Source organism: Ensifer sp. SL37, assembly GCF_026672675.1.
In the GTDB taxonomy this organism is placed as follows: Bacteria; Pseudomonadota; Alphaproteobacteria; order Rhizobiales; family Rhizobiaceae; genus Ensifer; species Ensifer adhaerens.
In genome coordinates, this window is record NZ_JAPPRN010000006.1 from 2343975 (window position 1) to 2454093 (window position 110119).

A 110119-nucleotide genomic window follows, 5' to 3' on the forward strand; every position below is an offset into this window, starting at 1 on the left:
TTTGCCGTCGACGAGCCGATGGAAACGCTCGGTGAGAGCCTGTCTCTGCCGCCGTTCCTGGAGCCGAAGCGCGCGCAGATCGAGGCCCGGCTGAAGCCGCTCGTCTAACGGTCTGATCCCAACGAAAAGCCGGGGCTCGTCCCCGGCTTTTTTGTCTCTATCCCTCTGATCCCGTTGGACATCGGTTCCGCGCGGACCCATCATGACAGCTGTTGCGTTGCCTATGTCGATGGCATCCCGCCTCGCGCTTCGAGGCGCGCCCGCAAGGATTTGGAAAAGGACCAGACCTCATGACAAAAATCCTCGGCATTTCCGGGAGCCTGCGCAAGGCGTCGTTCAACACCGGCCTGATGCGGGCGGCCGCGGAAAACCCGCCCGGTGGCGTCGAATTCGACACCGCGACGCTGCACGGAATTCCGCTCTATGACGGCGATGTCGAAAAGGAGAGCGGCATTCCGGACGCCGTGACGGCGCTGAAGCAAAAGGTGATGGCTGCCGACGGCGTCATCCTGTTCACGCCGGAATACAACAACTCCATCCCCGGCGTGTTCAAGAACGCGATCGACTGGATGAGCCGGCCTTCTGCCGATATCGCCAAGGTGTTTCGCGGTCGGCCCTTTGCGCTTGCCGGCAGCTCGCCCGGCAATTTCGGCACCATCCTCAGCCAGAACGCCTGGCTGCCCGTTATGCGCACGCTCGGCGCCGAGCTCTGGTCCGGCAAGCGCCTGATGCTGCCCAAGGCGGATACGCTTTTCGATGAGGCGGGGACGCTGACGGATACGGACGCCCGCGACCGGCTCGCCGCCTTCGTCAAGGCATTTGCGGATTTTGCCGGCGCTGAGGGAGCGCGGTAGGCTGCCGACACAGTGAGGCGCTAAGGCTGCCCCGGACATCGCGGACAGGACTGGGTATGGATGCTCGGGCAAAGCCCGAGCATGAGGGTGAGGGAGCGAGCGCTGTTGGATTTCTCGAAAGCGTTCGCCGAAACGACCTAGGGAACGCTTAGAGGCCCTTATCCTGCAGCCATTGCTGGATAGCCGCGATATCTGGCGCGCCGATCTCGTGGCCCATGTCGAGGTCGACCGCAGTCAGATCCGCGCGCGTGCGGGCGAGCTCTTCCCTGAGGCGTGGAGCGAAGTCGCCGTAGCTGTCGTGCTTGCCGGTCAGGAGCAGCACCTTCGTACCCGAGAGATCCGGCGGCGGCACGTCGTCGAGGACGAGCATCGAGCGCATCAGTACGACATTGCGCACGAGCCCCGGATACAACAGCATCAGGGCCACCAGAAGATTGGCGCCGTTGGAGTAGCCGATGAAAACCGTCTTCTCCAGATCGATGCGGTAGCCGTCGCGGGCACCCTCGACGAAGGCAGCAAAGGCCTCGGCTTCCGACCGCACGTCCTTCTGGTCGAAGGTCGTCGGCGAATAGCGCCGGAACCAGCGCGGCGTTCCCTCCTCGTTCGACCGGCCGCGAATGCCGACAAGCGTCGCCTGCCTGTCGACCTGATGGGCGAGGTGGAGAAGCTGCGTTTCGTTGGCGCCGCTGCCGTGCAAGAGCATGAAGGTGCGGTCATCCAGCACGTCAGGGTGATAGAAGCGGTGCACGAAGGGCAGGTCGCGCTCGGTCAGCCGCGGTTCTCCCGGCAGAGCGAACTGCGGCATCGCGAGCAGCATTTCTTCGCGCGCGGCGCTGAAATGCGCCGGCACGAAGAGTTCGGTGCCGAGTGTTTCCTTCGGTTCGTCGACGGTGAAGCCGGGCACGTCGCTGGCCAGTTCGTAGAGCGACCCACCGGGTTCGCGGACGTAGAGCGAATAGAAGTATTTGCGGTCATGCGCATTGATCGCGCCCGCGCCATCCCGTTGCAGGTCCTCGTGCACCCGTTCCACGGCGGCTCGGTCGGGCGCGCGGAAGGCGATGTGATCGATCGTTCCGGTTCCCGGCGCAGACGTCCAGAAGCCGCTTGCATTGCGCACGTCGATGGTGTCGCCGGAGGCGGAGGTGAGCCGCCGGATCGCGTCGGTTGCGCCAGTTTCCGTATAGCCGAAATGGGACGTCAGGAAGCGAACGGATTCCTCCGGCTTTTCCGTGAGGATCGTGGCGCCACGCAGGCGGCGGATGGCGTCTTCCGCCGGGATATCGCGCGTGCTCCAGGGGGCCCCACCCGAAACCGCCTCGGTGCCGACGAGCTTGACGATGACACCGTCCGGATCCTTGAGCCGCAGCACCGGCTCACCGAACTCCTGCGCTGGTCCTGACGTGGCGATGTTGAACTGCAGCGCGCGGGTCAGCCAGAAGCCGATACTCTCCGGCCGGATGGCAAACGCGATTTCGCTCGGCTGGCCATGGCCCACGCGGCCGCGGCCGCCGTCTTCCCACATCAGGAAGGTCACGAGCGAACCCGGCGAACCCTCGGCGTCGCCGTAAAAAAGGTGCAGCTGGTTGGCGTCCTCATAGCCGCCCGTCCGCTTGACCAGGCGCAAGCCAAGAAAGCCGACATAGAAGTCGACGTTTGCCTGGACCTTCCGGGCAATCAGGGTGATGTGATGGATGCCGCTCGTCATTCTTAGTCCCTCATTATCGTCGTCCCACAAAACACGATGTGTCCCGCCAGCACCAGAAGGGTCGCCGAGAACGCAGTGTCAACGTAGGAGGATCAATCGCCATCCCTGTCGAGGAACGCCTTGAAGGCATCCGCATATTTCGGATGCCAGCGCGACAACGGCGGCCGGTTCGCGACGATGTCGCCGGCGGCCCAGAGGATACGCCGTTCGTCGGTCGCGCGTGGCACGTCGTTATCAGGGCAGAGGATGTAGAAATCCCCGCGCGCCAGGCTCTCCATCATGAAGCCGACCGTCTGTTCCGACGTCCAGGCGCCGGCGGGCTTTTCCGTGCGGCCGCCAGCCGTCAGCCCGGTGTAGACGAAACCGGGGATCAGCAGGTGCGCGTGGACCTGGCTTCCGGCGGTGTTGCGCAGCTCGTGCTCCAGCGCCTCGGTAAAGACCTTCACGGCCGCCTTGGAGACGTTGTAGGCCGGGTCGCCGGGTGGCGTGGTGATGCCCTGTTTCGAGCCAGTGTTAATGATGACGGCCGGTTTGCCGTGGGCGATCATCCGGGATGCAAAGACGCGCGAACCGTTGATGACGCCCCAGAGATTGACCCCGAGCGTCGCCTCCCAGGCGGCCAAGGGGCCGAGGATCGCGCTGCCGGGCTGAATGCCGGCATTGTTCATGAGCACATGCACGTCGCCGAGCCGCTGATGCACCTCCCGCTCAAGCGCTTCCAGCGTGTCGAGCCGCGAGACGTCTGTCGCGATGGCCGTGACGTGCCGCGCCCCGCCGGGCGAGGCGGCTGCGACTTCGGCGGCCGCCTTCTCCAGCTTGTCGCCCGCGAGGTCGGTGAGCACGACGTACATGCCGAGCGTCGCGAAGTGTCTGGCAGCCGCAAGGCCGATGCCGGAAGCAGCACCGGTAACGACGGCGACATTGCCGGGGGCGAAGGCAGGGTGGGACATGGTGAAGCTCCTGTGGCGGGGTCGAGTGCAAGAGATAGGGCGCCAAGGGCTGGCTGTCCATGATCATGGCAACGATGGCGCTTCGGAAAACCAAGTGTTTTCAGGGTTGTATCTTGTCACCTGCGATGCCGGCGCTACTTGCAGTTTTGGACGCAAAAGCCTGAACGAACGCATGCGGTGGATGGAACGATGAACGAAATGACAGCCCGCAACGAAAAGCGCACCCCTTGCGAAAGCTGTCCCTTGCGCAAGCTCGATCATTTTCGTGCCTTTACCGGCGAAGAACTTGCCTTCGTTTCGCAGTTCAAGACTGGCGAACTGGCGGTCGATGGTGGCGCGACCATACTCGTCGAAGGCGCGCACAGTGCGCACCTTTTCACCGTGCTTTCCGGCTGGGGCTTCCGCTACAAAATGCTCGATGACGGCCGCCGCCAGATCCTCAACTATGTGATGCCCGGCGATCTGATCGGACTGCAGGGCAGCCTGATGGGGGAGATGCAGCATTCGATCGAAGCGCTGTCGCCCGTCACTCTCTGCGTCTTCGAGCGCGGCAAGCTCAACCGTCTGTTCGAGAACTACCCTGAGCTTGCCTATGATCTCACCTGGATCGCTGCACGCGAGGAGCGCATTCTGGATGAAAACCTCTTGAGCATCGGCCGCCGATCCGCGCTGGAGCGGGCGGCCTATCTCATCGCCTTCCTCTACCAGCGGGCGGAGGTGCTCGACCTCTTCAGCAACAGCCGCGTCGCCATTCCGATCAGCCAGCAGCATGTAGCCGACACGCTCGGCCTTTCGATCGTTCACACGAACAAGACGTTGAAGAAACTTGCCGAGCGGGGCCTGATCCGCTGGGCGGAGAAGGGCTGCAATGTCCGCGACATCGACGGCCTGCTCGCGGTTTCAGGCTGGGAAGGGCTCCGCGAACCCAAGCGGCCGTTCATCTGACGTGCCCAGTCGAAGCCGATCGATGCGGCGCCGGGGGCCGCATCGATGTCAAGGTGGGGGAGTTCAGGCGGCAATGATCGCCCGCAGCATCCACAGAGCCTTTTCATGGAAGTTGAGGCGATCGGTCAGCATGTCCGTCGTGACCAGGTCGCCGTTTTCATCGGCCTTGGTGCCGGCCTCGCGTATGCGCCGCGCCGCCGCTTCGTGATCGGTGATCAGGTCTGCCACCATCTCGGCCGCCGTCGTGTGGTTGACCGAGGCGGCGCTGGGGGCGAAGGTTTTTGCTTCGGCGAGCTTCGCCGGCGCCAGGTGGCCAAGGGCGCGAATGCGCTCGGCAATGATGTCGGTTGCCTTGAACAGCGCGTTGTAGTGCTCTTCGGTCAGTTCGTGCAGCGGCTTGAACAGGGGGCCGACCACGTTCCAGTGGTAGATGTGGCTCTTGATCACCAGCTTGTAGGTATCGGCAAGGATATCGGAAAGCGCGGTTGCCATCTGCTGGCGATAGGCCTTCGTCAGGCCGATGTCGAATTCTTCGTCCCTGACCTTGGGCTTCAGCACGGCGGCAGTCTGTTTCATTCTTCTGCTCCAGTTCTGTCTTGGAATGTCGAGCGGAGGCGGCCGAGGGCCACGCCGCATGAACTGAACGCCGCGACGAAAGGCTTGTTCCCGATCCCGTCATGACGCTCACATGTCTTTTTTAAATGCCAGGTCAGGCCATTGGAGCCTAAGCTCAGTCGTTGCCGTTGCCTCAGTGGAGGTTCCGGGACTCTGGACGGCATTCCGCCTGGAAATGCGCCTGCAGCGACGATGACTGCCGTCGCTGTGCGTGAAAAATGGAGTGCATTGACATGGCCGAGCTTTCACCGTCCGTCCGGACGGTCCTCGTTCTCGAGGACAACTTCATCATCGCCATGGACGTCGAGGAAATCCTCGCTTCTCTCGGAATATTGCAGGTTACGATCGCCGGAAATGCGAACCAGGCATTGGAACTGCTGGCGCTGCAGGCCTTCGATTTTGCGATCCTCGACGTCAATCTCGGCGATCACACGAGTTTCGTGGTTGCCGATGCCATGCTTGCCCGCGGCATGCCGTTCGGCTTCACCAGCGGCTACGGCGATGCCGAGCACTTCCCGACCTATCTCAGGCACGTTCCGCGGATCGACAAACCCTTTAACGAGAAATCGATCGGCCAGCTGATCGCCGCTGGGATCCAGACGAGAGAGGCTTAGGAACCGCCTCAGCCCTTGCGCGACCTGCTCAGGGCTTGCCGCGCGATACGAACCAGGGATTGGCGAAGTCGCTGTCGTCCTTCTGGTTGCGCTTGCCGTAGGTGAGCGGCGTGCCATCCATCGTCAGCGTTTCGCCACCGGCGGCCCTCAGGATCGCGTCGCCAGCGGCGGTGTCCCATTCCATCGTCCGGCTGAAGCGGGGATAGACGTCGGCCACGCCTTCGGCGAGCAGGCAGAATTTCAAGGACGAGCCGACCGTCCGGTAATCGGCGATGCCGTGTTTTTCGAGGTAGTCGATCGTCTCGGCGCTGTTGTGCCAGCGGCTGGCGAGCCCCACCATGCGATCCCCGCAGCTGCGGCAGCCGATGATCGTTTCTTCGGTCAGGCGAAAGCTGCCATCAATAACCGACTTTACCGCCTTGCCATGGTGTGCCGCATAGAGGATGCCAAGCGCCGGGGCGTAGACGACGCCCGCGACGGGCGCGCCGTTTTCGATCAGCGCGATGTTGACGGTGAAGTCATCGTTGCGGCTGATGAATTCCTTGGTGCCGTCGAGCGGATCGACAAGGAAAAACGACTTGCCGGAAGTCTCCGGCACGAAGCCGGCAGACACCGCTTCCTCGGCGACCACGGGGATGTCCGGAAAGGCCGAGGCGAGGTCTGCCAGGATGATGCGTTCGGCCGTCGTGTCGGCATCGGTGACCGGCGAGCAGTCAGGCTTGTGGGTGACCTCCGGCCCGGCATTGTAGATGTCGAGAATGGCCCGACCCGCCGTTATTGCCGATTGTTGCAGTATCTCCAGCATTCGCCCTGTCTTTCGGTCCGTCATCAGGCCCATAGCATATTGAGAGGAAGATTATAGCCATGCTTTTGACATGGCAGGCGGCTCTTTACGCGTGGTCGCAGCTGATCTGCGGGGCGGAGCATCTCAAGCTTTTTTGCAATTGCGAGCGGCTTTGCGTCTTTGCTTCCGCGTTCCGGCTGTGCAAATGTGCCGGCGCAACTGAACTGGATGCCTTCATGCGTTATTCCGCCTTCTCGCTTGTCAGGAACGCCCTTTCCGGAAACCTGAACTGGAAACCGCATTGGCGCCAGCCACAGCCGAAATCCCACTATGACGTGATCATCGTCGGCGGCGGCGGCCATGGGCTCTCGACCGCCTATTATCTCGCCAAGGAATTCGGCGTGAAGAACGTCGCGGTCCTGGAAAAGGGCTATCTCGGCTCGGGTAATGTCGGCCGCAACACGACGATCGTGCGTTCCAACTACATGCTGCCGGGCAACGAGCCCTTCTACGAGTTCTCGATGAAGCTCTGGGAGGGGCTGGAGCAGGATCTCAACTACAATGTGATGCTGTCGCAGCGCGGCGTCATCATGCTCTACCACAGCGACGGCCAGCGCGATGCCTATGTGCGCCGCGGCAATGCCATGTGGATGGAAGGCGTGGCAGCGGAGCTCATCGAGCGTGAGCAGTTGAAGAAGATGATCCCCTTCCTCAACTACGATCATGCCCGCTATCCGATCCTCGGTGGCCTGCTGCAGCGCCGCGCCGGTACCGCGCGGCATGATGCGGTCGCTTGGGGCTATGCCCGCGGCGCCGACCAGCATGGTGTCGACATCATCGAGCATTGCGAAGTGACCGGCATCCGACGCGAAAACGGTGTCGTCACCGGCGTCGAAACGACCAAGGGCTTCATCGGCTGCGGCAAGCTGGCGCTGGCGGCGGCCGGCAACACCTCGCGCGTCGGCGAAATGGCCGATCTGAAGCTGCCGCTGGAAAGCCATGTGCTGCAGGCCTTCGTGACCGAGGGGCTGAAGCCCTGCATCGATCACGTGATCGTCTATGGTGGCGGCCACTTCTACATCTCGCAATCGGACAAGGGCGGCCTCGTCTTCGGCGCCGAGATCGACGGCTATTCGTCCTATGCCCAGCGCGGCAATCTGGCGACCGCCGAGCACGTGATGGAGGAGGGGGTAACGATGATCCCCGGCCTGTCGCGCGTTCGGGTGCTGCGCGCCTGGGGGGGCGTCATGGACATGAGCATGGACGGCTCGCCGATCATCGACCGCACCTCGATCGACAATCTCTACTTGAACTGCGGCTGGTGCTACGGCGGTTTCAAGGCGACGCCGGCTTCCGGCTACTGCTTCGCCCACCTGATCGCCAAGAACGACACCCATCCGGTGGCGCGCGCCTTGAGGCTCGATCGCTTCGCCCGCGGCTATGCCGTCGACGAGGCCGGCGCCGGCCCGCAGCCCAACCTTCACTGACAGGACACGGCCGGCCCGCCGGCTCGTATGGAATGAACAGGAAGCCGGAGTGCGGCTTCAGGACACGGAAGACGATGGCAAGCCTGATTACCTGCCCGCATTGCGGGGTCCGACCGAAGGAAGAATTCGCGATCCGCGGCGACGCCTCGCGCGGCCGTCCCGAGCCGATGGATTCGGACGAGGCCTGGCATGATTACGTCTATGTGCGCGCTAACCCGCGTGGGCGCACGTTGGAGCATTGGCATCACATCGCCGGCTGTCGCCGCTTCCTGGTGGTCGAGCGCGATACGGCCACCCACGAGGTCTATTCCGTCGTCGATGCGGCCGAGTTTGCGCGGAGGGCTGCGCGATGACCGGCTATCGTCTTTCCTCCGGCGGCCTCGTCGATCGCAGCAAAACGTTGAGCTTCACCTTCGACGGCCGGCCGCTGCGCGGATTTTCCGGCGATACGCTCGCCTCCGCACTTCTTGCCAATGACCAGCTGCTCGTCGGCCGCAGCTTCAAATACCACCGGCCGCGCGGCATCGTCAGCGCCGGGCCCTCCGAGCCCAACGCGCTCGTCACCCTCGGCTCTGGTGCCCGCACCGATGCCAACACCAAGGCGACCGTCGCCGAACTCTATGGCGGGCTGACTGCCAAAAGCCAGAACCGCTGGCCGTCTCTCGGCTTCGATGTCGGGGCGGTCAACGGCGTCCTTTCGCCGTTCCTCGGCGCCGGCTTCTACTACAAGACCTTCATGTGGCCGAAGCAGTTCTGGGAGCGCGTCTACGAACCCTTCATCCGCCGCGCCGCCGGCCTCGGCCGGGCGGTGCTGGAGCGCGACCCCGAGAGCTACGAGAAGTCCTGGGCGTTCTGCGACCTGCTCGTCGTCGGTGCCGGTCCCGCCGGCCTGATGGCAGCACTGACGGCCGGCCGCGCCGGCCTTCGGGTCATCGTCGCCGACGAGGATTTCCGGCTCGGCGGCTCCCTGCTTGCGACCGGCGAGACCATCGGCGGCGCGCCGGCATCGGTCTTTGCCGACCGCACCGTCGCCGAACTGCAAGCGCTGCCCAACGTCACGCTGCTTTCGCGCACCACGGTCTTCGGCTGGTATGACGACAACGTCTTCGGCGCGGTTGAACGCGTGCAGAAACACATCGCTGAACCGTCTTCGAAGCTCGTGAGCGAGCGTGTCTGGCGCATCGTTGCCAAGCGCGCGCTGATGGCAACCGGTGCCGAGGAACGCCCGCTGGTGTTCGGCGGCAATGATAGGCCCGGCGTGATGATGGCGGGCGCCATGACCACCTATGCCGAGCGCTATGGTGTGGCCGCCGGCAAGCAGATCACGATCTTTACCAGCGGCAGCGCCGGGTACCGCACGGCGCGGGCCCTTGCGTCCAAGGGCGTCGCCATCGCGGCGATCGTCGACGCCCGAGCGGAATCCGCCGATCAGGCGCCTGATGGCATCCGGGTCATCCGCTCGGCTTCCGTCGTCGACACCAAGGGCAGGCAGCGCCTCAAGGGCATCGTCGTCGAACGCTCCGGCTTCGAGGAACTGATCGTCTGCGATGCGCTGGGGATGTCCGGTGGCTGGAGCCCGGTCGTGCATCTTGCCTGCCAGCGCGGCGCAAGACCGGTCTGGTCGGAGGAATTGAAGGCCTTCGTCGCACCTGATGTCGGTGGCGGGCTGCGTCCCGTGGGCGCTGCCAACGGTGTCTACACGCTCTCGGGCTGCCTGTCCGATGGTGCGGAGAAGGCCGCAGCGATTGCGGCCGACCTCGGTTTCAGCGCCAGCTCGGCCGCAGCACCGGCCGTCGATGGCGAAGAGGCCGCTTCCTTCTCGGCGCTCTGGTATGTGCCGGGCGCCAAGTCGAAGGCCTTTGTCGATTTCCAGAACGACGTGCATGCGAAGGATCTCGGCCTGGCGCTGCGCGAAGGTTTCGGCCATGTCGAGCACGCCAAGCGCTACACGACCAGCGGCATGGCGACCGATCAGGGCAAGCTTTCCAACATCAATGCCGTCGGCATTCTCGCCGGCATGCGCGGCGTCAGCCCGGCAGAGGTCGGCACCACCACCTTCAGGCCTTTTTATACGCCGGTCTCCTTCGGTGCACTTGCCGGCACGGCGCGCGATGAGCATGCAGCACCGGCGCGCAAGTCGCCGCTGCATGGCTGGGCGATGAAAAATGGCGCGACCTTCGTCGAGGCCGGGGTCTGGTATCGTTCCGCATGGTTCCCGCGCGCCGGCGAAAAGACCTGGCGCGACAGCGTCGATCGAGAAGTCTTGAACGTGCGGGCCAATGTCGGCCTCTGTGACGTCTCGACCCTCGGCAAGATCGAGGTCTTCGGCCCCGACGCTGCGGAGTTCCTCAACCGTCTCTATTGCAACCCGGTCCTGAAGCTGCCGATCGGCAAGGCGCGTTACGGCCTGATGCTGCGCGAAGACGGTTTCGTCTTCGACGACGGTACGGTCAGCCGCTTCGACGAGGAACATTTCTTCGTCACCACGACGACGGCGATGGCCGGTCCCGTCATGGCGCACCTGGAATATTGCGCCCAGACGCTCTGGCCTGAACTCGAAGTCCGCTTCACCTCGTCGACCGACCAATGGGCGCAGATGGCGATCGCTGGTCCGAAAGCGCGCGCGGTGCTGCAGCAGACCGTCGATGGCGATATTTCCGATGGCGCGTTTCCGTTCCTGTCCGCCCGCAAGATCGTCCTGAAAAGCGGCGTGTCGGCGCGGCTCTTCCGCATTTCCTTCTCCGGGGAGCTGGCTTTCGAACTGGCGGTGCCGGCAGGTTATGGCGAGGCGGTGGCCGACCAGATCATGGAGGCCGGCCGGCCGCATGAAATCTGTGCCTATGGCGTCGAAGCCTTGAACGTGCTGCGGCTGGAGAAGGGTCTGCTGACGCATGCCGAATTCGACGGTCGCGTGACGCCAGACGATGCCGGACTCGGCCGAATGCTCTCGATGCAGAAGACCGACTTCATCGGCAAACGCCTGTCGACGCGCTACGGCCTGACGGCGGCGGATCGCATGCAGCTCGTTGGTCTGAAGCCCGTCGATGCCGACAAGGACATGCGGGCCGGAGCGCATCTTCTGAAGGAGGGGACCAAGCCCTCGACGCTGAACGATCAGGGTTGGGTCAGCTCGGCCGGTTTCTCGCCGGTCCTGGGGCACGCCATCGCGCTCGCCTTCCTGAAATCCGGGCGCGAACGCTATGGCGAGAAGGTCGTGGTGTTCGACAAGCTGCGCGATCAGGAGATCGTCGCCGAGGTCTGCGACCCGGTCTTCGTCGATCCGCAAAATGCAAAGCTGAAGGCCTGAGGAGGCGGTGATGGTTCGCGACTACAACAACCGCCACGCACTGGAGCAGAAACTGCGATCGGCACCCACGTCGCCGGCGGCCGACCACCTGATGGTCGGGCATTGGCGCACGATGGCGACGGTTCTTGCGCGCGCCGGCCGGGAGGAGACCGTGCGTGAGGCGATCGCCGCACAGTCCGACTTGTCCATGCGGTTTTCGGCGCCGGGGGAATGGCTTGTCGTCTCCGAGGTGGAAGCGCCGAGCGGGCTCGTGCGTTGGCTCGAAGAGCTTTGCGACGGCGGTGCCTATGTTGTCGACCAAAGCGATGGGCGCGTCGTCTTCCGGATCGCCGGCCCGAACGTGCGCAGCATCCTCGTCAAGGGCATCGGCCTTGATCTTCATCCCTCAGCCTTCACGGTTGGCGGCAGCACCAATGCGTTGTGCGGTCACATCCCGGTCAATCTCGCCCGGACGGACGAGGACACGTTCGAGCTGATCGTGCCGCGGAGCTATGCGGAATCGCTCTTCGATGACCTGATGAAGATGGGGCGGGCCTTCGATCTCACCGCCGCCTTCTCGGATTGAGACGGCCCCTTCAAGAGGTCGAAATCAAATGCGGCATGAAATGCCGCAAACAGGTCGCCCATCCGCCAGCAAACGGCGGAAATGGACAAGCGTCCTTCGCAGCCGTGTCTTTATCGGCGCCGTCTTTCTGACTAGGCTTTCATCATTCGCCGCTTGCACTTCTGTCCCTGAAGCAAGCGGTGGCCGTGCCTGAGTTTCTTCCTGACAATTTGGCCATGCCTCGGCAGGAGCATGGGGAGACGGAGTGTACGCATGAAAAGCCATGCCAAGGTCGTCGTTATCGGAGGCGGTGTCGTCGGTTGTTCGGTGCTCTATCACCTGACGAAATTCGGCTGGACCGACGCCGTGCTGCTCGAACGATCGGAACTCACCTCCGGCTCCACCTGGCACGCGGCCGGCGGCATGCACACGATCAACGGCGACCCGAACGTCGCCAAGCTGCAGAAATATACGGTCGAGCTCTACAAGGAGATCGAGGAGTATTCCGGCCAGGATGTCGGCCTGCACATGACCTCTGGCATGATGCTCGCCGCCACCAAGGAACGTTTCGACTGGATGAAGTCGATCCTTGCCAAGGGCCGCTACATGGGGCTCGAAGCTGAACTTTTGACACCCAGGGAAGCGCACGACCTGATGCCGCTGCTCGATCCCGACCAGTTCGTCGGCGCGGTGTTCGATCCGGTCGAGGGGCATCTCGATCCCTACGGAACGACGCATGCCTATGCCAAATCGGCGAAGAAGAACGGTGCGGAGATCTATCTGCACACCAAGGTCGAGGATCTGGTGCAGCGGGACGACGGTTGCTGGCGGGTGATCACCAACCAGGGCGAAATTGTCGCCGAACACGTCGTCAACGCCGCCGGCCTCTGGGCCCGCGAGGTGGGGCGCATGGTGGGGCTGGAGCTGCCTGTGCTCGCTATGGAGCACATGTATCTCATCACCGAGGACATGCCCGAGGTCATCGAGTTCAACCAGACGCGCGGCAAGGAGCTGATGCACTGTGTCGATTTCGACGGCGAGATTTATCTCCGCCAGGAGCGGAACGGCATGCTGATGGGCACCTATGAGAAGGCGTGTCGTCCGTGGTCGCCCGTCACGACGCCCTGGGACTTCGGCCATGAACTTCTCGCCGAGGACATCGACCGTATCTCGCCCGAACTCGAGGTCGGCTTCCGGCACTTCCCGGCCTTCAACAAGGCCGGCATCAAGAAGATCATCAACGGTCCTTTCACCTTCTCGCCGGACGGTAACCCGCTGGTCGGCCCGGTGCGGGGCTTGAGGAATTTCTGGTCGGCCTGCGCCGTCATGGCCGGCTTCAGCCAGGGTGGCGGCGTCGGCCTGGCGCTTGCCAACTGGATGATCCATGGCGACCCCGGCTTCGACGTCTTTGCCATGGACGTTTCGCGCTACGGCGATTTCGCCACGCTTGCCTATACCAATGCCAAGGTGCGCGAGAACTACTCGCGTCGCTTCTCGATCCGTTATCCGAACGAGGAGCTGCCGGCGGCAAGGCCTCTGCTGACGACGCCGATCTACGACCGGCTGAAGGCTGCGGGCGCCGTCTTCGGCGCGTCCTACGGGCTTGAAACGCCGCTGTGGTTTGCACCCGAAGGCGTCAAGGACGCCTTCTCCTGGCGGCGCTCGACCGACTTCGAGACGGTGGGCGCGGAGGCCCGGGCCGTGCGCGAAGGCGTCGGCCTGATGGAGACGTCGGGCTTTGCCAAATATGCGATCACCGGCAAGGGCGCTGACGCCTGGCTCGACCGCATGCTTGCCTGCCGCATCCCTGAGGTGGGACGCATGACATTGGCACCGATGCTGAAGGAGGACGGCAAGCTGATCGGAGACTTCACCCTTGCCAAGCTCGGCGAGGGGGATTTCCTGCTTGTTGGATCCGGCATAGCCGAGGACTACCACATGCGCTGGTTCGAGGCGCATCTGCCTGCGGACGGCTCGGTGACGCTGAAGGCGTTGAAGCTGGAGCTGGTGGGCCTGTCGATCGCCGGGCCGAAGGCGCGCGATGTGCTTGAAAGCCTGACCCATCTCGATGTCTCCGACGCCGATTTCCCGTTCATGGACATCCGCCGGATGGATCTCGGCATGGCGCCCGCGCTCGTCGGCCGCGTCAGCTACACCGGCGATCTCGGCTACGAGATCTGGATGAAACCGGAGTACCAGCGTTATCTCTTCGAACTGCTGATGGAGAAGGGGGCGGCTTCCGGGATCCGTTTGTTCGGCCTGAGGGCGCTGAATGCATTGCGCGTCGAAAAATCCTTCGGCAGCTGGGCGCGCGAATATCGTCCGCTCTATGGCCCGGTCGAGGCTGGGCTCGGCCGTTTCGTCGCGACCGGCAAGGATGCCGATTTCATTGGCAAGGCGGCGGCCGTGAAGGAGAAGGCGGATGGCGGCGCGATGCGGCTGCGGACCTTCGTGCTCGATGCGAGGGATGCGGACGTCATCGGCGACGAGCCCATCTATCTCGACGGTGTCGTGCGCGGCTGGGTGACATCGGGCGGCTATGCGCATGCAAGTGGGGTTTCGGTCGCTATGGGCTACGTGCCCAAGGAGATCGCCGACCGAGGCGATGGCTGGTCGATCGAACTCTTGGGTGAGATCCTGCCGGCCCGTCTTCAGCCGCATCCGCTGTTCGATTCGAACGGTCAGCGCATGCGCGCCTGAGCATTCGAGGTGTAATGCAGACCGAAGTGGCTGTCGAAGCTTCGTAGAATACCCGACGCTTTTACGACTAAAGTTGATGATTTCGCGGGCGAAAGCTGCGAAAGATTTGATTTTTCTGGCTGTAAAAGCGCCAAATCGATTTTATCGAGGAAGTTTTTGGCGAAGTCGCGTTTTTTAGCTTTCCTTTTCGTTTGAAAGAGGTATGGAATCGAGCAAACACAGCGCTCAACAATGAGCTCAAAAAACAAGAGACCGGACCGTTATGGATCTGGTCCAGGGGAAGATTGATGGAGTATTTCGTCCAGCAGCTCGTCAACGGGCTGACTCTTGGGTCTATTTATGGTATGATCGCAATCGGTTATACCATGGTCTACGGCATCATTGGCATGATCAACTTCGCCCACGGCGATATCTTCATGCTCGGCGGCTTTGCTGCTTTGATTGTCTTTCTTATTCTCACAACATTCATCGGGGGCGTCCCGGTTGTACTTGCTCTCCTGCTGATGATGATCGTCGGCATGCTGACCGCAGGTCTCTGGAACTGGACGATCGAGAAAGTGGCCTATCGGCCGCTGCGCGGTTCGTTCCGGCTTGCGCCGCTGATCACCGCGATCGGCATGTCGATTGCGTTGTCGAACTTCATCCAGGTGACGCAGGGCCCGCGCAACAAGCCGATCCCGCCGCTCGTCTCTTCGGTCTACGAAGTCTTCGGCATCACCATCTCGCTGAAGCAGATCATCATCATAGTCATCACGGCGGCTCTGCTTTCGATCTTCTGGTACATCGTCAACAAGACGCCGCTCGGCCGCGCCCAGCGCGCGACCGAACAGGACCGCAAGATGGCGGCGCTGCTGGGTGTTGACGTCGACCGCACCATCTCGGTGACCTTCATCATGGGTGCAGCACTCGCTGCCGTCGCCGGCACGATGTATCTGATGTATTATGGCGTCGTCGTCTTCACCGACGGTTTCGTGCCTGGCGTCAAAGCGTTCACCGCGGCCGTTCTCGGTGGCATCGGATCGCTGCCGGGCGCCGTTCTCGGCGGACTGTTGATCGGGCTCATCGAGTCCCTCTGGTCGGCCTATTTCACCATCGACTACAAGGACGTCGCGACCTTCTCCATTCTCGCCATCGTCCTGATCTTCAAGCCGTCTGGCATTCTCGGACGACCGGAAGTCGAGAAGGTATAATTCCATGGCAAACATTGCTTCTACGACTGCAAGCGCCGGCACTGACGTGACGGCGCGGGCCCTGCGCGAGGCTGTCTTCGCGGGCCTGATTTCGCTCGGCCTTTTCGTGCTGTTCGTCGGTCTCAAGTCCGACCAGAACATCCGCAACGAGCTGATCCTCAACCAGCGCTGGGGACTGCTGGCGATCTTCGTGATCGTCGCTGCCGTCGGCCGCTTCCTGATGGTTGCCTATGTCCAGCCGGCCATGGCTCGGCGCAAGGCCGCCAAGGCCGAGGCCGAGGATGCGGTGAAGGAGGAGACCTTCTTCAGCCGCAACTTCTCCAAGCTCGCGATTGCGTTCCTGCTCATCTATCCGCCGCTCGTCGTCGCGATCTTCGGCGTCCAGGGCTCGCTGAAGTGGGTCGACAATTTCGGCATCCAGATCCTGATCTACGTGATGCTGGCCTGGGGGCTCAACATCGTCGTCGGCCTCGCTGGCCTGCTGGACCTGGGTTACGTCGCCTTCTACGCCGTCGGTGCCTATTCCTACGCCCTGCTGTCGACCTATTTCGGCCTGTCCTTCTGGGTTCTTCTTCCGGTCGCCGGCATTCTCGCCGCCTTCTGGGGCATGATTCTCGGCTTCCCGGTCTTGCGTCTTCGCGGTGACTATCTGGCGATCGTGACGCTCGCCTTCGGTGAAATCATCCGACTGGTGTTGATCAACTGGACCGAAGTGACGAAGGGTACCTTCGGCGTCTCCGGTATCGCCAAGGCGACGCTGTTCGGCATCAAGTTCGATGCCTCGAAGGACGGTTTTGCAGCAATGATGGGCCTGCCGATGTCGTCGGCCTATTACAAGATCTTCCTGTTCTATCTGATCCTGGCACTTGCGCTGCTCACGGCTTACGTGACGATCCGGCTGCGCCGCATGCCGATCGGCCGCGCCTGGGAAGCGTTGCGCGAGGACGAGATCGCCTGCCGCTCGCTCGGTATCAACACGGTGACGACCAAGCTCACCGCCTTTGCGACGGGCGCCATGTTCGGCGGTATCGCCGGCTCGTTCTTCGCGGTGCGCCAGGGCTTCGTGTCGCCCGAATCCTTCGTCTTCCTGGAATCCGCGGTCATTCTCGCGATCGTGGTTCTCGGCGGCATGGGCTCGCTCACCGGCATCGCGGTCGCTGCGGCCGTCATGATCGGCGGCACCGAAATCCTGCGCGAGCTTTCCTTCCTGAAGATGGTCTTCGGACCGGACTTCACACCTGAACTCTACCGTATGCTGATCTTTGGCCTGGCCATGGTCGTCGTCATGGTCTGGAAGCCGCGCGGCTTCGTCGGATCACGCGAACCGACAGCCTTCCTGCACGAACGCAAGGCAGTCTCCGGCAGCTTCACCAAGGAAGGGCACGGTTGATGGCCCGCGAGACAACGACAATGACAAAAGACCCCATTCTCAAGGTTGAGCACCTGTCGATGCGCTTCGGCGGTCTCATGGCCATCAACGACTTCTCCTTCGAAGCCTATCGCGGTGACATCACCGCGCTGATCGGCCCGAACGGAGCGGGCAAGACCACGGTGTTCAACTGCATCACCGGCTTCTACAAGCCGACGATGGGCATGATCACGATGAAGCAGAAGGCCGGCAAGGAATACCTGCTGGAGCGTCTGCCCGACTTCGAGATCACCAAGCTCGCCAAGGTAGCGCGTACCTTCCAGAACATCCGGATGTTCTCCGGTCTGACGGTGCTCGAAAACCTGCTCGTCGCGCAGCACAACAAGCTGATGCAGGCATCCGGCTACACCTTCCTTGGCCTGCTCGGCTTCCCGGCCTACCGCCAGGCGTCGCACGAGGCGATCGAACTTGCCAAGCACTGGCTGGAAAAGGCGTCGCTGATCGACCGTGCCGACGATCCGGCCGGCGATCTCTCCTATGGCGCCCAGCGCCGTCTCGAGATCGCGCGTGCCATGTGCACCGGGCCCGAGCTTCTCTGCCTGGACGAGCCTGCCGCCGGTCTCAATCCGCGCGAGTCTCTGGCGCTCAACGAATTGCTGAAAAGCATTCGCGCCGATACCGGCACGTCGATTCTTTTGATCGAACACGACATGTCCGTGGTCATGGAGATCTCCGACCACGTGGTGGTCCTGGAATATGGACAGAAGATTTCCGACGGCACACCGGATTTCGTGAAGAACGATCCGAGGGTCATTGCGGCCTATCTGGGTGTCGAGGATGAAGAGGTTGAAGAGGTGATCGAACAAATCGAGGAAATCGAAGGCGGGCAGGGGGGCACCCACTGATGACGGCGCCACTTCTCCAAGTCAAAGCCGTCGAGACCTACTACGGCAACATCCGGGCGCTCAGCGGGGTCGATGTCGAAGTTCACCGTGGTGAAATCGTCTGCCTGATCGGTGCCAACGGTGCCGGCAAGTCGACGCTGATGATGACCATCTGCGGCAGCCCGCAGGCGCGCACCGGTTCGGTCTTCTTCGAAGGCCAGGACATCACCCGCATGCCGACGCACGAGATCGCCCGGCTGCGCATTGCGCAATCGCCTGAGGGTCGGCGCATCTTCCCGCGCATGACCGTGTTCGAAAACCTGCAGATGGGCGCCAGCCTTGACAACCTGAAGCACTTCGACCAGGACGTGGAAAAGGTGTTTACGCTTTTCCCGCGCCTGAAGGAGCGCCAGGCGCAGCGCGGCGGCACGCTTTCGGGCGGTGAGCAGCAGATGCTGTCGATCGGCCGCGCGCTGATGGCCCGGCCGAAGCTTTTGCTTCTCGACGAGCCGTCGCTCGGTCTCGCACCGCTGATCGTCAAGGGCATCTTCGAAGCGATCAAGAAACTCAACAAAGAGGAGGGGCTGACGGTCTTCCTCGTCGAGCAGAACGCCTTCGGCGCGCTCAAGCTTTCGGACCGCGGCTACGTGATGGTGAACGGTCGGGTGACGATGAGCGGTTCCGGCAAGGAACTGCTCGCCAATCCGGAAGTGCGCGCGGCCTATCTCGAAGGCGGCCGTCATTGACCGGCCGCATCTGGAGCAAGTGACATGCAGGGAATTCTCTACGAAGAAGTGTCGATCTGGCAGTTTCTTTTCATAAGCTGCGTGCTCGGCGGCTGGACCGCCTGGCGCACGGGCAAGAGCGTGGCTGAAAGCTGGGAAGGCATGCCGCGGCTCATCCTCTACGTGGCGTTGCTGGGACTGGGCATCCGTTTCGTCCACCATGCGCTGTTCGAAGGCACCATGTTCAGCCTGCAATACTATATCGTGGACACGATCGTACTTTTGTTGTTTGCTACCGCAGGTTTCCGGTACTACCGGACCAAGCAAATGACCAATAACTACTATTGGCTCTATGAGAAGGCTTCGCCTTTCTCCTGGAAAGCCAAATAAAGGGAACAGCGCGCGCCGGCCGCCGCGGCCGGTGCGAAAGAAACACCGGCGCAACTATGGTGGGCATTGCGCAGGTTGGTAACGAGACCCGCTCGAATAATTGGGAGTAACAAGATGAAAAAGTCTCTTCTGTCGGCGGTCGCGCTGACGGCTATGGTTGCCTTCAGCGGCAGCGCCTGGGCTGATATTCTCGTTGGTGTCGCCGGCCCGCTGACTGGCCCGAACGCCGCTTTCGGTGCACAGCTCCAGAAAGGTGCAGAGCAGGCCGCCGCCGACATCAATGCCGCTGGCGGTATCAATGGGGAACAGATCAAGGTTGTGCTCGGCGACGACGTTTCGGATGCCAAGCAGGGCGTTTCGGTTGCCAACAAGTTCGTTGCTGACGGTGTGAAGTTCGTTGTCGGTCACTTCAACTCGGGCGTGTCCATCCCGGCTTCTGAAGTTTACGCCGAAAACGGTATCCTGCAGGTAACCCCGGCCTCCACCAACCCGCAGTTCACCGAGCGCGGTCTCTGGAACACGTTCCGTACCTGCGGCCGTGACGACCAGCAGGGTGCGGTTGCCGGTGCCTACCTCGCTGCCAACTTCAAGGACGCGAAGATCGCCGTCATTCACGACAAGACCCCCTATGGTCAGGGCCTTGCCGACGAAACCAAGAAGTCGATGAACGAAGCCGGTCTCACCGAAGCCCTCTATGAAGGCATCAACACCGGCGACAAGGACTTCTCGGCTCTGATCGCCAAGATGAAGGAAGCCGGCGTTTCGATCGTCTACTACGGCGGTCTGCACACCGAAGCCGGCCTGATCATGCGCCAGATGAAGGACCAGGGCCTCAAGGCTACCCTGATGTCGGGCGACGGTATCGTTTCGAACGAACTGGCCTCGATCGCCGGCGACGCCGTTGACGGCACGCTGATGACGTTCGCTCCGGATCCGCGCAAGAACCCGGCTGCCAAGGACCTCGTCGAGAAGTTCCGCTCTGCCGGCTTCGAACCGGAAGCCTACACGCTCTACGCCTACGCCGCTCTCCAGGTCATCGCCGAAGCTGCCAAGGCTTCCGGCGGCAACGACCCGCAGGCAGTTGCCGAAGCCATCAAGGCAAAGGGTCCGTTCAAGACCGCAATCGGCGAACTCGGCTATGACGAAAAGGGCGACATCACGCGTCCGGACTACGTCATGTACACCTGGAAGAAGGGTGACGACGGCAAGTACAACTACTTCCAGAACGAGTAGTTCTGATTTCGGACCTTGTGTCCGACTGGTTGGGGCCCGGCGAGCAATCGCCGGGCTTTTCTTTTGGTGACGCTTGGCGCAGTCTATTATTTCAATAGCGTGTCTCTGAGCGACGAGACTTCGGCGCGCAGTCGCTCGAGATCGCCGGGGTCGAGCTTTGTCGCTTCGCCAAGGTTGCGGGGCACGTCGATTGCCTTCTGCCGCAGCGCCTTGCCCATCTCGGTCAATTGCACCCGGACCTGCCGCTCGTCCGCCTTATCGCGCACGCGGGCGATGTAGCCGGCGGCCTCCAGGCGCTTCAGCATCGGGGTCAAAGTGCTCGATTCCAGGAAGAGCCGCTCGCCGAGGCTGCCGACCGTCTGGTCGTCCTTTTCCCACAACAGCACCATCACCAGATATTGCGGATAGGTGAGATCGAGCTCTTCCAGCAGCGGCTTGTAGATGCGCGTTAAGGCGTGGTTTGCGGAATAGACCGCAAAGCACAGGAAACTATCGAGCGCCAGCATTGCCTCATCGCCCTTGGGATCGGTGTCAGTCATCGCTTTCTCCTGTCATGCCTTTAAAATAAATCGTTCACGATATAATCGCAAGACATTGACTATAGCGCAGTTGCGATATAAATATTGTGCACGATCTAATCGGTAGCGATATAAATCATATAAGTCGTGCACGATTTAATCGCTAAGTATTTAACAGCGGTGTGACCGCACGGAAGAAGGAGCGTTTCCATGAGCAAGGCAATCAGCAAGACCGAAGCCAACGGCATCTCCCGCCGCACGGTTCTCTCGGCCGCCTTTGGCGCTGCCGCCACGGCAGCCGCGGTCAATGCCATGAACACGCCGGCCAAGGCCGCATCCACCACCGCAACAACCGCCGGCGCCTCCGGCACTAAGGGAGAAAACACCATGGGCAGCCGCATCATCACCCGCGATGGCGTCGAGATCTATTTCAAGGACTGGGGTCCGAAGGATGGCCCGGTCGTCGTGCTCAGCCACGGCTGGCCGCTGTCGTCCGACAGCTGGGAAGCGCAGGCCTTCCACCTTGCCGCCAACGGCTTCCGCGTCGTCACCCATGACCGCCGCGGCCACGGCCGCTCGTCGCAGCCCTGGGACGGCAACGACATGGACCACTATGCCGACGACCTCGCGGATCTGATCAACGCACTCGATCTGAAGGGTGTCTTCCTTGCCGGGTTTTCGACCGGCGGCGGCGAAATCAGCCGCTATATCGGCCGCCACGGCACCAGCCGGATCGCCAGGGCCGGTTTGATCTCAGCCGTGCCGCCGCTGATGGTCAAGACCGACAGGAACCCCGGCGGCCTACCGAAGGAAATCTTCGACGGCCTGCAGGCGGCAAGCCTGAAGGATCGCTCGAAGCTCTACCGCGACATCGCGTCTGGCCCGTTCTTCGGCTTCAACCGCCCGGGCGCGGTCGCCTCTCAGGGCATGATCGACAGCTTCTGGCTGCAGGGCATGATGGGGGGACACAAGAACACCTATGACTCGATCGTCGCCTTCTCGCAGACCGACTTTACCGAGGACCTGAAGAAGTTCGACGTGCCGACCTTGATCATCCATGGCGACGACGACCAGATCGTGCCGATCGATGCGGCGGCACGGGCCTCGAAGACGCTGGTGCCGCATGCGGAGCTCAAGGTCTATGCCGGCGCACCGCACGGCATCACCGACACCCACAAGGACCAGCTCAACGCCGACCTGCTCGCCTTCGCCAAGGCCTGAGATGTCCGAAGCCCGAGAAGAGGCGCCCGCAACGGCGCCTCTTTTTTGCTTTTGGTGATAGGTGTTTCGCTTGTCGAGATAGCTGTCGCGTCGCGCCGTTTCGTGCACTATCTCGCAGCGATTCTGATCCGGAGGCAGGCATGAGCTCGAAACCCCGCATTCTCCTCACCCGTCGTTGGCCGGCGGCGGTGGAGCAGGTGCTTGCCGAACGCTTCGACGTCACCTTGAACGAAGGGGACGTGCCTCTGACGGCTGCAGAACTGGCTGAAGCACTCCGGACCTATGACGCCGTTCTTCCGACAGTTTCTGATCGACTTCGGGCCGACCTCTTCGCCGGTGGCGGCCTCCGCGCGAAGATCCTTGGCAACTATGGCGTCGGCTACAATCACATCGACGTCGCGGCCGCCAAGGCTGCCGGCATCGTCGTCACCAACACGCCCGGCGTTCTCACAGATTGCACCGCCGACATCGCCATGACGTTGCTGCTTGCGGTCGCGCGGCGGGCAGGCGAAGGCGAGCGGCAGGTACGGGCCGGCGAATGGATTGGATGGCGGCCGACCCATATGATCGGCGGCAAGGTCACCGGCAAGACGCTCGGCATCGTCGGCTTCGGCCGCATCGGCAAGGCCATGGCCAAGCGCTGTCATTTCGGCTTCGACATGGATGTCGTCTTCTACAATCGCTCGCGCATCGACCCGGCCGAGGCAAGCCGCTACGGTGCGCGTCAACTCGACACGGTCGAGGACGTGTTGAAGGTTGCAGACTTCGTGTCGCTCCATTGCCCCGGCGGCGGCGAAAACCGTCACCTGATCAACGCCGAACGGCTGGCGCTGATGAAAAAGGGCGCCTACCTCGTCAACACGGCGCGGGGTGATGTTATCGACGAGCCGGCGCTGATTGCGGCGCTCGAAAACGGCGTCATCCGCGGCGCCGGGCTCGATGTCTTCGAGGCGGAGCCGAACGTGCCGGAACGTCTGCGCGGGCTCGAAAATGTCGTGCTGCTTCCGCATCTCGGCAGTGCCACGGAGGAGACGCGCGTCGCCATGGGCATGAAGGTGGCCGACAATATCACGGCGTTTTTCGACGGTCGCGAGCCGCCGGATCGCGTGGCGTAGGCGGTTGCCCGTTTTCTGCGCAGGGCCTGCACGGAAATGCGGCATGCTGGCGATTTTCTTTGCAAAACAATAACTTGACTCGTCGTGCCGCGATGCGGACGATAGCGCCAAGATAAGGCGATCGCGCCCATGGGCGCCGCGTCGAGAATGAAGGACGCCGCTTAGCGGTCTGACATGGACAAGGCAGCACGCATCGCCCCGCAGCGGGCCTGGGGCAAGGGACGGCTGGTCGCCAAGGCGGCGCTCGGCCACAGCCGCATTGCCGAACTCTACCAGGAAGGCTGCGCCAAGATCCGCCTGCCAAAGACCTTCGACACCTCGATGGAGGCAGTGCTCATCAATTCCTCCGGCGGCCTCACCGGCGGCGACCGCATGGTCTGGGAGGTCGCGGCGGGGGCTGGAACCGAAGTGACGGTGACGACGCAGGCCTGCGAGAAGATCTATAAGGCGAGCGCCGATACCGTCGAAGTGAAAACGCGCATCGAGGTTGCCGCCGGCGCCCGCGTCGACTGGTTGCCGCAGGAGACGATCCTCTTCGACCGTGCCTCGCTATCGCGCTCGCTGGAGGTGGAGCTTGCTGCCGACGCGACGTTTCTCGCGGTGGAAGCGGTTCTTCTCGGTCGCAAGGCGATGGGCGAGGCGGTTGAAACCGGGCTCTTCCGCGATCGCTGGCGTATCCGCGTCGAGGGCAAGCTGCTGCATGCGGACAATCTGGCGCTATCAGGAGAGGTCGCGCGCCTCAGTCAGCGCAAGGCGGTGCTCGATGGTGGGGCCGCCTTCGCCACGCTGCTCTATGTCGGTCCCGACTGCGAGCCCCTGTTGCCGCGTCTTCGGTCGCTCGTCGATGGCGCAGCGGGCGTCGGCATCAGCCATTTTCAGGTCCATGGCCGCGACAAGTTGGTTGCCCGCTTCGTAGCGCCGGATGGCTTCGCGCTCAGAAAAATCCTCATCCCGGTTATTTCGCACTTGCGCAAGCAGAAGACTGTGCCGAAAGTCTGGGTTCTCTAGCTCGTTTCACATTTTTATTTGAAACAGTGAAATGATCTAACGCATTGAAACTTTGTAATTCCTGGCGGAAGACCGCTTCGCAGATTTCCAGGGAATTGCTTCACGAACAACCGGTGGCGACGCATGAATCTTACCCCGCGCGAGAAAGACAAACTGCTGATTTCGATGGCGGCCATGGTCGCCCGCAGGCGCCTGGAGCGCGGCGTGAAACTCAACCATCCCGAAGCGATCGCGCTGATCACCGATTTCGTCGTCGAGGGCGCGCGCGACGGGCGCTCGGTTGCCGAACTGATGGAGGCGGGCGCCCAGGTGCTGACGCGCGATCAGGTGATGGAGGGAATCCCCGAGATGATCCACGACATCCAGATCGAGGCGACGTTTCCTGACGGGACCAAGCTCGTCACCGTGCACGAGCCGATCCGCTAAGCGTGAGGTGAGTACGTGGCTTGTTGGCGCAGGGTGCCTGAGGCCTGAACGCGGGATAAAAGCATGCGGCCGGCCGAGGGCGGCTTGAGGAGAAGACCATGATCCCAGGAGAAATCATTGCTGCGGCCGGAGAGATCGAGCTCAATGTCGGTCTCGACACGACGACGATCGAGGTTGCCAACACCGGCGACCGCCCGATCCAGGTCGGCAGCCACTATCACTTCGCTGAAACCAATGCGGGGCTGCAGTTTGACAGGAAGGCAGCCTACGGCTGCCGGCTCGACATTCCCGCCGGCACGGCCGTGCGGTTCGAGCCGGGCCAGACGCGCCAGGTGACGCTGATACCGCTTTCCGGCAAGCGCGAGGTCTATGGCTTCCGCCAGCAGGTAATGGGAAAGCTATGAGGGCACCGCCGGTTCTCGGTCTGCTTCTGGTCCTTGCCACCTCGGCGCTCGCCGAGGATGAGCCGGACGTGGATTGCGCGAATGCGATGGCTCAGCCGGATCTGAATGACTGCGCCTACCGGGAATACCAAGCGGCGGACGCGGAACTGAATGCGGTCTACAGGCAGGCGATGACGGCGGCGCAGAAGGTCGACAAGGAGCTGGAAGGCGCCGATATCGGCGCCGTCGAGGCGCTGAAGACGGCGCAGCGCGCCTGGATCGGCTATCGCGACAGACAATGTGAGCTGGCCGGTTTCCAGGCCCGTGGCGGCCAGGCGGAGCCGATGCTGGTTTCAGGCTGCCTTGCCCAGCTCACGCAGAAGCGTACCGCCGAACTCAACGAATTTCTCGAAGCTCAAGGGAACTGACCGTTGCAGGCTCGCCGCGTCATCATGATCGTGGGCAATGGCGAGGTGCCTGACGGCGCCGGCGCAACGATCGATGCCGCCGATCTGGTCGTGCGCTTCAACGATTGCCGCTCTGTCGGCTCCGGTGGCCACAGGACCGATATCATCGCGGTCTGCAATACCGGACGCCCGGGGATTTCCATGCTCGGCGGTGGTCGCTGGAAGACGAATGCCGCCGTGCGCCAGGCGCGGGAGATATGGTGCGTTCGCTCCGGCGCGAAGTTTGCCGCCATGCGCGCCGGGCTTGCGGAAACGCATCCGGACCTCGACGATTTCTGCGACGATTACACTGTCGGTTTCGAGAGCTTCGCCCGTTCGACCAACCGCGGCTTTCGCGTCGTCCCGGTCGATGTGCACGACCAGGTGGAGCAGGATCTCGCCGGCTTTTCGCCAGCCCCTTATGTCGTTCCATCGAGCGGGATGATCGTCATTGCCGATGTGCTCGCGCATCTAGCGACACCCGACGACGAGGTCGTTCTTGCCGGCTTCGGCCATGTCGGTTGGGAATGGCATCCCTTCGCCGCCGAGCGCCGCCATGTCGATGCGCTTGCAGCCAGCGGCCGTCTTCGCCGCCTCCATCCCATTTCTACTTCGTCCCAAGGAGCCTGAACCATGCCCTACAAGATGTCGCGCGCGGCCTATGCCAACATGTTCGGCCCGACGGTCGGCGACAAGGTGCGGCTCGCTGATACCGAACTTTTCGTCGAGGTGGAGAAGGACTTCACGACCTATGGCGAGGAGGTGAAGTTCGGTGGCGGCAAGGTCATTCGCGACGGCATGGGGCAGAGTCAGGCGACACGCGCCGAGGGCGCCGTCGACACCGTCATCACCAATGCGCTGATCGTCGATCACTGGGGCATCGTCAAAGCGGATATCGGCCTCAAGGACGGACGCATCGCCGGCATCGGCAAGGCCGGCAACCCGGACACGCAGCCGGGCGTCACCGTCATCGTCGGTCCCGGCACGGAGGTCATCGCGGGCGAAGGCAAGATCATCACCGCGGGCGGCATGGACAGCCACATTCATTACATCTGCCCGCAACAGATCGAGGAAGCGCTGGTGAGCGGGCTTACGACCATGCTTGGAGGCGGCGCCGGGCCGGGCCATGGCACGCTCGCCACCACCTGCACCTCCGGTCCCTGGCATCTCGCCCGCATGATCGAGGCGGCCGATGGCTTCCCGATGAACATCGCCTTTGCCGGCAAGGGCAATGCGTCGCGGCCGGGCGCGCTGGTGGAAATGGTGCTCGCTGGCGCCACCTCGCTGAAATTGCATGAGGACTGGGGCTCGACGCCGGCGGCGATCGATTGCTGCCTCGGTGTCGCCGACGAATACGATGTGCAGGTGATGATCCATACGGACACCTTGAACGAGAGCGGCTTCGTCGAGGATACGATCGCGGCGATCAAGGGCCGCACCATCCATGCCTTCCACACGGAAGGGGCCGGCGGCGGCCATGCGCCCGACATCATCAAGATCTGCGGCCAGCCGAACGTCATTCCGTCCTCGACCAACCCGACGCGGCCCTACACCAAGAATACGCTTGCCGAGCATCTGGACATGCTGATGGTCTGCCATCACCTGTCGCCGTCGATCCCCGAGGACATCGCCTTTGCCGAGAGCCGCATCCGCAAGGAGACGATCGCCGCCGAGGACATCCTGCATGATATCGGCGCCTTCTCGATCATCTCGTCGGACAGCCAGGCCATGGGCCGCGTCGGCGAAGTGGCGATCCGCACCTGGCAGACCGCCGACAAGATGAAGCGTCAGCGCGGGCCGCTGTCGCAGGAAACCGGCGACAACGACAATTTCCGGGTGAAGCGCTATATCGCCAAATACACGATCAATCCGGCGATCGCCCACGGCCTCAGCCATGAGATCGGCTCCATCGAGGTCGGCAAGCGCGCCGATCTCGTCCTCTGGAACCCAGCCTTCTTCGGTGTGAAGCCCGACTTCGTGCTTCTCGGCGGCTCGATCGCGATGGCACCCATGGGCGATCCGAATGCCTCCATCCCGACGCCGCAGCCGGTGCACTACCGGCCGATGTTTGCCGCCTACGGCAAGAACCGCACGAGTTCGTCTGTAACCTTCGTGTCGCAGGCCTCGCTCGACGCCGGCCTTGCCGCCAAGCTCGGCGTTGCCAAGCAGCTTGTGGCGGTCCGCAACACCCGTGGCGGCATCGGCAAGGCATCGATGATCCACAACAACCTGCTGCCGCATATCGAAGTCGATCCGGAGACCTATGAGGTGCGCGCCGACGGTGAGCTTCTGACCTGCGAGCCGGCGACGGTCGTGCCGATGGCACAGCGCTATTTCCTGTTCTGAACAAGCAGGGACAGGGAATGAAGCGTGGCCTGAAATGGGCTTTCTTCGGCCTACTGGCGGCGATACTTGCCATCGTTGCCGGAACCTTGCTGCCGCGGCCGCTCCTGCCGGTTTCCGCCTCTGCGGCGGGAGCAGGGGGCACGCGCATCCTTCTGCTTTCCGGCCCGATCCACACGGACATCGCCATACCTCTGACGGACGAGATTCGAGCGCGGTTCGGCTTTGTCGAGGCGGCCGGCGTGCCGCTTGCGCATCCGCAGGCTGAATGGCTGATCTTTGGCTGGGGCGGGCGGTCCTTCTATCTGGAAACGCCGACCTGGTCTGAGCTGAAGCCCGGGCCCGTGTTCAAGGCGCTGACCGTCGATCGCTCGGTGATGCATGTGGATATCGCCGGTCGGATCGTCGAGCCGCAGGCTGCCGTCACCGGCTTCGAGCTGGACGAAGCGGGATACGATCGGCTGCTCGGCTTTATTGCCGAAAGCTTCACCCGCGAGGCCGGAGCTGTCGTTTCGATCGAGGGTTTTTCCTACAACGGCAACGACCGCTTCTTCGAGGCCGGAGGCAGCTTCAACGCGCTTTTCGGCTGCAACACATGGACGGCGCGGGCGTTGCGTGAGGCGGGCTTGCGAACGGGCCTGTGGAACCCGGTCCCGCCAAGCCTCGGGTTGTCGCTGCGGCTCCATAATTGAGCAAGGATTGGCAGGCAGTGATTGGCAGGCAGCAGCCATGCGGCCACCGCATGGCTGCCATGCTCGCATGTGAATTGGGGCCTTTCGTGCTGCGTCGCAGCGCAATATCCGATAGGAAGACGGCCGACCTTCCTCGGTTGCCAGCAATCCTCCCAAGACCTGCCGACCGAGAGCTGCGCCAGAGCGGTTTGCGGTTCTCCGCATGTATCCCGCTCTAACTTACAAGAGACGATCACGTTCATGATTTTGGTCGAACCGATCCCAAATCATCGTGGTCCAAAGGAGATGACGATGCTTGGCAGAAAAGTACCCGCTGTAACGTTCCGCACCCGCGTTCGCGACGAGGCCGTTGGCGGCTCGAACCCGTTCCGCTGGGAGGACGTGTCCTCCGACGATTACTTCGCAGGCAAGCGCGTCGTGCTGTTCTCGCTGCCGGGCGCGTTTACGCCGACCTGCTCGACCTTCCAGCTGCCCGATTTCGAAAAGCTGACGGCCGATTTCCGCGCTGAGGGCGTTGACGAAATCTACTGCATCTCGGTCAACGACGCTTTCGTCATGAACGCCTGGGGCAAGTCCCAGAGCCTCGAAAACGTCAAGCTGATCCCGGACGGTTCGGGTGAGTTCACCCGCAAGATGGGCATGCTCGTCGCCAAGGACAATCTCGGCTTCGGCATGCGCTCCTGGCGCTACGCTGCCGTCGTCAACAACGGCGTTGTCGAGCAGTGGTTCGAGGAAGAAGGCTATTCCGACAACTGCGACAGCGACCCCTATGGCGTTTCCTCGCCGCAGAACATTCTGGAGACGCTGAAGTCCCAGAAGCTTGCCGCCTGATGGCAGCCTATCGTTCCTGATTGGAAAGAGCCCGAAGATCGGATCCGGTCTTCGGGCTTTTTCTTGCGCGGTACAGCCGCCGCAAGCGCCTGAAAAGCCGCACCCGCCGCTGGCGCCAGGGCTTTTTCTTGCTAAAGTAGCCGGCAGAAAAGATATCGAGGGTTCAATGGTTTACATTATCGCCTACCTGACCGCACACCCCGGCAAGGGGGATGAGGTAGTGTCGCTCGCAGCACCGCTGATCGAGGCCACCCGGCGCGAGGCCGGCTGCATCACCTATGATCTCTACCGCAAGCCGGCCGAGCCCGACGCGCTGGTTTTTGTCGAAACCTGGAAGGACAAGGCAGCCGTCGACGCGCATTTCGAGGAACCACATCTGAAGGCCTTTCAGGCGGCGATGGCCGACCTGCTCGTCGAGGCGCGCCTCGAGCTCGTGACGCCGGAAAAGGTCGAGGTTCTCTGACGATGCCCTATCGTTCGACAGAGGTTCTCTCGCCGGGGCCGGCCGATATTGCGCCGCTTCATAGCGTGACATTGACGCACGACGCGCGGCATCTGCGCCGCAAGTTGCTGCATCTCGAAAACGACGATGTGGTGATGCTGGATCTCAAGGAAGCGGTTATGCTTGCCGATGGCGACCTCCTGGTGCTCGAAGGCGGCGGCCATATCCGCATCGCTGCCGCGCCCGAGGCGCTCTACGAGATCCGCCCGCGCGACGCGATGCATCTGATCGAGCTTGCCTGGCATCTCGGCAATCGCCACCTGCCGGCACAGTTCGAAGAGAGCCGCATCCTGATTGCCCGCGATCCGGTGATCCGCCAGATGCTCGAAGGCCTGGGCGCGGCGGTGAACGAGGTTTCGCTGCCTTTCCATCCGCTGCGCGGCGCCTACCATGCCGGCGGCCACAATCATGGCCATAATCATCACCACCATGGCTGAGCGGGTCGACACGCAAGCGCTGCTTCGCCTCGTGACATGGATGTCGCCGGCCTTTCCGGTCGGCGCGTTTTCCTATTCCAGCGGGCTTGAGCAGGCGGTTCACGACCGTCTGGTGAGCGACGCCGGCGAGCTTCGCAACTGGCTGGAGGCGGTCATCTCTCTGGGCTACGGCTGGAACGATGCGCTGCTTCTGACCGAGAGCTATCGCGCCGTGAACGACCATGCCCGGCTGGCTGCGGCGGCAGAGCTTGCCGAAGCCCTGGCGGGAGGCCGCGAGCGCCATATGGAAACGATGCTGCAGGGCCAGGCGTTTCTGGCAGCGGCGCGCTCGTGGCCGCATCCGGTTCTCGATGCGCTGCCTGAGAGTGTCGCCTATCCGGTCGCAGTCGGTGCCGTCGCCGGCGCTCATGAAACGGGCCTCGAGCCGGCGCTTGCCGCCTATCTCAACGCCTCGGTCTCGAACGCCGTCTCGGTGGCGATCCGTTGCGGCGTGACCGGCCAGCGCGATGGCGTCGGCATCATTGCAGCACTCGAACCGGTCATCGCGGCGACAGCCGTCAAGGCCGCCGGCGCCTCGCTCGACGATCTCGGCTCGGCCACGATGACAGCGGATATTTCGTCGCTCAGACACGAGAGCCTGCATTCGCGGCTCTTCCGTTCGTAACTCATAGAACTGCGCAATTTCGGACGGAAACTGTCTCACGCTTCCCTGGAATTGCTTCCACCTTGAAAGGACATCCAGATGGCATCGAAGAACGGTCCCCTTCGCGTCGGCATCGGCGGGCCGGTGGGCTCGGGCAAGACGGCGCTGACCGACAAGCTCTGCAAGGCGATGCGGGAGAAGTACTCCGTCGCCGTCGTCACCAACGATATCTACACCAAGGAAGATGCCGAGGCGTTGGTGCGCATGCAGGCGCTGCCCTCCGATCGCATCGTCGGGGTGGAGACCGGTGGATGCCCGCATACGGCGATCCGCGAGGACGCCACGATCAATCTGCAGGCGATCGCCGATCTCAACCGCCGCATCCCCGATCTCGATGTCGTCTTCATCGAATCCGGCGGTGACAATCTTGCGGCGACCTTTTCGCCTGATCTCGCTGACCTGACGATCTATGTCATCTCGGTCTGCCAGGGCGAGGAAATCCCGCGCAAGGGCGGGCCGGGCATCACCAAATCGGACCTTCTGGTCATCAACAAGAAGGATCTGGCGCCCTATGTCGGGGCCGATCTCGACGTGATGCAGCGGGATGCGACGCGCATGCGGGCGGAAAAGCCCTTCGTCTTTACCGACATGAAGCGCGGCGACGGCATCAACCGGATCGTCGATTTCCTGACGCTGCACGGCGGCCTCTGACGCCGTCCGCTTTTGTTGCTCCTGGCGCCTGAACCTTCGTCAGCGCGTCAGAAGCGCTCCAGCGCCTGCCGGTCATGGATCTCGATGACGCGGCCCTTGACGGTGACGCCGGAGCGGCGAAGGGCCGAGAAGGCGCGAGACAGTGCCTCGGGCGCCAGGCCCAACTTGCCGGCCAGCACATTCTTCTGGAAGGGCAGGCGGAAGGAAAAGTTGGTGATGCCATCGGGGCAATTGCCGAGGATATAGCTCGCGACCCGCTGCGGTGCCGTGAGCAGCCGGTCTTCGGCCAGGCAATCCTCCGCCATTTGCGCGTGCCGGCACAAAAGCTGCATCAGTGCGTCGGCGATCTCGGGCGTCTGTTCGGCCAGCTTGCGAAGCCTGCGGCTGTCGATGCGCGCAAGCATCGTCGTCTCGATCGCCTGGGCGTTGGCGGTGGCGCGGTTGCCAAGGAACATGGCGCTTTCGCCGAACAGTTCGCCTTTCGGGAAGACGGCGATATCCGCCTCGCGCCCGTCCTTGCCCAGCCGGTAGAGCCGCACCAGACCGGAGAGGACCAAGAAGACTTGATCCAGTGCCTCGCCCTGGCCAAAGAGGATGTCGTGCTCCTCGTGTGTGGAAACCACGACATCATCGAGAATGGCGCTCGACGCCGCCGCCGGCAGCTTTTCGAAAAAGCAGGAGCCGAGCAGCACTGCCCTGTCGTTCGAGTTCAATCGCAACGTCTTCATCGTACCCGTCCTGAGTAAAATCCAGTGCTAGGGTAGAGGGCTTTGCAGATCTTGGTTTGACCTCGATCAAATAGAAATCACAAAAAGCCCGCGCTTGCAGGGCGCGGGCTTGCTTTAGAATTGTGGCCGCCCCGGGCGGAGAGCCTCTTCGGCGATGACCTACTCGGCAGCGAGCGCCGGGTGGTTGATGACCTTGCCGCCGGACCGTCCCTTGGTCTGGTCCGTTTCCAGCGTCTTCAGCCGGTCCTCCAGGCCTTCGATCGTCTTGCCTTGCTCGTGCACCAGATCCGTGAGGGCCTCGCGGTCGAGCGGCAGGTTTTCCTCGTCCTTCTTGCCGACGAAGCGGCCGAAGATGCGGGCGAGCAGTCGCGAGAGGTCGTCCATGATCAGGAAGAACGACGGCACGATCACGAGGCTTAACACCGTCGAGACGATGATGCCGCCGATCACGGCGATCGCCATCGGGGCGCGGAACGAACCGCCTTCGCCGACGCCGAGTGCGGAGGGCAGCATGCCCGCCGACATGGCGATCGAGGTCATGATGATCGGGCGGGCGCGCTTGCGGCCGGCCTCGATCATGGCGACCTGCCGGTCCATGCCGTGATGCATCATCTCGATACCGAAGTCGACGAGCAGGATGGCGTTCTTCGTGACGATACCCATCAGCATCAGGATGCCGATCAGAACCGGCATGGATAGCGCGTTCTGTGTCAGGATCAGCGCGGCCGCCACGCCGCCGATTGCGAGCGGCAGCGAGAACAAGATGGTGAAGGGCTGGATCACGTCCTTGAACAAGAGGATCAGCACCACCAGCACCAGCATCAGGCCGAGCAGCATGGCGTTGCCGAAGCTCTGCTGCATTTCCGCCTGCACCTCGGCGTCGCCGCTTTCGAGGAACTGCACGGACTTCGGCAGATCGGCCTGGCCGGCGATCTGCTTGAAGCGCTCCGAGGCGGTGTTGAGCGCGACGCCGACCGGGAGGTCCGCGCCGAGCGATACGACGCGGTTGCGATCGTAGCGCTTGATCGAGCTCGGGCCTTCCGAATAGTTGATGTCGGCAACGCTCGACAGCGGCACGGTGGCGCCGGCGGCGGTCGTGATCTTCAGATTGCGGATCGCGGCGATATCCGTGCGGAAGTCGCGGTTGATCTGCACGCGGATCGGGATCAGCCGCCCGTCGAGGGCAATCTTGGTCAGCGCCGCGTCGATATCGCCGATGGTGGCGACACGGATCACCTCGGAGATCTGCGCGGTGGTGATGCCGAGGCGCGACATCTGCTCGTCCCGCGGACGGATCTGCAGTTCCGGACGGGGAAGGGCGCCATCCGGGCTGACATTGGCCAGCAACGAGTCGCTCCTCAACTTGCCTTCCAGCGTCGCCACCGCCTGGTCGAGATCGGCCTCGTTGTTGGAGAGCAGGTTGAAGGAGAGGTCGCGCTCACCGCGGTCGTTGAGCTTGATCACCCGCACATCCGGAATGTCACGGACGCGAGCGAAGATTTCCTTCTCGATCTGCGACTGCGGGATGATGCGGCCGGCAGGCGGCATCTTCGGCAGGTACGCGCCGATCACCGGCGTGCGGCCGATGACGTCATTGACGATCTTGTTGACGAGCGACTGGTCGAGCTTCTTGAGAAGCACCGTCACCGTCGCGCGGCGCAGTTCCAGGTCGCCCTTCGGCGAGGCACCGCCGAGTACGAAGATGTTGTCGACGCCTTCGATATCCTTGATCCGATCGTAGATCTCGGTGGTGGTGCGGTCCGTGTCCTCGAGCATGGCGTCCGGCGGCAGCTCGATCGACAGGCTGACGCGCGAGGCGTCTTCCGGCGGCAGGAAGCTGCCGGGCACGAAGAGGACGAGCGCGAAGACAGACCCGACCGAGAAGACGATTGCCGCAAGCAGCGTCAGGTAGCGGGTGTACCAGTGCTTCGTCGTGGCGACCACGAGGCGCGTATAGTTGCGCATCATGAAGCCGTCCCGGTCATGATGATCACTGCCGGCGTCCGACGGGCGCATCAGATAGGCGGCCATGACCGGCGTGATCAGACGCGCGACGAGCAGCGAGAAGAATACCGCCACGGCGACCGTCAGACCGAACTGGATGAAGTACTGGCCAGGAATGCCCGGCATGAAGGATACGGGCACGAAGACCGCGATGATGGTGAAGGTCGTCGCGATAACGGCAAGGCCGATCTCGTCCGCCGCTTCGATCGAGGCGCGATAGGGCGATTTGCCCATATGGATGTGCCGCTCGATGTTCTCGATCTCGACGATCGCATCGTCGACGAGAATACCGGTTGCGAGCGTCATCGCCAGGAAGCTGACGAGGTTCAGCGAGAAGCCGAGCAGGTCCATGACCCAAAAGGTCGGGATCGCCGATAGCGGCAGGGCCACGGCGGAAATCAGCGTTGCCCGCCAGTTGCGCAGGAAGAGCATGACGACGATGACGGCAAGCAGCGCGCCTTCCATCAGCGTGTGCAGCGCCGCCTCGTAGTTGCCGTAGGTGAAGTAGACGGAATCGTCGACCATCTCGATGGTGACGTCGGGGTTGGCCGCGCGGATCTTTTCGAGCGACTTGGCGACCGTCTCGGCAACGCTGACTTCCGAGGCGCCCTTCGCCCGGAAGACCGCGAAGGTCACGCCGGGGTTGCCGTTGAAGCGCGAGAAGGAACGCGGTTCCTCATAGGTATCGGTGACCGTGCCGAGATCGGACAGGCGCACGAAGCGGCCGCTCGGCACCGAGATCATCGTGTTGGCGAGCTGCTCGACATTGCGGGTATCGCCCAGCGTACGGATAGCCTGTTCGCTGCCGCCGACCTGACCACGGCCGGAGCCGAGGTCCATGTTCATGCGGCGCAGCTGGCCGTTGACGTCGGCGGCGGTGATGCCGAGCGAATTCAGCTTGTCTTCGTTGAGTTCGACCCGGACTTCGCGGTCGGCGCCGCCGTAACGGTCGACGCGGCCGATGCCCTTCTTGCCCTGGATCTCACGCTTGATGACGTCGTCGACGAACCAGGAGAGTTCTTCGAGCGACATGCCCGGCGCGGAAACGGAGAAGGTCTGGATCGCCTGGCCTTCGACGTCGACCTTGGAGACGATCGGTTCTTCGATCGAGGTCGGCAGGTCGCTGCGGATGCGGTCGATCGCGTCCTTGACGTCCTGCACCGCCTGTGCCGTAGGCACTTCCATGCGGAAAATGACGGCGGTGGTCGAGGTACCGTCGTTGATCGTCGACTGGATATGATCGACGCCGGTGACGCTTGCGACCGCGTCCTCGACTTCCTTGGTGACCTGGGTTTCGAGCTCGGCCGGAGAGGCGCCGCTCTGCGTCACGTTGATCGAGACGATCGGGACGTCAATGTTGGGGAAGCGGGTGATCGGCAACGACACGAAGGACTGGTAGCCCAGCACCATCAGGACGACGAAGAAGAGGATCGGAGCGATCGGATTGCGTATGGACCAGGCTGAGAAGTTCATGGTCACGGTTCCTGTCAGTTGGTCGCTGATGCGGCGGACTTGACGGGGTTGATGCGGTCACCGTCGCGGACATAGGCGCCGGCTCTCGCTACCACTTCCTCCCCGGCCTTAAGGCCCTCGAGGACTTCGATGAACTTGCCGTCGGAAATCCCTGTCTTGACCGGCAGGATGCGGATGACGCCGTTTTCGACCTTGCGAACGATGGTGCGGCCGTTCTCATTGGTAACGGCCGTTTGCGGCAGGACCACCGTCTGCTTCTGTTCGGCGGTGATCAGCGCGCTCGCATACATGCCGGCGCGTGCCTTCTCGGTGTCCATCAGGCTGATGAAGACGGTGCCGAGGCGGCTGACGGGATCAACCGTCGGAGCGATCAGGCGGATCTTGCCTTCGACCTTGGTGTTGCCGCCGGCAAGCGTCACGACGGCCGGCTGGCCGACAGCGAGCTTGATGATATCGGCTTCGGCGACATCGGCTTTCATCTCGATGGCACCGTCGCGGATCATGGCGAAGAGCGGGTCGCTGTTACCGGTGGCGATCGCGCCGACCTTGGCATTCTTGGCCGAGATGACACCTGCGACCGGTGCCTTGACCTCGGTTCGGGCGAGGCGCAGGTCGATGTCGTCGATTTGCGCTTCAGCGACCTTGATGTCGGCACTCGCCACGGCAACGGCCTGTTCGGCCGAAAGCACGCGGGCATGCGTCGCGATCGCGAGCGCCCGGACGCGATCGGCCTCGGCCGTCGAGACGGTGCCGTTCTTGGAGAGTTCGGCCGCACGGTCGCTGACGCGCTTGGCCTCGTCGTTGTTAGCCTTGGTTTCGCTGAGCTGGGCGTTCAACTGGGCAAGCCCGGCCTCGGCCTTGGCAAGCGAGGCTTCGAGTTCGCTTTTTTGCAGGCGAAGCGCGTCGTCGTTGAGGACCACGAGAACACTGCCGGCTTCAACCGTGTCGCCGACATCGACATTGAGCGTGCGGATGGAGAGGCCGTCGACCATCGGGGCGACATAGACCTGCTCGACGGCCTGGATGGTGCCGGTCGCAACCACCCGGTCGCTGATCGACTGGTCGACCGCCGTCGTCACGACGATGGAGGGCAAGCTCGGTGCTGGTTTCGGTTGCGCTGCTTCCTCCGCCCGGGCGAAGGAAAGCGAACCAAGGGTCATCGCAGCGCACACGCTGAGGACAGGCAATACTTTTTGAGCCATCGGCTTCACAGTCCCGGCAATGGAAACAATATCGAGCGGATCTCCGCTTGATGCAGGATCCACGGGCAATCAGGCTATTTTACCGCACCGCCACAAGGTCCCGGCAAAGTGCTCGAGAACAGGAGATGGCGTATTCCTCACTTCGCGCTCCGCGTGCACGGTATCAGACCGTAGACGCGGGCGGAACTGGGACCGGTTACCGCAGGCAAGGCACTGGAAAAAAGACTTCCTCCGTCATGCCTGCCTCCAACAAACATCGTGGCCTATGTAATCTCGGCCTTTGACGCTTACAAGGGTGCACGAAGCGATGGTGCCTCAATATTCCGTTCGTTCTGCGGTTATGGTTGCGATCTTGACACGATCTTGACAATGGCAAGCAAAGGTAGCGCCGTTGTTCGCCGGATTACCACCCCCACGCCCGGTACCCGGCAGCAGCTTGGCGGATGCGAACGACCGCTAATAAAACGGAAGAGGGCCGCACGATACTGAGCCGTGCGACCCTCTTTTGCGTTGCGGAGACCGGCCTATTTCAGCGCGGCGTCGGTGATCTCATGTGTCCAGGCGCCCTCGGGCTCCTTGGAAATCACGGGATCGGAACCACCCGAAAGCAGCGACTGCACGGTGCGTTTGTAGTCTGCTTCGTCGAGCGAGCCGTTGGAGCCGGCGGTGAGCTTTGCCACTTCGCTCATCATGCGCTTCTGGTGCTTCTCGGTCTGGGCGCCGGTGGAATCGTTTTCAAGAACGATATCGGCGGCCTCGTCCGGGTTCTGCTCGGCATATTTCCAGCCCTTCATCGAGGCGCGGACGAACTTGACCATCTTGTCCTTGAAGGCGGGATCCTTGAGTTTGTCCTCAAGTACGTACAGGCCGTCTTCGAGCGTCGCTACGCCCTGGTCTTCATACTTGAAGGTCACCAGGTCGTCCGTCTTGATGCCGGCATCGATGACCTGCCAGTACTCGTTATAGGTCATGGTGGAGATGCAGGCGGCCTGCTTCTGGATCAGCGGGTCGACGTTGAAGCCCTGTTTCAGGACGGTCACGCCGTTCGGGCCGCCGTCGGTCGGGATCTTCAGGTGCGCCATCCAGGAGAGGAACGGATACTCGTTGCCGAAGAACCACACGCCAAGCGTCTGACCCTTGAACTTGTCCGGGCTGGTGACGCCGGTTTCCTTCAGGCAGGTCAGCATCATGCCGGATTTCTTGAACGGCTGGGCAATGTTGACGAGCGGCACGCCCTTTTCGCGGGTGGCAAGGGCCGACGGCATCCAGTCGACGATAACGTCGGCGCCGCCGCCGGCGATCACCTGGGCCGGGGCGATGTCCGGACCGCCGGGCTTGATGTCGACGTCGAGGCCTTCTTCTTCGTAGAAGCCCTTGTCCTTGGCGACGTAGTAGCCGGCAAACTGCGCCTGGGTCACCCACTTCAGCTGCAGCGTCACCTTTTCGGCAGCTTCAGCCTGGAACGCTGCGAGCGAAAAGACGCCTGCGGCGAGAAGCGATGCAAGTCTTTTGTTCATGTCAGTTCCCTCTTGTTTTTACTTCGTTTTATTTAAGTTCTTCAAGCAGGCTCAGGCGCGCCCTCCGCGAATGGAGGGATGCCAGAAGGTGACGGCGCGCTCGATGAGTGCGACCACGCCGTAGAAGGCGGAACCGGCGACCGCCGCAACGGCGATCTCGGCCCAGACCATGTCGACATTCATGCGTCCCACTTCCGTGGAAATCCGGAACCCCATGCCGACGATGGGGGTCCCGAAGAACTCGGCGACGATGGCACCGATCAGCGCCAGCGTCGAATTGATCTTTAGCGCGGTGAAGATGAACGGCCAGGCGGCCGGCAGGCGTAATTTGACCAGCGTCTGCCACCAGGAGGCGGCGTAGGTGCGCATCAGGTCGCGTTCCATGTGGCTGGCGGCGGCAAGGCCGGCAACCGTGTTCACCAGCATCGGGAAGAAGGTCATGATGACGACGACGGCGACCTTCGACTGCCAGTCGAAGCCGAACCACATGACCATGATCGGGGCTACCCCGATGACGGGAAGGGCCGAGACGAAATTGCCGAGTGGCAGAAGGCCTTTCTGCAGGAAGGGCGAACGGTCGATCAGGATCGCAACGGCGAAGCCGAGGCCGCAGCCGAGCGCATAGCCGATCAACACTGCCTTCAGGAAGGTCTGGCGGAAATCGGCGCCGAGCGTCGGCAGCGAATTGATCAGCTTTTGCCAGATCATCGAGGGTGCCGGCAAAAGCACGGAGGGGACCTGGAAGCCGCGGACGATGCCTTCCCAGAGAACCAGGATGGTGATGCCGAAGATCACCGGTACGGCGAAGCGGGCGGCGCTGTTTGCGGCCGCGCTCTGGAAGTTCTGGCGCACCAGCCATTCGTTGAAGGCCCAGGCGGTGAGCCAGAAGATGATCGCGGCGGCAAGGACGGGAAGGTTCATGGCTTGGCTCCCATGCGCTTCAGGACGGCGGTGTGGGCAAAGCCGACGATCATGACGAGAACGGCCGCAAGGGCTGCCGCCATGAAGAGAGCGGCCCAGATCTGCACCGTCTGGCCATAATAGGAGCCGGCCAGCAGCCGGGCACCAAGACCTGCGACCGCACCGGTCGGCAATTCGCCGACGATGGCGCCGACCAGCGAGATGGCGACGGCAACCTTCAGCGAGGTGAAGAGGTAGGGCATCGACGACGGCCAGCGCAGCTTCCAGAAGGTCTGCGACGGGGAGGCATTGTAGGTGTGCATGAGGTCGAGCTGGATCGTCTCCGGGCTGCGCAGGCCCTTCACCATGCCGACGACGACCGGGAAGAAGGAGAGATAGGTCGAGATCAGTGCCTTCGGCAAAAGTCCGGAAATGCCGATGGCGTTCAAGACGACGATGATCATCGGCGCAATCGCGAGGATCGGGATCGTCTGGCTGGCGATGACCCAGGGCATCAGCGAGCGGTCCATGGCGCGGTTGTGGACGATGCCGACTGCCAGGAGGATGCCGAGGGCGGCGCCGATGCCGAAGCCGAGAAGGGTTGCCGAGAGCGTGATCCAGGCGTGGTAGACGAGGCTGCGCTTCGAGGTGATTGCCTTGTTGAAGGTGGTGTCCCAGATCTCGGCGATCACCTGGTGCGGTGCCGGCAGTACCGGACGTTCCTGCGCCATGGTGTTGCGCACGATCTCAGAGAAGCTGATCTCGGTGCCGGCGCGGGCTGCCGTATCACGCTCGAAGGGGGCGTTGAGGAAGACGACCGCGACATACCAGATGGCGATCAGCAGCAGGACGACGGTGCCGACCGGCACCAACTTGTCCCTGAAGAAACTTGGTTCCTGCATCGTCACGCCTTTCCGCTTGCGGGGAACAACATCAGGCCCATTGCGACGATGCCGAGAAGCACGCCGGCGGCCTGCGTGAGGCTCAATCGTTCGCCGAACACGGTGAAGGCGATGACATTGACCATAACGAGCTGCACGATCGCCGACAGCGAGATTGCCAGGCCGAGGCCGCCCTCGCGCATGAGCTTCACCATGATGATGTTGCCGATCACGTAGAGCCCGAGTGCGAGCAAGAGCATGCCGAGGTGGTTGTTGGAGACATAGGCGCGCGAGGCGGTGGCGCCGCCAAGGAAGATCGTCGTCGCCAAGAGCATCCAGAGGCCGAAGGCAAGGTTCATGCCCGCACCTCTCTGCCGCGCCAGCGATAGAGGATATCCGGCAGCTGCTCCTCGTTGTCGCCGTCGGTCCGCCGCACAGCCTCGAAGCCCTGGTGCTCGTAGAAGCGCTGGGCATCACGATTGTGTTCGAAGGTCCATAGGCTCAATTCATCCGGTGACATCGCCTTGGCGGTGTCGATCAGCCGGGCGCCAATGCCTGCGCCACGATGCCACTCATCGATGTAAAGCGCGGTGACGTGGTGGTCGTCAGAGAGGGAAAGGAAGCCGGCGATCTCGCCGTCGTCCTCTGCCAAGAGCACGATGCGTTCGGCAAAGACGGTCTCGGCATAATAGCGTTCGACATCGGCATGCTCGTGCACCCGCGGCATCCAGGCCGTCGCGTCGATCCAGCGGTTGAGAATGCCGGCGCAGGCGGCCATGTCGGTCTGTTCGGCCCGGCGGATGCCGATGCTATTCGTCATAGCTGTGTCCCGCGCGCAGGCCTTCGCGGACGCGATGGGCGATTTCGAGGAACTCGGGCGTTTCGCGAATGCCGAGCGGCCGTTCGCGCGGCAGCGGCGATTCGATCACATCGGTGACGCGGCCGGGGCGGGGGCTCATCACCACGATCTTGGTGGAGAGGTAGACAGCTTCAGGGATCGAATGGGTGACGAAGCAGATCGTCTTGTTGGTGCGGGCCCAGAGCTTCAAGAGCTGTTCGTTGAGGTGGTCGCGAACGATCTCGTCGAGCGCGCCGAAGGGCTCGTCCATCAGAAGCAGGTCGGCATCAAACGCCAGTGCGCGGGCGATGGAGGCGCGCTGCTGCATACCACCGGAGAGCTGCCAGGGATATTTCTTGCCGAAGCCGGAGAGGTTGACGAGGTCGAGCGTGCGCTCGATGCGGGCCTTCTTCTCTTCCTTCGAATAGCCCATGATCTCAAGCGGCAGAGCGATGTTGTTTTCGATGGTGCGCCAGGGATAGAGCGCTGCGGCCTGGAAGACGTAGCCATAGGCGCGCTTGTTGCGCGCTTGCTCAGGCGTCATGCCGTTGACGCTGATCGTGCCGGAGGTCGCTTTTTCCAGATCGGCGATCACGCGCAAGAAGGTCGTCTTGCCGCAGCCGGACGGACCGATGAAGGAAACGAAGTCACCCTTGGCGACATCCAGGTTGACGCCGGTCAGTGCATGCACCGGGCCATCGGCGGTTTCGAAAGTCAGGCAGAGGTCCCGGGCCGAAACCACGGATGCGGTATTGGACGTCATCGGCGAATACTCATTCTGGCTGGTCTGTGTCAGACTGCTATCCGGACCGGCAACATGCAATCGCGGATTTGGGTGCGAAGCCGTTTGTTGCTGGTTTTTCAGGGAATTCTGGAGAACGCTCATGTCTCGATCATCCAATCCGGGCTGTCGCGTGGTTCGTCCTGAAGGCGCCGTGGCCGGCCAGCAGGGGCTCAACTATTTCGAGGGCATTGCAGCGGAGACCGTCGGGGCAACCGGGCTCTGCATGCACATCGTCACGATCCCGCCCGGTGCGCGCGCCAAGGCGCATCTGCACGAGAGCCACGAGACGGCGATCTACGTGCTTTCCGGGGAGGCCTGGACCTGGTTTGGCGAGAGGCTTGAGGAGCACATCGTCGCTAGGGCCGGTGAGATGGTCTACATCCCCGCCGGCATGCCGCATCTGCCGGAGAACCGCTCGAACGCGCCCTGTTCGGCCGTCATCGCGCGCACAGACCCGAACCAGCGCGAAAGCCTCGTGCTGCTGCCCGAGCTCGATCAGCTCGTGCCCGCCTGACGGCTCCCAGGCCGAAACGCCCCGCCAAGGTGGCGGGGCATGTCCGGTGGGACAGAGCGGCGCGAAGACGTGCAGGCCGCGAAACATGAGGCCTCAAACGCCCGTGGCCGGAATGCCAGTGCGCTGGACGGCGCGGGGGGCGGTGACTTCTTTCCAGGTGGAAAGGGCTGAGCTGACCGCCGGGAAGGGATCGCGGCGGACGAATTCGCCGTGGCCCTCGCAGGTCTTGACCGTGCTTTCCTCGATCGCGACGACGCCGCGGGTAAGGGTAAAGCGCGGCAGGCCCTTTACCTCCTTGCCTTCGAAGACGTTGTAGTCGATCGCCGACTGCTGGCTCTTGGCGGAGATCGTCTTGGTGCGCTTCGGATCCCAGACGACGAGGTCGGCATCGGCGCCGACAAGGATTGCGCCCTTCTTCGGGTAGATGTTGAGGATCTTGGCAATGTTGGTCGAGGTCACCGCCACGAACTCGTTCATGGTGATGCGGCCGGTGTTAACACCATGGGTCCACAGCATCGGCATGCGGTCTTCGAGGCCACCGGTGCCGTTCGGGATCTTGGTGAAATCGCCAACGCCGAAGCGCTTCTGCTCGGATGTGAAGGCGCAGTGGTCGGTCGCCACTACCTGCAGCGAGCCCGAGGCAAGGCCTGCCCAGAGACTGTCCTGATGCAGCTTGTTGCGGAAGGGGGGCGACATCACGCGGCGGGCTGCATGGTCCCAGTCCTTGTTGAAATATTCGGTTTCATCCAGCGTCAGATGCTGGATCAGCGGTTCGCCGAACACGCGCATGCCCTTGGAGCGGGCGCGGCGGATCGCTTCATGCGCCTGCTCACAGGAGGTGTGCACGATGTAGACGGGGCATCCGGCCATGTCGGCGATCATGATCGCGCGGTTGGTCGCTTCGCCCTCGACTTCGGCCGGACGCGAATAGGCGTGCGCCTCCGGCCCATTGTTGCCATCGGCGAGCAGCTTTGCCTGGAGCTGGGCGACGACGTCGCCGTTTTCGGCGTGCACCAAGGGCAGCGCACCTAGTGCTGCGCAGCGCTGGAAGGACGAGAACATCTCGTCGTCATCCACCATCAGGGCGCCCTTGTAGGCCATGAAGTGCTTGAAGGTGTTGATGCCCTTGTCCTTGACGATGGTCTCCATCTCGTTGAAGACCTGCTCGCTCCACCAGGTGATCGCCATGTGGAAGGAATAGTCGCAGTTGGCGCGGGTGGACTTGTTGTCCCACATCGTGAGCGCTTCGAGCAGCGACTGGTTGGGCGAGGGCAGTGCAAAGTCGACCACCATCGTCGTGCCGCCGGCAAGGGCTGCGCGCGTGCCGCTCTCGAAATCGTCCGAGGAATAGGTGCCCATGAAGGGCATTTCGAGATGCGTATGCGGGTCGATGCCGCCGGGCATGATGTAACAGCCGCTCGCATCGAGCGTTTCGTCGCCCGACAGGTTCGGGCCGATCTCGACGATCTTTCCGCCCTCGATCTTGACGTCCGCCTTGTAGGTCAGGTCGGCCGTGACGATGGTTCCACCCTTGATGACAGTGCTCATGATTGTTCCTCGCGATTGCGCTTCCGGCGGCCAGGCAACCGCCACGAAAAAGGGCGGAACTTTCGTCCCGCCCGCAAACTCATTCGACGATTTCGGCCGTTTCGACGACGGCGTGGAAGAGGACGTCGGCGCCGGCGCTGGCCCACTCCCTGGAGATGTCCTCCGCCTCGTTGTGGCTGAGGCCACCGACGCAGGGGCACATGATCATCGTCGTCGGCGCCACCTTGGCGGCCCAGCAGGCATCATGCCCGGCGCCCGAGATGAGGTTCATGTGGCTGTAGCCGAGATGCTCGGCGGCGTTACGCACGGCGCTGACGAGCTTTGGATCGAAGGTGACCGGCTCGAAATGGCCGATCGCCTCGATGGAACAGCCGACGCCAAGCGCGTCCGTGATCTTCGGTGCCTCGGCCTCGATCTTTGCCCGCATGCGGTCGAGCTTGGCCTTGTCCGGCGAGCGGATGTCGACGGTGAAGACCACCTTGCCCGGCAGCACGTTGCGGGAATTGGGCGAGAAGAACACCTGGCCGACGCCGCCGACGGCGCCCGGCTGGTTTTCCATCGCGACGCCCTGGACCATTTCCAGAATGCGGGCCATGGCAAGGCCGGCGTTAACGCGCATGTTCATCGGGGTCGAGCCCGTATGGGCTTCGCGGCCGGTGAGCGTGAACTCCAGCCACCATAGGCCCTGACAGTGGGTGACGACGCCGATGTCCTTGCCCTCGGCTTCGAGGATCGGGCCCTGCTCGATATGGTACTCGAAATAGGCGTGCATCTTGCGGGCGCCGACTTCCTCGTCGCCGACCCAGCCGATGCGTTTCAGTTCGTCGCCGAAGGTCTTTCCTTCCGGATCCTTGCGGCCATAGGCGAAATCCTGACTGTGCACGCCGGCAAAGACGCCTGATGCGAGCATGGCCGGCGCGAAGCGCGCGCCTTCCTCGTTGGTCCAATTGGTGACGACGACGGGATGCTTGGTCTTTATGCCGAGATCGTTCATCGAGCGAACGACCTCAAGGCCCGAGAGCACGCCGAGGACGCCGTCATACTTGCCGCCGGTCGGCTGGGTATCGAGATGCGAGCCGATATAGACGGGCAGCGCATCCGGGTCGGTGCCGGGCCTTGTGAAGAACATATTGCCCATGGTGTCGACGCCCATGGTGAGGCCGGCCTTTTCGCACCAGGACTGGAACAGCCGGCGCCCTTCGGCGTCCTCGTCGGTCAGCGTCTGGCGGTTGTTGCCGCCCGCGACACCAGGGCCGATCTTGGCCATTTCCATAAGTGAATCCCACAGGCGGTCGGCATTGACGCGCATGTTCTCGCCAGGTGCAGCCACGGCGGTCTCCTCATCTTTTCAGGGCTTTGCCTTGATCGGCGCGCCCTCATGTTCCCGTGGTCAAATCCAGGCTTGGTTTTTTCTGGTGCCCTTCGATCAGCCGTTGCCTTTGGCGGTGAACTGGCTGATAATTTGACCGGTTGGTAAACATTACAACTTCCGTTGCGGCACTCAAGCCGGAAAAACAAAAAAACGAAGTTGTTGCCCAATAAGATGGCGAGGCCGGAAATTGGGCAGCCGGTTCCTGCGCGACGAGCTGCGCAGGCATGGCCAGGGGGACATATGGTATTACCGAGAGCGGCCAGGACCCAGAGGCGGACCCGCATACAAGGGGAGAAGGAAGAGCGCATTCTCGAGGCCGCGCTCGAAGTCTTTTCCGCCAACGGTTTCCGCGGCTCGACGGTCGATCAGATCGCCGAAGTGGCGGGCATGTCGAAACCCAATTTGCTCTATTATTTCCGCACCAAGGAAGCGATGCACCGGGCGCTGATCGACCGGGTGCTCGACACCTGGCTCGACCCCTTGCGGGAGTTCAACGCCGAGGGGAATCCGGTCGCCGAAATCCGCAGCTATATTCGGCGCAAGCTCGAAATGGCCCGTGACTATCCGCGCGAAAGCCGGCTCTTCGCCAACGAGGTGCTGCAGGGCGCGCCGCATATCGAGGACGAGCTCAAGGGGCCCTTGAAGTCGCTGGTCGACGAGAAGGCCGAGGTAATCCGGGCCTGGGCCAAGGCCGGCAAGATCGCCAAATGCGATCCCTATCACCTGATCTTCGCGATCTGGTCCACCACCCAGCACTACGCCGACTTCGACGTGCAGGTGCGCGCCGTGCTCGGCCAGGGAAACGCCGGGGACGGGCGCTTCGAGGATGCGGCACGCTTCCTCGAACGGCTCTTCGTCGACGGGCTGCAGGTGAGCGAGCAGCCGGCGGCTTGAGCCGCCTTTCAATCTGGCAGCAGCGCCATCAACAGCAGGCCGCAGGCCGTGGTCAGCGCGCCGGCAAGCACCGGCAGGCTGGTCCAGCCATGACCGAGCAGACCTTCGAGCAGGATGATGAAGCTCGGCGTCAGATAGCCGTAGCCAAGCACTTTCGATGCGGGTAGCCGCATCGAGGCGTATTGCAGGAGCAGGAAGGTGATCGCCGTGGTCACAACGGCCAGATAGAGGACGGCGAGCCAGACGACCGGTGGCAGGCTGGCGAAATCGGCCCTGACGAGACCGGCCGCGCCCGGTACCAGCAGCCAGGGAACGGTGAAGACAGCCACCCAGAAGCCGAAGGCGAATGGACTTTCCTCTCGGCCGAACTTGCGGATCAGCGGCACATAGACCGCGTGGCAGACGACGCCGACGAAGAAGATCAATTCGCCCTGGCCGACGTCGAAGGCAAGGATCGCGCCGACATCGGCGCGAAAGATCACCCAGACGGCGCCAAGGGCAGCGATGATGAGCCCGGCGAGCACGCCCGGGCGCGTATGCTGACCGAGCAACACAAACGCGAAGCCGGCGCTCAAGAGCGGCATCAGCGTGAAGACCGCGCCTGTTGAAACAGGGCTGGTGAACTCCAGCGCCTTGAACATCGTCAGCATGTAGACGGCGATCAACCCGCCGAGGATTACGAAGCGCCACGCTTGCTTGGGAAAGCCAAAGGGAACGCGCGCATAGCCGAAGGTGAGCAGGCCAAGGACGACGACGGTCAAAAGATAGCGCCAGAGCGTCAGCGGCCCGGCGCCCATATGTTGGGTGGCAAGGCCGCCGAAGGAAAAGGAGCCGGCGATCAGGACGGCGAAGGTCATCATCGCCAGATGCGCCTTCAGCTTCTCGGCGCCCTTCGCATGAACCTGGTGCGCGGTTTTCGGGGAGACGTCCTGTTTCATGCGGGCTTCCGGATTGGATCGGCGGCGAGGGCGGGAAGGATCTCCACTACTAGATCATTTCAGCGCTTCATTGAAACCGTGAAAAGATCCAAAGCCTTGAAGGTATGCAACTTCGGGCGTGGAAACTGTTTCACGCTTTCAAGGGGTTGCACTACGCGTTCGACGGTGCAGGTTGCAAGGCCGTGGAGATACCGGCGGCATCCCCGACGATCCAGGTTTCGAGCGTCGCCTGCCGGCCGCGCAGGCCGATGTCCAGCCGCTCATGCCCTTCGATCACCAGGCCCGCGCGGTTGACGAGCTCGGCCGAGACGGCCAATTGTACGTCGTGTTCCTTGGCGAGGCCTTCCAGACGGCTCGCCGTGTTAATCGTATCGCCGACCGCCGTCAGCGATGTGGCCTGGCCGTAGCCGATCTCGCCGATGATCGCCGGGCCGGCGTGCAGGCCCATGGCGATGCGCAGCGGCTCGTCGAGTTCGCCGCGGAAGGTCTGGTTCAGCGTCTCGAGGCCCTTGGATATGCGCACGGCGGCGGCAAGCGACTGCCGGCAGGCCTCCGTGTAGGTGCTCTTCAGCCCGAAGATCGCCAATGCGCCGTCACCGATGAACTTGTCGATGACGCCGCCGGAATCCTCGACCGCTTCGCCCACCATCTCGAAGTAGCGGTTGAGCAGGAACACGGTGTCGAAAGGCAGCTTGTGTTCGGCAATGCTGGTGAAGCCGCGCAGGTCGCAGAAGAGCACGGCGATGCGCCGTTCGCGACCTTCGCCGCCCTCGCGGCCGATCTGCTTCTTGATGCCGAGGCTGTCGCTGTCGAGGATCGGCACGACGGTGACGTTGTGGACAGGGCGAAACTGGCAGGCGAGGCGGACATTGTCGGGTGCGCCGATCCGGGTGAGTGTCGCGAGCTCCGCATCCTCGGGTGGCGGCTGGTCTTCAAGCCCCTGGATGATGCGCACCCGGCAGGTCGAGCATCGGCCACGGCCGCCGCAGACCGAGACGTGGGCGATGCCCGCGGCCCTACTCGCCTCGAGCACGCTGAAGCCGAGATTGACGGTGGCCACCCGACCGTCGGGATAGCGCACGCGAATGCGCCCGCCCTTCGGCATGGCCCGCAGCAGGAACGTGCCGGCGATCAGGCCGCCGAAGCCGAAATAGAGGCCGAGCCGAATATCCTCGAGAAGCGTGAGGTCGAACGGAGGCTTCGAATAGGAACGGTCGCCGTAGCCGCCATGTTCGGCGTAACCGTCCTCGATCGAGCGGGCGCCGCTGACGAAGCCGAGCAGCGCGAAGATCGGCACGAGGATCGCGACTGTGTAGAGCAGGATTTCGTAGCGCGGGAACCAGGCTCGGCCGCGCATCCAGAACCAGGCCCCGAGGCAGCCGTGGCCCCAGACGAGCAGCAGGGCGAGCGATTGTCTGATGGCGTTGAACGAATTCGACCAGAGCGTGCGAAGCATGTCCGGATAGTCCACGTCGATCCCTGTGAGGAGTGGCTCGACGCGTGCGGCGGTGACATGACCGATCAAAAGGAAAGGCAGGCTGAGGCCGAAGACGATCTTCAGCGCCTCGCGCGCCGGCATTCTGAGTGTCTGCCGACGATAGATGCTTTCGAGGGCCATGACGAAGTGCAGCAACAGGGCGCCATAGAGCAGCACCGTGCCAGGCAGGCTGTGCCAGATGAGATTGAAGCCCCTGCGGGCGGTTTCCATCGCCTCGATGGAGATCAGGCCGAGCGAATGGTTGAAGAAATGCGCCAGAACGAACGTACCGAGTATGGCCCCGGAGACGAGGTGCATTCGCTTGCGTCGGTTGGCCGAAATGATCGTCAAGCAACAAGTCCGGCTCTGCCGGAGCGTCGTCCGGCTGCAGTGTCAAAACCTTTGGAGATCGCGTTGCGGCCCTGATCTAGCCCGCGACGCACCCCGTATGAGTACTCCCTTATCATCCAGATCGTACGAGCCGACAACTTACCATTTTTACACAATCTGTTTCGTTTTCGTGTCCTGTTCGTTATCGGCCGGGAACGCTATTCAACGGAGTTCGGCCGTCGGGCCGCGCTCGGGCGCCGGAGGGATCCGCAGAGCCGGGCGAAGCGGCCGCCAAAGCCGGCCATTATCCACACGCCGCCGCCTTTGGAAGCAGGAATGCTCCGCGGATCATTGCATCATGGGGGCCAGTCGATCGGCCAGCGTGTCGATCATCAGCCGCAATTTCGGCGGCATGTATTGCGTGCGCGGCCACACGACATGGGCTGCGAAGGAGAGGGCGGGCACATCGGTAAGAATGCGGACGAGCCGTCCTGAGTCGATGTGGCTGCGCACCAGCCAGCACGGCAGCCATGCGAGGCCGAAGCCGTCTGCCGCCGCATCGGCGATCGAGGTCAGGTCGTCGAGTCTCAGCCGTGCCGGCGGCGTCACCTGCCGGGGTACCGCTCCCTTGACCGGGAAGGACCAGGAAAGCGCATCGCTGCTGCGCCGATAGAGGATCGCCTGATGGTGAAGAAGGTCATCGATGCTGCGCGGCGTGCCGTGCCGCTGCAGGTAGGCGGGGGAGGCGCAGACCGTCATGGGCTGGTCGGCAACCTTGCGCGCCATCAAGTCGGGTTCATCGGGCAGCGGACCCGTGCGAATGGCGAGATCGAAGCCGTCCTCGACAAGATCGACCCTGCGGTCGCTGAAATTGACGTCGAGTTCCAGGAGCGGGTGCTGACCCAGCAGTTCCGACAAGAGCGGCATGACGCATTGCCGTCCGAAAACCACGGGCAGGGACATGCGCAGCCGACCTCTGATCTCCTGCTTGCCCGATTCCAGCAGTGCCTCGCCGGCACGAATCTCACCAACGGCTCTGAGACAACTTTCATAATAGAGCTGGCCTTCGGCCGTCAGGCTCTGTGTGCGGGTCGTGCGATGGAAGAGCCGGACGCCAAGTCTTTGTTCGAGCTTGGCAATCGTCTTGCCGACAGCGGAGCGCGAGAGGTTCAGCCGTTCGGCCGCCGCTGAAAATCCACCAGCTTCGACCGCCTCGACGAAGATCGAAATGCCTCCCAACCGCTCCACGATTGTCTCCTTTTAAGAACCAATGTGGCGAATTCTTATCGCAACTGGAGAGGTAAATTCAACGCTATGCTTCCTCCATCAGATCAATCCAGTGAAAGGAACGGACCATGGCAAGACTGATGAAGGAATGGACGATCGACGCGCTTGGAGCCGAAAACCTCAAAATTACCGAGCGCCGTGTTCCGGAGCCGGGCCCAGGTGAGGTGCTGGTTCGCACGACGGCCGTGTCGCTCAATTTTCGTGACAAGCTGGTCCTGGATAACGGCATGGGCATGCCGTTATCCTTCCCCTTCGTGCCGGGCTCCGACATGGCCGGTGTGGTCGAAGCGGTCGGCCGGGGCGTCACACGCTTCCAGCCCGGCGATCGGGTCATCTCCGTTTTCGATCCGACCTGGATCGACGGTCAAAAGCCGGGAACGGCTCGTCACCCAACGTCGTTTGCCCTTGGCGGCCTGAACCCGGGTGTCGCGTCGCAATATGTCGCTTTCCCCGAGGACTGGTTCGTCGCAGCACCCGAGAGCCTGGACGATGGCGAGGCGAGCACCTTGCCCTGTGCCGGGGTGACGGCCTGGTTCGCCCTGGTCGAGAAGGGGCATCCCAAGGCCGGCGACCGCGTCGTCGTGCAGGGCACCGGCGGCGTATCGCTGTTCGGGTTGCAGATCGCCAAGGCGCATGGCGCCGAGGTCATCGTCACGTCGGCCAGCCAGGAAAAGCTCGAGCGCGCGCTTGCTCTGGGCGCCGACCATGGCATCAACCGCGTAAGAGAGGATTGGGCGGAGCGGGTTCTTGAGATTACCGGCGATCACGGCGCCGATCATATTCTGGAGATGGCGGGTGGTACCAATCTTGGCAAGTCGCTGCAGGCGGTTGCCGTGCAAGGGCGGATATCGGTGATCGGGGTGTTCGAGGGCGCGGAGATCTCGGCGCCGGTCACGCCGGTCCTGCTGAAATCGCCGGTCATCCAGGGCATTGGCGTCGCTCACCGCCGGGCGCTGCAGGATCTCGTCGTCGCGATCGACCGGACCGCGATCAAGCCAGTCATCGATGCGCGCTATTCGTTCGAACAGTTCCGCGAGGCTTTGGCGCATCTCGACCGCGGCCCGTTCGGCAAGGTCGTCGTCGAGTTCTGAGGGCACATGAGAAAACGCCGCCGGATTTGTGGTCCGGCGGCGTTTCGATGAAGTGACGAGATCCGCTACTCAGCGGCCTGGCGGGCCATCGGGTTGTTCGGATGGGTCGTCCAGTTGGCGTAGTTTGGATCGACCGGCTTGCCGGTGCGCTGGTCGAGTGTGCCGGCCGGCAGCTCTTCCATGGTGATGCAGTTTTCGACTGGACAGACGTTGACGCAGAGATTGCAGCCAACGCACTCGTCTTCCATTACCTCGAAGTGACGTACGCCGTTGACGAACTGCGTGATCGCCTGGTGCGAGGTATCCTCGCAGGCGATGTGGCAGCGACCGCACTTGATGCAGGCATCCTGGTCGATCTTCGCCTTGGCGATGTAGTTGAGGTTCAGATACTGCCAGTCGGTAACGTTCGGGACCGCGCGTCCGGTGATATCATCGAGGTTGCGGTGACCCTTGGCGTCCATCCAGTCGGAGAGGCCCGAGATCATTTCCTGGACGATCTTGAAGCCATAGGTCATGGCTGCGGTGCAGACCTGGACGTTGCCGGCGCCAAGTGCCAGGAACTCGGCCGCGTCGCGCCAGGTGGTGATGCCGCCGATGCCGGAGATCGGCAGGCCGTAGGTTTCCGGGTCGCGAGCGATCTCGGCGACCATATTGAGCGCGATCGGCTTCACCGCCGGGCCGCAATAGCCGCCGTGGGTGCCCTTGCCGCCGACCGTCGGGTTGGGGGCGAAGTTGTCGAGGTCGACCGAGACGATCGAATTGATCGTGTTGATCAACGACACCGCGTCGGTGCCGCCGGCCTTGGCGGCGCGGGCGGGCTTGCGGATGTCGGTGATATTGGGCGTCAATTTGGTGATGACAGGCATGCGCGTGTACTGCTTGCACCAGCGCACGACCATCTCGATGTATTCCGGCACCTGGCCGACCGCAGCACCCATGCCACGTTCAGACATGCCGTGCGGACAGCCGAAGTTGAGTTCGATGCCGTCGGCGCCGGTTTCCTCGACCAGCGGCAGGATCGCCTTCCACGCCTCTTCCTCGCAGGGCACCATGATCGAGGCGATCAGGGCGCGATCCGGCCAGTTCATCTTCACCTGCTTCATTTCGCGCAGGTTCACATAGAGGTCGCGGTCGGTGATGAGCTCAATGTTGTTCAGCCCGAGCAGCCGGCGGTCGGCGCCCCAGATCGCGCCGTAGCGCGGGCCGTTGACGTTGACGACCGGCGGGCCTTCCTCGCCGAGCGTCTTCCAGACGACGCCGCCCCAGCCCGCCTTGAAGGCGCGCTCGACGTTGTAAGCTTTGTCCGTCGGTGGGGCGGATGCCAGCCAGAACGGGTTCGGGGATTTGATGCCGACAAAATTGTTGCGAAGATCAGCCATTGGTTTCTCCTCCCGATCCCTTAGGCAACTGCGCTCGCGCGCGGCGCTGCCGCGGCGAAGGCCCGATTGATCGATTCAGCCGCGTCGCGGCCCATGGCGACGGCCGAGACCGTGAGGTCTTCACCGCCGAGCACGCAGTCGCCGCCGGCCCAGACGTTGGGCAGCGACGTGCGCCCCTCGGCGTCCGCGACGATCCGGCCGCCTTCGAGTTGCAGCGCGCCGAGGCCTGCTCCGAGGAAGCTCTGGCCGATCGCCTTGAAGATCTGGTCGGCAGCAATGATACCGGTTTCGCCGGTCGCCGTCAGCTTTCCGTCTTCGAGCGTGGTGTATTCCAGCTCGATGCCGGCGACCTTGCCGTCCTTCTCGGCGATGCGCTTCGGCTGCAGCCAGTGGCGGATGGTGACGCCCTTGGAGGCCGCCAGGTCCTGCTCAAACTCGGAGGCGTTCATGTGCTCCTTGCCGCGGCGATAACAGATCGTCACTTCTTCCGCGCCGAGCAGCTTTGCCTGCACGGCCGCATCGATTGCGGTCATGCCGCCACCGAGGACGACGACGCGACGGCCGACCGGGATATCGGCCTTGGTCTTCGACTGGCGAAGGGCGGCGATGAAGTCGACGGCATCGTCAACGCCTTCGGCACTTTCGCCTTCGAGACGCAGCGCGTTCACGCCCGCAAGGCCGAGGCCGAGGAAGACGGCGTCATACTGTTCCGAGAGGTCGGCGAGGGTGAAATCGCGGCCGATCGCCTGGCCCTGGCGCACTTCGATGCCGCCGATCGCCAGCACGTAGTCGACTTCCTTCTGCGCGAAGTCGTCGACCGACTTGTAGGCGGCAATGCCGTACTCATTGAGGCCGCCGGACTTCGGCCGGGCATCGTAGATCACGACGTCGTGGCCCTTGACGGCCAACCGATGGGCAGCAGCAAGGCCGGCCGGGCCGGCGCCGACGACGGCGATCTTGCGGCCGGAGGTTTCAGCACGGGTGTAGAACTGCTTGTTCTCTTTCATCGCCACGTCGGTCGCATAGCGCTGCAGGCGGCCGATCTCGACCGGGCGCTCCTCGGCGGTGTTGCGAACGCAAGCCTGTTCGCACAGCGTTTCGGTGGGACAGACGCGGGCGCACATGCCGCCCAGGATGTTCTGATCGAAGATCGTCTTGGCCGATCCGATCGGGTTTCCGGTCGATATCTGCCGAATGAACAGCGGGATATCGATGGAGGTGGGACAGGCCGTCATGCACGGCGCGTCATGACAGAAATAACAGCGGTCGGAAGCGACGAGGGCCTCGTGCTTGTCGAGCGGTGGATGCAGGTCGGAGAAATTGCTCTCGTACTCCCCGAGCGGCAGGCGGCCGCCGAGGATCCCAGATTGTGTCGTTCCCATTTTTGGCTCCCAATGTTTTCTCAGGATGATGGAACGGTAACACGCTTTATTTTTTTATCAAACGGTAAAAATTTAAGGTCGAAACGGCCGAAAAGCCTTGTGATCCCGGGCCTTGCGGCAGACCTGCCAAGCCCTTGTTCTTAGCCGATGTTTGACAGGGCGGGGCAATAGTGGCAGCAGATCAGAGCGGGGTGAGGAAAAGTGTGCGCGGTTTTCCGCCCGCACCCCGCTCTGCTTATGAGGATCGATCACGATACTTTTGGATCGACAGGATCCAAAAGTATCGTGATCGGGGGGAATGGAGAACAGCGATGGCACGCAGGGGCGAGGCGAACAACAGGCTTGACGATGCTGCCCGGGCAGGCTGGCTATACTATGTCGCTGGCCGCACCCAGGATGAGATCGCCACCGTCATGGGAATCTCGCGCCAGTCGGCGCAGCGGTTGGTTTCGCTCGCCATGTCCGAGCGGCTGATCAAGGTTCGGCTCGACCATCCGATTGCCGCCTGCCTCGAGGCGGCCGCAGGTCTTCGCGACAGGTACGGACTGAAACATGTGGAGGTGGTGCCGAGCGATCCCGGTTCGACCTCGACGACCGTTGGCATCGCGGAAGCCGGGGCCGCCGAGATCGAGCGCTGGCTGAAATCGTCTGAGCCGCAGGTGCTGGCGATCGGTACCGGGCGCACGCTGAAAGCGGCGGTCGATCAGTTGCCGCCGATGGAATGTCCGCAGCACCGCATCGTGTCGCTCACGGGCAATATCGGCCTCGACGGTTCGGCCGCCTATTACAACGTCATCTTCAGCATGGCCGATGCGGTCAAGGCCCGGCATTTTCCGATGCCGCTGCCGGTGCTCGCCGCTTCGGCCGAGGAGCGGGAGGTGCTGCACAGCCAGAGCCTGGTGCAGGTGGCTCTAAAGCTAGGCGCCGAAGCCAATGTCGCCTTCGTCGGCGTCGGCGAACTGGGACCTGATGCGCCGCTCTGCCAGGACGGGTTCCTCGCCCAGGACGAGATGGCCGGTCTGGCCAAGGCGGGTGCCGCGGGCGAGATCTGCGGCTGGATGTTCGATCATGATGGCGCGTTGCTCTCGGGCAGCTTCAACGAGCGCGTCGCCTCCGTTCCCTTGCCGCCGCGCGACCGGGCGTCTGTAATCGGACTTGCCAAGGGGCAGCGCAAGTATGAGGCGCTGCGGGCGGCCGTAAAGGGCGGCATTATCAACGGCCTTATCACCGATGAGGCGACGGCGAGCTATCTGCTCAACGCATGATCGTTATGCGAAACGATTGAAAAGGCCGGCCCCAGCGCCGGCCTTTCGCATTTGCGAAACGAAAAAATCGGCAATCAAAACAATCTTCTAATGTTTCTGTGTGCGCCGCAGCAACGAATGCGCATTGACAATTCGTCATGAGAAGTGAGTAATTGCCCATGAGCGAGGCAAATGCTCAATTTCTTCTGGGAGGAAGTCAATGAACTTGAGAACTTTCCTGCTGGGCACGTGCTCGGCAGTCGCACTGTCGGGGCTGGCCCAAGCAGAAACCCTGACGATCGCGACCGTGAACAACGGCGACATGATCCGGATGCAGAAGCTGACGGAAGATTTCACGTCCAAGAATCCGGACATTCAGCTCGAGTGGGTAACGCTTGAGGAAAACGTGCTGCGCCAGCGCGTGACGACCGATATCGCCACCAAGGGCGGCCAGTACGACATCATGACGATCGGCACCTATGAAGTGCCGATCTGGGCGAAGCAGGGCTGGCTGCTGCCGCTCGACAATCTCGGCGCCGACTACGATGTCGACGACCTCTTGCCGGCGATCCGCTCCGGCCTCACCATCGACGGCAAGCTCTATGCGGCACCTTTCTACGGCGAAAGCTCGATGGTGATGTACCGCAAGGACCTGTTCGAGAAGGCCGGGCTGACCATGCCCGACGCGCCGACCTGGGACTTCATCGCCGACGCGGCACGTAAGATCACAGACAAGAACGCCGAAGTCTACGGCATCTGCCTGCGCGGCAAGGCCGGCTGGGGCGAGAACATGGCCTTCCTGACGGCGACCGCGAACGCCTTTGGCGCCCGCTGGTTCGACGAGAACTGGAAGCCGCAGTTCGACCAGCCCGAATGGAAGAACGCGCTCGACTTCTACGTCAAGCTGATGAACGACGCCGGACCGCCCGGCGCATCCTCCAACGGCTTCAACGAGAACCTGTCGCTGTTCCAGACCGGCAAGTGCGGCATGTGGATCGACGCGACCGTGGCCGCTTCCTTCGTCACCAACCCGAAGGAATCGACCGTTGCCGATAAGGTCGGCTTCGCGCTCGCGCCGGACACCGGCCTCGGCAAACGCGGCAACTGGCTCTGGGCCTGGAACCTTGCGATCCCCGCGGGCTCACAGAAGGTCGCCTCGGCCGAGAAGTTCATCTCCTGGGCAACCGGCAAGGACTATCTGAAGCTCGTGGCAGACAAGGAAGGCTGGGCGAACGTTCCTCCGGGCACGCGCACCTCGCTCTACGCCAACCCCGAGTACCAGAAGGCAGCACCCTTCGCGAAGATGACGCTCGACTCGATCAACGCGGCCGACCCGAAGAACCCGGCGGTCAAGCCGGTTCCCTATGTCGGCGTGCAGTTCGTGGCGATCCCGGAATTCCAGGGTCTCGGCACGGCGGTCGGCCAGCAGTTCTCGGCGGCTCTTGCCGGCCAGATGAGCGTCGACGACGCGCTTGCCAGCGCCCAGAAGCTGACCGAACGCGAAATGACCAAGGCCGGTTACATCAAGTAAGGCTCCCAAGGGCCCGGGGTGCTGGCCGCAAATGGCTGGCGCCCCGGTAAATCCCGAAGGTAGCCGCAGGGCTCGCGCGGAAAAACGCGCCGCCCGACCCGATCTCGAAACAGCGTTGAATTCCGTCATTTGGGGGGACGCCATGGCGACCTTGCACACCCGCTCCGCCGCGCGTCTGATGATTGCGCCTTCGGTGCTTCTGCTTCTGGCCTGGATGATCGTTCCGCTGGCCATGACGATCTACTTCTCGTTCCTGCGCTACAATCTTCTGATGCCGGGGATGGAGGAGTTCGCGGGCTTTTCCAACTACAGCTACTTCCTGACCGATCCCGCTTTCTTCCAGGCGCTCTTCAACACGCTGGCGATCGTGCTCGGCGTGTTGTTCATCACTGTCATCGGCGGCATCGCGCTGGCGCTTCTGCTGGACCAGCCGATGTTCGGGCAGGGGATCGTGCGCATTCTGGTCATCGCGCCGTTCCTGATCATGCCGACGGTCGCGGCACTCGTCTGGAAGAACATGTTCATGAACCCGGTCAATGGGCTCTTTGCCTGGATCGCCAAGCTCTTCGGGCTGCAGCCTTTCGACTTTCTCGCCAACGCACCCCTGATGTCGGTGATCCTGATCGTCGCCTGGCAGTGGCTGCCGTTCGCGACACTGATCCTTCTGACCGCGCTGCAATCGCTCGACGAGGAGCAGAAGGAAGCCGCGCAGATGGACGGCGCCGGCGCCTGGAGCCGCTTCATCTACCTGGTGTTGCCGCATCTTTCTCGCGCGATCACCGTCGTCATCCTCATTCAGACGATCTTCCTGCTCTCGGTCTTTGCCGAAATTCTGGTCACCACCAATGGCGGCCCGGGCACGCAGAGCACCAACCTGACCTTCCTCGTCTATGCGCAGGCCCTGCTGCAGTTCGACGTGGGCGGTGCTTCGGCCGGCGGCATCATCGCGGTCATCCTCGCCAACATCGTCGCATTCTTCCTGATGCGCATGATCGGCAAGACGCTGGAGGCTTGAGAACCATGGCACGCAACGTCTCCACCCAAAGAAAGATCGTCGTGACCGTCGTCGCCTGGACGATCGGCATCCTCATCTTCTTCCCGATCCTCTGGACGTTCCTGACGAGCTTCAAAACCGAGGCCGAGGCGATCGCATCGCCGCCGTCGCTGTTCTTCTTCGACTGGACGACGGAGAACTATCACGAGGTGCAAAGCCGCTCGAACTACTTCCTGCACTTCATGAACTCGGTCGTCGTCTCCTTCGGCTCGACGCTGATCGGTCTGATCATCGCCATCCCGTCCGCCTGGGCGATGGCGTTCTCGCCGACCAAGCGCACCAAGGACGTGCTCATGTGGATGCTCTCCACCAAGATGATGCCGTCGGTCGGTGTGCTGGTGCCGATGTATCTGTTGTTCCGCAACACCGGCCTGCTCGACACCCGCACCGGCCTCGTGATCGTACTGACGCTGATCAACCTGCCGATCATCATCTGGATGCTTTACACCTACTTCAAGGAGATCCCCGGCGAGATCCTGGAGGCCGCGCGCATGGACGGTGCATCGCTCTCCAAGGAGATCATCTATGTGCTGACGCCGATGGCGATCCCGGGCATCGCCTCGACGCTGCTCTTGAACATCATCCTCGCCTGGAACGAGGCGTTCTGGACGCTGAACCTCAGTGCCGCCAAGGCAGCACCGCTGACGGCGTTCATCGCCTCCTATTCGAGCCCTGAAGGCCTGTTCTACGCCAAGCTCTCGGCCGCCTCGACCATGGCGATCGCCCCCATCCTCATACTCGGCTGGTTCTCGCAGAAGCAGCTCGTACGCGGCCTCACCTTCGGCGCGGTCAAATAAGGGATACGACAATGGGAAGCATTACACTCAGCAAGGTTTCGAAGGTCTTCGGCGCCCATGCCGTCATCCCCTCGATCGACCTCGACATCAACAATGGCGAGTTCGTCGTCTTCGTCGGACCGTCCGGTTGCGGGAAATCGACGCTGCTCCGGCTGATTGCCGGCCTCGAAGACGTCAGTGACGGCGACATCGTCATCGACGGCAAGAACGCCACCGAACTGCCACCGGCACAGCGCGGCCTGTCGATGGTGTTCCAGTCCTATGCGCTCTATCCGCATATGAGCGTGCGTTCCAACATCGCCTTTCCCCTGAAAATGGCGGGCGAGGACAAGGCCGTCATCGACAAGAAGGTGTCGGATGCAGCCCGCGTGTTGAACCTCACCGACTATCTCGACCGCAAGCCGCGTCAGCTTTCGGGCGGCCAGCGCCAGCGCGTCGCGATCGGCCGAGCGATCGTGCGCCAGCCGAAGGCGTTCCTGTTCGACGAGCCGCTGTCGAACCTCGACGCGGCGCTGCGCGTCAACATGCGGCTTGAAATCAGCCAACTGCACCAGGACCTGAAGACGACGATGATCTACGTCACCCACGACCAAGTGGAGGCGATGACCATGGCCGACAAGATCGTGGTGCTCAATCGCGGTCGCATCGAGCAGGTCGGCTCGCCCCTCGACCTCTACCACAAGCCGGACAACCTGTTCGTCGCCGGCTTCATCGGCTCGCCGCGCATGAACATCGTCAGCGGTGCGGCGGCTTCCGCCTTTCAGGCGCACACGATGGGCATTCGGCCTGAACATCTGGCGCTTTCGAAGGAAAGCGGAACCTGGCAGGGCACGGTCGGTGTTGCCGAGCATCTCGGCTCCGACACCTTCCTGCACGTCAATGTCGACAATGTCGGCACGGTGACGGCGCGGGTCAGCGGCGATTTCGCCGTGACCCATGGTGACCGGGTCTTCCTGACGCCCGATCCGCAGCGCGTCCACAGGTTCGACGAAAAGGGGCTGGCGGTTCGATGAAGAGGCTCGACGGGAAGAGCGCGCTGATCACCGGATCTGCGCGAGGGATCGGTCGTGCCTTCGCGGAGGCCTATATCCGCGAGGGCGCCACGGTCGCAATCGCCGACATCAACATCGAGCGGGCGCGTGAGACAGCGTCCGAGATCGGCGCCGGCGCCTATGCGGTGGAGATGGACGTGACCCAACAGGCGTCGATCGACGAGGCGATCGCCGCCGTCGTCCGGCAAGCGGGTGGGCTCGACATCCTCGTCAACAATGCCGCGCTCTTCGACCTTGCGCCGATCGTCGAGATCAGCCGTCAGAGCTACGACCGGCTGTTTGCGATCAACGTATCGGGCACGCTGTTCACGATGCAGGCCGCAGCCAGGCAGATGATCGATCAGGGCAGGGGCGGCAAGATCATCAACATGGCAAGCCAGGCAGGCAGGCGCGGCGAGGCGCTGGTCGCCGTCTATTGCGCCACCAAGGCGGCGGTCATCAGTCTCACCCAGTCGGCCGGCCTCGGCCTCATCAAGCACGGCATCAACGTCAACGCGATCGCGCCCGGCGTGGTCGATGGCGAACACTGGGACGGCGTCGATGCGCTGTTTGCCAAATACGAGAACCGCCCGCGCGGCGAAAAGAAGAAGCTCGTTGGCGCCGAGGTGCCCTTCGGCCGGATGGGAACGGCAGAGGACCTGACGGGCATGGCGATCTTCCTCGCGTCAGCCGAGAGCGACTACGTCGTCTCGCAGACCTACAACGTCGATGGCGGCAATTGGATGAGCTGAACCGGCGCCAGTCGGTGAAGCCTCGAAAGGATACGGGATCATGACGACCAAACTCTCAATTGCCGCCCTCGACACGATCAAGGCCAAAGCCGGCGTGCCTGCCTACGATCGGTCGCAACTGACGGCGGGCATCGTGCATTTCGGCGTCGGCAACTTCCACCGGGCGCACCAGGCCGTCTATCTCGACGATCTCTTCAACGCCGGCCACGACACGGACTGGGCGATCATCGGTGCCGGCGTCCTTCCCTCCGACGCAACGATGCGGGCCAAGCTCGCGGCGCAGGATTTCCTGACGACCGTCGTCGAGCAGGACAACAACCGCACAGGCGCCCATGTCACAGGCGCAATGATCGACTATCTGGAACCGGGCGACGTCGCCGGGATCGTTGCCAGGCTCGCCGATCCCTCGATCCGCATCGTCTCGCTGACCATCACTGAAGGCGGCTATTTCATCGATCCGGCCTCGGGTGTGTTCAACCCGACCCACCCCGATATCGTTGCCGATGCGCAGAACCCGGCGGCTCCGAAGACGGTGTTCGGGCTGATCGTTGCCGGGCTGAAGGCGCGCCGCGGCAAAAACGTGCCGCCGTTCACCGTGATGTCCTGCGACAACATCCCGGGCAACGGCGAGGTTACCCATGCGGCGGTTTCGGGGCTGGCCCGTCTCCATGATCCCGCCTTTGCCGACTGGATCGACGCCAATGTCGCCTTCCCGAACGGCATGGTCGACCGGATCACGCCGGCAACCGGTGCGCGCGAGATCGGCATCGTCGCCGACGACTACGGCATCGAGGATGCCTGGCCGGTGTTCTGCGAGGAATTCAAGCAGTGGGTGCTCGAAGATCACTTCCCACTCGGTCGCCCGGCCCTGGAGAAGGTCGGCGTCCAGTTCGTGCCTGACGTGGCGCCCTATGAGCACATGAAGATCCGCATTCTCAACGGCGGCCATGCGGCGATCGCCTATCCCGCCGCCTTGCTCGACATTCATTTTGTCCACGAGGCGATGGAGGAGCCGCTGATCCGCGCCTTCCTTGCCAAGCTGGAGCATGACGAGATCATCCCGGTCATTCCGCCGGTGCCGAACACCGATCTCGGCGATTATTACAAGCTGATCGAGACGCGCTTTTCCAATCCGAAGATCGGCGACACCATCCCGCGGCTGGCCCAGGACGGCTCCAACCGGCAGCCGAAGTTCATCCTGCCTTCGACGGCCGATCGGCTGGCGCGCGGCGAGGATGTCGTCGGGCTGTCGCTCGTTTCAGCGCTCTGGTGCCGATACTTTGCCGGCACGTCGGACAGCGGCAAGACGATCGCCTTCAACGACCAGAGCGCCGACCGGCTGAACAAGGCAGCGCTTGCCGCCAAGGGCGATCCCATGGCCTTCCTGGCGCTCGGCGACATCTTCGGCGACGTGGCTCGCTCCGATCTCTTCCGACGTCGTTTCGCCGATGCATTGAAAACCCTCTGGGAAAAGGGTACGCGCGCTACGCTCCAGCTTTATCTGGACGGCAAGCTTGAGGGATAAAATGCGATGGCGGATGCGGCGTCCGGGCTGGTGATCTTCGACTGCGACGGGGTACTCGTCGACAGCGAGCCGATCTCGCTGGAGGTGCTGGTGGACGTGCTCTCGGCCGCCGGCGTCTCGATGACCACCGAGGAGGCGACCGAACGCTTTCTCGGACGCAGCCTCAAAAGCATGTCGGCGATCCTGCACGACGAATACGGGCTTGCCACCGACGATGCGTTTCTCGAAAGCATGCGCCTCCGGCTTTACGACCGTTTCCGCACCGAACTCCAGCCGATCGCCGGCATCCGGGGCGCCGTTGAAGGCCTGAAGGGCGCCTGTTGCGTCGCCTCTTCCAGCCAGCCCGAGCGCATCCGCCTGTCGCTGACCGTCACGGGGCTCATCGACCTCTTCGAGCCCAACATCTTCTCCGCCACCATGGTGAAACACGGCAAGCCGGCACCGGATCTCTTTCTCCACGCGAGCCGTCAGATGGGCTTCGATCCCCACGACTGCGTCGTCGTCGAGGACAGTCCGGCCGGCATCGAAGCGGCGAAGGCGGCGGGCATGCGGGTCTTTGCCTTTGCCGGCGGCAGCCACGCGCGCACCGACAAGCACCGGCAGAGTCTTGCCGCTCTCAGTCCCGACGCGCTGTTTGACGACATGGGCGAATTGCTACAGTTTGTCGGCCGATAGCAGCAGGGACGAAACGGGAGTGGGACGAGGAACATGTGTGCGGTTTTCCGCCCGCACGTCCGCTCTCCTTCATGACAATCGATCGCGGTTGTGATTGGGTCGGGCAGATCCTAAATCATCGTGATCTTGGGGGCGGGGACTTTCTTTGATGCGTGAATTCGTCGTTGCGGTCGATGTCGGTACCGGCAGTGCGCGCGCCGGTATTTTTGACGGCAAGGGCAGGTTGCTTGCGCGTGCCGACCTGCCGATCGCCATGAACCGGCCGGAAGAAAACCACGCCGAGCACGATTCCGAAGATATCTGGCGCGCCGTCTGCGGCGCCGTCAAAGCGGCGAAGGAAAAGGCCGCGATCGCTGCGGAGGATATTGGAGCGATCGGCTTCGATGCCACCTGCTCGCTGGTGGTGCGCGACCGCGAGGGCAAGCCGCTTTCGGTCAATCGCAAGGGTGAGGCGCGCTGGGACACGATCGTCTGGCTCGATCACCGGGCGCTCGCCGAGGCGGATTTTTGCACGGCGACTGGCCATCCGGTGCTCGACTTCTCCGGCCGCGTGATGTCGCCGGAAATGGAAATGCCGAAGCTCATGTGGCTGAAGCGCAATCTGCCGCAGCAATGGCAGAAGGCCGGCTTCTTCTTCGATCTTGCCGACTATCTTTCCTGGCGGGCGACCGGCAGTGCTGCGCGTTCGCGCTGCACGCTGACGGCCAAGTGGAATTACCTGGCGCATGAGAAGCGCGGCTGGCAGCCGGACTATCTCGCAAAGATCGGGCTCGAGGATCTCATTGAGCGCGGCGGGCTGCCGGAAGAGACCCTGCCGATCGGAAGCTCTGTCGGCCGTCTGAACGCTGCGGCCGCCGCCGAGCTTGGCCTCGACGAGACCTGCCAGGTAGCCCCCGGCATGATCGATGCCTATGCCGGCGCGCTCGGCGTCGTCGGCGGCTTCATCGGCAAGCCGGAGAAGCTCGAAAAACAGCTGGCCCTGATTGCCGGCACGTCGAGCTGCATCGTCGCCTTTTCCAAGGACATGAAGCCGGGTTTCGGCATGTGGGGCCCCTATTACGAGGCGGTGCTGCCCGGCGCCTGGCTGATCGAGGGCGGGCAATCGGCGACAGGCGCGCTGCTCGACCATATCGTGCGGCTCCATGGCGGCGGTCTCGAACTGACCGCTGAAACCCATGGCCGGATCATCGCCCGGGTGCAGGAACTGCGCGCCGAGCAGGGCGCGGCCTTTGCCGATCGCCTGCATGTCTTGCCGGATTTCCACGGCAACCGCTCGCCGCTCGCCGATCCGCATGGCCTCGGCGTCATCAGCGGCCTGCCGCTTGATTCCTCCTTCGACGCGCTCTGCCGGCTCTACTGGCGCACCTGCGTCGCGATCGCGCTCGGCATCCGCCATATCCTGGAGATGATGCGCGAGGTCGGCTACCAACTCGACACACTGCACGTCACCGGTGGCCATGTGCGCAACGCGCTGCTCATGGAACTCTATTGTGACGTTACCGGCTGCCGGGTTGTGGCGCCGGAAGCGCCGGATGCCGTCCTGCTCGGAACGGCAATGGCGGCAGCGGTTGCCGGCGGCATGCACGCGGATCTCGCCGCGGCCGGCGCCGAAATGGCGTCAGGTGGGCACGAGCGCCTGCCGAACACGGCGGTTCGCGACGCCTATGATCGCGACTATCGCCGCTTCCTGGCGCTCTATCGCCACCGTGACGAGCTCGACAAGATGGCGTGACGGCTGCTGCCGAAAAGGTTGTTGCGGGGTCATGGAACCTTTTTCCGTGTCGCGCATTCTGTTGTTGACCGGACGGTGGCGCGCATAGCCCCCAATGCGGCGCCGGAGGCAGACCGCCGGCCTACAACTCACACTCCCCGAGTGAGTTGCACATACCAGCCAGTGCCTTCCCTCGGCACTGGCTGTTGTGTTTTCAGGGGGCTTCCTTTGCGAGAAACCTAGCCAAGTGTGGTGGTACGCGCAGATTGGCAGAAGCCGCCGGTGAATGCGCAGGTCCAGTGACGAAATTGCTGATGTCAGCTCAGAGAGTTCTCGTCGGGACGTTCCGGCAATCTTGCCAAACAACTCCCGAAACGACCTGCAGCGGCCTACGCGCCGTAAGACGCGGGCCGCTGCAAGATCTGGATCGGCGCATGCCCCCCTCGACCGCCTACAGTCGAGGGAAACATGCAGTCGCGCTCAGGCCGCCGCCTTGGTGGATTCGTTGAAGAACAAAGCCTGGCTGATCAGCGCCTTGACCATGTCCGGGTTGAACGGCTTGGTGACCAGGAAGGTCGGTTCCGGCCGTTCGCCGGTCAGGAGCCGCTCCGGGAAGGCGGTGATGAAGATCACCGGAATGGCGCTCGTCTTCAGGATGTCGTTGACCGCGTCGATGCCGGAGCTGCCATCGGCAAGCTGGATATCGGCAAGCACCATGCTCGGCCGTGTCTTCTTGTAGAGCGCGATCGCTTCGTCGCGCGTGCGGGCGATCCCGGTGACGCGATGGCCAAGGCTCTCGACCATCTGCTCGATATCGATGGCGATCAGCGGTTCGTCCTCGATGATCATGATATCGGTCGCGACCTGGCGCGAGATTTCCTGCGAGGCGCGATCGAGCAGGCCACCGACCTTGTCGATGCTGACATCGAGAACTTCGGCCGCTTCCTCCGGCCGGAAGCCTTCGACCGAGACCAGAAGGAATGCCTGGCGGGCAAGCGGCGAGACGGTTGCGAGATTGATCGACGCGCGCTGCTCCCAGGCAAACGGAGAAACTGGTTCAGGCACGAGCACGGACGAGGAGCCGAAGAGCGAGGTGAACAGGCGGAACAGGCCAACGCGATCATTGCTTGCTTCGGGGAAAATCGACGTGTCGGCGATCAGCGCTTCGAGAACGGCGGCAACATAGGCGTCGCCTGATGTCTGCGAGCCGGTTAGCGCGCGTGAGTAGCGGCGCAGATACGGCAGGAGCGGTGCGATCCGCGTGGACAAAGTCATAGAGGAACTCCCTCGAAAATCGTTTTACGGTGACGTTGCGAGAACGCTCCGCGTAAAAAAAGGTTCCGCGAGGGAACATTTCAATTTTCAACAGCGTTATGGCGGCTATGGACAGTTTTGGCGATTTCGACACTTGAAGGCGACAGTTTGAAAATGAAACATAAAACAGGGGCAGGGCGGACCACCGGCACGACCTTATGGACAGAAGATCCAAATGCGCAAATTGCAGCGAAGCTGAAGGCGCTCTATCAGTCCGTGCAGGAAGAGGCGATACCCGCGCGTTTTCTCGATCTTCTGGAAAAACTCGACGCGGCCGAGCAGCAATCGGCGCTGCAGGGCAGGGAGTAAGTACCGGAATGTCATCCGAAAAGAATGATTTCAAGCGTGAGATGCTGGCCGCGTTGCCGAGTCTGCGTGCCTTCGCCATGTCGCTGATCGGCCGTCACGACCGTGCCGACGACCTGGTTCAGGACACGATCATGAAGGCCTGGGCGAAGCAGGACCACTTCGAGATGGGCACCAACATGAAGGCCTGGCTCTTCACCATCCTGCGCAACGAACTCTACAGCCAGATGCGCAAGCGCGGACGCGAAGTTCAGGACAGCGACGGACATTTCACCGAGTCTCTCGCCCATCATCCTGAACAATACGGCTCGCTGGACCTGCAGGATTTCCGCAAGGCGCTGGAGATGTTACCGCCCGACCAGCGTGAAGCGATCATCCTCGTGGGCGCTTCCGGCTTTTCCTACGAGGAAGCGGCCACGATCTGCGGCTGCGCGCTCGGAACGATCAAGAGCCGTGTCAACCGGGCGCGCCAGCGCTTGCAGGACATTCTTCAGGTGAAGGGCGAAAACGACTACGGCCCCGACGAGACGTCGGCCCCGATCACGTCGCGCGCCTTTGTTTCCTGAGGAAAGTTTCGAGCCGGACACCGTTGCAAAATCGGCGGTGTCCTGCTTTCACTGACGCCTGTGCCCGAGGGGCAGGCGGGTGGTGGAGGCAGAGCGCAATCATGACGATTTTGGGTCGATATGCCCAGAACCGAGCGAGATGCGGGTGCAGCCTGCAAGGGCTCCCCAAGCCGCTCAGATTGGGAATTGAGACCGAATGCGCATGAGGACTGAAAGGACAGACCCGCCCGTCATGACGCTGCTCGACGCGCCTGAACGTCTGAGCGTCTTGCACGCGACCGTGCCCGACATGGCGGTGCCGGATCGGGACTTCGACGGCATCGTTGGAATTGCGGCCGGCCTCTTCGACGCGCCGATTGCGCTGGTGACCTTGATCGACCGCGAATGGCAATGGTTCAAGGCGGCCGTCGGAACCACGGAGAGCCGGGCGTCGTCGGAGGAGTCCTTCTGCGTGCAGGTGGCGGCCGAAGCCGACACCAGTCTCGTCGTGCTCGACGCATCGACTGATCCGCTGTTCATGCGACGTTCGCGGGTCGTAGGGCCGCCGTTCCTGCGATTTTATGCCGGCGCGCCGATCATGCTCGACGGGCAGGCCGTCGGCACGGTCTGCGTTCTCGACGACAAGCCGCGCGCCGACGTGCCGCAGGCGCTGATGGACCAGCTGAGCCGGCTCGCCGGGCTGGCCGCTTCCCTCTTCAAGATCAAGGACGAAGCGCGCCGGCGCGCGCTCAAAGAGGCGGCGCTGTCACGCGAGGAGCAGCGCCACGCAATGGCGCTCGAAGCAGCGAACATCGGCAGTTGGTTGTGGGATATCCGCTCCGGGGTCATTGCCGGTAACAGCGCGATGAAACGCATGTTCGGACTGCCGGCCGACAGCTTCGTCGGCGCCCGCGAGATCTTCGGAGCGATCCATATCGACGATCGCGGCGCGACTTTTTCCAAGCTACGCCAGGCGATGAAGGCCGACGACGAGTACGACGGCATGTTCCGCGTCGGCGACACCGGCCGCTGGCTGCTCGGGCGCGGCCGCGTGCATGATCGCGACAGCAAGGGCAATCCGTTGACGTTCATCGGCGTCACGATCGATGTCACCGACCAGCAGGCGTCGGTACAGCGCACGCGGCTGTTGCTGAAGGAGCTCAACCACCGGGTCAAGAACACGCTCGCGATGCTGCAGTCGCTCGCCCGTCAGACCTTGCGCCAGACCAGCGATCCGGCGGAATTCATGACCGCCTTTGCCGGGAGATTGCAGGCGATCTCCGAAGCGCACGGCCTGCTTTCCGATCACGAATGGGGCACCATCCGGCTCGCAGACCTCATCGCCAAGCAGCTGCTGCCGCATGTCAACTGCTATGCCGAGCAGATCGAGATCCACAAGGACGAGATATCGCTCGGGCCTGACCAGGCGGTCGGCCTCGGTCTCGTTCTGCACGAGCTTGCTACCAACGCCGTCAAATATGGTTCGCTGTCGGTGCCGAAGGGGAAGGTGGTTCTGACGGCGCGCAACATGATCGAGGATGGCGACAACGTTCTGCATCTCACCTGGACCGAAGTCGGCGGGCCGCCGGTGCGCGAGCCAAAACGGCGCGGCTTCGGCTCGATCCTGATCGAGCGGAGCCTCGACAAGGTCTTGGGCAGCTCGGTCAAGGTGGAATATCTGCCGGCCGGCGTCACGGCGCTGATCCGCCTGCCGCTATAAGGCGTCGATCGCAATCGCGGCGGACGAGTCCGTAACTGGTTTGGGACCTTGTTTAAGCGTCAGTCGTCGCGTCGGCGCTCGCGCCGTTTGCCAGTTCCCACGAGTGCCCCGATCGCCAGAGCGGTGGCGACCGCAAGCAGCGGCTGTTTGCGCAGGATGCCCGCCGCGGCAAGCAGTGTCAGGTTGGTTTGCATCTGTCTGCGGCGGCGACGCTCCTCGGCCAGGCGGCGGTCGCGTCCTTGCAGCATCGCAATGATGCCGAACAGCACCAGCGCGGTCACGAAAAACGCGATCGCGATCGCGGCGGAGGCTGTGACCGGACTGTAAAGTGCGCTGAGATACAGGAACGCGGCTGCGAGGCCGAAGACATAGGCCGTGGCAAGCAGCAATCCTATAATGCCCCATAAGATCGCATTGCGTTTCACGCGCGCAGTGGCCGCGCCGATATCGGCGCTCATGAGCGCGGTCAGGGCTGCCGTCAATGGTCCCATGAATTGCCCCCGATCATCTTCCCCTCGATCTCAGCGGATGGGCGCAACCCATCCGCCTCACCGGCTTGCATCTTCTTCAGCGACGAAGAAGCGCGGCTATGGCCAGACCGATCAGGGCGGCGGCGCCGAGGGTTGCGACGGGATGTTCGCGCACGGCGTGCCGAACCTGCTTTTCCGTGCCGGCGTAGCGATCACGAAGCTCGGCCAGCAGATCTTCACCGCTTGCCAACAGTTCGCTGAGGCCCGCTTCAGCCTGTTCGCGGGCATCCTGTGCCTTGCTGCGCGCCTGCTGCGAAGCCGTCGATCCGCGATCGGCCAAGAGGGCGACAAGCGTCGCCACATCATTGCGCAATTCGCCCAGTTGTTCCTCGATGGAGATGTCGGCGAGCTTGCCGTTGCTTTTTGTCGAACGCGAGCTCGAACCGGAGAAGAGGCCTGACGCCATGACGAATACTCCCTTTCACACATGCGCCGGCCGCGAACGGTCGGCGCTTCCTGATCAAACCGGCGGGCACAACTGCAGGCCTACGCCGGCGCTTCGGGAGAACAACGCGCAAGTGCGGAAATTGTTTCGATAAATCTTGGTGTTGGCTCTCGGAAGAATCCGGACGTGCGCTTGCGTCAGAGCGATGCGGTTTGCGGCAGCACGAAGGGCACCGGCGCTGGCGGAGCCACGCCCACCCGCATGCGGCAGCCGAAGACCGCTTCCATCGTCTCGTCCGTCAGTACCTCGGCCGGCGCGCCGCTGGCGCGGACCTTGCCGGCCTTCATCATCACCATGTGGTCGGCGAACATGGCGGTGAGATTGAGGTCGTGCATGACGGCAACGACACCGCCGCCGCGTTCGCAGAAGCTGCGTGCGAGCTGCATGATGCCCAGCTGGTGGCGGATATCGAGGCTTGAGACGGGCTCGTCGAGCAGAAGGTAACGCGGTTGGCCATCGGTAACGGGTTCTGAGATCTGGCAAAGCACGCGGGCAAGCTGCACGCGCTGCTGCTCGCCGCCGGACAGTTCCTGATAGAAACGCCCGGCAAAGCCGCCGAGATCGACCGCTTCGAGCGCTTCTGCCGCGATCCGGTCGTGCAGGGCGGCGTCGGCGTTTGCGCCGGCGGCAAGCCCGAGCCGAACCACTTCTCGCACCGTGAACGGGAAGGAGATGACGGTCGATTGCGGCAGCACGCCGCGCATCGACGCGAGTTCCCAGGGCTTCAGGCCGCGCAGGTCGCGGCCGTTGATGCGGATCGTCCCGCCTGCTGGTGCAAGCTCTCCGGAAATGGCCTTCAGCGTCGTGGTCTTGCCGCAGCCGTTCGGGCCGACGATCGCCGTCAGCGCGCCGGGTCGGGCCTCGAGCGAAACGCCGTGGATGACCGGTCGCCCGCCGAGGCGGACGGAGAGATTGGAAACGTTGATCATGGCTTCGCTCACAATCCCATGTTCGAACGGCCGCGCAGCAGGATCCAGAGGAAGAACGGTGCGCCGATAAAAGCGGTGACGATGCCGATCGGCAGTTCCGCCGGGGAAACGATGGTGCGGGCGATCATGTCGGCAAGGATCAACAGCGTGCCGCCGAGCAGAGCCGAGGCCGGCAGCAGGTAGCGGTGATCGGGGCCGATGACGAGGCGCAGCAGATGCGGCACGACGATGCCGACGAAGCCGATGCCGCCGCTGACGGCAACCGACGCGCCGGTCGCCGCAGCAACGCTGACGATCGCGACGTTCTTCAGCCGCTGGACGGGAATGCCCATGTGGAAGGCTGCCGCCTCGCCGAGCGTGATCGCATTGAGGCCGCGGGCGAGAAAAGGGGTGACGGCGAGCGAAAGCAGAATGATCGGCGCCGAGGCCAGGATCTTCGTCCAGTTGGCGCCGGCAAGTGAGCCCAGGCCCCAGAAGGTGAGGTCGCGCAATTGCTTGTCGTCGGCCATGAAGACGAGCACGCCCGTGACGGCGCCGGTCAGTGCGCCAAGCGCGATGCCGGCCAGAAGCAGGGTGGCGATCGAGGTCTGCCCGCCGCGCGTGGCGATGCGGTAGAGCAAAAGCGTCGTGACGAGGCCGCCGAAGAAGGCAGCGACCGGCAGCGCATAGAAACCGAACAGGGCAAACAGCGGCCCGAAGGTGGCGGTTCCAAGCACGATCAGCAGCACGGCGCCAAGACTCGCGCCCGAGGAAACGCCGACGAGGCCGGGATCGGCCAGGGGATTGCGGAAGAGCCCCTGCATGACCACGCCGGAAACTGCAAGCGACGCGCCAACGAGCATGCCGAGCACGGCGCGAGGGAGCCGGATATCGAGAATGATGATGCGGTCGCGGATGCTCAGGGCCTGGTCGGCCTCGCCGATCAGCCAGCGCCAGACATTGGCGAGCGACGCGTCGGCCGCGCCGGTCATGATCGAGCCGACGAAGGTGGCGATGGCGATTACCACGAGGGCGACGACGAGAAGCCGGGCCAGCCGCGAGCGGTTGCCCGCACGCCATTCGTTGCGGATGTCGGCGGCCAATCCGGTCAGGCGCATGCCGCGGCCCAATGCCTCACTGCGAGGCATTGGCCTTCTTCCCGTAGATGGCGGCATTCAGTTCGCGAACGGCGCTTGCTGTGCGCGGGCCGAAGCCGAGCAGGTGCAGGCCGTCCATGCGCACCAGCGCCTTGTTCTGGGCAGCAGGGGTCAGGCTCAATGCCGGCATGGCGAAGAGCTCTTCCGCCTTGGCGGCGTGTTCGCCACCGCGATCCATCATCAGGATGACGTCGGGCTTGGCTTCGACGATCGCTTCGTCGGTGAGTGCCTTGTAACCGGGGAAGGTGCCGACGGCGTTCACCGCGCCGGCGAGTTCGATGATGCCGTTGGCGGCGGTACCCTGACCAGAGGCCATGACCTTGCCGCCCTGGGTGCTCAGGATGAACAGCACGCGCTTGCGCTCACTGTCGGCGCGCGCGGCATCCTCCGCCACGGCTGCATCGAGATCGGCTTCGACGCTCTTGGCGAGCGTTTCTGCCTTGTCCTCGACGCCGAGAAAAGCGCCAACGGCGCGGATCTTGGCGGGAATGCCGGCCTTGTCGAAGGTCTCGGGCACGCTGGTGAAGGCGATGTTGGCCTCCTTCAGCACCGCCAGCGCCTCCGGCGGGCCGCTGCCTTCGACAGCGACGATGGCGCTCGGATTGACCGCAATGATGCCTTCGGGCGCGAGCTGGCGCATATAGCCGACATCCGGAAGCGTCTTTGCTGCTTCCGGATAGGTGCTGGTGGAATCACGCCCGACGAGACGGCCTTCTTCGCCGAGCGCATAGATGATCTCGGTGACGGCGCCGCCGACCGAAACGACGCGCGAGACGTCGGCCTTCTGCGTGTCCTCGGCCATGGCCGTCCGGATGAAGGCGGGGGCATCGGGTGCCACTGCCGGCAGCAGGAAGGTCGCCGAAAGGGCGAAGGCGCCGAGCGCCAGCCCCGAGCGGCGAAGGCGACGGAAGTCGAGACCGTTGATCATCTTGCGTATCCTATTCTCTCGCTCAGGCGGCAACCGTCGTATCGAGGCGCGGCAGGCCTTCGGCGATCGAGCGCCATTCGGGACGTTCCGCCAGGCCCTCTTTGCGCTTGCCGAAGAACTGGATGATCATTTCGCCCTTGGCGTCGAGCGCCTCGATCGAGGTGACATGGCCGTCGGCTGTCGGCTTGCGCACCGCCCAGAGCTCGGCAATGTGGTCGGTGCGCAGATGCAGGTGGAAGGTTGGATCCATGACGTTGAGCCAGGGGCCCATCGTCGCGATCTTGGCGATCGGGCCGGAATGGATCTGGATCATGCCGCGGTTGCCGACGAAGCACATGATCGGCAGTTCGACTTCGGCGCTTGCCTGCATCATTGCTTCGACGCTCTGCGGGTCGAGCTGCCAGGCGAAATCGTCGCCGATGTTGCTCAGCGCCTGGCGGCGGCCGATCTTCAGCTTGCGCAACATGCCGTGGAACTGATGGGTGTCCGTCATCTTCGTCCAGCGTTCACGCAGCTCGACGACGTCCACGACGGTTTCCGGCTTGTCGTCGGTCGGCTGAACGCTGGTGTCGGCGACAAACTCTTGCGTCTGATCGTCGAGGCGGAAATCCGCGACGAGCTTTTCATAGGCCGTGTCGTTCGATGCCGCGCGCAGATGTACCTTGTGCACGGCGTTGCCCCACTTGTCGAAGAACTGCAGGCTCTTGCGGACTTCGCCCTTGTCGTCCGTCTTCGTCACGGCGAAGGCGTGTGCCCAGGCGCTCGGGAAAACACGAAGGTCGATCTGTTCGCCAAGCACGATGCTCGCCATCTCGCCGGTGGTGATCTTCTCGTAGACGCCGATCTTTTCGTGGACGGCGCTTTCGTTGCGGGTCAGCGCCATGACTTCACCGAGCTCTTCGACCCGCGACAGGAAGCGGTTGGCGTCGGCATCGATGCGCACGGCGGTCAGCCCACATTCGGCAGCGACCAGCGCGGCTTCGGAAACGCCGAGCTGGGCTGCGATATCACGCTCGCGCAATTTCGGGTTTTCGGCGCGGTAGGCGCGGATTTCAACGGGAGTGGGGCGAAGGCTCTCGGTCATTTTCATCTGCCTATTTGTTCAGGATCAGCTTGCCTTGGCGGGTGATCTTCATGCGGTAGATCGCGCCGTCGTGGGAAATGAGAATCTCGTTTTCGGTGCCGAAGAGCTCGCGACTTTCGATGATCCGTTGCGCCCGTCCGGTCAGCACCGGAGGCTCCGAGGGGCGTGCGAGATTGTTGTCGTTGGTCACTGTGTTTCGGCCGTTTCGAGTGGGCAGGCCGCGCTGATTTTCCCGCATTTCCCGCCGTGCAATTCGATTACTATCTTGACTTCATTACTCATATTTATTTATGGACGCAATACCGGACTTATAAACTCAAGTTACTTGCTGCCGGCTTGTGGACAAGGGCGTGCGGCCGGCGTTCGGTGGTGTGCTCGATCCTTTGGAGTGGTGTCGTCATGAAGTTTCCCAGCCTTCCGATTGTTTCCGTTGCTCTTGCGGCTCTCGTTGCCGCAACCGCTGCCAAGGCGCAGGAGACCGCAGCGGCTGGGGGGCTGACGATCGAGCTCTACGAGGTGGCGCCGTCCCAGAAGGGCTGCAAGCTCACCTTCGTTGCCGGCAACGAATTCGCGCAGTCGTTGAGCAAGGTTTCCTTCGAGTTCGTCATTTTCGACCAGAAGGGGCTGGTCGAACGCATGGCCGTGCTCGATTTCCGCGACCTTCCCGCCGGCAAGACCAAGGTTCGCCAGTTCGATCTGCCCGGCACCAACTGCGATGCGGTGAAGAGCCTGCTGATCAACGACGCGCCGGCCTGTGTCGGCGACGGGGTTCAGCCGGGCGCCTGCATGAGCGGGATCAAGACCGGCTCTAAGTCGGCGGTCGAACTCAAGGGGTGAGCGGGACTGGGGCTTAGCGCGTCCGGCAATCCGAGCATGAGGTTTGCGTCGCCCTGGTGCGACGAAGGTAAGGCTGAAATGAAGCGTATCGTCATCTGGAGCGGGGCCGCCGTCTTATCGCTTGCAACCCACGGCGTCGTGCTCGCGACGCTGTTTGGTAGCAGCCCGCCCGAGACGCAACTGGATCTGATCCAGGGTGGCGAAAGCGTCGAAGTGGCGCTTCTCGGCGATGCATTCGAGGAAACGCTTCAGTCCGGTGAAGTGTCCGAAATCGTCGAGCCCACGGAAGATCTGCCCGAGGAGGTTCAGCCCGCCGAGATCCAGCCGGTCGAGGATGTTGCCCCCACGCAGGAGATTGCTGCAGAGCAACCCCACGACCTGACGGCGACGGAGGCAGACGTGATCCTGCCGGCGGAGGAAATGCCTACCCTGCAAGTCGCCGAGGCTGTGGTGACGGCGAGCGTCGCGCCGGTCGAGACTGTCGTGCCGGAAGAAAAGCCCGAGGAGCCGAAGAAGGAAAAGGTCGAAAAGCCGGAGCCGAAGAAGGAGCCGGTGAAAAAGAAGAAGGTCACCCGCAAGAAGGCGGGCGATCAGGGCGAGCAGGCGCAAAATCAGGTCAAGGGCAAGCAGGACGGCCAGGAGAATGGCAGTTCGTCCGCTGCGAATGGCAACAGCCGCGCGTCCGAGGTCGGCAACGCCAACATGGAGAATTATGGCGGCAAGATCCGCAAGCGGATCACACGCCGGTTCAAGGTTCCGTCGGCTGCAAGACGCGACGGCGTATCCGGCACGGCGACCGTTCGTTTCACCTTGACGTCGAATGGAAACCTGACGCGTGTCAGCCTCGCGGGCAGTTCCGGCTCGCCGGCGATCGACGAGGCCGCCATCGATGCGGTTCGCCGCGCTGCGCCATTCCCGGCGTTTCCGGCCGGAGCGCCAAGCTCCGAATCCTTCATCGTGCCGATGGTTGCGACCGTCCGCTGACCTTTTCCCCTTGCCGTGGGATTCGCGCAGAAGCTGCAAGAAAAAATATGATTAGAAAACTCATGTTTATACTTTACTCTGTTTATCAAGTTTAATAGGTTGCCCTCGTCACGCAGCCGAAGGGTGTGTGTCGAGAGGATATCCCGATGCGACCGGCTGCCTGACGAAGGCCCTTGTTGCGCGACCAGACGGAGAAGATTGCATGCGCGGCAAGCGTCACCAGAATGCGGCGAAGAACGGCAAGGGTCGCTCGGGTTCGGAACCGGTCGAGGCCCGCCAGGAGGCCGGCAAGGCGACGCTCGAAGGGCGCAGCTTCCTGTATGTCGGTGGCCGTGATTGCCAGGTGGCGCACTTGCGCGAAATCGCCAGCTCCTTCGGCGCCGAGTTGCTGCACCACGACGGTGGCCTGCGTGAGGCCGTTTCGCGTATCGACCGCGTGCTGCCGTCTGTCGACTGCGTCTTCTGCCCGATCGACTGCATCAGCCATGACGCATGTCTTCGCGTGAAGACCGGCTGCAAGAAGTGGGGCAAGGCCTTCGTGCCGCTGCGCAACGGCTCGAAGTCGAGCCTGGAACGCGCGCTCCAGGACCTGACCACCAGCCGCAACGAGCGGTAATCCTCTGAAAGACAAGACGAGAATTTGCAATGAACGAAGAACGTCCCGACCTCGCCATGATGATCGGCTTGCACAAGCTGGCGGCCCAGCAGGGCGACGGCCTGGTGCCCGAGCTCTACGAGATCCTGACGCGACGGGCGCGCATGGTGGAAGAGAATACCAATGTCGCCGAGTTCCCCACCTGGCAGGCGCGCCCGCCGGTGCGCGACCCGTTCGGGCTTGCGGAGCCGAAGGAAGGAACTATCCTCGCCTTTCCACGGGCCACAAGCGATGCCGCCCTCAAGAAGGAAAGTGCCTAGCAATTCCAGGAAAAGTGCGAAGCGGTTTTCCGTCCGGAAATGCGTAAGCTAGGAAGCAATTCCAGGAAAAGTGCGAAGCGGTTTTCCGTGCGGGGTTGCGTCCATTCAAAGAGTTGGATCGTTTTGCCGTATCGGTGAAAGGACCTAGGAGACCAAGATGTTTGTTGCCATGAACCGTTTTCGTATCGCCATCGGCCACGAAGAGGCTTTCGAAGCGGTGTGGAAGGGGCGCGATTCCAGCCTGTCGGAGATGCCCGGCTTCGTTTCCTTCCACCTGCTGCGCGGCGACAGCGTGCCGGAGGAGGGCTACACGCTCTTCGCCTCGAACTCGGTCTGGAAGGACAAGGATTCGTTTTCAGCCTGGACCAAGTCGGAGAATTTTCGCGCGGCCCACAAGAACGCCGGCGAGAACAGGGCGATGTATCTCGGTCCGCCGAAGTTCGAGGGTTTTTCGGCCGTTGAAGGCGCCTGATCCGCGCGCCGGCGCGGACATATGATCCTGATTTTGCGTGTTATTCGCCTCCCGGATGGACCTCTCCGGGAGGCGAATTGTTTTGGGGTCAGGCCGTCTTCTTCGGCAGGAAGGCGCCGAGCGAAACGGCGAGCCACCCCGCCATAATCGTCGTGCCGCCGAGCGGAGCGGACATCGGGAAGAGACCGTGGCCTGCAACATGGCGCATGGCGAGATCGGCCGAAAACAGCGCCGTGCCAACCGCGATCAGAAGCGCGGCAACGGCCGCCATTCGAAAGTGCGGCCAGGCGGCGTAGAGCGCCACCAATGCCGGGGCGTGGGCGAGGCACATCGCCGAAATGCCGGCAAGCAGCCTCGGGTCATCGCCATGCGAAGCGGCGGCCGCGCTGACGACGCCGGTCAGGCCCATCAAACCGGCAACAAATAGCGTCGTGGCGCGAAATCCGCTGTGCGACATGGTCATTCCTTGTTCTGCATGTGAAGGGCGAGGCGGGTGATCGGGTCGAGAATGATCTGCCGGAGCTTGGGATGGTCGATCGTTTCCTCAAGCGCGCGGGTAAAGCAAAGCAGCCACTCGTCCCGTTCCTCGGGCCCGATCTCGGCGACGAAATGGCGACGGCGCAGCATCGGATGGCCGCGCTTTTCGACATAGATGGGCGGCCCGCCGAGCCAGCCGGTCAGGTACTCGTAAAACTTCTCTTCGCTTCCGGAAAGATCGGGCGGATGCACGGCACGGCAGCGCGCCGCTTCCGGCAACGTGTCCATCAGCTCATAGAAACGGCGCGTCAGGGCGCGGACCGTCGGGTCGCCGCCGATGGCTTCGTAGAGGGTCGTGGTTTCCGGTTCCGCCATGCTCTGCGTCCTTCGTTCGTTCGGTCCTAGCGCGCAGCGACCGGGCGGACAACGATTTTCAGAACGCGAATTTGCGGCGTTTCATCGCGGTCAAACAACACTTCTCTTGACAAACCGTCCAGACGGTATCTTTATGGATGCATGACCGAAGCTCATCGTCGCAAGAAACAGCCGGAACAGGTGCGCCAGCAATTGCTGGAGGTTGCCGCACGCCTTTCGCACGAGCAGGGCGTGGCTGGCATCACGCTCGATGCCGTGTCGCAGGCAGCCGGGGTCAGCAAGGGCGGGCTGCTGCACCATTTCCCGAACAAGCTCGCGCTGCTCGACGGGCTGTTCGACGACCTGGTGACACGGTTCGATCGCGAGATCGAGGCGGCGATGGCGCGCGATCCGGTGGCGAAGGGGCGGTTCACCCGCGCCTATATCGATGTCTGCTTCGCGCTCGATCCGGCAACAGACGTGCCGGGCTGGCGCATGCTGACCATCGCGCTGATTGCCGAGCCGCATCTGAAGAGCCGTTGGCGCGACTGGGTCGGCCGGCGATCGGCGGAGTTTGCGGAGACGGACGGTTCGACCGGCTGCGTGCTTGCGCGTTTCGCCTGCGACGGCGTCTGGCTCGCGGATCTGATGCAGAGCCACGACCTCGATGCCGAGGCGCGGGTCGGTCTGGTTGAAAATCTCAAGGCGCTTTCGGCGCAATAGATCACTTCATCGTTTTATCGAAACACTGGAGTGATCTAAGTCTTTGAAATCACGCAGCTCCGGACGGAAAACCGCTTTGCACTTTTCCTGGAACTGCTCTGGTCCGGAATGGAGTCCCCCGATGAACCCCGCCATGCTCTATACCGTCCTGGTTGCAGCCATCGTCTTCGAAGTGCTCGGCACCTCGGCGATGCAGGCCGCGCAGCATTTCACCCGGCTGGGGCCGACGGTGATGATGGTGGTCTGCTATGCGATCGCCTTCTTCTTCCTGTCCTACACGCTGCGCTTCATCCCCGTCGGCATCGCCTATGCGGTGTGGAGTGGGCTCGGCATCGTGCTCATTTCGCTCGTCGGTTACTTCGCCTTCGGGCAGAAGCTCGATCTGGCGGCGATCCTCGGACTGGGGCTGATCATAGCAGGCGTGGTGGTCCTCAATCTCTTTTCCAAGTCGACCTTCCACTGAAGCGGTCGGCAGCGCCTGTCCTCAAGCGCCCTGCGGTGGCGCGGTCGATTCCCTGAGGATCAGTTCCACCGGCCAGAGTTCGTGAACCTCTTCGGTCGGCCGGCCTGAGAGAAGCTGCAGCACGAGGTCGGCCGAGCGCGCGCCCGCCGCCCGCATCGAAGAGCGTGTCGCCGAGAGCGACGGAACCATGTTGTCGGCCGTGAGGTAAGGGAAAACGTCGTCATGGGCGATGACCGAGACCTCGCGGCCGATCTCCAGGCCCATGGACCGTGCTGCCCGGTAGATGCCGAGCGCTGTCATCATCGAGCCGGCAACGAAGGCGGTGGGGCGGGGCGTCTGCTCCAGGAACGAGCGCGCGAAGCGGAAGCCGAGTTCGTCGGTAAAGTTGCCATGGGCGACGAGGCGCGGATCGAAGGCGATGCCGCGCGCCTGCAGCGCGTCGCGGTACCCCTTGTCGCGGTGAAGCGAGAAAGTGCGGCCCTGCCGGCCGTTGATCATGGCGATGCGGCGATGGCCGAGATCGATGAGATGCGAGGTCGCGCGGCGGATCGCGCCTTCGTTGTCGATGTCGAGCCAGGCGTGCGGCACGTCGATATCGGAGCGCCCGTGCACGAGGAAGGGCATGCCGAGCTTGTGGAGGAGGGCGATGCGCTCGTCGTTCGGTTCGGGCGAGTGCACGATCACGGCGTCGACGCGGCCGCTGACGGCGAGCCGGCTATAGAGCTGGATTTCGCCCGTGGGGTTCTTGTCGTCCATTGGGCTGACGAGAATGTCGATATCCTCGGTGCCGAGCCGTTCGGCCAGGCCACCCATGAACTCGGAAAAATGGAACTCGCCGGAGCGGCCCATGACCACGCCGATCGCGCCGGCCCGACCGGTGGCGAGCCGCACCGCATTGATGTTCGGACGATAGCCAAGGCGGGTTGCCTCTTCGGCCACGCGCTTGCGCGTCTTTTCGCTGACTTCGGGATAACCGCTCAGCGCCCGGCTGACCGTCGTCGGCGAAAGGCCCAGTTGTTGTGCGAACTCCCTCAGCTTCATTCGAAATGCGTTTCCTCAAGCCTAGCCCGGTCCCAGAAATATACAGCTTCGCTGCCCGTAACAATCGGTTTGTCGGGGACGCCAGGTTCTACAGGCCGGGTATGGATTTTACCAAACCGTTTTAAATTAATACGGTTCCCCTTTGATTTTATGGGGTTCTGTGAGGGGCGGTCGATTTTTCTCTCCCATTGCTATTTGTTTGAAAAACAACGAATATTTGTAATAATCCACGCCAAATGGACTTTTCTAAGTGTGTGGATTGACAGTTTTTCTGTCTTCTGCCAACTTTTTCTCATCCAAACCGCTTTCGAATTTGCCGAGGAGCTTTCGTGCGGTGGAGGGGGAACAGGAGGAGTCGACCCAATGACAACCACGCTCAATGTGCTGAGTTTTTGTGCCGCAATCGTTGCAGCCGGGACGGCTGGCGCCGCCGAGCTTTCGCTCGCCGCCAACACGACCGGGAAGAACGTCCATTTCATTCGCGAACAGCTGGACATTTTCGAGAAGCAGACCGGGCACAAGGTGAGCCTGGTCACCATGCCGCCATCGAGCAGCGAGCAGTTCAGCCAGTACCGGCTGTGGCTTGCCGCCGGAAACAAGGATGTCGACGTCTACCAGACCGATGTCGTCTGGGCGCCGCAACTGGCCGACCAGTTCGTCGATCTGACGGAGGCGGCAAAGGACGTTGTTGGCCAGCACTTCCCGTCGATCATCGCTTCGCAGACGGTGAACGGTCGCCTCGTGGCCTTGCCGGTTTTCACCGATGCACCGGCACTGTTCTATCGCAAGGACCTGCTCGAAAAATACGGCAAGACGCCGCCGAAGACCTGGGACGAGCTGGCTGCGACCGCCAAGGAAATCCAGGAGAAGGAGCGGGCCGCCGGCCAAGCCGATCTCTGGGGCTATGTCTTCCAGGGCAATGCCTATGAGGGCCTGACCTGCAACGCACTCGAATGGGTCAAGTCGTCGGGCGGTGGCCAGATCGTCGAGCCCGACGGCACGATCTCGATCAACAACGAGAAGGCGGCCGCCGCAATCGACCGGATCAAGGGATGGGTCGGCACGATCTCGCCGCAGGGCGTGCTTGCCTATCAGGAGGAGGAATCACGCGGGGTCTGGCAGACCGGCAATTCCGTCTTCATGCGCAACTGGCCCTATGCCTATGCGCTCGGCAATGGCGATGACAGCGCGGTGAAGGGCAAGTTTGCCGTCGCGCCGCTGCCGACGGCCACCGATGGTGACCAGCCGTCTTCGACGCTCGGCGGCTGGAACGTCGCCGTCTCCAAATATTCCGACGACCAGGAGGCGGCGATTGCGCTCGCCAAGTTCCTGTCGTCCGCCGAGGTGCAGAAGCGCCGGGCGATCGAGCTTTCGAACCTGCCGACAGTTGCCGCACTCTACGACGATGCGGAGGTCGCCAAGGCCCAGCCGTTCATGCCGGCCTGGAAACCGATCTTCGAAAGCGCGGTGCCGCGCCCGTCGGCCGTCACCAAGGTCAAATACAACGAGGTTTCCGCCAAGTTCTGGAACGCGGTGCACAACTCGCTTTCCGGCAACGGCACGGCAGCGGAAAATCTTGAACTGCTCGAAGTCGAACTCACCGAGATGAAGGGCGACAACTGGTGATCCTCCCGGGGGCGAGGGGAGTGCTTGTCAAGCCTCCCTTCGCTCCACCGAGCCACCGCCTTTTCTCTCCGATCAACCGCTCGGCCGTGCGCCGAATGGCAAGGGTGAGTACAGACATGACCGACATTTCCGTCGCAGACCCGCCTTCCGCCCTTGGGCAGCAGGCCCGGATCCGCTCCGACCTCAACGCCGAGCGCATCCGCTCCGCCTGGATCTTTCTCGCACCGACGCTTCTGGTGCTGGCACTCGTCGCCGGCTGGCCGCTCATTCGCACAGTCTATTTCAGCTTCACCAATGCGTCGCTGACCAACCTCGAAGGCGCCGAGTTCGTCGGCTTCAAGAACTACCTTTCCTGGATCACGCTGAAGAGCGGGCGCACCGTCTATAACGGCCTGCTTGCCGATCCGGCCTGGTGGAACGCCGTCTGGAACACGCTGAAGTTCTCGGCCGTTTCCGTCACCATCGAGACGGTGCTCGGCCTGATCGTCGCGCTGGTCCTGAATGCGAATTTCCCGGGCCGCGGGCTGGTGCGCGCCGCAATCCTGATTCCCTGGGCGATCCCGACGATCGTGTCCGCCAAAATGTGGGCCTGGATGCTCAACGACCAGTTCGGCATCCTGAACGATCTTCTGCTCGGCCTAGGCCTCATCAGCCAGAAGGTCGCCTGGACCGCCAATCCGGAGACCGCGATGGTCGCCGTTTTGATCGTCGACGTCTGGAAGACGACGCCGTTCATGGCGCTCCTGATGCTGGCCGGCCTGCAGATGGTACCGTCGGATATATATGAGGCGGCCAAGATCGATGGCGTGCATCCGGTCAAGGTCTTCTGGCGGTTGACGTTGCCCTTGATCCGGCCGGCGCTGATGGTGGCGGTGATCTTCCGCATGCTCGATGCGCTGCGCATCTTCGATCTCATCTATGTGCTGACGCCCAACAACGCGAAGACCAAGACGATGTCGGTGCTCGCGCGCGAAAACCTGTTCGACTTCGACAAGTTCGCCTATGGCGCCGCGGCCTCGACGATGCTGTTCCTGATCATCGCGGCGATCACCGTCGCCTACATGTGGTTCGGCCGCGTCAATCTCGAAGGAGAGCGCTGATGGTTGCCACCCTTGCCAAGCGCACGGCGTTCTACGCCCTCGTTGCCGCCATCATCATCATGGCCGTCTTCCCGTTCTACTATGCGGTGCTGACGAGCTTTAAATCCGGGACGGCGCTGTTCCGGGTCGACTACTGGCCGACCGAGATCTCCTTCGACAACTACGCGGGCATCGTCACCAGCAGCGGCTTCCTGCGCAATCTCGCCAATTCGCTGCTGGTCGCAACGATCGTCGTTGCCGTGTCGTTGCTCCTGGCCGTCACCGCTGCCTATGCGTTGGCGCGAGTGCGGTTCCGCGGTCGCGGGCTCCTGCTTCTGACGATCCTGTCGGTGTCGATGTTTCCGCAGATCGCGGTGCTTGCCGGCCTCTTTGAACTCATCCGCTCGGTCGGCATCTTCAACACGCCCCTGGCGCTGATCTTTTCCTACATGATCTTCACCTTGCCGTTCACGGTCTGGGTGCTCACCACCTTCATGCGCGATCTGCCGGTGGAGATCGAGGAAGCGGCGATCGTCGATGGCGCCACACCCTGGGTGATCATCACCCGCGTGTTCATGCCGCTGATGTGGCCGGCGCTGGTGACGACGGGGCTGCTCGCCTTCATCGCCGCCTGGAACGAGTTCCTGTTCGCGCTGACCTTCACCTCATCGGACAGCCAGCGCACGGTGCCGGTCGCGATCGCGCTGCTCTCGGGAAACAGCCAGTACGAAATTCCGTGGGGCAACATCATGGCCGCATCGATCATCGTCACCGTGCCACTGGTTGTTCTCGTGCTGATCTTTCAGCGGCGGATCATCTCCGGGCTCACCGCCGGCGGCGTCAAAGGATAAGGGGAGAAAATATGGCAGAGCTTCAATTGCGCAACATCCGCAAGTCCTTCGGCGCCTTCGAGGTGATCAAGGGCGTCAGCATGGATATCCGGGCCGGCGAATTCATGGTCTTTGTCGGGCCCTCCGGCTGCGGCAAGTCCACGCTGCTGCGGCTGATCGCCGGGCTCGAAGACATCTCATCGGGCACGCTGTCCTTCGACGGCCAGGTGGTCAACCAGTTGACGCCGTCGAAGCGCGGCATCGCGATGGTGTTCCAGTCCTATGCGCTTTACCCGCATATGACGGTATTCGAGAACATGTCCTTCGGCATGCAGCTTGCCGGCAAGGACAAGGAGCAGTGCAAGAAGCGCGTCGAGGCGGCAGCCGAGATGCTGCAGCTGACGCCCTATCTGCAGCGGCTGCCGCGGCAGCTCTCCGGCGGCCAGCGCCAGCGCGTGGCGATCGGCCGGGCTATCGTGCGCGATCCCAAGGTCTTTCTCTTCGACGAGCCGCTCTCCAATCTCGATGCGGCGCTGCGCGTTGCGACCCGCATCGAGATCGCCAAGCTGCATCGCAGCATGCACAAGACGACGATGATCTATGTCACCCACGACCAGGTCGAGGCGATGACACTGGCCGATCGCATTTGCGTGCTACGGGATGGCCGGGTCGAACAGATCGGCACGCCGCTCGAACTCTATGAAAGCCCGAACTCCGTCTTCGTCGCCGGCTTTATCGGTTCGCCGAAGATGAACTTTCTGTCCGGCGCACTGGCTGCGCCCTACGATGCCCCTACGATCGGCATCCGAGCGGAGCATCTGGAGATCAAGGCGAGTGGGGGTCAATGGTCGGGAACGGTGGTGCATTCCGAAATGCTGGGGTCCGACAGCTACATTTATCTTGATATCGGCGCTGGCGAACCGGTCATCGTCCGGGAAGGTGGCACCTCGCATCACCGGCCGGGTGAGACAATTCACATCTCGCCGCTCGGCGGCAACATCCACCGCTTCGATGCATCGGGGCAGGCTCTCGGCCGCGCACCCATGAAAGGGGCTGCCTGACCAGATCCCGAACAAGCTGAAGACACCCAGAGCTTCGGGGTCGCCAATTCCTGGCGGCCCCATCTATCGTAAGACGACAGGCCCGTAACGGGCGAACACGCAAGGAGAATGACCGTGCCTATCAGAACAGTTGTTTGGGGCGAGAATATTCACGAGCAGACCAACGAAATCGTCCGCAGCATCTATCCAAACGGGATGCACAATACGATCGCGGCGGCGCTGAATACGGAAGCTGCGATCGAGGCGACGACGGCGACGCTGCAGGAGCCGGAACATGGCCTGAGCGTCGAGCGCCTTGCCAACACCGATGTGCTTCTCTGGTGGGGCCACAAGGACCACGGCGCCGTCAGCGACGAGATCGTCGAGCGTGTTGCCAAGCGCGTCTGGGAGGGCATGGGCCTGATCGTGCTGCACTCCGGCCATTTCTCCAAGATCTTCAAACGGCTGATGGGCACGCCCTGCGCGCTGAAGTGGCGCGAAGCAGGCGAGCGTGAGCGCGTCTGGGCGATCAATCCGCGTCACCCGATCGCCGAAGGCATCGAGGAGAACTTCGTGCTCGAGAACGAGGAAATGTACGGTGAGCAGTTCTCGGTGCCGGAGCCGCTCGAAACCGTCTTCATCTCGTGGTTTGCCGGCGGCGAAGTGTTCCGCTCGGGGCTGACCTGGCGCCGCGGTGCCGGCAACATCTTCTATTTCCGTCCCGGCCACGAAACCTACCCGACCTATCACGACGCCAATGTCCAGAAGGTGCTGCGCAATTCGGTGAAGTGGGCCTACAACGCCGACAACCGCTACACGGCGATCCACGACGCACCAAACGTGCCGGTCGAAAGGGCGCTGGAGCCGATCGTCGAGCGCGGCCCCAGGCTGCACCAGGCCGGCGAAGCAGGATACAGGTGAGCATCATGCGTCTTCTCATTGTAGGAACCGGCGGCATGGCAAACAGCCATGCCCAGGCCTTTGCCAAGATCGAAGGCGTCGAGATGGTCGGCGCTGTCGATGTCGATCCCGCCCGGGCCAAGGCTTTTGCCGACAAGCACGGCATTGCCGCGACCTTCACCTCGCTCGACGAGGCGATCGCCTGGGGCAAGTTCGATGCGGCGACGAACGTGACGCCCGACAAGGCGCATCACCCGACGACGCTGGCGCTCATTGCCGCGGGCAAGCATGTGCTGTGCGAAAAGCCGCTCGCCGAGAATTATGCCAAGGCGGCAGAGATGGCGGAAGCGGCCGAGCGTTCCGGCCTTGTGACCATGGTCAACCTCACCTACCGCAACGTCGCGCCGCTGCAGAAGGCACGCGCAATGGTGCTTGCCGGCGAGGTTGGCAAGCTGCGTCACATTGAGGCGTCCTATCTGCAGAGCTGGCTCGTTTCCAAGGCCTGGGGCGACTGGGCGACGGAATCGCAATGGCTGTGGCGGCTCTCGACGAAGCACGGCTCGAACGGCGTGCTCGGCGATGTCGGCATCCACATCCTCGACTTTGCCGGCTATGGCGCAGGCACGGACGCCGCCCGCATCTTTGCGCGGCTGAAGACCTTCGACAAGGCGCCTGATAACCGCATCGGCGAGTATGATCTCGACGCCAATGACAGCTTCGTCATGACGGCCGAGTTCGGCAACGGCGCCATGGGCGTCGTCCATGCCAGCCGCTGGGCGACCGGGCATCTGAACGAACTCCGGCTGAGGCTACACGGCGACAAGGGTGCCCTCGAAGTGGTGCACACGCCCGATGGATCGACGCTGCGTGCCTGCCTCGGGGCGGACGTCGAAACCGCGACCTGGCGCGATGTCGATGCGGGCTCCGTCGCGACGAACTACGAGCGCTTCGTGGCCGCCGTCCGTAAGGGCAAGACGGAGGAGCCCGGGTTCCGCCATGCGGCGAACCTGCAGAAAGTGCTCGACCTCGCGATGGTGACGGAAGCCGAGCGGCGCGAGCTGCCCGTCTAACGAGAGTGACGGTCGGGGGTGTTGCTTTTCGCGGCTCCCCCGCTTTCCGGAGGTGTCCAAGGGGTCACTGCCGAGCCGACGGTGTTTTCCATCGATTGGCCGAGACGCCGCAGCTGCCCGTCGTAGTTCCTGCGGGTGTTGGGATCGAAGATCATGATCGGCGTCGAAACCGCCAGGCTCGCGGCATTGCCGACCGTCTGCGTGGCGCCGAGCGTGACGGCGCCGATCCGTTCGCCGAGACCGACATCGGAATCGGTCACGGTCTGGCCGGCGATCAGCCGGTTGCCAAGCAGGCGCACGACTTCGGGGCTTTCGGCGAACTTCCCGTGGTTGAGCTTGTCGCCGCCCTTCAGCGCTGTCAGATCGATGACGCTGATGCCGGCCTGTTCCAGTTGCGTGCGATAGGGCTCGGCGGTCGGGTCGATCTGGCCGAGGCGGTCGACATTGCCGGAGATACGCCTCGACAAGGTCAGCGCCCGGTCGTCGCGCGATACGAACAGCGTGAACTTCGGGCGCTTCGTACCCATGGCGCGGATCTGCTGGCCGAAGACGTCGACGTCGAGGTCGGGCGACGCCAGGATGACATCGGTGATCTTGGGCGCGATGCGTCCGTCGCGGATTGCCATCTGGCGCAGTGCCTCGACCGTCACCCACGACCCCATGGAATGGGCCATGACGGTGATTTCACCGACAGCAGGATTGCTTGAGGCACGCCGCAGCAGTTCCTCCAACGCGTCGCGCGAATAGTTGGTGCTTTCCTTGTCGTAATTGTAGTCGAATATGCTGGCGCGCGAGGGCCAGGTGAAGATGACGGGCGCGACATCGGTGCCGCTGTCGTGCACGATCTGGGCAAAACGATAAACGGCGTCTTCGTAGCGGTTGTTGAAGCCGTGAACGAAGATCAGTACGCGCCGGGTTTTCGGCAGATGACCTTTCACCCAGTTCTGCACGTCGTTGCCCTGATTGAGCGGCGTGACGCTGACGGTGGAGAAATCCCGCTCCGGATTGGCGGGAAGCTTCGTCGGCCATTGCACCTGGCCGACCTTGCGGTTCTTTTCCGGCGGGATGGAGACGGCAATTTCCGTCAGCGAAAGCTCGGCTGAGCGTTCGCCGCTAAAAAGCACGCCCGGCTCGGTGGAGGGAGCACGGGTGGTTGCGACCAGCAGATCGACCTTGGAGGCGCCACCCGTCGTGCCCGAAGGGACGAGCACGCCCACGGGGCGTCCGGCGCAGGCCGCAAGGGTGGCCGCCAGGAGAAGCGTGGCAGCGATGCGGCCCCAGGGCCTCTCCGAGCCCGCAAGAGAAAACGAACGCACCACCAACCTCCCTGTGCCGCATCATGCAGCATGTCGGCCCGATCCGTGGGCCCAAGCCATTCTCCTTGCATGAGAAACGCTGGGTTTTCATCCCTTGGCTGAGGTTCGAAGCCCTGCGGCACCGTGTTTGCCAGCGGCTATGCGGCAATCATGCAACATTTCGCTACAGGCAGGCCTGGGTAAAACCCCCTGATATTCATTGAAAAGGCTTTGGGCTTTCACTAGCATCGCTTCGACTTTCCCCTGGACGCGACCCGAACGGCCCGTCCGATCTCCCTGAAATGATAAGGAAATTCAGGAATGCAGGCGGTTTTCGATGGCCATAACGACGTGCTTCTGCGTCTGTGGCAGAACGCCCGGAAGGGCCAGGACCCGGTACGCGAATTCGTCGACGGCATCGACCAGGGCCATATCGATGCGCCGCGCGCCAAGGCGGGCGGTCTCGTTGGTGGCCTCTCGGCAATCTACGTGCCCTCGGGAGATCTCGTCCTGCAGCCGCCGAACGAGAACGGTCACTACGAAACACCGCTTTCGGCACCGCTCGAGCACCTGCCGTCGCTGGCGATCGCCATGGAGCTCGCCGATATCGCCGTCCGGCTCGACCGGGCAGGGGCGTGGAGGCTCTGCCGGTCGACCGCCGAAATCCGTAGAGCGGTCGAGGCCGGCGTCTTCGCCTCGGTCCTCCACATGGAAGGCTGCGAAGCGATCGGCGCCGATCTTTCCGCGCTCGAAACGTTCTATGCCGCTGGCCTGCGTTCGCTCGGGCCGGTCTGGAGCCGCCACAACGTCTTCGGTCATGGCGTACCGTTCTCCTATCCGATGTCTCCGGACACCGCACCCGGACTGACGGACGCCGGCTTCGAGCTCGTGCGGACCTGCAACCGTCTGGGCATTCTGATCGATCTTGCACACATCACCGAGAAGGGCTTCTGGGACGTGGCGAAGACCACCGACCAGCCGCTGGTCGCCAGCCATTCGAATGCGCATGCGCTGACCCCGGTCGCGCGCAACCTGACCGACAAGCAGCTCGACGCCGTCCGCGAAAGCAAGGGCCTCGTGGGGCTCAATTATGCGACGACGATGCTGCGCGCCGACGGCCAGGAAAATGCCGCAACGCCGCTTTCCGACATGGTGCGCCATGTCGACTATCTCATCGAGCGCATGGGCATCGACTGCGTCGCACTCGGGTCGGATTTCGACGGGGCAACGATCACCGAGGAGATTGCTGATGCGGCCGGTAGTCAGGCGCTCGTTGCGGCGCTCAGAAGCGCCGGATATGGTGATGCCGAACTGGCAAAGATATGCCGGGAGAACTGGTGGAGAGTTCTGGGACAGGCTTGGCACGAGGCCGCCTGAACCCATGAAGAAGGGGCCCAAAAGGGCGCAAACGAGGGAACTGCAAACATGATGCACAAGCTCAATGGACGTCTTCGTCTTCTGACGGCTTCTGCGGCGCTGGCCATGGTGATGGCTGCAACCGCACCGGCCTTTGCGGAAACGCCGAAGGACACGCTGGTCGAAGCCTTTGCGATCGACGACGTGATTACCATGGATCCGGGCGAAGCCTTCGAGCTGACCGCGGCCGAAATCACCGGCAACACCTACAGCATGCTGGTGCGCCTCGACATCAACGACACGACCAAGGTCGTCGGCGACCTCGCCGACAGCTGGACCGTGTCCGACGACGGCCTGACCTATACGTTCAAGCTGAAGCCCGGCCTGAAGTTCGCTTCCGGCAATCCGGTGACCGCTGAAGACGTCGCTTGGTCCTTCGAGCGTGCCGTGAAGCTCGACAAGAGCCCGGCCTTCATCCTCACCCAGTTCGGCCTTACGGGCGACAACGTGACGGAAAAGGCCAAGGCAACGGACGCGCAGACCTTTGTCTTCACCGTCGATCAGGCCTATGCGCCGAGCTTCGTCTTGAACTGCCTGACGGCAACCGTGGGCGCCGTGCTCGACAAGAAGCTCGTGCTCGAAAACGTCAAGCCGGTCACGCCGACGGACGAGTACAAGTATGACAACGACTTCGGCAATGAATGGCTGAAGACCGGCTATGCCGGCTCGGGCCCGTTCAAGCTGCGCGAATGGCGCGCCAACGAAGTCATCGTTCTCGAGCGCAACGAAAACTACTATGGCGAACAGGCAAAGCTTGCTCGCGTCATCTATCGCCACATGAAGGAAAGCTCGGGCCAGCGCCTGGCGCTGGAAGCGGGTGATATCGACGTGGCACGCAACCTCGAGCCGGGCGATTTCGACGCCGTTTCGAAGAATGCCGACCTCGCCACCACGAACGCGCCGAAGGGCACGGTCTACTACATCAGCCTCAACCAGAAGAATGCGAACCTCGCAAAGCCCGAAGTGCGCGAAGCGTTCAAGTATCTGGTCGACTACGATGCCATCGGCTCGACCCTCATCAAGGGCATCGGCGAGATCCACCAGAGCTTCCTGCCGAAGGGCGTTCTGGGTGCACTCGACGAGAACCCCTACAAGCTCGACGTCGCCAAGGCGAAGGAACTGCTGACCAAGGCCGGCCTTGCCGACGGCTTCACCGTCACCATGGACGTTCGCAACGGCCAGCCGGTCACCGGCATTGCCGAGTCCTTCCAGCAGACGCTGGGCCAGGCCGGCGTGAAGCTCGAAATCATCCCCGGCGACGGCAAGCAGACGCTGACGAAGTATCGTGCCCGTAACCACGACATGTATATCGGTCAGTGGGGCATGGACTATTTCGACCCGAACTCGAACGCCGAAACCTTCACCAGCAACCCTGACAACTCCGACGAAGGCAAGAACAAGACCCTTGCCTGGCGCAATGCCTGGGACGTTCCGGAGCTGACGAAGAAGACCAAGGACGCTCTGCTCGAGCGCGACAGCGCCAAGCGTGCGGAGACCTACAAGGAACTGCAGAAGACGGTGCTGGGCGAAAGCCCGTTCGTCATCATCTTCCAGCAGACCGAAGTCGCCGGCTACCGCGGCAACGTCAAGGGCCTGAAGCTCGGTCCGAGCTTCGACACCAACTTCGTCGCCGGCATCACCAAAGAATAAGCCGTCTCGAAGGAATAAACCGAAAGGATCGTTCCCTTGAGCATGAGCGCAACAGGGACAGTGGGCGGGCGCAAACGCGCCCGTCCCGGTAAGATCGTGGCAGCGGTGCTGCGCTTTCTTGTCGTTGTCGTCACCACCTATCTCGGCCTTCTGGCCGTCACCTTTTTCATCGGCCGGGTAATCCCGATCGACCCGGTTCTGGCCGTTCTCGGCGACCGGGCGCCGACGCATGTCGTCGAAAGGACGCGCGAGGCGATGGGGCTCAATCTGCCCCTCTACCAACAATTCTTCATCTATGTCCGCCAGGCGCTGACCGGTGACTTCGGCGTTTCGGTGCTGACGACCAATCCGGTCATGACCGACATCCGCCGCGTCTTCCCGGCGACCATGGAGCTCGCGACGCTCGGCACGCTCATCGGCGCCCTGTTCGGCGTTCCGCTCGGCGTACTTGCGGCCGTCAAGCGCGGCAGCATTGCCGACCAGATCGTGCGCGTCATCGGCCTTGTCGGCTATTCCGTGCCGATCTTCTGGCTGGCGCTCCTGTCGCTGCTGGTGTTCTACGCGCGGCTGAAGTGGGTCGCCTATCCCGGCCGTATCGATATCGTGTTCGAGTACACGTTCACGCCGATCACAGGCTTCTACCTGTTCGACGCACTCTGGCAGCGGCAGTGGGACGTGCTCTGGGATGTATTCCGCCACATCATTCTGCCGGCCTCGTTGCTCGGCTACTTCTCGCTTGCCTATATCAGCCGCATGACGCGCAGCTTCATGCTCAACGAGCTGCAGCAGGAATACATCGTCGCGGCGCGCGCCAAGGGTCTGTCCGAGACCCGGATCATCTGGGGCCACGCGCTCCGGAACGCGGCCGTGCCGCTCGTGACGGTGATTGCGCTCTCCTATGCCGGCCTGCTCGAGGGCTCGGTCTTGACGGAAACCGTCTTCGCCTGGCCAGGTCTCGGTCTCTACATCACCAACTCGCTGCAGAATGCCGACATGAACGCCGTGCTTGGTGGCACCATCATCATCGGTTCGGTCTTCATCGGCATCAATCTCCTGTCCGATCTTCTCTACCGGACGCTCGACCCGAGGACGCGCCAGCGATGAGTACCGTTACCGAAACCCGTGCGATGACGCGTCGCGAATGGCTGCTGTCCGATCGCCCGCAGTCGCGCACCCAGGCCCGGCTTGGCCGTGCCTATATGACGTGGCAGCGTTTTGCCGCCAACAAGCTCGCCGTTCTCGGCCTGCTCATCCTGCTGGCGTTGGTCTTCGTTGCCGCCTTCGCCGATCTCCTGGCGCCGCATTCGCCCTATATCGGGGATCTTGCCAACGCCCGTCTGCTGCCGCCGGGAACCCCCGACTACCTGCTCGGCACCGACGATCTCGGCCGCGATATTCTCTCGCGGCTGATCCATGGTTCGCGGCTGACGCTTGCCGTCGTGCTTCTCGTTGCGATCATCGCAGCACCTGTCGGGCTCATCGTCGGCGCTGTCGCCGGCTATGCTGGCGGCTGGGTCGACGCAGTGCTGATGCGTATCACCGATATCTTCCTCGCCTTCCCGAAACTGGTTCTGGCGCTCGCCTTCGTGGCAGCGCTCGGACCGGGCATCGAGAACGCCGTCATCGCGATCGCCATCACCTCCTGGCCGCCCTATGCGCGTATCGCCCGCGCCGAGACGCTGACGGTGCGCAACTCCGACTACATCGCCGCCGTGCAGCTCATGGGCGCATCGCCGATCCGTATCGTCTTCCGCCATGTGATGCCGATGTGCATGTCGTCGTTGATCGTGCGTGTCACGCTCGACATGGCCGGCATCATTCTGACGGCCGCGGGCCTCGGCTTCCTCGGCCTCGGCGCGCAGCCGCCGCTGCCGGAATGGGGCGCCATGATCGCTTCCGGTCGCCGTTTCATCCTCGACCAGTGGTGGGTGGCAACGATGCCCGGCATCGCGATACTGATCGTCAGCCTCGGTTTCAACCTGCTCGGCGACGGTCTGCGCGACGCGCTCGATCCGCGGGAGAGCGGCCAATGAGTGCGCTTCTGACCGTTGAAGACCTCAAGGTCTCGTTCCCGACCCGCACCGGCCTCGTCGAGGCCGTGCGCGGCGTCTCCTTCACGCTCGGCCGCGAGCGCCTCGGCATCGTCGGCGAAAGCGGCTCCGGCAAGTCGCAGACCGGCCGGGCGATCATGGGGCTGACGCCTGGTCATGCGCAGGTGACGGCAAAGCAGTTGAACTTTGACGGCATCGACCTGCTCTCCGCATCGCCGAAGGTCCGCCGGGATCTCAGGGGCAAGCGGATCGCGATGATCCTGCAGGACCCCAAGTACTCGTTGAACCCGGTGATGAGCATCGGCCGGCAGATCGTCGAGACGCTACGGCAGCACGAAAATGTCAGCCGCGGCGAGGCCCGGGAGAGGGCACTCGACATGCTGGCCGCGGTGCAGATCCGTGATCCGAAGCGCGTTTACGATCTCTACCCGCACGAGGTTTCGGGCGGCATGGGCCAGCGCGCGATGATCGCGATGATGCTGGTTGCCGGGCCGGAACTCTTGATCGCCGACGAGCCGACCTCGGCGCTCGACGTGACGGTACAGCTCGAAGTGCTTGGCATCCTCGACAAGCTCGTCGCCGATCGAGGCATGGGTCTGGTCTTCGTATCGCACGATCTGCGACTCGTGTCGTCCTTCTGTGACCGCGTGATCGTCATGTATGCCGGCCGGATCGTCGAGGAACTGGCGGCGTCCGAGCTTGCCAATGCCAAGCATCCCTATACCCAAGGTTTGCTGAACTGCATGCCGGCGATCGGATCCGATCGTCATCCTCTGCCGGTTCTCGACCGCAAGCCGGAGTGGGCCCAATGACCTCAACCGTTTCCGTTTCGAACCTTTCCGTCACCTATGACGAGTTCAAGGCGCTGAACGACGTCAGCGTCGAGATTGCGCCGGGCGAATCCTTCGGGCTCGTCGGCGAGTCCGGATCGGGCAAGTCGACCTTGCTTCGGGCGATCGCCGGTCTCGCGCCCGTCACCGGCGGCACCATTCGCGTGCATGATCGTGTTCTGCAGGGGGCAAAGCGCGACAAGGCCTTCTACCGCGCCGTGCAGATGGTGTTTCAAGATCCCTATGGTTCGCTGCACCCGCGCCAGACGATCGACCGGCAATTGCTGGAGCCGCTGGCGATCCACGGCGTGGCCGACGGCGAGCGGCGCATCCTGAAGGCGCTTGACGAGGTCGGTCTCGGGTCGGGTTTCCGCTTCCGTTATCCGCACCAGCTGTCGGGCGGTCAGCGCCAGCGCGTTGCGATCGCCCGGGCGCTGATCCTCGAACCATCGATCCTGCTGCTCGACGAGCCGACTTCGGCGCTCGACGCCTCGGTCCAGGCGGAAGTCTTGAACCTCCTGGAACAGGTCCGGCGCGACCATAAGCTGACCTTCATCATGGTCAGCCACGATCTCGGTGTCGTCACCCATATGTGCGATCGGTTGGCGGTGATGCAGGGTGGACGTGTCGTAGAACGCCTGTCCTCGGCGGACCTCGTCGCCGGGCGTATCGGTGAAGATTACACGCGCAGCCTCATGGTCGCGAGCAAGGGCTTTCAGCGCAAGAACGCTGCCGTGACTGCGTGACGGTACCGATACAAGCGGGGCCATCGTCCCGCTTGTATCGCTTCGTTTCGAACCATCCGGTCCAGGCCCGGCCGCTTAGGCGCTTTGCCGCCAGACCGAGGTCGAGTCGGTGATCACCTTCTGGATGCGGCGCTGCTCGCGCCATTCCCGGCCCATATCCTTGATGACCGGCTGCGCCTCGGGCGAGAAGATATAGTTGCGGCGACTGGCGACATAGGCCTCCATCGCCGGGTTGACGCCCGAATAGAACTGCTTTTCCGGATCACGCGAGAGGTCCATCAGGCCGGCGCATTGCCGCGCGAAGTCGCCGCGAAGGATCGACGGCGACGTCGTGAATTTCGGGAAAGTGCGAAACAACGGGATCTTGATCCCGAACAGATACGCGTATTCGTTGCGCCGATGGAAATGGCCCTTGCGGCGAATATTCCAGTTCTGGTCCGCCGTGTGGAACGAGACCTGGCTGATCGCCGGATCCGCGAAGGGCGTCAGCAGTTCGTCGCCCATGTCCCTCAGCGAGATCCAGTCGTCCTCCAGGTGGAAGACGTAGTCGGCGCTGGTGGCCGACCAGAGTTTCGCGACGGCCGCACAAAAGCCCGGGCTCTCGGGCTGGAACACGGTTCCGTCGGGGAAATGGTTGCGGAATATCTCGACGCAGGCGCGATGATCCTCCTCCGATCCGAAAACCGGATCGAGATTGAGATAGGCGCCGCGCAGGTCGAGCCTGCAAAAGATTTTGTCCCGGAAGCTCGCCAGCGTCTGGGCAAGCAGGTCCGGGCGCCGGGTGGCGACAAGGCATAGGTCAATCGTGGACATAGCACCTCCTTGGGTGCATTTTTTTCAACCGTCAATACCCACGCCAACCCTGACGTTCACTTAGATCGTGCCGAATTTACGGCAAAGTCACCGAATTTACGGCAAAGCGACCTAAGGCGATCAATAAAGTCGATTTTGGGCGGCTCAACGCGGTCTGGTTGAGGACTGTCCACACTTCCTGGCGTCTAGGATTAGAAGACGCTCAGCTTCGGAATGGCGACGACGAAGCGGCCGCCCCAGTCGCGGATCGCCTCGTTGTCGGCGACGATCTCGGTCTTCAGGTTCCAGGGCAGGATGACGAGATAATCGGGCTTTGCATCCTCGATGACCGTCGGCGCGTGCACCGGAATATGGGTACCGGGCAGGAGCTTGCCCTGCTTCAGGTCATTGCGGTCCACGGCAAAGGCGATTTCGCTGGGCGACAGCCCGCAGACATTGAGGAACGTGTTGCCTTTCGCAGCGGCGCCATAGGCGGCTACGGTTTTTCCCTCCGCCTTGGCGTTCGCCAGGAAATTCTGAAAATCCTTGCAGACGGCGGCGATGCGGTCGTCGAATGCCGTGTAGGTCTCCATCCGCATCAGCCCGGCAAGCGCCTCAGTCGCTCGCAACCGCTCGAGTTCCAGCGTGGTCTCGCGCACGCCGGACCTCAGCTGCGCATAGACGCGCAGCGAACCGCCATGGGTCGGCAGTTCCTCGACGTCGAAGACCTTGAGGCCTGAGCTTTCGAAGATGCGTTCGACGGCCGCCAGCGACAGATAGGAATAGTGCTCGTGGTAGATCGTGTCGAATTGCACGCCTTCCATCAGACGCAGCAGATGGGGGAACTCGAACGTCGCAACGCCATCGGGCTTCAGCAGGATGGCGAAGCCGCCGACGAAGTCGGCGATATCGGGCACATGGGCGAGCACGTTGTTGGCCGCCGTGAGGTCGGCGCGAATGCCACGCTTGACGAGTTCGGTTGCCGTCTCCCGTCCAAAGAAGGCGACCTCGGTCGGGACCTGCCGCTCCTCGGCCAGTCGCGCGGCATTGGCGGCCGGTTCGATGCCGAGCGCCGGGATGCCCTTGGCGACGAAATACTGCAGCAGATAGCCGTCGTTCGAGGCGATCTCGACGACCTGCGAATTGTCATCGAGCGCGAAGCGTTCGGTCATGCTCTCGGCGTAGCGGCGTGCGTGTTCGAGCCAGCTTGTGGAGAAGGAAGAGAGGTAGGCGTAGCCGTCGGTGAAGATTTCATCGGCCGGCACGTTTTCCGTCGTCTGCACCAGCAGGCACTCGGAGCAGACCATCGCCTTCAGCGGAAACGATCGCTCGCGGGCGATGGCTTCCTTCGTCGGTTCGAGAAAGGAATTGGACCAGGGCGTGGAGCCCAGGTCGGCAACGACGGTCTTGAGCGGTGTCGAGCAGAAACGGCAGTTGTGGGACATCGAAGTCGTTAGCCTCTCATGAATGCGTCGATTTGGCTGAGTGTCAGATCACGGGCGTCAGCGCCGCGGCGCCAGCCGTCATACCAGTGGGCGGTCCAGGCGATCGCCTCGTCCTGCGATAGACGGGTTGCCCATGACAACGTCCGTCCGGCAAGTGCCGGATCGAGGCCGAGCGTCTTCATTTCGTGCGGCTGGTCCTCGGATGACGCGTCACGCCATTGCGTGGGCAAGCCCATTGCGGTCTGGATGGCGGCGGCAACGTCCCGAACCGGGATCTGTCGCTCGTCCGGAGCCGGGCCGAAATTCAGCGCCGCCACATCGGTCTGGCCGCCATGAAGCGCCTCGGCATAGACGAAGTATCCGTTGAGGCAGTCGAGCACGTGCTGCCAGGGACGTGTCGCCATCGGGCTGCGGATGTCCAGCGTCTCGCCCGTAAGGGCAGCGCGAACGATATCCGGAACCAGCCGGTCCGCGGAAAAATCGCCGCCGCCGAGCACGTTGCCGCCACGGGCGGTCGCCACCCTTATGCCGCGCTCACGCAGATAGGAATCCCGCCAGGTCGAAACGACCAGCTCGCAGGCGGCCTTCGAACCGGAATAAGGATCATGGCCGCCAAGCACGGCGTCTTCCGGAAAATGCCGGCCGCTTTCGTCGTTGCGGTAGACCTTGTCGGTGGTGACGACAAGGACGGTCTTGAGGGCAGGGGCTGCGCGTGTTGCCTCCAGCAGGCGCGCCGTGCCCATGACGTTGACGTCGAAGGTTTCGACCGGCGTCCGGTAGCTTTCGCGAACCAGAGGCTGGGCCGCCATGTGAAGGACGATCTGCGGGTCGCAAGCGCGGACGGCGGATGCGAGCGTGTCGCCGTCGCGGATGTCGGCGAAATGTTCGTTGGTGGCCGATTCCGATCCGAGCAGTGCGTGCAGCGAGGGGGTGGCCGCCGGTGACAGGCCGTATCCGGTCACCTCAGCGCCCATTTGTGTCAGCCACAGGCGGGCCCAGCTTCCCTTGAAGCCGGAGTGACCAGTCAGCATCACCCGTTTTCCGGCCCAGAAGGACGGGTCCGCAAGCCTGCTCATGCCCAGACTTTCCAGGGGGCCGCTCCGCTCTGCCAGAGGTCTTCGAGCTGGTTCTTGTCGCGCAACGTATCCATCGGGCGCCAGAAACCGGCGTGTTCGAAGGCCATCAACTGGCCGTCCGCGGCGAGACCTTCCAGAGGCTCCGCTTCGAACGGCGTCTGATCGCCTTCGATGCGATCGAGCACCGAACGGTTGAGGACGAAGAAGCCACCATTGATGTGACCGTTGTCGCCTGCCGGCTTTTCGATGAAGCTTCTGACCCGCCCGTCGCTGACAGCAAGCGCGCCATATCGGCCGGGCGGGACCACGCTGGTGACCGTCGCCTGGCGGCCGTGATGGCGGTGGAAGTCGGTCAGCGCCTTGATATCGATGTCGGCAACGCCGTCGCCATAGGTGAGGCAGAACGTATCGCCGAGATGGTCGGCCACGCGTTTCAGGCGCCCGCCGGTCATGGAGTCCGTTCCGGTATCGACGAGCGTCACGCGCCAGGGCTCGGCCTTGTTCGAATGGAACAGGGTTTCACCCGTCGCCATGCAATAGGTGACGTCGGAGGAATGCAGCACGTAGTTGGCGAAGTATTCCTTGATCATGTAGCCGCGATAGCCGAGGCAGATCACGAAATCCGAGAAGCCGTAGTGGCTGTAGATCTTCATGATGTGCCAGAGAATCGGCCGCCCGCCGATTTCGATCATCGGTTTTGGCCGGAGATGGCTCTCCTCCGAGATCCGCGTGCCGTAGCCACCGGCGAGAATGACGATTTTCATGCGACCGCCCCGTATTTGCGCCGGCCACTCGGCATGGCGCATTGCAAAGTCCTAATATCCTGGCGACCTTGCGCGGAGGTGGTCTGCGCGCGCCTGCTCTCAGGCGGCGAGGCAGCCCCGCAGGACCTCGACCACGCGGCCGATCTCGTCGCATGTCATGTCGTGATAGCTCGGCAGGTTGATCGCGCGGCCGGGCAGGTCATAGGCCACGGTGTTCGCTGGCACCTCGTCAAAGGGCGGCAACGAACTCAGCGGCCAGAAAAAGACACGGGCGTCGATGTTCTCGGCCGCAAAGGCGTTCTGCAAAGCCTCCCGGGTGACGCCGGTTTTCGGTGCAAAGACGACGGTCGGCATCCAGAAGCCGTTCTTCGTTCCCTCCGGCTCTGGGTTCATGGCAATGGCGTTCACGCCTGCAAGCTGCTCGCGATAGGCGTAGAAGATTTCTCGCTTGCGATCGACCAGCTCGCCGACGCGCTCGATCTGCGCGAGGCCGACGGCGGCCTGCAGGTTCGACATCTTGTATTTGAAGCCGATCTCGTCCGGCCAGAACTGCTTTTTTTGCCCGCGGGCGCGGCCGTGATTGGAGAGCGTCAGCACCTTTTCATGGAGCTTCGCATCGCTGGTGACGAACATGCCGCCTTCGCCGGTCGTCACCGTCTTGGTGCCGTGGAAGGAAAAGGCGCCGAAGGCGCCGAGCGACCCGGCCTTGCGGCCATGCCACTCCGAGCCGAGCGCCTCTGCAGCGTCCTCGACAACTGGGATTTTGTGCCGGGCGCCGATCTCAAGCAACCGGTCCATGTCGCAGAGATTGCCGTAGATGTGAACCGCAAGGATCGCCTTGGTTCTTGGCGTGATTGCCGCTTCGACCTTTTCCGGGTCGATGCACCAGCTATCGGCAAGCACGTCCACGAAGACCGGTTTTGCGCCGAGGTGAACGATCGGCGCGGCAGACGCCGTCCAGTTGGTGTCCGCAAGGATCACTTCGTCGCCGGGTCCGACGCCGAGTGCGGCAAGCCCCATGTGCAGCGCGCCGGTGCAGCTCGATGTCGAGATCGCGTGCGTCGTGCCGAGATGCGCGGCGAAGGCCGCCTCGAAGCGGTTGATGTAGTCGTAGCAGCGCTCGCCCCAGCCATTGGCCGCCGCATCGGTCGCATAGGTCACTTCACGGTCGGTGATCGAAGGTTTGGTGTAGAGGATGCGGGGTTTCATGGGGAGCGCTTGGTGAGAACCGGGAGTTCGAAAGGGGCGTGGATGCCGGGCGGGATTTTGTCGAGTTTTCGTCCCGCTCCGGCTTCTTGCGAGTGCTCTTGTCAGAGCCAGACGTGGTCGAGCCCAGGCCGCTGCAGCCAGGGTTGCGCGGCAATCGCAGCGCGGGCCTTGAGCGGGTTGAGGCCGATGAACAGTGCTTCGGCTTCCGCTGGCAGGTCCTCAGGCGAAAGCACCGGGATGCCGAAATGGGTGGCACCCTTCATGTTCTCGTTGCGGTCGAGGAATGCCACGACATCGACGGCCTGGCCGATCCGGCAGTAGATCCAGCTTCCGTAGAAACCGGCGCCGTAGATCGCGACCTTGCGCTTGGCGTAGCGATCTGCCCCGCCCGCGAGCGTTTCCGACGCCCGATCCCAGAAGGCGCAAATGTCGCGGGCTTCCTTGGCCGCATCGGCGGCGGATTTCGACGTGTGGGCGGCCTCGACGGTCGCTTCCGCGCGCTTTGCAACGACGAAGAAGGCGCCAGGGAACGAGGTCGAGTCGATCACTTGCAGTTCGAACCCGACGCTTGCCAGGGCATGGGCAAGCGAGGCTTCGCTGAAGTGATTGAGATGATCGGCGACGGCCATGTCGCCGGGATTTCCGGCAACGTCGGGGATCGAGAACAGGAAGGTGCCATCCGCGCGAAGCAGGTCATGCACATCGCGCATGAAGCCGATGGGATCAGCCACGTGCTCGATGACGAAGTGGCTCATGACGGCATCGAACGTCCCACGCCAGGCCTCGGGTACCGAATAGGTGGCCTGTGCCGCTTCCGGCACCCAACCCTGCCAGGCGGGAGCGTAGTCGGAGCTGACTTCGAAGACGTGCGGACGCAGATCCTCGCGGGCGACGGCCATCTTGCGCAGCGTGTCAGCCTTGGCGGCACCATAATCGAGGATGCTCGCGCCCTCAGGCAGGTCCAGCAAGCGCAGGGACAGTGCAGCCTGGTGGTCGGTACGATAGGTGATCGTACCGTCGGCTGCGACCGCGAAGATCTGGTCGTGGTTCTCGCTGCTCAACGAGATCCGATATTCCGTGTCATAAAAGGCTTGAATGTCCGGGATGTCATCGCTTTGCGCGTGCCCGCACGTGCCGCAGACGAAGACCCGGGTCGGCACGTCGAGCAGGGTCGTGCCCGACGTGAGTGCCGGTGCAGGCGCTTCATAGGATGGGGCACCGATGTGGGTACTACAAACGCGGCATGCGGTCATGCGAGCTCTCCCTGGGGCGCAATCAGTTCCGGCAGCACGTCGGCATAATTGACGCCTGCTGCGAACGAGCCCTTCCAGCCGATGCGGATGCCGACCGGCTCGGCGTAGTTGAAGTAGCGGAACTGGATGCTCCAGCGCGGCGTCTGCGAAACGTTGTGGCCCGACTGATGCAGGGTCAGGAAATCCATGAGGATGAGGTCGCCGGGCTTGCTGAGCGGGGCCACGTGCTTGTAGCGCGCTAGACGCTCCTCGCCCTTGTGCAGGAACAGCGAATAGGCGCCGGTCTTGCCGAGGCCGGCATCGTCTTCGTAAACCGGGACGAAGCCTTCGGCCTGCGAGCCCTCAGCGATCTGAACCGGGCCCATGTCTGCGGTGACCGGCAAAAGCGGAGTCCAGAAGACGATGCCATCGACGCTGCGCAACTGGCCGGGAAATTCTTGGTGCCATTGCGCGCGAAACTTTTCTTCGCCTGGATTATCGATGCGGATGCCATAGCCACCGGCTGCGAGGCCCGGGATGCTTTCCGGCCGAAGCGCCTTGAAGACCTCGTCGTTGGCAGCCGAGCTGACAAGCCGCATGAAGGCTGGAATCTGCTTCACCGCATCATAGACTTCGCCACCCCAGGAGCGGTTGACCGCAATCAGCTTGCGATAGGCGATCGTCATCGCTTCGTGCGCCGTACCGGTCGGTGCGTCGACGCCGTACTTCTTGCAGATCAATTCGAGGATCTGGCGGATGCCTTCCTGGATCGGTTCGATCTGCGACTGGGCGTCGTAGAAGCCGGGCACGACGTGGTAGCCCTTGGTTTCGAATTCCTGGCGCGCGCTTTCGGAAATGATGGTGCCGTTCTTCATGATACGCCTGCTTCCTCCTTTCGTCGGTAACAAAATGCTGGCGCGCATCGGGTCTGGTGCGCGCGGTCGGGTCCAGGCTGGAAAAATAGAGCGTGAAGCTTTCGCCGGGCTGTGGCCACGCCGGGTGGCAGTGGTCGTGTCATGGAACCGGAGGTCGCGGATGTTGACCGTGCCGCCTCGGGAAGACTTAAGCCGAAGCCGATCCCTCGCATGCCCCCTCGGCGGCAACGATCCTGTCGATGCGACCGCCGATCTGCGCCCCGATATAGAGATTCTCGTAGCAGCGGGCAGGGAAGCCGGCCTGCTGCATGTGGAACGCCGTCCGGTCGATGTCGTATTCGACACGATGAAGTTCTATGGAACCTTCTGCAGACAAGAGGGCGAAGGCTGCGCGCGGGTCGCCGTCGCGCGGCTGTCCGACCGAGCCGGGATTGCAGAAGGTCTTGCCGCCGATCTCGAGACGCACCTGCACATGGGTGTGGCCGGTAAAGAGCCTTTCGGCTCCTTCGGGGAAGTGCGTCTCTGAAACCTGGTAGAGATATTCGTCGATCGGATCCTGCCAGCTTCCGTGGACGAAATAGGTCGAGCCGTCGATGATTTTGGATCGCGATTCGGCAAGCCATGCCCGTTGATCGGCCGAGATGATGCCCCGCTGGTGCTCGATGATGTCGTTGACCATCTTCGAGCGCGGACAGCCTTCACCGCTGACGATATAGTGGTCGTGATTGCCCATGATGTTTTGAATGCCGCGCGCCTTCAGCACGTCGATGCAGTCGCCCGGCTGGGCGTAGTATCCAACGACGTCGCCGAGCGAGAGGATCGAGCTGCAGCCGAGTTCATCGATGCGGGCAAGCACGGCCTCAAGCGCCGGCAGATTGCCATGTATGTCGGAAATGATCGCGATCATAGGACGACCAGATCTTCGGAGTAGCGCCATGCCCGACCTGATTTGATCTCCGGTTCCTCCGGCCTTTTCCCATGCACATAATAGTCGACCGCCATCGCTGCCTCGTTGTAGCCGAAGGCCGCGCGCAGCGAGGTGCTGCTCGAGAAGCGCGGGTTGATTTCGAGCAGGTAGGGCGTCGTTCCCTCCAGGCGGAACTGATAGTTCGTCGGCCCGAGCGGCTTGAAGTGTTGCGAGAGCCTTTGCACGGCCTCGGTCAGCAAAGGCTCGTCGACCACCTCCGCATATTGGGTGTTGCCGGCGACCGATAGCTTGCGCTTGAAGACGATCGGCGACAGCGTAGTCCCATCACCAAACCCGAAGGCGCCGACCGTATATTCCTGGTCGTTGCTACCGACATACTTTTGAACGAGAAAGTCGTCGGCGCTTTTCAGCGTCCAGTAGTCGAAATCGGCGGTGTCCCGGATTAGGGCAATGCCGCGCGAACCGTTGCCGCGCCGTGGCTTCAGCAGCAAGGGCAGGGGGCCGAGTTCGCGCGTGCAATCATCGAGGGTGCGACTGAGCGTGCTTGGAATGGCCGGGAACCCCGCCCACAGCAGTGACTCGCCCATGTCCCACTTGTCCTGCCCGAGGGTGATCAGCGCAGAGCTGTTCAAGGCGACGCGTGTGTCTGTCGTCTCGAAAAGCGCCCGGTGCTCGTTGAAGAACAGGACATCGAGTTCCAGGCCTGGCAGCACCAGGGCGACGTTTTCTCGGCGCAGCAGCTCGAGCCAGAATTCGAGATAGTCTTGGGACGCCTCGTCGCATGCGGGTTTTGCAACGAAATGGTCGCAGAAGTGTCGGCCGATGCCATTGGCATCGCGGTCGATGCCGATGATCCGGATCGGCGCTTCCGATTTGCGCAGCGATGCAACGATACCCTGGCCGATGATGGCGCCGACCGCAGTCACCACGACCGTAACAGCTTGTTTCGATTGTTTTGCGTCGTCCATCAATTCACATCCATCGGGCCGAAGGCTTCGGCGGTCCTGGCTGATTTGATCATGGCAATCCCGTCCCGCATGGCGATCAGCGGGTGCATGCCCAGTTGGGCGAGCGTTTCCGCACCATCTGGAAAATTCACCGCGCGAAACGGCGCCTTTTCCGTTGCGACCTCGACCTTGCCGCCGCCGAACACGTCGTAGGCGATATCGGCAATTTCGCCGTAGCTGAGGCATATCGGATGCACGGCCGGGTGCACTCCGGAAAGTCCCTCATCGGCTGCCCCGATCATGAGATCCGCGGCATCACTGACATGGAGGAAATTCTGATGCCCGTGTGAGGCAGGGATGCGGATGGTGGCGCCGCGAGAGGCATAGGCGATGATCCGGCCGAACCACGGCTGATGTGTGCGGCAGCGGCCGCCAGTATCATACAGTTGAGACAGCCGAAGGCTGCAGAAGCGAACGCCCTGTCGTTGCAGCAGCCAGCCCAGCATCTGCTCGGCCAGAGCCTTGGTGAGACCGTAGGACGTGAACCTGTCACGGTTCAGATCCTCATAGGACCAGACCGAGCCGGCAAAAACCAAGGTTTTTGCATCGAGGCGGCGCACAAGCTCCGCAACATTCAGCGCACTCGTGGCGTTCGTCGCAAAGTTCCGCCGCACGCCGGCATCGCTGTCGTCGCCAAAGCCCGAGGCGCAATGGAAAACCACATCGACGGACGCGTCGATCGGGCCGTTGAGGTCACCTTCAAGGTCGAAGCGGATGTCGTCCTCGATCGATCGCCCGACGCTGAGCGTTTCAACGCCGCGCGCCCCAAGCCGGCGAGCGAGTTCGCTGCCGAGCATCGAGCGTGCGCCGATGATGGCAGCAGTCTTCATGCGAGTTCCGCTTCCATCAGTAGGCCGACGCAAAGATCGGGGAATTCGATGCCGACCCTGAGCATGGCCTGCAGGTTGGCTTCGAAATCCGGCAGGGTCTGCAGCACGGGCAGCGGAAGCGGTTTGAGGTAGATCCCTTCCTCGTGCGCGACGCGGTAGCCGTGCTTTTCGAATTCGGCACGGAAGGTGTCGCGGCAATACTGGCGTTTGTGGCCGAGCGCCAGATCGTTGGCGTTCAGGCTGTAGATGTCATCGATCTTGCCGAGTTCCACGCCCATCCTTCTGTTCAGGGACTTGGCGTTGGGAACAGCGGCAAACAGGCGGCCGTTGGGCTTCAGGAAACGGCGAAAGCGGTCGAGGACAAGGCCCGGGTCGTCGACGTGCTCGAGAACGAAGCCCATGATGATGACATCGAAACGCTCGTCCGTTTCGAAATCTTCGAAATAGGAATAGACGATCTCGCCGGAAAAATCGGGGTTGTTGTTCCTGAAGAGATCGATGACGAACTGCGAGCCTTCAACGATCACGTGCCGGTCGCAGGCCTTGTTGAAGAGGTGCGGGGTGTAACCGTGGCCGATGCCGAGGTCGAGCAGCGCATCACACCTGCCGAAGCGCTGGACCATGCGCTGCGGATACCAGTTGAGAATGAGATTGTTCTCGATCGATGTGACGGCGTTTGGAAGATATTCCGATGCCACGTTGTCCAGGTTCTCGGCTTTCACTTGGTAAACTCCCTCCAATCGACGGTTCCGGAATGCACGACATTTGCGCCGCTGGTGCCGCAATTGGCGACGAGGTCCAATGCGGTCACATAAGGGGTGAACTCTCCGTGCAGTTGCGGATAGGGCGTGCGCTCGTAGTTCATGTAGCGAACTGTGATACCGTTCTGCCCGAAGAGATCGTGATCGAGATAGTTCCGCGCGCCATGGCCGGTGATGTAGACCGTGCCTTTAAGATACGCGGTGATGTCGTAGACCCTCTCGCTGCTGGCACCGCCAATTGTCAGCGCGTCCGCCGAGACGAACATTGGCCTGTCCAGATTGAAGTAGGCGGCAAGTGCAAGCATCGAGTTGCGCGCGATATCGGCGATCGATGCGACGTCCTTGGCAAACACATCATCGACCAGTTCCAGCATATCCTTGACGAAAGGTGCCTTCTTGTAGGCCTGCCGCAGGATATCGCGATGGCGGCTTTGCCAGTCGGTGCGATTGTCGATCAGCACTTCATCGATCCGCTGCCCCAGGCGAAGATCTTTCAGAGGGACCGTCAGCCAGCGAATGCCGTTTTCGGTCTTGATCTGCACCCGGTTGGTGAAGCTGCCGCGCGAGAACTGCACATCGTCGTAGTGGACGAAAACGTCCGCCAACTTGATCTGCTCCAGCATCCCAACCCAGGGAAAGTACATGGATTGTGAGATGACAATGTTTCTAGTCATCCGGTACTCGCCTGCGGTGGGTGTTCTCGCGATCGAGGGTTGGAGAGCAGCGCCGTTCTCGCGCCACTCCACTTGTCGCCCTACTTCTTGATGCAGCGCAGATAACCGCGCGGCGAGCTTGACAGTACGAGCTTGCCGTTCAGCACGTCATCGGCCTCAAAGCGCGTCTGTTCTTCCATATAGGCCTTGAGCGCCGCGTAAGGCTCATCGCCGGCGTGCCAGATTTTCGACCGCTTGGTTGGCGTCTGCGACGCCTCCGCCCACCCGAGCACCGTATCTGCCACAACCATGTACTGGCCCTCGGTCACCAGCGGCCCATAGGTGCGAAGTTCGTCGAGCACGTGGTCGCGGCTATGGTCGCTGTCGAGCACCACCATGACCGAGGCGCCTTCGGGGATCTCGGCCTTCACCCTGGCCAGCGTCTCCGCTGCCGTCGAGGGACCCTCGATCAGCGTGATGCGCGAAGACATCGGGTGTTTTTCGATCGAGTCGCGGTTGTGGGCGCGGATGTCGATGTCGACGCCGATGACCTTGCCCTTGCCGATCAGCTGCAGCATCGCGGCCATGAAGATTACCGAGCCGCCGCGGGCAACGCCCGTCTCGATGATGATGTCCGGCTTCGTGTTCCAGATGACTTCCTGGGTCGCCATGACGTCAGCCGGCATCTGTATGATCGGCACGCCCATGAAGGACCAGAGATAGGAATAGTCGTACTTGTCGAGCGTTACCAGGGTGTCGAGCGACTGTTGGAAGGCGTCCTTATCCTTGCCCAGCGCAAGAGCCATCTCCGTCTTGTGGGCTTCGAATGCGAGACGATCGTCAACTACTGTCATTGCTGCCTGACACCCTTTATTGAATGCAATCTACGGATGCGTCGCCAGAAGCGAAGCGCGATCTGCTGCGGTTTATCCGATTCGCAACGCTTTCCTGTGAACGCTTTCATGTCGGCAATTGCAAATACGGTCAAGGCCGGTTTCTTAAGGGCGAAAAGACGGGTAGTCCTTGGTCTCTGGCGGAAGGAACCATGTCGCGATTCGATCGAATTTCTACACCCATAGCGGGTCTCATCGTCGTCGAGCGGCAACGCAGGGGCGATGATCGCGGTTTCTTCTCGCGCTTCTTCTGTCGCGAGGCGCTGGCCGATTTCGGCGGCGATGGAAAGATCGCGCAGATCAACCATACCCTGACGCAGGCAGCAGGCACGATCCGCGGCCTGCACTTCCAGCAGGCGCCGCACGACGAGGCGAAATTCGTCTCCTGCCTTTCCGGCGCTGTCTTCGATGTGGCGGTCGACCTGCGGCCGGATTCTGCGACCTATCTGCAATGGCACGGGGAGGTGCTGAGTGCGGACAATGGTCGCTCGATGATGATCCCTGGCGGTTTTGCCCACGGGTTCCAGACGCTGACCGAGGATTGCGAGCTGATTTATCTGCACGACAAGCCCTATGCGCCCGAGGCCGAAGGCGGGCTTAACCCGCTCGATCCGGGGCTCGCGATCGGCTGGCCGTTGCCGGTCTCGCAAATGTCGCCGCGCGACCAGGCGCTCCCTTTGCTGCCGAACAGGATCGTCGCCGCCCGTCGTTGACTTCGTGAGGGATGGGAGGACAATAACCTCTCCGCGCCACCACGAGAGAGAAGGGGTGTCGACGATGACGATCGCCAGAAAACTTCAGGACTATATCGACGGTTCGGGTGTCGCCTATGACACCGTCGACCATCACCGCACCGCGACCACCAGCCAGACGGCGCGGGCGGCGCATGTGCCGGGCAGCCGGCTTGCCAAATCCGTGGTCGTTCACCACGAAATGGGCTACGTGCTCGCCGTCGTGCCGAGCACGCACCGGGTCGAACTCTCGACCCTGCAGGACGTAATGGACCGCCGCCTCGGCCTCGCTTCGGAAGAGGAGGTCTGCAATCTCTTTGCCGATTGCGACATCGGCGCCGTGCCGCCGGTTGGCTCGGCCTATGACGTGCCGGTGCTGCTAGACGAAAGCCTCGGCGATGTCAGCGACGTCTATTTCGAAGGCGGCGATCACCGGACGCTGGTGCACATGAGCGGCGCGAATTTCCGCAACCTGATGCGGGGCGCGCAGATCGCCCGCTTCAGCCATCCGGCGTGACTGGCCGTTCAGAACGATCTTGTTTGCGCTGGCGTGACGCCTGCCGCCTGTTCCTTGGCGCCATCCGCTTGAAGCGGGAAGGAGCGGCCAACCGCTGGTCGATATTTGCTGTGCTTGAATCTGCCAGTCGGGCTTGTCAAAGCGCACGCTAGGCGGCACCATCGCGCTCGACGGATACCTTTATCTAACTGGGTTGGGGGATCGATGGTGCGCATACGCTCTGCGAATATGTCCAAGTCTCTGGCAGTACTGCTGGTTGCGACCAGCGTTCAGTCCTTCGGTACCTCGGCACGTGCCGAAGGCGTCCTGTTCGATCAATTTCCGTTTGCCGTTGCCTGCGAATACAAGGGCACCCAGCACGCCTTCTATCTGTCCAAGGTGACGGCGGATGGAACCGCAACCTATCAGGCTTCTGACAACTTCGCCGGTACGATCACGCTGGACGGCGCGGCCAAGGCGGTTGGCTCTGATGCCGGCGGGAGTTGCCTTGGAAAGACGCTCGCGGAGCTCAGGGCGTCAGGTCAGGCACGCGATATCAAGTAGTTCGCCGCATATTGCCGGTAAACGCAGCTGACGCTTGCGCCGCGGCCGGCGCCGCGCAGCATTGCAACGGCGAGGCGGGCGAAGGCACGTCCGCGGTGGGCTGGCGATGTCTGCCGCCTGTTCGTTTGCGACGAACGCCGAGAAGATCCAATCTATTGTCCGGTCGTCGCGAAAGAATCGATGCTTGAGAATTTTCTGTTGTAGCAGTTCAAAAATCTGATTTACTGCAGCCTCGCTAATTGGCTTTCGGGGGATATTGCCGATGGTGTGGACCCGCAGGGAGACTATGCTTGGTGGTTTGGCGCTGCTTGGCGCCAATGCGCTTCAGAGCCCGGCACTGGCAAAGGCGACAGCCTATTTTTCCGGCCCGGCCGTGGATAACGGCGTCACATACCGGAGCACCAATTTCGCCAACATTGACAGGAAATGGCAGCGCCAGGTCGTCAAGTATTTCAGCAGCGAGCCGATCGGCACCGTCGTCGTCGATACCAGGCACCACTTTCTCTACCTGATCATGGAGAACAAGACGGCCATCCGCTACGGCGTCGGCGTCGGGAAAGAGGGTTTCAAATGGTACGGCCGGGCGACAATCGACCGGAAATCGCTGTGGCCGCGCTGGACGCCGCCACCGGAGATGCGTGAGCGCCACCCCGAACTGCCTGAGTTCGTCGAGGGCGGCTCGCCGAAAAACCCGCTCGGCCCCCGCGCCATGTACCTGCTGCGCGACGGCGTCGATACCGGTTACCGCTTCCATGGCACGCTGGAGCCGGGCAGCATCGGCAAGGATGCCTCCAGCGGCTGCATCCGCATGTTCAACGAGGATGCGATCGACCTTTACCAGCGTTGCCCCATCGGCACGGCGGTGCAGGTGCTGCCGCATATCGCCGAAAAGGCCCCCGAGGTCAGCCAAGCAACCCCGGTCGCAACTCCGGTCGAATGAGGAATATCACCCGATGCCCGCTATGACCGGATTGACGAGGCTGCTTTCCGCGGCCGCCATTCTCTTGACGCTTGCTTCCTGCAACACCACCGAGATTGCCGCCGTCGAAGAGCCCGCAGCCGTGCCGATGACCGGAAAAACCGACGACCCGGCACCCGGCTTCGAAACCGTATCGGTCGGTACCGAAGAGGACTTTATCCTCAATGTCGGCCGCCGGACCTACTTCACCCAGGATTCCTCCGCACTCGACAGCGTCGCCAAGGCGACACTCGACAAGCAGGCGATCTGGCTCAACAGCAACCCGCGCTGGCTGGTCAAGCTGCAGGGCTTCTCCGACGACAGCGGTTCCGCTTCCAAGATGGAAACGCTGTCGCAGAAACGCGCCGATGCGGTAATGGCCTATCTGGTGTCCAAGGGTGTGGACCCCAATCGCTTGTGGGCCAAAGGCTACGGCAACGACCGCGAGGTGCGCGACTGCACCGAGCGCTCCTGCAAGGTCCAGAACCGCCGCGTCGTCTCCAATCTCAGGACGGAACGCGACGCGACTTGAGCGGGCTCTGTCCGCAAAAGCACAGCTTGATGGCGAGAACCGTTGTGCGGAGGCGCATGAGCGCATTGCGGGTCAACTCGTTTGAAGGCGAACAATCTGGCTGAAATTTAAATGGCGCACCCGACAGGATTCGAACCTGTGACCTTTGGAATCGGAATCCAACACTCTATCCAGCTGAGCTACGGGTGCATCCGTTGGCGGCAGGG

Annotated in this window: 116 protein-coding genes and 1 tRNA gene (1 of these 117 running past the window's edge); 68 read left to right on the top strand and 49 right to left on the bottom strand. The window is 62.7% G+C overall.

Annotation, left to right across the window (positions count from 1 at the left end):
• Positions 1–108: the 3' portion of a ring-cleaving dioxygenase gene (locus OVA00_RS23380; RefSeq protein WP_268089681.1), read on the top strand. 846 nt of this gene lie to the left of the window's left edge; 108 of the gene's 954 nt are visible here — the last part of the coding sequence; the start codon falls outside the window, past its left edge; it ends in the stop codon at positions 106–108.
• Between the two features lie 182 nt (positions 109–290).
• Positions 291–854: an NADPH-dependent FMN reductase gene (locus OVA00_RS23385; protein ID WP_060520347.1), complete on the top strand. Its 564-nt coding sequence runs from the start codon at positions 291–293 to the stop codon at positions 852–854.
• A 148-nt stretch (positions 855–1002) separates the two neighbouring features.
• Here the strand turns inward: OVA00_RS23385 and OVA00_RS23390 are convergent, their stop codons facing one another.
• Both OVA00_RS23390 and OVA00_RS23395 read right to left on the bottom strand, forming a co-directional pair.
• Positions 1003–2559, bottom strand: a complete 1557-nt coding sequence (locus tag OVA00_RS23390; RefSeq protein WP_268089682.1) for a VOC family protein — start codon at positions 2557–2559, stop codon at positions 1003–1005.
• A 92-nt stretch (positions 2560–2651) separates the two neighbouring features.
• Positions 2652–3509, bottom strand: coding sequence for an SDR family NAD(P)-dependent oxidoreductase (locus OVA00_RS23395; protein ID WP_112771945.1), 858 nt, complete (start codon positions 3507–3509; stop codon positions 2652–2654).
• 189 nt (positions 3510–3698) lie between these two features.
• Between OVA00_RS23395 and OVA00_RS23400 the strand changes: the two genes are divergently transcribed.
• Positions 3699–4454, top strand: coding sequence for a Crp/Fnr family transcriptional regulator (locus OVA00_RS23400; RefSeq protein WP_034798848.1), 756 nt, complete (start codon positions 3699–3701; stop codon positions 4452–4454).
• A 63-nt stretch (positions 4455–4517) separates the two neighbouring features.
• Here the strand turns inward: OVA00_RS23400 and OVA00_RS23405 are convergent, their stop codons facing one another.
• Positions 4518–5030, bottom strand: a complete 513-nt coding sequence (locus tag OVA00_RS23405; RefSeq protein ID WP_112976579.1) for a Dps family protein — start codon at positions 5028–5030, stop codon at positions 4518–4520.
• Positions 5031–5296: 266 nt separating this feature from the next.
• Here OVA00_RS23405 and OVA00_RS23410 point away from each other — a divergent pair, with 266 nt between their 5' ends.
• On the top strand, positions 5297–5683 hold the full coding sequence (locus OVA00_RS23410) for a response regulator (protein ID WP_034798951.1): 387 nt from the start codon (positions 5297–5299) through the stop codon (positions 5681–5683).
• A gap of 28 nt (positions 5684–5711) precedes the next feature.
• Here OVA00_RS23410 and cysQ read toward each other — a convergent pair whose 3' ends face one another.
• Positions 5712–6488: a 3'(2'),5'-bisphosphate nucleotidase CysQ gene (gene cysQ / locus OVA00_RS23415; RefSeq protein ID WP_060583004.1), complete on the bottom strand. Its 777-nt coding sequence runs from the start codon at positions 6486–6488 to the stop codon at positions 5712–5714.
• A 215-nt stretch (positions 6489–6703) separates the two neighbouring features.
• Here cysQ and OVA00_RS23420 point away from each other — a divergent pair, with 215 nt between their 5' ends.
• From OVA00_RS23420 to OVA00_RS23440, 5 genes are all read left to right on the top strand, one after another.
• The gene (locus tag OVA00_RS23420; protein WP_034798844.1) at positions 6704–7954 is read left to right on the top strand and encodes a sarcosine oxidase subunit beta family protein; all 1251 of its coding nucleotides are present in this window, start codon (positions 6704–6706) and stop codon (positions 7952–7954) included.
• 74 nt (positions 7955–8028) lie between these two features.
• A complete protein-coding gene (locus OVA00_RS23425; protein WP_090298248.1) occupies positions 8029–8307 on the top strand; it encodes a sarcosine oxidase subunit delta in 279 nt (92 codons plus the stop codon).
• The gene (locus OVA00_RS23430) at positions 8304–11261 is read left to right on the top strand and encodes a sarcosine oxidase subunit alpha family protein (RefSeq protein ID WP_268089683.1); all 2958 of its coding nucleotides are present in this window, start codon (positions 8304–8306) and stop codon (positions 11259–11261) included. The genes OVA00_RS23425 and OVA00_RS23430 overlap by 4 nt, the downstream gene beginning before the upstream one ends.
• A 10-nt stretch (positions 11262–11271) precedes the next feature.
• Entirely contained in the window at positions 11272–11826 is a 555-nt protein-coding gene (locus tag OVA00_RS23435; RefSeq protein ID WP_268089684.1) for a sarcosine oxidase subunit gamma, read from the top strand.
• 252 nt (positions 11827–12078) lie between these two features.
• Positions 12079–14505: a GcvT family protein gene (locus OVA00_RS23440; RefSeq protein WP_268089685.1), complete on the top strand. Its 2427-nt coding sequence runs from the start codon at positions 12079–12081 to the stop codon at positions 14503–14505.
• Here the strand turns inward: OVA00_RS23440 and OVA00_RS23445 are convergent.
• Entirely contained in the window at positions 14487–14753 is a 267-nt protein-coding gene (locus OVA00_RS23445) for a hypothetical protein (protein WP_268089686.1), read from the bottom strand. The two genes, OVA00_RS23440 and OVA00_RS23445, sit on opposite strands and share 19 nt — an antisense overlap.
• Before the next feature lie 39 nt (positions 14754–14792).
• On the opposite strand from OVA00_RS23445, the gene OVA00_RS23450 reads away from it, so the two are divergent.
• From OVA00_RS23450 to OVA00_RS23475, 6 genes are all read left to right on the top strand, one after another.
• Positions 14793–15695 (top strand): branched-chain amino acid ABC transporter permease, encoded by a 903-nt coding sequence (locus OVA00_RS23450; RefSeq protein WP_034798833.1) that lies wholly within the window; start codon positions 14793–14795, stop codon positions 15693–15695.
• 4 nt (positions 15696–15699) lie between these two features.
• A complete protein-coding gene (livM, locus tag OVA00_RS23455; protein WP_060520354.1) occupies positions 15700–17085 on the top strand; it encodes a high-affinity branched-chain amino acid ABC transporter permease LivM in 1386 nt (461 codons plus the stop codon).
• Positions 17085–17969: an ABC transporter ATP-binding protein gene (locus OVA00_RS23460; protein WP_034798829.1), complete on the top strand. Its 885-nt coding sequence runs from the start codon at positions 17085–17087 to the stop codon at positions 17967–17969. Before livM ends, OVA00_RS23460 begins: the two co-directional genes overlap by 1 nt.
• The gene (locus OVA00_RS23465) at positions 17969–18694 is read left to right on the top strand and encodes an ABC transporter ATP-binding protein (protein WP_034798827.1); all 726 of its coding nucleotides are present in this window, start codon (positions 17969–17971) and stop codon (positions 18692–18694) included. The genes OVA00_RS23460 and OVA00_RS23465 overlap by 1 nt, the downstream gene beginning before the upstream one ends.
• Before the next feature lie 24 nt (positions 18695–18718).
• Positions 18719–19063: a DUF6867 family protein gene (locus tag OVA00_RS23470; RefSeq protein WP_034798825.1), complete on the top strand. Its 345-nt coding sequence runs from the start codon at positions 18719–18721 to the stop codon at positions 19061–19063.
• Positions 19064–19177: 114 nt separating this feature from the next.
• Positions 19178–20296 (top strand): branched-chain amino acid ABC transporter substrate-binding protein, encoded by a 1119-nt coding sequence (locus OVA00_RS23475; RefSeq protein WP_034798823.1) that lies wholly within the window; start codon positions 19178–19180, stop codon positions 20294–20296.
• 86 nt (positions 20297–20382) lie between these two features.
• On the opposite strand, the gene OVA00_RS23480 is transcribed toward OVA00_RS23475, so the two are convergent.
• Entirely contained in the window at positions 20383–20835 is a 453-nt protein-coding gene (locus OVA00_RS23480) for a MarR family winged helix-turn-helix transcriptional regulator (RefSeq protein ID WP_268089687.1), read from the bottom strand.
• Positions 20836–21024: 189 nt separating this feature from the next.
• Here OVA00_RS23480 and OVA00_RS23485 point away from each other — a divergent pair, with 189 nt between their 5' ends.
• From OVA00_RS23485 to ureG, 14 genes are all read left to right on the top strand, one after another.
• Positions 21025–22035 (top strand): alpha/beta fold hydrolase, encoded by a 1011-nt coding sequence (locus OVA00_RS23485; RefSeq protein WP_268089688.1) that lies wholly within the window; start codon positions 21025–21027, stop codon positions 22033–22035.
• A 140-nt stretch (positions 22036–22175) separates the two neighbouring features.
• Entirely contained in the window at positions 22176–23150 is a 975-nt protein-coding gene (locus tag OVA00_RS23490) for a 2-hydroxyacid dehydrogenase (protein WP_268089689.1), read from the top strand.
• Positions 23151–23324: 174 nt separating this feature from the next.
• Positions 23325–24158, top strand: coding sequence for an urease accessory protein UreD (locus tag OVA00_RS23495; RefSeq protein WP_268089690.1), 834 nt, complete (start codon positions 23325–23327; stop codon positions 24156–24158).
• 123 nt (positions 24159–24281) lie between these two features.
• Positions 24282–24584 (top strand): urease subunit gamma, encoded by a 303-nt coding sequence (locus tag OVA00_RS23500; protein ID WP_034794185.1) that lies wholly within the window; start codon positions 24282–24284, stop codon positions 24582–24584.
• Between the two features lie 98 nt (positions 24585–24682).
• Positions 24683–24988, top strand: a complete 306-nt coding sequence (locus OVA00_RS23505) for an urease subunit beta (RefSeq protein ID WP_089045647.1) — start codon at positions 24683–24685, stop codon at positions 24986–24988.
• A complete protein-coding gene (locus tag OVA00_RS23510; RefSeq protein ID WP_268089691.1) occupies positions 24985–25395 on the top strand; it encodes a lysozyme inhibitor LprI family protein in 411 nt (136 codons plus the stop codon). The genes OVA00_RS23505 and OVA00_RS23510 overlap by 4 nt, the downstream gene beginning before the upstream one ends.
• 3 nt (positions 25396–25398) lie before the next feature.
• The gene (locus OVA00_RS23515; protein WP_268089692.1) at positions 25399–26043 is read left to right on the top strand and encodes a Urease operon accessory protein; all 645 of its coding nucleotides are present in this window, start codon (positions 25399–25401) and stop codon (positions 26041–26043) included.
• Positions 26044–26046: 3 nt separating this feature from the next.
• Positions 26047–27759 carry an urease subunit alpha gene (ureC, locus tag OVA00_RS23520; RefSeq protein WP_268089693.1) on the top strand — a complete coding sequence of 571 codons (1713 nt, stop codon included), beginning with the start codon at positions 26047–26049 and terminating at the stop codon, positions 27757–27759.
• 17 nt (positions 27760–27776) lie between these two features.
• Positions 27777–28448 (top strand): TIGR02117 family protein, encoded by a 672-nt coding sequence (locus tag OVA00_RS23525; RefSeq protein WP_060582410.1) that lies wholly within the window; start codon positions 27777–27779, stop codon positions 28446–28448.
• Between the two features lie 291 nt (positions 28449–28739).
• Complete coding sequence (locus tag OVA00_RS23530; RefSeq protein WP_034794163.1) at positions 28740–29279, top strand: peroxiredoxin; 540 nt, start codon at positions 28740–28742, stop codon at positions 29277–29279.
• Positions 29280–29445: 166 nt separating this feature from the next.
• Positions 29446–29742 carry a putative quinol monooxygenase gene (locus OVA00_RS23535; protein WP_034794161.1) on the top strand — a complete coding sequence of 99 codons (297 nt, stop codon included), beginning with the start codon at positions 29446–29448 and terminating at the stop codon, positions 29740–29742.
• A gap of 2 nt (positions 29743–29744) precedes the next feature.
• Positions 29745–30218 carry an urease accessory protein UreE gene (gene ureE / locus OVA00_RS23540; protein WP_060582411.1) on the top strand — a complete coding sequence of 158 codons (474 nt, stop codon included), beginning with the start codon at positions 29745–29747 and terminating at the stop codon, positions 30216–30218.
• A complete protein-coding gene (locus OVA00_RS23545) occupies positions 30211–30882 on the top strand; it encodes an urease accessory protein UreF (protein ID WP_060582412.1) in 672 nt (223 codons plus the stop codon). Before ureE ends, OVA00_RS23545 begins: the two co-directional genes overlap by 8 nt.
• Before the next feature lie 78 nt (positions 30883–30960).
• A complete protein-coding gene (gene ureG, locus OVA00_RS23550; RefSeq protein WP_034794155.1) occupies positions 30961–31572 on the top strand; it encodes an urease accessory protein UreG in 612 nt (203 codons plus the stop codon).
• 47 nt (positions 31573–31619) lie between these two features.
• Here ureG and OVA00_RS23555 read toward each other — a convergent pair whose 3' ends face one another.
• The 9 genes from OVA00_RS23555 to OVA00_RS23595 form a co-directional block, all read right to left on the bottom strand.
• Positions 31620–32300, bottom strand: coding sequence for a Crp/Fnr family transcriptional regulator (locus tag OVA00_RS23555; RefSeq protein ID WP_034794150.1), 681 nt, complete (start codon positions 32298–32300; stop codon positions 31620–31622).
• 159 nt (positions 32301–32459) lie between these two features.
• Positions 32460–35777 carry an efflux RND transporter permease subunit gene (locus OVA00_RS23560; RefSeq protein ID WP_034794149.1) on the bottom strand — a complete coding sequence of 1106 codons (3318 nt, stop codon included), beginning with the start codon at positions 35775–35777 and terminating at the stop codon, positions 32460–32462.
• A gap of 14 nt (positions 35778–35791) precedes the next feature.
• On the bottom strand, positions 35792–36979 hold the full coding sequence (locus OVA00_RS23565) for an efflux RND transporter periplasmic adaptor subunit (protein ID WP_034794147.1): 1188 nt from the start codon (positions 36977–36979) through the stop codon (positions 35792–35794).
• Positions 36980–37503: 524 nt separating this feature from the next.
• Positions 37504–38496 (bottom strand): ABC transporter substrate-binding protein, encoded by a 993-nt coding sequence (locus OVA00_RS23570; protein ID WP_034794145.1) that lies wholly within the window; start codon positions 38494–38496, stop codon positions 37504–37506.
• 51 nt (positions 38497–38547) lie between these two features.
• Complete coding sequence (locus tag OVA00_RS23575) at positions 38548–39417, bottom strand: ABC transporter permease (protein WP_089045639.1); 870 nt, start codon at positions 39415–39417, stop codon at positions 38548–38550.
• Complete coding sequence (locus tag OVA00_RS23580; RefSeq protein WP_034794141.1) at positions 39414–40298, bottom strand: ABC transporter permease; 885 nt, start codon at positions 40296–40298, stop codon at positions 39414–39416. Before OVA00_RS23580 ends, OVA00_RS23575 begins: the two co-directional genes overlap by 4 nt.
• Before the next feature lie 2 nt (positions 40299–40300).
• Positions 40301–40636, bottom strand: a complete 336-nt coding sequence (locus tag OVA00_RS23585; protein WP_034794138.1) for a membrane protein — start codon at positions 40634–40636, stop codon at positions 40301–40303.
• Positions 40633–41097: a GNAT family N-acetyltransferase gene (locus tag OVA00_RS23590; RefSeq protein ID WP_060518919.1), complete on the bottom strand. Its 465-nt coding sequence runs from the start codon at positions 41095–41097 to the stop codon at positions 40633–40635. The genes OVA00_RS23585 and OVA00_RS23590 overlap by 4 nt, the downstream gene beginning before the upstream one ends.
• Entirely contained in the window at positions 41087–41878 is a 792-nt protein-coding gene (locus OVA00_RS23595; RefSeq protein WP_034794266.1) for an ABC transporter ATP-binding protein, read from the bottom strand. Before OVA00_RS23595 ends, OVA00_RS23590 begins: the two co-directional genes overlap by 11 nt.
• A 121-nt stretch (positions 41879–41999) precedes the next feature.
• Here OVA00_RS23595 and OVA00_RS23600 point away from each other — a divergent pair, with 121 nt between their 5' ends.
• The gene (locus OVA00_RS23600) at positions 42000–42413 is read left to right on the top strand and encodes a cupin domain-containing protein (RefSeq protein WP_112975181.1); all 414 of its coding nucleotides are present in this window, start codon (positions 42000–42002) and stop codon (positions 42411–42413) included.
• 93 nt (positions 42414–42506) lie between these two features.
• Here the strand turns inward: OVA00_RS23600 and hydA are convergent, their stop codons facing one another.
• The 3 genes from hydA to OVA00_RS23615 form a co-directional block, all read right to left on the bottom strand.
• Positions 42507–43961: a dihydropyrimidinase gene (gene hydA / locus OVA00_RS23605; protein ID WP_268089694.1), complete on the bottom strand. Its 1455-nt coding sequence runs from the start codon at positions 43959–43961 to the stop codon at positions 42507–42509.
• 79 nt (positions 43962–44040) lie between these two features.
• The gene (locus tag OVA00_RS23610) at positions 44041–45291 is read right to left on the bottom strand and encodes a Zn-dependent hydrolase (protein WP_090298213.1); all 1251 of its coding nucleotides are present in this window, start codon (positions 45289–45291) and stop codon (positions 44041–44043) included.
• 46 nt (positions 45292–45337) lie between these two features.
• Complete coding sequence (locus OVA00_RS23615; RefSeq protein ID WP_268089695.1) at positions 45338–45559, bottom strand: hypothetical protein; 222 nt, start codon at positions 45557–45559, stop codon at positions 45338–45340.
• Positions 45560–45573: 14 nt separating this feature from the next.
• Here OVA00_RS23615 and OVA00_RS23620 point away from each other — a divergent pair, with 14 nt between their 5' ends.
• The gene (locus OVA00_RS23620; RefSeq protein WP_034794116.1) at positions 45574–46227 is read left to right on the top strand and encodes a TetR family transcriptional regulator C-terminal domain-containing protein; all 654 of its coding nucleotides are present in this window, start codon (positions 45574–45576) and stop codon (positions 46225–46227) included.
• 8 nt (positions 46228–46235) lie between these two features.
• On the opposite strand, the gene OVA00_RS23625 is transcribed toward OVA00_RS23620, so the two are convergent.
• From OVA00_RS23625 to OVA00_RS23635, 3 genes are all read right to left on the bottom strand, one after another.
• Positions 46236–47165 carry a DMT family transporter gene (locus tag OVA00_RS23625; protein WP_268089696.1) on the bottom strand — a complete coding sequence of 310 codons (930 nt, stop codon included), beginning with the start codon at positions 47163–47165 and terminating at the stop codon, positions 46236–46238.
• Between the two features lie 151 nt (positions 47166–47316).
• Entirely contained in the window at positions 47317–48993 is a 1677-nt protein-coding gene (locus OVA00_RS23630; RefSeq protein ID WP_090298209.1) for an adenylate/guanylate cyclase domain-containing protein, read from the bottom strand.
• Between the two features lie 327 nt (positions 48994–49320).
• Positions 49321–50220 (bottom strand): LysR family transcriptional regulator, encoded by a 900-nt coding sequence (locus OVA00_RS23635; protein ID WP_268089697.1) that lies wholly within the window; start codon positions 50218–50220, stop codon positions 49321–49323.
• Positions 50221–50327: 107 nt separating this feature from the next.
• Here OVA00_RS23635 and OVA00_RS23640 point away from each other — a divergent pair, with 107 nt between their 5' ends.
• Complete coding sequence (locus OVA00_RS23640) at positions 50328–51350, top strand: zinc-dependent alcohol dehydrogenase family protein (RefSeq protein WP_268089698.1); 1023 nt, start codon at positions 50328–50330, stop codon at positions 51348–51350.
• Between the two features lie 65 nt (positions 51351–51415).
• Here the strand turns inward: OVA00_RS23640 and preA are convergent, their stop codons facing one another.
• Together preA and OVA00_RS23650 are read right to left on the bottom strand one after the other, a co-directional pair.
• Entirely contained in the window at positions 51416–52729 is a 1314-nt protein-coding gene (gene preA / locus OVA00_RS23645) for an NAD-dependent dihydropyrimidine dehydrogenase subunit PreA (RefSeq protein WP_034794108.1), read from the bottom strand.
• Positions 52730–52749: 20 nt separating this feature from the next.
• Positions 52750–54111: an NAD(P)-dependent oxidoreductase gene (locus tag OVA00_RS23650; RefSeq protein WP_034794104.1), complete on the bottom strand. Its 1362-nt coding sequence runs from the start codon at positions 54109–54111 to the stop codon at positions 52750–52752.
• 311 nt (positions 54112–54422) lie between these two features.
• On the opposite strand from OVA00_RS23650, the gene OVA00_RS23655 reads away from it, so the two are divergent.
• From OVA00_RS23655 to OVA00_RS23695, 9 genes are all read left to right on the top strand, one after another.
• The gene (locus tag OVA00_RS23655) at positions 54423–55376 is read left to right on the top strand and encodes a sugar-binding transcriptional regulator (RefSeq protein ID WP_268089699.1); all 954 of its coding nucleotides are present in this window, start codon (positions 54423–54425) and stop codon (positions 55374–55376) included.
• A 199-nt stretch (positions 55377–55575) separates the two neighbouring features.
• Positions 55576–56886, top strand: a complete 1311-nt coding sequence (locus OVA00_RS23660; protein WP_060582418.1) for an ABC transporter substrate-binding protein — start codon at positions 55576–55578, stop codon at positions 56884–56886.
• Between the two features lie 142 nt (positions 56887–57028).
• On the top strand, positions 57029–57901 hold the full coding sequence (locus tag OVA00_RS23665; RefSeq protein ID WP_034794260.1) for a carbohydrate ABC transporter permease: 873 nt from the start codon (positions 57029–57031) through the stop codon (positions 57899–57901).
• A 5-nt stretch (positions 57902–57906) separates the two neighbouring features.
• Complete coding sequence (locus tag OVA00_RS23670; protein ID WP_034794097.1) at positions 57907–58737, top strand: carbohydrate ABC transporter permease; 831 nt, start codon at positions 57907–57909, stop codon at positions 58735–58737.
• Positions 58738–58748: 11 nt separating this feature from the next.
• Positions 58749–59750 carry an ABC transporter ATP-binding protein gene (locus OVA00_RS23675; protein WP_268089700.1) on the top strand — a complete coding sequence of 334 codons (1002 nt, stop codon included), beginning with the start codon at positions 58749–58751 and terminating at the stop codon, positions 59748–59750.
• Complete coding sequence (locus OVA00_RS23680) at positions 59747–60520, top strand: L-iditol 2-dehydrogenase (RefSeq protein ID WP_034794082.1); 774 nt, start codon at positions 59747–59749, stop codon at positions 60518–60520. Before OVA00_RS23675 ends, OVA00_RS23680 begins: the two co-directional genes overlap by 4 nt.
• 40 nt (positions 60521–60560) lie before the next feature.
• Complete coding sequence (locus OVA00_RS23685) at positions 60561–62045, top strand: mannitol dehydrogenase family protein (RefSeq protein ID WP_268089701.1); 1485 nt, start codon at positions 60561–60563, stop codon at positions 62043–62045.
• Between the two features lie 6 nt (positions 62046–62051).
• A complete protein-coding gene (locus OVA00_RS23690; protein WP_268089702.1) occupies positions 62052–62720 on the top strand; it encodes an HAD family hydrolase in 669 nt (222 codons plus the stop codon).
• 148 nt (positions 62721–62868) lie between these two features.
• Entirely contained in the window at positions 62869–64452 is a 1584-nt protein-coding gene (locus OVA00_RS23695) for an FGGY-family carbohydrate kinase (RefSeq protein WP_268089703.1), read from the top strand.
• Between the two features lie 459 nt (positions 64453–64911).
• Here OVA00_RS23695 and OVA00_RS23700 read toward each other — a convergent pair whose 3' ends face one another.
• Entirely contained in the window at positions 64912–65706 is a 795-nt protein-coding gene (locus tag OVA00_RS23700; RefSeq protein ID WP_034794073.1) for a response regulator, read from the bottom strand.
• 153 nt (positions 65707–65859) lie between these two features.
• Between OVA00_RS23700 and OVA00_RS23705 the strand changes: the two genes are divergently transcribed.
• From OVA00_RS23705 to OVA00_RS23715, 3 genes are all read left to right on the top strand, one after another.
• Positions 65860–66054 (top strand): NepR family anti-sigma factor, encoded by a 195-nt coding sequence (locus OVA00_RS23705; RefSeq protein ID WP_034794063.1) that lies wholly within the window; start codon positions 65860–65862, stop codon positions 66052–66054.
• A gap of 8 nt (positions 66055–66062) precedes the next feature.
• On the top strand, positions 66063–66617 hold the full coding sequence (locus OVA00_RS23710) for an RNA polymerase sigma factor (protein ID WP_034794051.1): 555 nt from the start codon (positions 66063–66065) through the stop codon (positions 66615–66617).
• 196 nt (positions 66618–66813) lie between these two features.
• The gene (locus tag OVA00_RS23715; RefSeq protein ID WP_268089704.1) at positions 66814–68316 is read left to right on the top strand and encodes a sensor histidine kinase; all 1503 of its coding nucleotides are present in this window, start codon (positions 66814–66816) and stop codon (positions 68314–68316) included.
• Positions 68317–68375: 59 nt separating this feature from the next.
• On the opposite strand, the gene OVA00_RS23720 is transcribed toward OVA00_RS23715, so the two are convergent.
• The 7 genes from OVA00_RS23720 to hemP all read right to left on the bottom strand — a co-directional run bounded on the left by OVA00_RS23720 (position 68376) and on the right by hemP (position 73516).
• Positions 68376–68807 (bottom strand): hypothetical protein, encoded by a 432-nt coding sequence (locus tag OVA00_RS23720; protein ID WP_060582423.1) that lies wholly within the window; start codon positions 68805–68807, stop codon positions 68376–68378.
• Positions 68808–68883: 76 nt separating this feature from the next.
• Positions 68884–69252 (bottom strand): DUF883 family protein, encoded by a 369-nt coding sequence (locus OVA00_RS23725; protein ID WP_034794036.1) that lies wholly within the window; start codon positions 69250–69252, stop codon positions 68884–68886.
• Between the two features lie 176 nt (positions 69253–69428).
• Positions 69429–70220 (bottom strand): heme ABC transporter ATP-binding protein, encoded by a 792-nt coding sequence (locus OVA00_RS23730; protein ID WP_112985831.1) that lies wholly within the window; start codon positions 70218–70220, stop codon positions 69429–69431.
• Between the two features lie 8 nt (positions 70221–70228).
• Positions 70229–71347 carry a FecCD family ABC transporter permease gene (locus OVA00_RS23735; RefSeq protein ID WP_113188933.1) on the bottom strand — a complete coding sequence of 373 codons (1119 nt, stop codon included), beginning with the start codon at positions 71345–71347 and terminating at the stop codon, positions 70229–70231.
• Entirely contained in the window at positions 71334–72284 is a 951-nt protein-coding gene (locus OVA00_RS23740; RefSeq protein WP_268089705.1) for a heme/hemin ABC transporter substrate-binding protein, read from the bottom strand. Before OVA00_RS23740 ends, OVA00_RS23735 begins: the two co-directional genes overlap by 14 nt.
• Positions 72285–72306: 22 nt before the next feature.
• Positions 72307–73368, bottom strand: a complete 1062-nt coding sequence (locus OVA00_RS23745; protein ID WP_162741309.1) for a hemin-degrading factor — start codon at positions 73366–73368, stop codon at positions 72307–72309.
• Positions 73369–73378: 10 nt separating this feature from the next.
• The gene (gene hemP / locus OVA00_RS23750) at positions 73379–73516 is read right to left on the bottom strand and encodes a hemin uptake protein HemP (RefSeq protein WP_034794249.1); all 138 of its coding nucleotides are present in this window, start codon (positions 73514–73516) and stop codon (positions 73379–73381) included.
• 251 nt (positions 73517–73767) lie between these two features.
• Between hemP and OVA00_RS23755 the strand changes: the two genes are divergently transcribed.
• From OVA00_RS23755 to OVA00_RS23775, 5 genes are all read left to right on the top strand, one after another.
• Positions 73768–74205, top strand: a complete 438-nt coding sequence (locus OVA00_RS23755; protein ID WP_268089707.1) for a hypothetical protein — start codon at positions 73768–73770, stop codon at positions 74203–74205.
• 78 nt (positions 74206–74283) lie between these two features.
• A complete protein-coding gene (locus OVA00_RS23760; protein ID WP_034794022.1) occupies positions 74284–75189 on the top strand; it encodes an energy transducer TonB in 906 nt (301 codons plus the stop codon).
• Between the two features lie 202 nt (positions 75190–75391).
• Entirely contained in the window at positions 75392–75805 is a 414-nt protein-coding gene (locus OVA00_RS23765; protein ID WP_034794019.1) for a DUF2325 domain-containing protein, read from the top strand.
• 29 nt (positions 75806–75834) lie between these two features.
• On the top strand, positions 75835–76104 hold the full coding sequence (locus tag OVA00_RS23770) for a hypothetical protein (protein ID WP_034794016.1): 270 nt from the start codon (positions 75835–75837) through the stop codon (positions 76102–76104).
• Between the two features lie 157 nt (positions 76105–76261).
• On the top strand, positions 76262–76576 hold the full coding sequence (locus OVA00_RS23775) for an antibiotic biosynthesis monooxygenase family protein (RefSeq protein ID WP_268089708.1): 315 nt from the start codon (positions 76262–76264) through the stop codon (positions 76574–76576).
• An 88-nt stretch (positions 76577–76664) separates the two neighbouring features.
• Here the strand turns inward: OVA00_RS23775 and OVA00_RS23780 are convergent, their stop codons facing one another.
• Both OVA00_RS23780 and OVA00_RS23785 read right to left on the bottom strand, forming a co-directional pair.
• A complete protein-coding gene (locus OVA00_RS23780; protein ID WP_268089709.1) occupies positions 76665–77033 on the bottom strand; it encodes a DUF423 domain-containing protein in 369 nt (122 codons plus the stop codon).
• Between the two features lie 2 nt (positions 77034–77035).
• The gene (locus OVA00_RS23785) at positions 77036–77428 is read right to left on the bottom strand and encodes a globin domain-containing protein (RefSeq protein ID WP_034794012.1); all 393 of its coding nucleotides are present in this window, start codon (positions 77426–77428) and stop codon (positions 77036–77038) included.
• Positions 77429–77569: 141 nt separating this feature from the next.
• Between OVA00_RS23785 and OVA00_RS23790 the strand changes: the two genes are divergently transcribed.
• Positions 77570–78130, top strand: coding sequence for a TetR/AcrR family transcriptional regulator (locus OVA00_RS23790; RefSeq protein ID WP_034794011.1), 561 nt, complete (start codon positions 77570–77572; stop codon positions 78128–78130).
• 121 nt (positions 78131–78251) lie between these two features.
• The gene (locus tag OVA00_RS23795; protein WP_034794243.1) at positions 78252–78593 is read left to right on the top strand and encodes a DMT family transporter; all 342 of its coding nucleotides are present in this window, start codon (positions 78252–78254) and stop codon (positions 78591–78593) included.
• A gap of 21 nt (positions 78594–78614) precedes the next feature.
• On the opposite strand, the gene OVA00_RS23800 is transcribed toward OVA00_RS23795, so the two are convergent.
• Positions 78615–79634 carry a substrate-binding domain-containing protein gene (locus tag OVA00_RS23800; RefSeq protein ID WP_034794009.1) on the bottom strand — a complete coding sequence of 340 codons (1020 nt, stop codon included), beginning with the start codon at positions 79632–79634 and terminating at the stop codon, positions 78615–78617.
• A 363-nt stretch (positions 79635–79997) separates the two neighbouring features.
• On the opposite strand from OVA00_RS23800, the gene OVA00_RS23805 reads away from it, so the two are divergent.
• The 6 genes from OVA00_RS23805 to OVA00_RS23830 all read left to right on the top strand — a co-directional run bounded on the left by OVA00_RS23805 (position 79998) and on the right by OVA00_RS23830 (position 86179).
• Positions 79998–81260: an ABC transporter substrate-binding protein gene (locus OVA00_RS23805; RefSeq protein WP_051659303.1), complete on the top strand. Its 1263-nt coding sequence runs from the start codon at positions 79998–80000 to the stop codon at positions 81258–81260.
• 116 nt (positions 81261–81376) lie between these two features.
• Positions 81377–82360: a carbohydrate ABC transporter permease gene (locus tag OVA00_RS23810; RefSeq protein WP_268089710.1), complete on the top strand. Its 984-nt coding sequence runs from the start codon at positions 81377–81379 to the stop codon at positions 82358–82360.
• Positions 82360–83190: a carbohydrate ABC transporter permease gene (locus tag OVA00_RS23815; protein WP_034794005.1), complete on the top strand. Its 831-nt coding sequence runs from the start codon at positions 82360–82362 to the stop codon at positions 83188–83190. The genes OVA00_RS23810 and OVA00_RS23815 overlap by 1 nt, the downstream gene beginning before the upstream one ends.
• Positions 83191–83201: 11 nt before the next feature.
• The gene (locus OVA00_RS23820; RefSeq protein ID WP_089045620.1) at positions 83202–84230 is read left to right on the top strand and encodes an ABC transporter ATP-binding protein; all 1029 of its coding nucleotides are present in this window, start codon (positions 83202–83204) and stop codon (positions 84228–84230) included.
• 108 nt (positions 84231–84338) lie between these two features.
• Positions 84339–85130 carry a ThuA domain-containing protein gene (locus OVA00_RS23825; RefSeq protein ID WP_442780550.1) on the top strand — a complete coding sequence of 264 codons (792 nt, stop codon included), beginning with the start codon at positions 84339–84341 and terminating at the stop codon, positions 85128–85130.
• A 5-nt stretch (positions 85131–85135) separates the two neighbouring features.
• A complete protein-coding gene (locus OVA00_RS23830) occupies positions 85136–86179 on the top strand; it encodes a Gfo/Idh/MocA family protein (protein WP_268089712.1) in 1044 nt (347 codons plus the stop codon).
• Here the strand turns inward: OVA00_RS23830 and OVA00_RS23835 are convergent.
• Positions 86176–87450, bottom strand: a complete 1275-nt coding sequence (locus OVA00_RS23835) for an alpha/beta hydrolase (protein WP_234798763.1) — start codon at positions 87448–87450, stop codon at positions 86176–86178. The two genes, OVA00_RS23830 and OVA00_RS23835, sit on opposite strands and share 4 nt — an antisense overlap.
• Before the next feature lie 345 nt (positions 87451–87795).
• Between OVA00_RS23835 and OVA00_RS23840 the strand changes: the two genes are divergently transcribed.
• From OVA00_RS23840 to OVA00_RS23865, 6 genes are read left to right on the top strand one after another with little or no spacing between them, the layout of a single operon-like run.
• On the top strand, positions 87796–88851 hold the full coding sequence (locus OVA00_RS23840) for a dipeptidase (RefSeq protein WP_268089713.1): 1056 nt from the start codon (positions 87796–87798) through the stop codon (positions 88849–88851).
• Positions 88852–88899: 48 nt separating this feature from the next.
• Entirely contained in the window at positions 88900–90540 is a 1641-nt protein-coding gene (locus OVA00_RS23845; RefSeq protein WP_034793990.1) for an ABC transporter substrate-binding protein, read from the top strand.
• 42 nt (positions 90541–90582) lie between these two features.
• Entirely contained in the window at positions 90583–91644 is a 1062-nt protein-coding gene (locus OVA00_RS23850; RefSeq protein ID WP_034793987.1) for an ABC transporter permease, read from the top strand.
• A complete protein-coding gene (gene nikC / locus OVA00_RS23855) occupies positions 91641–92573 on the top strand; it encodes a nickel transporter permease (protein ID WP_268089714.1) in 933 nt (310 codons plus the stop codon). Before OVA00_RS23850 ends, nikC begins: the two co-directional genes overlap by 4 nt.
• The gene (locus OVA00_RS23860) at positions 92570–93403 is read left to right on the top strand and encodes an ABC transporter ATP-binding protein (RefSeq protein ID WP_034793982.1); all 834 of its coding nucleotides are present in this window, start codon (positions 92570–92572) and stop codon (positions 93401–93403) included. The genes nikC and OVA00_RS23860 overlap by 4 nt, the downstream gene beginning before the upstream one ends.
• Positions 93400–94167, top strand: a complete 768-nt coding sequence (locus OVA00_RS23865; RefSeq protein WP_268089715.1) for an ABC transporter ATP-binding protein — start codon at positions 93400–93402, stop codon at positions 94165–94167. Before OVA00_RS23860 ends, OVA00_RS23865 begins: the two co-directional genes overlap by 4 nt.
• A 75-nt stretch (positions 94168–94242) precedes the next feature.
• Here the strand turns inward: OVA00_RS23865 and OVA00_RS23870 are convergent, their stop codons facing one another.
• The 13 genes from OVA00_RS23870 to OVA00_RS23930 all read right to left on the bottom strand — a co-directional run bounded on the left by OVA00_RS23870 (position 94243) and on the right by OVA00_RS23930 (position 106593).
• Complete coding sequence (locus OVA00_RS23870) at positions 94243–94980, bottom strand: hypothetical protein (RefSeq protein ID WP_268089716.1); 738 nt, start codon at positions 94978–94980, stop codon at positions 94243–94245.
• A gap of 191 nt (positions 94981–95171) precedes the next feature.
• On the bottom strand, positions 95172–96404 hold the full coding sequence (locus OVA00_RS23875; RefSeq protein WP_034793975.1) for a class I SAM-dependent methyltransferase: 1233 nt from the start codon (positions 96402–96404) through the stop codon (positions 95172–95174).
• Between the two features lie 8 nt (positions 96405–96412).
• Positions 96413–97480, bottom strand: coding sequence for a CDP-glucose 4,6-dehydratase (gene rfbG / locus OVA00_RS23880; protein WP_268089717.1), 1068 nt, complete (start codon positions 97478–97480; stop codon positions 96413–96415).
• Complete coding sequence (rfbF, locus tag OVA00_RS23885; protein WP_034793969.1) at positions 97477–98244, bottom strand: glucose-1-phosphate cytidylyltransferase; 768 nt, start codon at positions 98242–98244, stop codon at positions 97477–97479. Before rfbF ends, rfbG begins: the two co-directional genes overlap by 4 nt.
• Positions 98245–98343: 99 nt before the next feature.
• Positions 98344–99453 carry a DegT/DnrJ/EryC1/StrS family aminotransferase gene (locus OVA00_RS23890; RefSeq protein WP_268089718.1) on the bottom strand — a complete coding sequence of 370 codons (1110 nt, stop codon included), beginning with the start codon at positions 99451–99453 and terminating at the stop codon, positions 98344–98346.
• A gap of 101 nt (positions 99454–99554) precedes the next feature.
• Complete coding sequence (locus tag OVA00_RS23895) at positions 99555–100706, bottom strand: class I SAM-dependent methyltransferase (RefSeq protein WP_268089719.1); 1152 nt, start codon at positions 100704–100706, stop codon at positions 99555–99557.
• Positions 100703–101560: a phytanoyl-CoA dioxygenase family protein gene (locus OVA00_RS23900; RefSeq protein ID WP_268089720.1), complete on the bottom strand. Its 858-nt coding sequence runs from the start codon at positions 101558–101560 to the stop codon at positions 100703–100705. The genes OVA00_RS23895 and OVA00_RS23900 overlap by 4 nt, the downstream gene beginning before the upstream one ends.
• 187 nt (positions 101561–101747) lie before the next feature.
• Positions 101748–102467: a metallophosphoesterase family protein gene (locus tag OVA00_RS23905; RefSeq protein ID WP_268089721.1), complete on the bottom strand. Its 720-nt coding sequence runs from the start codon at positions 102465–102467 to the stop codon at positions 101748–101750.
• Positions 102464–103456: an ATP-grasp domain-containing protein gene (locus OVA00_RS23910; protein WP_268089722.1), complete on the bottom strand. Its 993-nt coding sequence runs from the start codon at positions 103454–103456 to the stop codon at positions 102464–102466. The genes OVA00_RS23905 and OVA00_RS23910 overlap by 4 nt, the downstream gene beginning before the upstream one ends.
• Positions 103456–104325, bottom strand: a complete 870-nt coding sequence (locus OVA00_RS23915) for an NAD-dependent epimerase/dehydratase family protein (protein ID WP_268089723.1) — start codon at positions 104323–104325, stop codon at positions 103456–103458. The genes OVA00_RS23910 and OVA00_RS23915 overlap by 1 nt, the downstream gene beginning before the upstream one ends.
• Entirely contained in the window at positions 104322–105047 is a 726-nt protein-coding gene (locus OVA00_RS23920; RefSeq protein WP_210333262.1) for a class I SAM-dependent methyltransferase, read from the bottom strand. The genes OVA00_RS23915 and OVA00_RS23920 overlap by 4 nt, the downstream gene beginning before the upstream one ends.
• Complete coding sequence (locus OVA00_RS23925; RefSeq protein ID WP_268089724.1) at positions 105044–105760, bottom strand: WbqC family protein; 717 nt, start codon at positions 105758–105760, stop codon at positions 105044–105046. Before OVA00_RS23925 ends, OVA00_RS23920 begins: the two co-directional genes overlap by 4 nt.
• An 80-nt stretch (positions 105761–105840) precedes the next feature.
• Positions 105841–106593 carry a cephalosporin hydroxylase family protein gene (locus OVA00_RS23930; RefSeq protein WP_112975155.1) on the bottom strand — a complete coding sequence of 251 codons (753 nt, stop codon included), beginning with the start codon at positions 106591–106593 and terminating at the stop codon, positions 105841–105843.
• A 191-nt stretch (positions 106594–106784) separates the two neighbouring features.
• Between OVA00_RS23930 and OVA00_RS23935 the strand changes: the two genes are divergently transcribed.
• From OVA00_RS23935 to OVA00_RS23955, 5 genes are all read left to right on the top strand, one after another.
• Positions 106785–107345 carry a dTDP-4-dehydrorhamnose 3,5-epimerase family protein gene (locus OVA00_RS23935; RefSeq protein WP_112975154.1) on the top strand — a complete coding sequence of 187 codons (561 nt, stop codon included), beginning with the start codon at positions 106785–106787 and terminating at the stop codon, positions 107343–107345.
• 64 nt (positions 107346–107409) lie between these two features.
• On the top strand, positions 107410–107880 hold the full coding sequence (locus tag OVA00_RS23940) for an aminoacyl-tRNA deacylase (protein WP_034794215.1): 471 nt from the start codon (positions 107410–107412) through the stop codon (positions 107878–107880).
• A 228-nt stretch (positions 107881–108108) separates the two neighbouring features.
• Positions 108109–108423, top strand: a complete 315-nt coding sequence (locus OVA00_RS23945; protein WP_051659302.1) for a hypothetical protein — start codon at positions 108109–108111, stop codon at positions 108421–108423.
• Between the two features lie 262 nt (positions 108424–108685).
• Positions 108686–109363 (top strand): L,D-transpeptidase, encoded by a 678-nt coding sequence (locus OVA00_RS23950; RefSeq protein ID WP_034793947.1) that lies wholly within the window; start codon positions 108686–108688, stop codon positions 109361–109363.
• 13 nt (positions 109364–109376) lie between these two features.
• Positions 109377–109913, top strand: a complete 537-nt coding sequence (locus OVA00_RS23955; protein WP_112771976.1) for an OmpA family protein — start codon at positions 109377–109379, stop codon at positions 109911–109913.
• 112 nt (positions 109914–110025) lie between these two features.
• Here OVA00_RS23955 and OVA00_RS23960 read toward each other — a convergent pair.
• Positions 110026–110102 (bottom strand) — tRNA-Arg (locus OVA00_RS23960).
• Between the last annotated feature and the right edge of the window lie 17 nt (positions 110103–110119).

What these genes read in the sequence shown, in the direction of transcription:
- OVA00_RS23385 (WP_060520347.1), top strand. Translation starts at nt 291, where the DNA reads ATGACAAAAATCCTCGGCATTTCCGGGAGCCTGCGCAAGGCGTCGTTC.
- OVA00_RS23390 (WP_268089682.1), bottom strand. Translation starts at nt 2,559, where the DNA reads ATGACGAGCGGCATCCATCACATCACCCTGATTGCCCGGAAGGTCCAG.
- OVA00_RS23395 (WP_112771945.1), bottom strand. Translation starts at nt 3,509, where the DNA reads ATGTCCCACCCTGCCTTCGCCCCCGGCAATGTCGCCGTCGTTACCGGT.
- OVA00_RS23400 (WP_034798848.1), top strand. Translation starts at nt 3,699, where the DNA reads ATGAACGAAATGACAGCCCGCAACGAAAAGCGCACCCCTTGCGAAAGC.
- OVA00_RS23405 (WP_112976579.1), bottom strand. Translation starts at nt 5,030, where the DNA reads ATGAAACAGACTGCCGCCGTGCTGAAGCCCAAGGTCAGGGACGAAGAA.
- cysQ (WP_060583004.1), bottom strand. Translation starts at nt 6,488, where the DNA reads ATGCTGGAGATACTGCAACAATCGGCAATAACGGCGGGTCGGGCCATT.
- OVA00_RS23420 (WP_034798844.1), top strand. Translation starts at nt 6,704, where the DNA reads ATGCGTTATTCCGCCTTCTCGCTTGTCAGGAACGCCCTTTCCGGAAAC.
- OVA00_RS23425 (WP_090298248.1), top strand. Translation starts at nt 8,029, where the DNA reads ATGGCAAGCCTGATTACCTGCCCGCATTGCGGGGTCCGACCGAAGGAA.
- OVA00_RS23430 (WP_268089683.1), top strand. Translation starts at nt 8,304, where the DNA reads ATGACCGGCTATCGTCTTTCCTCCGGCGGCCTCGTCGATCGCAGCAAA.
- OVA00_RS23435 (WP_268089684.1), top strand. Translation starts at nt 11,272, where the DNA reads ATGGTTCGCGACTACAACAACCGCCACGCACTGGAGCAGAAACTGCGA.
- OVA00_RS23440 (WP_268089685.1), top strand. Translation starts at nt 12,079, where the DNA reads ATGAAAAGCCATGCCAAGGTCGTCGTTATCGGAGGCGGTGTCGTCGGT.
- OVA00_RS23450 (WP_034798833.1), top strand. Translation starts at nt 14,793, where the DNA reads ATGGAGTATTTCGTCCAGCAGCTCGTCAACGGGCTGACTCTTGGGTCT.
- livM (WP_060520354.1), top strand. Translation starts at nt 15,700, where the DNA reads ATGGCAAACATTGCTTCTACGACTGCAAGCGCCGGCACTGACGTGACG.
- OVA00_RS23460 (WP_034798829.1), top strand. Translation starts at nt 17,085, where the DNA reads ATGGCCCGCGAGACAACGACAATGACAAAAGACCCCATTCTCAAGGTT.
- OVA00_RS23465 (WP_034798827.1), top strand. Translation starts at nt 17,969, where the DNA reads ATGACGGCGCCACTTCTCCAAGTCAAAGCCGTCGAGACCTACTACGGC.
- OVA00_RS23470 (WP_034798825.1), top strand. Translation starts at nt 18,719, where the DNA reads ATGCAGGGAATTCTCTACGAAGAAGTGTCGATCTGGCAGTTTCTTTTC.
- OVA00_RS23475 (WP_034798823.1), top strand. Translation starts at nt 19,178, where the DNA reads ATGAAAAAGTCTCTTCTGTCGGCGGTCGCGCTGACGGCTATGGTTGCC.
- OVA00_RS23480 (WP_268089687.1), bottom strand. Translation starts at nt 20,835, where the DNA reads ATGACTGACACCGATCCCAAGGGCGATGAGGCAATGCTGGCGCTCGAT.
- OVA00_RS23485 (WP_268089688.1), top strand. Translation starts at nt 21,025, where the DNA reads ATGAGCAAGGCAATCAGCAAGACCGAAGCCAACGGCATCTCCCGCCGC.
- OVA00_RS23490 (WP_268089689.1), top strand. Translation starts at nt 22,176, where the DNA reads ATGAGCTCGAAACCCCGCATTCTCCTCACCCGTCGTTGGCCGGCGGCG.
- OVA00_RS23495 (WP_268089690.1), top strand. Translation starts at nt 23,325, where the DNA reads ATGGACAAGGCAGCACGCATCGCCCCGCAGCGGGCCTGGGGCAAGGGA.
- OVA00_RS23500 (WP_034794185.1), top strand. Translation starts at nt 24,282, where the DNA reads ATGAATCTTACCCCGCGCGAGAAAGACAAACTGCTGATTTCGATGGCG.
- OVA00_RS23505 (WP_089045647.1), top strand. Translation starts at nt 24,683, where the DNA reads ATGATCCCAGGAGAAATCATTGCTGCGGCCGGAGAGATCGAGCTCAAT.
- OVA00_RS23510 (WP_268089691.1), top strand. Translation starts at nt 24,985, where the DNA reads ATGAGGGCACCGCCGGTTCTCGGTCTGCTTCTGGTCCTTGCCACCTCG.
- ureC (WP_268089693.1), top strand. Translation starts at nt 26,047, where the DNA reads ATGCCCTACAAGATGTCGCGCGCGGCCTATGCCAACATGTTCGGCCCG.
- OVA00_RS23525 (WP_060582410.1), top strand. Translation starts at nt 27,777, where the DNA reads ATGAAGCGTGGCCTGAAATGGGCTTTCTTCGGCCTACTGGCGGCGATA.
- OVA00_RS23530 (WP_034794163.1), top strand. Translation starts at nt 28,740, where the DNA reads ATGCTTGGCAGAAAAGTACCCGCTGTAACGTTCCGCACCCGCGTTCGC.
- OVA00_RS23535 (WP_034794161.1), top strand. Translation starts at nt 29,446, where the DNA reads ATGGTTTACATTATCGCCTACCTGACCGCACACCCCGGCAAGGGGGAT.
- ureE (WP_060582411.1), top strand. Translation starts at nt 29,745, where the DNA reads ATGCCCTATCGTTCGACAGAGGTTCTCTCGCCGGGGCCGGCCGATATT.
- OVA00_RS23545 (WP_060582412.1), top strand. Translation starts at nt 30,211, where the DNA reads ATGGCTGAGCGGGTCGACACGCAAGCGCTGCTTCGCCTCGTGACATGG.
- ureG (WP_034794155.1), top strand. Translation starts at nt 30,961, where the DNA reads ATGGCATCGAAGAACGGTCCCCTTCGCGTCGGCATCGGCGGGCCGGTG.
- OVA00_RS23555 (WP_034794150.1), bottom strand. Translation starts at nt 32,300, where the DNA reads ATGAAGACGTTGCGATTGAACTCGAACGACAGGGCAGTGCTGCTCGGC.
- OVA00_RS23560 (WP_034794149.1), bottom strand. Translation starts at nt 35,777, where the DNA reads ATGAACTTCTCAGCCTGGTCCATACGCAATCCGATCGCTCCGATCCTC.
- OVA00_RS23565 (WP_034794147.1), bottom strand. Translation starts at nt 36,979, where the DNA reads ATGGCTCAAAAAGTATTGCCTGTCCTCAGCGTGTGCGCTGCGATGACC.
- OVA00_RS23570 (WP_034794145.1), bottom strand. Translation starts at nt 38,496, where the DNA reads ATGAACAAAAGACTTGCATCGCTTCTCGCCGCAGGCGTCTTTTCGCTC.
- OVA00_RS23575 (WP_089045639.1), bottom strand. Translation starts at nt 39,417, where the DNA reads ATGAACCTTCCCGTCCTTGCCGCCGCGATCATCTTCTGGCTCACCGCC.
- OVA00_RS23580 (WP_034794141.1), bottom strand. Translation starts at nt 40,298, where the DNA reads ATGCAGGAACCAAGTTTCTTCAGGGACAAGTTGGTGCCGGTCGGCACC.
- OVA00_RS23585 (WP_034794138.1), bottom strand. Translation starts at nt 40,636, where the DNA reads ATGAACCTTGCCTTCGGCCTCTGGATGCTCTTGGCGACGACGATCTTC.
- OVA00_RS23590 (WP_060518919.1), bottom strand. Translation starts at nt 41,097, where the DNA reads ATGACGAATAGCATCGGCATCCGCCGGGCCGAACAGACCGACATGGCC.
- OVA00_RS23595 (WP_034794266.1), bottom strand. Translation starts at nt 41,878, where the DNA reads ATGACGTCCAATACCGCATCCGTGGTTTCGGCCCGGGACCTCTGCCTG.
- OVA00_RS23600 (WP_112975181.1), top strand. Translation starts at nt 42,000, where the DNA reads ATGTCTCGATCATCCAATCCGGGCTGTCGCGTGGTTCGTCCTGAAGGC.
- hydA (WP_268089694.1), bottom strand. Translation starts at nt 43,961, where the DNA reads ATGAGCACTGTCATCAAGGGTGGAACCATCGTCACGGCCGACCTGACC.
- OVA00_RS23615 (WP_268089695.1), bottom strand. Translation starts at nt 45,559, where the DNA reads ATGCCTGCGCAGCTCGTCGCGCAGGAACCGGCTGCCCAATTTCCGGCC.
- OVA00_RS23620 (WP_034794116.1), top strand. Translation starts at nt 45,574, where the DNA reads ATGGTATTACCGAGAGCGGCCAGGACCCAGAGGCGGACCCGCATACAA.
- OVA00_RS23625 (WP_268089696.1), bottom strand. Translation starts at nt 47,165, where the DNA reads ATGAAACAGGACGTCTCCCCGAAAACCGCGCACCAGGTTCATGCGAAG.
- OVA00_RS23640 (WP_268089698.1), top strand. Translation starts at nt 50,328, where the DNA reads ATGGCAAGACTGATGAAGGAATGGACGATCGACGCGCTTGGAGCCGAA.
- preA (WP_034794108.1), bottom strand. Translation starts at nt 52,729, where the DNA reads ATGGCTGATCTTCGCAACAATTTTGTCGGCATCAAATCCCCGAACCCG.
- OVA00_RS23650 (WP_034794104.1), bottom strand. Translation starts at nt 54,111, where the DNA reads ATGGGAACGACACAATCTGGGATCCTCGGCGGCCGCCTGCCGCTCGGG.
- OVA00_RS23655 (WP_268089699.1), top strand. Translation starts at nt 54,423, where the DNA reads ATGGCACGCAGGGGCGAGGCGAACAACAGGCTTGACGATGCTGCCCGG.
- OVA00_RS23660 (WP_060582418.1), top strand. Translation starts at nt 55,576, where the DNA reads ATGAACTTGAGAACTTTCCTGCTGGGCACGTGCTCGGCAGTCGCACTG.
- OVA00_RS23665 (WP_034794260.1), top strand. Translation starts at nt 57,029, where the DNA reads ATGGCGACCTTGCACACCCGCTCCGCCGCGCGTCTGATGATTGCGCCT.
- OVA00_RS23670 (WP_034794097.1), top strand. Translation starts at nt 57,907, where the DNA reads ATGGCACGCAACGTCTCCACCCAAAGAAAGATCGTCGTGACCGTCGTC.
- OVA00_RS23675 (WP_268089700.1), top strand. Translation starts at nt 58,749, where the DNA reads ATGGGAAGCATTACACTCAGCAAGGTTTCGAAGGTCTTCGGCGCCCAT.
- OVA00_RS23680 (WP_034794082.1), top strand. Translation starts at nt 59,747, where the DNA reads ATGAAGAGGCTCGACGGGAAGAGCGCGCTGATCACCGGATCTGCGCGA.
- OVA00_RS23685 (WP_268089701.1), top strand. Translation starts at nt 60,561, where the DNA reads ATGACGACCAAACTCTCAATTGCCGCCCTCGACACGATCAAGGCCAAA.
- OVA00_RS23690 (WP_268089702.1), top strand. Translation starts at nt 62,052, where the DNA reads ATGGCGGATGCGGCGTCCGGGCTGGTGATCTTCGACTGCGACGGGGTA.
- OVA00_RS23695 (WP_268089703.1), top strand. Translation starts at nt 62,869, where the DNA reads ATGCGTGAATTCGTCGTTGCGGTCGATGTCGGTACCGGCAGTGCGCGC.
- OVA00_RS23700 (WP_034794073.1), bottom strand. Translation starts at nt 65,706, where the DNA reads ATGACTTTGTCCACGCGGATCGCACCGCTCCTGCCGTATCTGCGCCGC.
- OVA00_RS23705 (WP_034794063.1), top strand. Translation starts at nt 65,860, where the DNA reads ATGAAACATAAAACAGGGGCAGGGCGGACCACCGGCACGACCTTATGG.
- OVA00_RS23710 (WP_034794051.1), top strand. Translation starts at nt 66,063, where the DNA reads ATGTCATCCGAAAAGAATGATTTCAAGCGTGAGATGCTGGCCGCGTTG.
- OVA00_RS23715 (WP_268089704.1), top strand. Translation starts at nt 66,814, where the DNA reads ATGCGCATGAGGACTGAAAGGACAGACCCGCCCGTCATGACGCTGCTC.
- OVA00_RS23720 (WP_060582423.1), bottom strand. Translation starts at nt 68,807, where the DNA reads ATGGGACCATTGACGGCAGCCCTGACCGCGCTCATGAGCGCCGATATC.
- OVA00_RS23725 (WP_034794036.1), bottom strand. Translation starts at nt 69,252, where the DNA reads ATGGCGTCAGGCCTCTTCTCCGGTTCGAGCTCGCGTTCGACAAAAAGC.
- OVA00_RS23730 (WP_112985831.1), bottom strand. Translation starts at nt 70,220, where the DNA reads ATGATCAACGTTTCCAATCTCTCCGTCCGCCTCGGCGGGCGACCGGTC.
- OVA00_RS23735 (WP_113188933.1), bottom strand. Translation starts at nt 71,347, where the DNA reads ATGCCTCGCAGTGAGGCATTGGGCCGCGGCATGCGCCTGACCGGATTG.
- OVA00_RS23740 (WP_268089705.1), bottom strand. Translation starts at nt 72,284, where the DNA reads ATGATCAACGGTCTCGACTTCCGTCGCCTTCGCCGCTCGGGGCTGGCG.
- OVA00_RS23745 (WP_162741309.1), bottom strand. Translation starts at nt 73,368, where the DNA reads ATGACCGAGAGCCTTCGCCCCACTCCCGTTGAAATCCGCGCCTACCGC.
- OVA00_RS23755 (WP_268089707.1), top strand. Translation starts at nt 73,768, where the DNA reads ATGAAGTTTCCCAGCCTTCCGATTGTTTCCGTTGCTCTTGCGGCTCTC.
- OVA00_RS23760 (WP_034794022.1), top strand. Translation starts at nt 74,284, where the DNA reads ATGAAGCGTATCGTCATCTGGAGCGGGGCCGCCGTCTTATCGCTTGCA.
- OVA00_RS23765 (WP_034794019.1), top strand. Translation starts at nt 75,392, where the DNA reads ATGCGCGGCAAGCGTCACCAGAATGCGGCGAAGAACGGCAAGGGTCGC.
- OVA00_RS23770 (WP_034794016.1), top strand. Translation starts at nt 75,835, where the DNA reads ATGAACGAAGAACGTCCCGACCTCGCCATGATGATCGGCTTGCACAAG.
- OVA00_RS23775 (WP_268089708.1), top strand. Translation starts at nt 76,262, where the DNA reads ATGTTTGTTGCCATGAACCGTTTTCGTATCGCCATCGGCCACGAAGAG.
- OVA00_RS23780 (WP_268089709.1), bottom strand. Translation starts at nt 77,033, where the DNA reads ATGTCGCACAGCGGATTTCGCGCCACGACGCTATTTGTTGCCGGTTTG.
- OVA00_RS23785 (WP_034794012.1), bottom strand. Translation starts at nt 77,428, where the DNA reads ATGGCGGAACCGGAAACCACGACCCTCTACGAAGCCATCGGCGGCGAC.
- OVA00_RS23790 (WP_034794011.1), top strand. Translation starts at nt 77,570, where the DNA reads ATGACCGAAGCTCATCGTCGCAAGAAACAGCCGGAACAGGTGCGCCAG.
- OVA00_RS23795 (WP_034794243.1), top strand. Translation starts at nt 78,252, where the DNA reads ATGAACCCCGCCATGCTCTATACCGTCCTGGTTGCAGCCATCGTCTTC.
- OVA00_RS23800 (WP_034794009.1), bottom strand. Translation starts at nt 79,634, where the DNA reads ATGAAGCTGAGGGAGTTCGCACAACAACTGGGCCTTTCGCCGACGACG.
- OVA00_RS23805 (WP_051659303.1), top strand. Translation starts at nt 79,998, where the DNA reads ATGACAACCACGCTCAATGTGCTGAGTTTTTGTGCCGCAATCGTTGCA.
- OVA00_RS23810 (WP_268089710.1), top strand. Translation starts at nt 81,377, where the DNA reads ATGACCGACATTTCCGTCGCAGACCCGCCTTCCGCCCTTGGGCAGCAG.
- OVA00_RS23815 (WP_034794005.1), top strand. Translation starts at nt 82,360, where the DNA reads ATGGTTGCCACCCTTGCCAAGCGCACGGCGTTCTACGCCCTCGTTGCC.
- OVA00_RS23820 (WP_089045620.1), top strand. Translation starts at nt 83,202, where the DNA reads ATGGCAGAGCTTCAATTGCGCAACATCCGCAAGTCCTTCGGCGCCTTC.
- OVA00_RS23825 (WP_442780550.1), top strand. Translation starts at nt 84,339, where the DNA reads ATGACCGTGCCTATCAGAACAGTTGTTTGGGGCGAGAATATTCACGAG.
- OVA00_RS23830 (WP_268089712.1), top strand. Translation starts at nt 85,136, where the DNA reads ATGCGTCTTCTCATTGTAGGAACCGGCGGCATGGCAAACAGCCATGCC.
- OVA00_RS23840 (WP_268089713.1), top strand. Translation starts at nt 87,796, where the DNA reads ATGCAGGCGGTTTTCGATGGCCATAACGACGTGCTTCTGCGTCTGTGG.
- OVA00_RS23845 (WP_034793990.1), top strand. Translation starts at nt 88,900, where the DNA reads ATGATGCACAAGCTCAATGGACGTCTTCGTCTTCTGACGGCTTCTGCG.
- OVA00_RS23850 (WP_034793987.1), top strand. Translation starts at nt 90,583, where the DNA reads ATGAGCGCAACAGGGACAGTGGGCGGGCGCAAACGCGCCCGTCCCGGT.
- nikC (WP_268089714.1), top strand. Translation starts at nt 91,641, where the DNA reads ATGAGTACCGTTACCGAAACCCGTGCGATGACGCGTCGCGAATGGCTG.
- OVA00_RS23860 (WP_034793982.1), top strand. Translation starts at nt 92,570, where the DNA reads ATGAGTGCGCTTCTGACCGTTGAAGACCTCAAGGTCTCGTTCCCGACC.
- OVA00_RS23865 (WP_268089715.1), top strand. Translation starts at nt 93,400, where the DNA reads ATGACCTCAACCGTTTCCGTTTCGAACCTTTCCGTCACCTATGACGAG.
- OVA00_RS23870 (WP_268089716.1), bottom strand. Translation starts at nt 94,980, where the DNA reads ATGTCCACGATTGACCTATGCCTTGTCGCCACCCGGCGCCCGGACCTG.
- OVA00_RS23875 (WP_034793975.1), bottom strand. Translation starts at nt 96,404, where the DNA reads ATGTCCCACAACTGCCGTTTCTGCTCGACACCGCTCAAGACCGTCGTT.
- rfbG (WP_268089717.1), bottom strand. Translation starts at nt 97,480, where the DNA reads ATGAGCAGGCTTGCGGACCCGTCCTTCTGGGCCGGAAAACGGGTGATG.
- rfbF (WP_034793969.1), bottom strand. Translation starts at nt 98,244, where the DNA reads ATGAAAATCGTCATTCTCGCCGGTGGCTACGGCACGCGGATCTCGGAG.
- OVA00_RS23890 (WP_268089718.1), bottom strand. Translation starts at nt 99,453, where the DNA reads ATGAAACCCCGCATCCTCTACACCAAACCTTCGATCACCGACCGTGAA.
- OVA00_RS23895 (WP_268089719.1), bottom strand. Translation starts at nt 100,706, where the DNA reads ATGACCGCATGCCGCGTTTGTAGTACCCACATCGGTGCCCCATCCTAT.
- OVA00_RS23900 (WP_268089720.1), bottom strand. Translation starts at nt 101,560, where the DNA reads ATGAAGAACGGCACCATCATTTCCGAAAGCGCGCGCCAGGAATTCGAA.
- OVA00_RS23905 (WP_268089721.1), bottom strand. Translation starts at nt 102,467, where the DNA reads ATGATCGCGATCATTTCCGACATACATGGCAATCTGCCGGCGCTTGAG.
- OVA00_RS23910 (WP_268089722.1), bottom strand. Translation starts at nt 103,456, where the DNA reads ATGGACGACGCAAAACAATCGAAACAAGCTGTTACGGTCGTGGTGACT.
- OVA00_RS23915 (WP_268089723.1), bottom strand. Translation starts at nt 104,325, where the DNA reads ATGAAGACTGCTGCCATCATCGGCGCACGCTCGATGCTCGGCAGCGAA.
- OVA00_RS23925 (WP_268089724.1), bottom strand. Translation starts at nt 105,760, where the DNA reads ATGACTAGAAACATTGTCATCTCACAATCCATGTACTTTCCCTGGGTT.
- OVA00_RS23930 (WP_112975155.1), bottom strand. Translation starts at nt 106,593, where the DNA reads ATGACAGTAGTTGACGATCGTCTCGCATTCGAAGCCCACAAGACGGAG.
- OVA00_RS23935 (WP_112975154.1), top strand. Translation starts at nt 106,785, where the DNA reads ATGTCGCGATTCGATCGAATTTCTACACCCATAGCGGGTCTCATCGTC.
- OVA00_RS23940 (WP_034794215.1), top strand. Translation starts at nt 107,410, where the DNA reads ATGACGATCGCCAGAAAACTTCAGGACTATATCGACGGTTCGGGTGTC.
- OVA00_RS23945 (WP_051659302.1), top strand. Translation starts at nt 108,109, where the DNA reads ATGTCCAAGTCTCTGGCAGTACTGCTGGTTGCGACCAGCGTTCAGTCC.
- OVA00_RS23950 (WP_034793947.1), top strand. Translation starts at nt 108,686, where the DNA reads ATGGTGTGGACCCGCAGGGAGACTATGCTTGGTGGTTTGGCGCTGCTT.
- OVA00_RS23955 (WP_112771976.1), top strand. Translation starts at nt 109,377, where the DNA reads ATGCCCGCTATGACCGGATTGACGAGGCTGCTTTCCGCGGCCGCCATT.